General features: G+C 68.8%; 118 protein-coding genes and 1 pseudogene (1 of these 119 cut by a window edge). 67 read left to right on the top strand and 52 right to left on the bottom strand.

The genetic code is table 11. From position 1 onward, the window contains the following. The 3 genes from ACWEKS_RS23415 to ACWEKS_RS23405 all read right to left on the bottom strand — a co-directional run. On the bottom strand, window positions 1-355 hold the 5' end (the start) of the coding sequence (locus tag ACWEKS_RS23415) for an XdhC family protein (RefSeq protein ID WP_452342029.1). 671 nt of this gene lie to the left of the window's left edge; 355 of the gene's 1026 nt are visible here — the first part of the coding sequence; it begins with the start codon at window positions 353-355; its stop codon lies beyond the left edge, outside the window. Between the two features lie 13 nt (window positions 356-368). Continuing rightward, window positions 369-1034 (bottom strand): nucleotidyltransferase family protein, encoded by a 666-nt coding sequence (locus ACWEKS_RS23410; protein ID WP_452342028.1) that lies wholly within the window; start codon window positions 1032-1034, stop codon window positions 369-371. A 96-nt stretch (window positions 1035-1130) separates the two neighbouring features. Beyond that, window positions 1131-3743: a tetratricopeptide repeat protein gene (locus ACWEKS_RS23405; protein WP_452342027.1), complete on the bottom strand. Its 2613-nt coding sequence runs from the start codon at window positions 3741-3743 to the stop codon at window positions 1131-1133. Between the two features lie 282 nt (window positions 3744-4025). Between ACWEKS_RS23405 and ACWEKS_RS23400 the strand changes: the two genes are divergently transcribed. Then, entirely contained in the window at window positions 4026-4427 is a 402-nt protein-coding gene (locus ACWEKS_RS23400) for a hypothetical protein (protein WP_452342026.1), read from the top strand. 141 nt (window positions 4428-4568) lie between these two features. Here the strand turns inward: ACWEKS_RS23400 and ACWEKS_RS23395 are convergent, their stop codons facing one another. Next, window positions 4569-5045: a DUF1772 domain-containing protein gene (locus ACWEKS_RS23395; RefSeq protein WP_452342025.1), complete on the bottom strand. Its 477-nt coding sequence runs from the start codon at window positions 5043-5045 to the stop codon at window positions 4569-4571. Window positions 5046-5574: 529 nt separating this feature from the next. Between ACWEKS_RS23395 and aceA the strand changes: the two genes are divergently transcribed. The 7 genes from aceA (at window position 5575) to ACWEKS_RS23360 (ending at window position 12731) form a co-directional block, all read left to right on the top strand. After that, window positions 5575-6864 carry an isocitrate lyase gene (gene aceA / locus ACWEKS_RS23390; RefSeq protein WP_379389181.1) on the top strand — a complete coding sequence of 430 codons (1290 nt, stop codon included), beginning with the start codon at window positions 5575-5577 and terminating at the stop codon, window positions 6862-6864. A gap of 534 nt (window positions 6865-7398) precedes the next feature. Then, on the top strand, window positions 7399-8286 hold the full coding sequence (locus tag ACWEKS_RS23385; RefSeq protein WP_379404185.1) for a 3-hydroxybutyryl-CoA dehydrogenase: 888 nt from the start codon (window positions 7399-7401) through the stop codon (window positions 8284-8286). A 304-nt stretch (window positions 8287-8590) separates the two neighbouring features. Next, window positions 8591-10906, top strand: a complete 2316-nt coding sequence (metE, locus tag ACWEKS_RS23380) for a 5-methyltetrahydropteroyltriglutamate--homocysteine S-methyltransferase (RefSeq protein WP_452342024.1) — start codon at window positions 8591-8593, stop codon at window positions 10904-10906. Between the two features lie 195 nt (window positions 10907-11101). Continuing rightward, window positions 11102-11227 carry a hypothetical protein gene (locus tag ACWEKS_RS23375; RefSeq protein WP_364620331.1) on the top strand — a complete coding sequence of 42 codons (126 nt, stop codon included), beginning with the start codon at window positions 11102-11104 and terminating at the stop codon, window positions 11225-11227. A 42-nt stretch (window positions 11228-11269) separates the two neighbouring features. Beyond that, window positions 11270-11974, top strand: a complete 705-nt coding sequence (locus ACWEKS_RS23370) for a helix-turn-helix transcriptional regulator (protein ID WP_452342023.1) — start codon at window positions 11270-11272, stop codon at window positions 11972-11974. A 108-nt stretch (window positions 11975-12082) separates the two neighbouring features. Continuing rightward, window positions 12083-12463, top strand: coding sequence for a VOC family protein (locus tag ACWEKS_RS23365; RefSeq protein ID WP_354847054.1), 381 nt, complete (start codon window positions 12083-12085; stop codon window positions 12461-12463). Between the two features lie 70 nt (window positions 12464-12533). Further along, complete coding sequence (locus ACWEKS_RS23360) at window positions 12534-12731, top strand: antitoxin (protein ID WP_452342022.1); 198 nt, start codon at window positions 12534-12536, stop codon at window positions 12729-12731. 56 nt (window positions 12732-12787) lie between these two features. Here the strand turns inward: ACWEKS_RS23360 and ACWEKS_RS23355 are convergent, their stop codons facing one another. Beyond that, window positions 12788-13840, bottom strand: a complete 1053-nt coding sequence (locus ACWEKS_RS23355; protein ID WP_452342021.1) for an NAD(P)-dependent alcohol dehydrogenase — start codon at window positions 13838-13840, stop codon at window positions 12788-12790. A gap of 106 nt (window positions 13841-13946) precedes the next feature. On the opposite strand from ACWEKS_RS23355, the gene ACWEKS_RS23350 reads away from it, so the two are divergent. Both ACWEKS_RS23350 and ACWEKS_RS23345 read left to right on the top strand, forming a co-directional pair. Next, entirely contained in the window at window positions 13947-14684 is a 738-nt protein-coding gene (locus tag ACWEKS_RS23350; protein WP_452342020.1) for a ZIP family metal transporter, read from the top strand. A 64-nt stretch (window positions 14685-14748) separates the two neighbouring features. Further along, window positions 14749-15897, top strand: coding sequence for a S1C family serine protease (locus tag ACWEKS_RS23345; RefSeq protein ID WP_452342019.1), 1149 nt, complete (start codon window positions 14749-14751; stop codon window positions 15895-15897). On the opposite strand, the gene ACWEKS_RS23340 is transcribed toward ACWEKS_RS23345, so the two are convergent. The 5 genes from ACWEKS_RS23340 to ACWEKS_RS23320 all read right to left on the bottom strand — a co-directional run bounded on the left by ACWEKS_RS23340 (window position 15894) and on the right by ACWEKS_RS23320 (window position 19799). Beyond that, window positions 15894-16460 carry a vitamin K epoxide reductase family protein gene (locus ACWEKS_RS23340; protein ID WP_452342018.1) on the bottom strand — a complete coding sequence of 189 codons (567 nt, stop codon included), beginning with the start codon at window positions 16458-16460 and terminating at the stop codon, window positions 15894-15896. The genes ACWEKS_RS23345 and ACWEKS_RS23340 overlap by 4 nt on opposite strands. After that, window positions 16460-17254, bottom strand: a complete 795-nt coding sequence (locus ACWEKS_RS23335; RefSeq protein ID WP_452342017.1) for a DsbA family protein — start codon at window positions 17252-17254, stop codon at window positions 16460-16462. The genes ACWEKS_RS23340 and ACWEKS_RS23335 overlap by 1 nt, the downstream gene beginning before the upstream one ends. Before the next feature lie 162 nt (window positions 17255-17416). Then, on the bottom strand, window positions 17417-18268 hold the full coding sequence (locus tag ACWEKS_RS23330; RefSeq protein ID WP_452342016.1) for a polyphosphate kinase 2 family protein: 852 nt from the start codon (window positions 18266-18268) through the stop codon (window positions 17417-17419). A 68-nt stretch (window positions 18269-18336) separates the two neighbouring features. After that, the gene (locus tag ACWEKS_RS23325; protein WP_452342015.1) at window positions 18337-19044 is read right to left on the bottom strand and encodes an ESX secretion-associated protein EspG; all 708 of its coding nucleotides are present in this window, start codon (window positions 19042-19044) and stop codon (window positions 18337-18339) included. Continuing rightward, window positions 19041-19799 carry a TetR/AcrR family transcriptional regulator gene (locus ACWEKS_RS23320; RefSeq protein ID WP_452342014.1) on the bottom strand — a complete coding sequence of 253 codons (759 nt, stop codon included), beginning with the start codon at window positions 19797-19799 and terminating at the stop codon, window positions 19041-19043. The genes ACWEKS_RS23325 and ACWEKS_RS23320 overlap by 4 nt, the downstream gene beginning before the upstream one ends. An 83-nt stretch (window positions 19800-19882) precedes the next feature. Here ACWEKS_RS23320 and ACWEKS_RS23315 point away from each other — a divergent pair, with 83 nt between their 5' ends. Then, on the top strand, window positions 19883-20839 hold the full coding sequence (locus tag ACWEKS_RS23315; RefSeq protein ID WP_452342013.1) for a hypothetical protein: 957 nt from the start codon (window positions 19883-19885) through the stop codon (window positions 20837-20839). An 81-nt stretch (window positions 20840-20920) separates the two neighbouring features. Here the strand turns inward: ACWEKS_RS23315 and ACWEKS_RS23310 are convergent, their stop codons facing one another. The 3 genes from ACWEKS_RS23310 to ACWEKS_RS23300 all read right to left on the bottom strand — a co-directional run bounded on the left by ACWEKS_RS23310 (window position 20921) and on the right by ACWEKS_RS23300 (window position 24473). Beyond that, window positions 20921-22162, bottom strand: coding sequence for a saccharopine dehydrogenase family protein (locus ACWEKS_RS23310; protein ID WP_452342012.1), 1242 nt, complete (start codon window positions 22160-22162; stop codon window positions 20921-20923). A gap of 25 nt (window positions 22163-22187) precedes the next feature. Beyond that, window positions 22188-23621 carry an ABC1 kinase family protein gene (locus tag ACWEKS_RS23305; RefSeq protein ID WP_452342011.1) on the bottom strand — a complete coding sequence of 478 codons (1434 nt, stop codon included), beginning with the start codon at window positions 23619-23621 and terminating at the stop codon, window positions 22188-22190. A gap of 111 nt (window positions 23622-23732) precedes the next feature. Continuing rightward, window positions 23733-24473, bottom strand: a complete 741-nt coding sequence (locus tag ACWEKS_RS23300; RefSeq protein ID WP_452342010.1) for a TetR/AcrR family transcriptional regulator — start codon at window positions 24471-24473, stop codon at window positions 23733-23735. 186 nt (window positions 24474-24659) lie between these two features. Here ACWEKS_RS23300 and ACWEKS_RS23295 point away from each other — a divergent pair, with 186 nt between their 5' ends. From ACWEKS_RS23295 to ACWEKS_RS23270, 6 genes are all read left to right on the top strand, one after another. Beyond that, window positions 24660-25955 (top strand): DUF445 domain-containing protein, encoded by a 1296-nt coding sequence (locus tag ACWEKS_RS23295; RefSeq protein WP_452342078.1) that lies wholly within the window; start codon window positions 24660-24662, stop codon window positions 25953-25955. A 135-nt stretch (window positions 25956-26090) separates the two neighbouring features. Continuing rightward, window positions 26091-26627, top strand: a complete 537-nt coding sequence (locus tag ACWEKS_RS23290) for a helix-turn-helix domain-containing protein (protein WP_452342009.1) — start codon at window positions 26091-26093, stop codon at window positions 26625-26627. Continuing rightward, a complete protein-coding gene (locus ACWEKS_RS23285; protein ID WP_452342008.1) occupies window positions 26624-27292 on the top strand; it encodes a heparin-binding hemagglutinin in 669 nt (222 codons plus the stop codon). Before ACWEKS_RS23290 ends, ACWEKS_RS23285 begins: the two co-directional genes overlap by 4 nt. Window positions 27293-27484: 192 nt before the next feature. Beyond that, window positions 27485-27769: a DUF2516 family protein gene (locus tag ACWEKS_RS23280; protein ID WP_379399588.1), complete on the top strand. Its 285-nt coding sequence runs from the start codon at window positions 27485-27487 to the stop codon at window positions 27767-27769. Window positions 27770-27951: 182 nt separating this feature from the next. After that, a complete protein-coding gene (locus ACWEKS_RS23275) occupies window positions 27952-28974 on the top strand; it encodes an alpha/beta fold hydrolase (protein ID WP_452342007.1) in 1023 nt (340 codons plus the stop codon). A 148-nt stretch (window positions 28975-29122) separates the two neighbouring features. After that, window positions 29123-30127, top strand: coding sequence for an alpha/beta fold hydrolase (locus ACWEKS_RS23270; RefSeq protein WP_452342006.1), 1005 nt, complete (start codon window positions 29123-29125; stop codon window positions 30125-30127). A 59-nt stretch (window positions 30128-30186) separates the two neighbouring features. Here the strand turns inward: ACWEKS_RS23270 and purU are convergent, their stop codons facing one another. Beyond that, the gene (gene purU / locus ACWEKS_RS23265) at window positions 30187-31068 is read right to left on the bottom strand and encodes a formyltetrahydrofolate deformylase (RefSeq protein WP_452342005.1); all 882 of its coding nucleotides are present in this window, start codon (window positions 31066-31068) and stop codon (window positions 30187-30189) included. Between the two features lie 82 nt (window positions 31069-31150). After that, window positions 31151-31699 carry a GNAT family N-acetyltransferase gene (locus ACWEKS_RS23260; RefSeq protein ID WP_452342004.1) on the bottom strand — a complete coding sequence of 183 codons (549 nt, stop codon included), beginning with the start codon at window positions 31697-31699 and terminating at the stop codon, window positions 31151-31153. Between the two features lie 72 nt (window positions 31700-31771). Between ACWEKS_RS23260 and deoC the strand changes: the two genes are divergently transcribed. Next, on the top strand, window positions 31772-32431 hold the full coding sequence (gene deoC / locus ACWEKS_RS23255; RefSeq protein ID WP_452342003.1) for a deoxyribose-phosphate aldolase: 660 nt from the start codon (window positions 31772-31774) through the stop codon (window positions 32429-32431). Here the strand turns inward: deoC and ACWEKS_RS23250 are convergent. Continuing rightward, a complete protein-coding gene (locus ACWEKS_RS23250) occupies window positions 32428-33588 on the bottom strand; it encodes an LmeA family phospholipid-binding protein (protein ID WP_452342002.1) in 1161 nt (386 codons plus the stop codon). The genes deoC and ACWEKS_RS23250 overlap by 4 nt on opposite strands. A 112-nt stretch (window positions 33589-33700) precedes the next feature. Here ACWEKS_RS23250 and ACWEKS_RS23245 point away from each other — a divergent pair, with 112 nt between their 5' ends. Both ACWEKS_RS23245 and ACWEKS_RS23240 read left to right on the top strand, forming a co-directional pair. After that, window positions 33701-34318, top strand: coding sequence for a hypothetical protein (locus ACWEKS_RS23245; RefSeq protein ID WP_452342001.1), 618 nt, complete (start codon window positions 33701-33703; stop codon window positions 34316-34318). Window positions 34319-34390: 72 nt separating this feature from the next. Further along, the gene (locus ACWEKS_RS23240; protein ID WP_452342000.1) at window positions 34391-35881 is read left to right on the top strand and encodes a hypothetical protein; all 1491 of its coding nucleotides are present in this window, start codon (window positions 34391-34393) and stop codon (window positions 35879-35881) included. A gap of 24 nt (window positions 35882-35905) precedes the next feature. Here the strand turns inward: ACWEKS_RS23240 and ACWEKS_RS23235 are convergent, their stop codons facing one another. The 3 genes from ACWEKS_RS23235 to ACWEKS_RS23225 all read right to left on the bottom strand — a co-directional run bounded on the left by ACWEKS_RS23235 (window position 35906) and on the right by ACWEKS_RS23225 (window position 37752). Continuing rightward, entirely contained in the window at window positions 35906-36706 is an 801-nt protein-coding gene (locus ACWEKS_RS23235; protein ID WP_452341999.1) for a class I SAM-dependent methyltransferase, read from the bottom strand. Further along, window positions 36676-37191, bottom strand: a complete 516-nt coding sequence (locus tag ACWEKS_RS23230; protein WP_452341998.1) for a DUF2505 domain-containing protein — start codon at window positions 37189-37191, stop codon at window positions 36676-36678. Before ACWEKS_RS23230 ends, ACWEKS_RS23235 begins: the two co-directional genes overlap by 31 nt. Window positions 37192-37266: 75 nt before the next feature. After that, entirely contained in the window at window positions 37267-37752 is a 486-nt protein-coding gene (locus ACWEKS_RS23225; protein WP_379399578.1) for a DUF2505 domain-containing protein, read from the bottom strand. A 44-nt stretch (window positions 37753-37796) separates the two neighbouring features. On the opposite strand from ACWEKS_RS23225, the gene ACWEKS_RS23220 reads away from it, so the two are divergent. The 3 genes from ACWEKS_RS23220 (at window position 37797) to ACWEKS_RS23210 (ending at window position 41523) form a co-directional block, all read left to right on the top strand. Next, window positions 37797-38888 (top strand): UDP-N-acetylmuramate dehydrogenase, encoded by a 1092-nt coding sequence (locus ACWEKS_RS23220; RefSeq protein WP_452342077.1) that lies wholly within the window; start codon window positions 37797-37799, stop codon window positions 38886-38888. Window positions 38889-38985: 97 nt separating this feature from the next. Continuing rightward, window positions 38986-40194 (top strand): L,D-transpeptidase, encoded by a 1209-nt coding sequence (locus tag ACWEKS_RS23215; RefSeq protein ID WP_452342076.1) that lies wholly within the window; start codon window positions 38986-38988, stop codon window positions 40192-40194. Window positions 40195-40284: 90 nt separating this feature from the next. Continuing rightward, window positions 40285-41523, top strand: a complete 1239-nt coding sequence (locus ACWEKS_RS23210; protein WP_452341997.1) for a phthiocerol/phthiodiolone dimycocerosyl transferase family protein — start codon at window positions 40285-40287, stop codon at window positions 41521-41523. On the opposite strand, the gene ACWEKS_RS23205 is transcribed toward ACWEKS_RS23210, so the two are convergent. The 5 genes from ACWEKS_RS23205 to ACWEKS_RS23185 all read right to left on the bottom strand — a co-directional run bounded on the left by ACWEKS_RS23205 (window position 41491) and on the right by ACWEKS_RS23185 (window position 46656). Beyond that, entirely contained in the window at window positions 41491-43062 is a 1572-nt protein-coding gene (locus ACWEKS_RS23205) for a class I adenylate-forming enzyme family protein (RefSeq protein WP_452341996.1), read from the bottom strand. The genes ACWEKS_RS23210 and ACWEKS_RS23205 overlap by 33 nt on opposite strands. Next, window positions 43059-43811, bottom strand: coding sequence for a glycosyltransferase (locus ACWEKS_RS23200; protein WP_452341995.1), 753 nt, complete (start codon window positions 43809-43811; stop codon window positions 43059-43061). Before ACWEKS_RS23200 ends, ACWEKS_RS23205 begins: the two co-directional genes overlap by 4 nt. Window positions 43812-43841: 30 nt before the next feature. Continuing rightward, complete coding sequence (locus ACWEKS_RS23195) at window positions 43842-44741, bottom strand: hypothetical protein (protein ID WP_452341994.1); 900 nt, start codon at window positions 44739-44741, stop codon at window positions 43842-43844. 6 nt (window positions 44742-44747) lie between these two features. Next, window positions 44748-45782, bottom strand: a complete 1035-nt coding sequence (locus tag ACWEKS_RS23190; RefSeq protein ID WP_452341993.1) for a 3-oxoacyl-ACP synthase III family protein — start codon at window positions 45780-45782, stop codon at window positions 44748-44750. 139 nt (window positions 45783-45921) lie between these two features. After that, window positions 45922-46656 carry an SDR family NAD(P)-dependent oxidoreductase gene (locus ACWEKS_RS23185; protein WP_354846970.1) on the bottom strand — a complete coding sequence of 245 codons (735 nt, stop codon included), beginning with the start codon at window positions 46654-46656 and terminating at the stop codon, window positions 45922-45924. A 59-nt stretch (window positions 46657-46715) separates the two neighbouring features. On the opposite strand from ACWEKS_RS23185, the gene ACWEKS_RS23180 reads away from it, so the two are divergent. The 6 genes from ACWEKS_RS23180 (at window position 46716) to ACWEKS_RS23155 (ending at window position 53772) form a co-directional block, all read left to right on the top strand. Beyond that, on the top strand, window positions 46716-47540 hold the full coding sequence (locus tag ACWEKS_RS23180) for an alpha/beta fold hydrolase (RefSeq protein WP_452341992.1): 825 nt from the start codon (window positions 46716-46718) through the stop codon (window positions 47538-47540). Window positions 47541-47659: 119 nt separating this feature from the next. Further along, the gene (gene mshA / locus ACWEKS_RS23175; RefSeq protein WP_452341991.1) at window positions 47660-49027 is read left to right on the top strand and encodes a D-inositol-3-phosphate glycosyltransferase; all 1368 of its coding nucleotides are present in this window, start codon (window positions 47660-47662) and stop codon (window positions 49025-49027) included. After that, complete coding sequence (locus tag ACWEKS_RS23170) at window positions 49024-49578, top strand: YbjN domain-containing protein (protein WP_452341990.1); 555 nt, start codon at window positions 49024-49026, stop codon at window positions 49576-49578. Before mshA ends, ACWEKS_RS23170 begins: the two co-directional genes overlap by 4 nt. 211 nt (window positions 49579-49789) lie before the next feature. Next, a complete protein-coding gene (locus ACWEKS_RS23165) occupies window positions 49790-50713 on the top strand; it encodes an ROK family protein (protein ID WP_452341989.1) in 924 nt (307 codons plus the stop codon). Continuing rightward, on the top strand, window positions 50710-51447 hold the full coding sequence (locus ACWEKS_RS23160) for a phosphoglyceromutase (protein ID WP_354846955.1): 738 nt from the start codon (window positions 50710-50712) through the stop codon (window positions 51445-51447). The genes ACWEKS_RS23165 and ACWEKS_RS23160 overlap by 4 nt, the downstream gene beginning before the upstream one ends. A 276-nt stretch (window positions 51448-51723) precedes the next feature. Further along, entirely contained in the window at window positions 51724-53772 is a 2049-nt protein-coding gene (locus ACWEKS_RS23155; RefSeq protein ID WP_452341988.1) for a CocE/NonD family hydrolase, read from the top strand. 87 nt (window positions 53773-53859) lie between these two features. Here ACWEKS_RS23155 and ACWEKS_RS23150 read toward each other — a convergent pair whose 3' ends face one another. The 3 genes from ACWEKS_RS23150 to ACWEKS_RS23140 all read right to left on the bottom strand — a co-directional run bounded on the left by ACWEKS_RS23150 (window position 53860) and on the right by ACWEKS_RS23140 (window position 56279). Continuing rightward, window positions 53860-54891 carry a medium chain dehydrogenase/reductase family protein gene (locus ACWEKS_RS23150; protein ID WP_452341987.1) on the bottom strand — a complete coding sequence of 344 codons (1032 nt, stop codon included), beginning with the start codon at window positions 54889-54891 and terminating at the stop codon, window positions 53860-53862. Window positions 54892-54972: 81 nt separating this feature from the next. Further along, entirely contained in the window at window positions 54973-55536 is a 564-nt protein-coding gene (locus ACWEKS_RS23145; RefSeq protein WP_452341986.1) for a TetR/AcrR family transcriptional regulator, read from the bottom strand. Window positions 55537-55583: 47 nt separating this feature from the next. Continuing rightward, on the bottom strand, window positions 55584-56279 hold the full coding sequence (locus ACWEKS_RS23140) for an NADPH-dependent F420 reductase (RefSeq protein WP_452341985.1): 696 nt from the start codon (window positions 56277-56279) through the stop codon (window positions 55584-55586). Between the two features lie 88 nt (window positions 56280-56367). On the opposite strand from ACWEKS_RS23140, the gene ACWEKS_RS23135 reads away from it, so the two are divergent. The 3 genes from ACWEKS_RS23135 (at window position 56368) to ACWEKS_RS23125 (ending at window position 58856) form a co-directional block, all read left to right on the top strand. Then, on the top strand, window positions 56368-56754 hold the full coding sequence (locus tag ACWEKS_RS23135; RefSeq protein ID WP_364620212.1) for a winged helix-turn-helix transcriptional regulator: 387 nt from the start codon (window positions 56368-56370) through the stop codon (window positions 56752-56754). A gap of 165 nt (window positions 56755-56919) precedes the next feature. Beyond that, window positions 56920-58170: a sensor histidine kinase gene (locus ACWEKS_RS23130; RefSeq protein ID WP_379389222.1), complete on the top strand. Its 1251-nt coding sequence runs from the start codon at window positions 56920-56922 to the stop codon at window positions 58168-58170. Then, a complete protein-coding gene (locus ACWEKS_RS23125) occupies window positions 58167-58856 on the top strand; it encodes a response regulator transcription factor (RefSeq protein WP_154790977.1) in 690 nt (229 codons plus the stop codon). Before ACWEKS_RS23130 ends, ACWEKS_RS23125 begins: the two co-directional genes overlap by 4 nt. Window positions 58857-58961: 105 nt before the next feature. Here ACWEKS_RS23125 and ACWEKS_RS23120 read toward each other — a convergent pair whose 3' ends face one another. The 7 genes from ACWEKS_RS23120 to ACWEKS_RS23090 all read right to left on the bottom strand — a co-directional run bounded on the left by ACWEKS_RS23120 (window position 58962) and on the right by ACWEKS_RS23090 (window position 63782). Next, complete coding sequence (locus ACWEKS_RS23120) at window positions 58962-59375, bottom strand: hypothetical protein (RefSeq protein WP_452341984.1); 414 nt, start codon at window positions 59373-59375, stop codon at window positions 58962-58964. Window positions 59376-59574: 199 nt separating this feature from the next. Continuing rightward, entirely contained in the window at window positions 59575-60063 is a 489-nt protein-coding gene (locus tag ACWEKS_RS23115) for a hypothetical protein (protein WP_452341983.1), read from the bottom strand. A 22-nt stretch (window positions 60064-60085) separates the two neighbouring features. After that, complete coding sequence (locus ACWEKS_RS23110; RefSeq protein ID WP_452341982.1) at window positions 60086-60541, bottom strand: Ig-like domain-containing protein; 456 nt, start codon at window positions 60539-60541, stop codon at window positions 60086-60088. A 177-nt stretch (window positions 60542-60718) separates the two neighbouring features. After that, on the bottom strand, window positions 60719-61264 hold the full coding sequence (locus tag ACWEKS_RS23105) for a hypothetical protein (RefSeq protein WP_452341981.1): 546 nt from the start codon (window positions 61262-61264) through the stop codon (window positions 60719-60721). A gap of 55 nt (window positions 61265-61319) precedes the next feature. Continuing rightward, window positions 61320-61937 carry a hypothetical protein gene (locus tag ACWEKS_RS23100; RefSeq protein ID WP_452341980.1) on the bottom strand — a complete coding sequence of 206 codons (618 nt, stop codon included), beginning with the start codon at window positions 61935-61937 and terminating at the stop codon, window positions 61320-61322. Window positions 61938-61971: 34 nt separating this feature from the next. Next, window positions 61972-62754, bottom strand: coding sequence for a hypothetical protein (locus ACWEKS_RS23095; protein ID WP_452341979.1), 783 nt, complete (start codon window positions 62752-62754; stop codon window positions 61972-61974). 107 nt (window positions 62755-62861) lie between these two features. Beyond that, on the bottom strand, window positions 62862-63782 hold the full coding sequence (locus ACWEKS_RS23090; RefSeq protein ID WP_452341978.1) for a hypothetical protein: 921 nt from the start codon (window positions 63780-63782) through the stop codon (window positions 62862-62864). A 65-nt stretch (window positions 63783-63847) separates the two neighbouring features. Here ACWEKS_RS23090 and ACWEKS_RS23085 point away from each other — a divergent pair, with 65 nt between their 5' ends. From ACWEKS_RS23085 to ACWEKS_RS23045, 9 genes are all read left to right on the top strand, one after another. Beyond that, window positions 63848-64840: a Ppx/GppA phosphatase family protein gene (locus ACWEKS_RS23085; RefSeq protein ID WP_379389230.1), complete on the top strand. Its 993-nt coding sequence runs from the start codon at window positions 63848-63850 to the stop codon at window positions 64838-64840. Then, window positions 64837-66567: a hypothetical protein gene (locus ACWEKS_RS23080; protein ID WP_452341977.1), complete on the top strand. Its 1731-nt coding sequence runs from the start codon at window positions 64837-64839 to the stop codon at window positions 66565-66567. The genes ACWEKS_RS23085 and ACWEKS_RS23080 overlap by 4 nt, the downstream gene beginning before the upstream one ends. Window positions 66568-66589: 22 nt before the next feature. Continuing rightward, window positions 66590-67510: a sugar phosphate isomerase/epimerase family protein gene (locus ACWEKS_RS23075; protein WP_452342075.1), complete on the top strand. Its 921-nt coding sequence runs from the start codon at window positions 66590-66592 to the stop codon at window positions 67508-67510. 99 nt (window positions 67511-67609) lie between these two features. Next, on the top strand, window positions 67610-68506 hold the full coding sequence (locus tag ACWEKS_RS23070; RefSeq protein ID WP_452341976.1) for a thioesterase family protein: 897 nt from the start codon (window positions 67610-67612) through the stop codon (window positions 68504-68506). Window positions 68507-68591: 85 nt separating this feature from the next. Beyond that, entirely contained in the window at window positions 68592-69410 is an 819-nt protein-coding gene (proC, locus tag ACWEKS_RS23065) for a pyrroline-5-carboxylate reductase (protein ID WP_379399553.1), read from the top strand. A gap of 212 nt (window positions 69411-69622) precedes the next feature. Continuing rightward, a complete protein-coding gene (locus tag ACWEKS_RS23060) occupies window positions 69623-69865 on the top strand; it encodes a helix-turn-helix domain-containing protein (protein WP_045437601.1) in 243 nt (80 codons plus the stop codon). A gap of 192 nt (window positions 69866-70057) precedes the next feature. Beyond that, complete coding sequence (locus ACWEKS_RS23055; RefSeq protein ID WP_003402602.1) at window positions 70058-70159, top strand: 30S ribosomal protein bS22; 102 nt, start codon at window positions 70058-70060, stop codon at window positions 70157-70159. Between the two features lie 226 nt (window positions 70160-70385). Then, window positions 70386-71417 (top strand): NAD-dependent epimerase/dehydratase family protein, encoded by a 1032-nt coding sequence (locus ACWEKS_RS23050; protein ID WP_379389269.1) that lies wholly within the window; start codon window positions 70386-70388, stop codon window positions 71415-71417. Beyond that, window positions 71414-72433, top strand: a complete 1020-nt coding sequence (locus tag ACWEKS_RS23045; protein ID WP_379389234.1) for a lysophospholipid acyltransferase family protein — start codon at window positions 71414-71416, stop codon at window positions 72431-72433. Before ACWEKS_RS23050 ends, ACWEKS_RS23045 begins: the two co-directional genes overlap by 4 nt. An 82-nt stretch (window positions 72434-72515) precedes the next feature. On the opposite strand, the gene ACWEKS_RS23040 is transcribed toward ACWEKS_RS23045, so the two are convergent. Next, window positions 72516-73466, bottom strand: a complete 951-nt coding sequence (locus ACWEKS_RS23040; protein WP_452342074.1) for an HAD family hydrolase — start codon at window positions 73464-73466, stop codon at window positions 72516-72518. A 183-nt stretch (window positions 73467-73649) separates the two neighbouring features. Between ACWEKS_RS23040 and ACWEKS_RS23035 the strand changes: the two genes are divergently transcribed. From ACWEKS_RS23035 to ACWEKS_RS23010, 6 genes and pseudogenes are all read left to right on the top strand, one after another. Further along, entirely contained in the window at window positions 73650-73910 is a 261-nt protein-coding gene (locus ACWEKS_RS23035; RefSeq protein WP_364620173.1) for a glutaredoxin family protein, read from the top strand. Window positions 73911-74233: 323 nt separating this feature from the next. Beyond that, a complete protein-coding gene (locus ACWEKS_RS23030) occupies window positions 74234-74998 on the top strand; it encodes a redox-sensing transcriptional repressor Rex (RefSeq protein WP_452341975.1) in 765 nt (254 codons plus the stop codon). Further along, window positions 74995-76383 (top strand): glutamyl-tRNA reductase, encoded by a 1389-nt coding sequence (locus tag ACWEKS_RS23025; RefSeq protein ID WP_452341974.1) that lies wholly within the window; start codon window positions 74995-74997, stop codon window positions 76381-76383. The genes ACWEKS_RS23030 and ACWEKS_RS23025 overlap by 4 nt, the downstream gene beginning before the upstream one ends. Next, window positions 76380-77387 (top strand): annotated as a pseudogene (hemC, locus tag ACWEKS_RS23020) (hydroxymethylbilane synthase); the annotation flags it as partial. The gene ACWEKS_RS23025 and the pseudogene hemC, both read left to right, overlap by 4 nt. Window positions 77388-77518: 131 nt before the next feature. Further along, entirely contained in the window at window positions 77519-79081 is a 1563-nt protein-coding gene (locus tag ACWEKS_RS23015; protein WP_452341973.1) for a uroporphyrinogen-III synthase, read from the top strand. A gap of 185 nt (window positions 79082-79266) precedes the next feature. Then, a complete protein-coding gene (locus ACWEKS_RS23010; RefSeq protein ID WP_379438188.1) occupies window positions 79267-79518 on the top strand; it encodes a hypothetical protein in 252 nt (83 codons plus the stop codon). A 66-nt stretch (window positions 79519-79584) separates the two neighbouring features. Here the strand turns inward: ACWEKS_RS23010 and ACWEKS_RS23005 are convergent, their stop codons facing one another. Further along, the gene (locus ACWEKS_RS23005; protein WP_354846878.1) at window positions 79585-79905 is read right to left on the bottom strand and encodes a hypothetical protein; all 321 of its coding nucleotides are present in this window, start codon (window positions 79903-79905) and stop codon (window positions 79585-79587) included. Window positions 79906-80113: 208 nt separating this feature from the next. Between ACWEKS_RS23005 and hemB the strand changes: the two genes are divergently transcribed. The 5 genes from hemB (at window position 80114) to ACWEKS_RS22980 (ending at window position 83014) form a co-directional block, all read left to right on the top strand. Next, on the top strand, window positions 80114-81091 hold the full coding sequence (gene hemB, locus ACWEKS_RS23000) for a porphobilinogen synthase (RefSeq protein WP_452341972.1): 978 nt from the start codon (window positions 80114-80116) through the stop codon (window positions 81089-81091). A 31-nt stretch (window positions 81092-81122) separates the two neighbouring features. Continuing rightward, window positions 81123-81626 (top strand): hypothetical protein, encoded by a 504-nt coding sequence (locus ACWEKS_RS22995; protein WP_452342073.1) that lies wholly within the window; start codon window positions 81123-81125, stop codon window positions 81624-81626. A gap of 277 nt (window positions 81627-81903) precedes the next feature. Continuing rightward, a complete protein-coding gene (locus ACWEKS_RS22990; protein WP_452341971.1) occupies window positions 81904-82470 on the top strand; it encodes a hypothetical protein in 567 nt (188 codons plus the stop codon). Then, a complete protein-coding gene (locus ACWEKS_RS22985) occupies window positions 82470-82706 on the top strand; it encodes a hypothetical protein (protein ID WP_452341970.1) in 237 nt (78 codons plus the stop codon). Before ACWEKS_RS22990 ends, ACWEKS_RS22985 begins: the two co-directional genes overlap by 1 nt. A gap of 83 nt (window positions 82707-82789) precedes the next feature. Beyond that, on the top strand, window positions 82790-83014 hold the full coding sequence (locus tag ACWEKS_RS22980; RefSeq protein WP_452341969.1) for a hypothetical protein: 225 nt from the start codon (window positions 82790-82792) through the stop codon (window positions 83012-83014). Window positions 83015-83116: 102 nt separating this feature from the next. On the opposite strand, the gene ACWEKS_RS22975 is transcribed toward ACWEKS_RS22980, so the two are convergent. Then, the gene (locus ACWEKS_RS22975) at window positions 83117-83500 is read right to left on the bottom strand and encodes a hypothetical protein (RefSeq protein ID WP_452341968.1); all 384 of its coding nucleotides are present in this window, start codon (window positions 83498-83500) and stop codon (window positions 83117-83119) included. 515 nt (window positions 83501-84015) lie between these two features. Between ACWEKS_RS22975 and hemL the strand changes: the two genes are divergently transcribed. The 7 genes from hemL to ACWEKS_RS22940 all read left to right on the top strand — a co-directional run bounded on the left by hemL (window position 84016) and on the right by ACWEKS_RS22940 (window position 91897). Next, the gene (hemL, locus tag ACWEKS_RS22970; RefSeq protein ID WP_452341967.1) at window positions 84016-85353 is read left to right on the top strand and encodes a glutamate-1-semialdehyde 2,1-aminomutase; all 1338 of its coding nucleotides are present in this window, start codon (window positions 84016-84018) and stop codon (window positions 85351-85353) included. A 434-nt stretch (window positions 85354-85787) separates the two neighbouring features. Next, window positions 85788-86393, top strand: a complete 606-nt coding sequence (locus tag ACWEKS_RS22965) for a histidine phosphatase family protein (protein WP_354847158.1) — start codon at window positions 85788-85790, stop codon at window positions 86391-86393. A gap of 70 nt (window positions 86394-86463) precedes the next feature. After that, entirely contained in the window at window positions 86464-87099 is a 636-nt protein-coding gene (locus ACWEKS_RS22960; protein WP_452341966.1) for a TlpA family protein disulfide reductase, read from the top strand. 5 nt (window positions 87100-87104) lie between these two features. Further along, window positions 87105-87929, top strand: coding sequence for a cytochrome c biogenesis CcdA family protein (locus tag ACWEKS_RS22955; RefSeq protein WP_452342072.1), 825 nt, complete (start codon window positions 87105-87107; stop codon window positions 87927-87929). Window position 87930: 1 nt separating this feature from the next. Then, entirely contained in the window at window positions 87931-89550 is a 1620-nt protein-coding gene (resB, locus tag ACWEKS_RS22950) for a cytochrome c biogenesis protein ResB (protein ID WP_452341965.1), read from the top strand. After that, window positions 89550-90539, top strand: coding sequence for a c-type cytochrome biogenesis protein CcsB (gene ccsB, locus ACWEKS_RS22945; protein ID WP_379389246.1), 990 nt, complete (start codon window positions 89550-89552; stop codon window positions 90537-90539). The genes resB and ccsB overlap by 1 nt, the downstream gene beginning before the upstream one ends. 167 nt (window positions 90540-90706) lie before the next feature. Further along, window positions 90707-91897 (top strand): Rieske 2Fe-2S domain-containing protein, encoded by a 1191-nt coding sequence (locus ACWEKS_RS22940; RefSeq protein WP_452341964.1) that lies wholly within the window; start codon window positions 90707-90709, stop codon window positions 91895-91897. A 60-nt stretch (window positions 91898-91957) separates the two neighbouring features. Here the strand turns inward: ACWEKS_RS22940 and ACWEKS_RS22935 are convergent, their stop codons facing one another. Then, complete coding sequence (locus ACWEKS_RS22935) at window positions 91958-92380, bottom strand: hypothetical protein (RefSeq protein ID WP_452341963.1); 423 nt, start codon at window positions 92378-92380, stop codon at window positions 91958-91960. Window positions 92381-92471: 91 nt separating this feature from the next. Between ACWEKS_RS22935 and ACWEKS_RS22930 the strand changes: the two genes are divergently transcribed. Continuing rightward, window positions 92472-93050, top strand: a complete 579-nt coding sequence (locus ACWEKS_RS22930) for a TetR/AcrR family transcriptional regulator (protein WP_452341962.1) — start codon at window positions 92472-92474, stop codon at window positions 93048-93050. On the opposite strand, the gene ACWEKS_RS22925 is transcribed toward ACWEKS_RS22930, so the two are convergent. Further along, a complete protein-coding gene (locus tag ACWEKS_RS22925; RefSeq protein ID WP_452341961.1) occupies window positions 93038-93664 on the bottom strand; it encodes a TetR/AcrR family transcriptional regulator in 627 nt (208 codons plus the stop codon). The two genes, ACWEKS_RS22930 and ACWEKS_RS22925, sit on opposite strands and share 13 nt — an antisense overlap. A 110-nt stretch (window positions 93665-93774) precedes the next feature. Here ACWEKS_RS22925 and ACWEKS_RS22920 point away from each other — a divergent pair, with 110 nt between their 5' ends. Further along, window positions 93775-94176, top strand: a complete 402-nt coding sequence (locus tag ACWEKS_RS22920) for a Dabb family protein (RefSeq protein ID WP_452341960.1) — start codon at window positions 93775-93777, stop codon at window positions 94174-94176. 90 nt (window positions 94177-94266) lie between these two features. Here the strand turns inward: ACWEKS_RS22920 and ACWEKS_RS22915 are convergent, their stop codons facing one another. Together ACWEKS_RS22915 and ACWEKS_RS22910 are read right to left on the bottom strand one after the other, a co-directional pair. Continuing rightward, the gene (locus tag ACWEKS_RS22915) at window positions 94267-94455 is read right to left on the bottom strand and encodes a hypothetical protein (RefSeq protein WP_357006707.1); all 189 of its coding nucleotides are present in this window, start codon (window positions 94453-94455) and stop codon (window positions 94267-94269) included. 69 nt (window positions 94456-94524) lie between these two features. Next, window positions 94525-94758: a BldC family transcriptional regulator gene (locus ACWEKS_RS22910; RefSeq protein WP_051152909.1), complete on the bottom strand. Its 234-nt coding sequence runs from the start codon at window positions 94756-94758 to the stop codon at window positions 94525-94527. 251 nt (window positions 94759-95009) lie between these two features. Here ACWEKS_RS22910 and ACWEKS_RS22905 point away from each other — a divergent pair, with 251 nt between their 5' ends. Together ACWEKS_RS22905 and ACWEKS_RS22900 are read left to right on the top strand one after the other, a co-directional pair. After that, a complete protein-coding gene (locus ACWEKS_RS22905; protein ID WP_354851448.1) occupies window positions 95010-95321 on the top strand; it encodes a DUF4229 domain-containing protein in 312 nt (103 codons plus the stop codon). After that, window positions 95318-96403, top strand: a complete 1086-nt coding sequence (locus ACWEKS_RS22900; RefSeq protein ID WP_452341959.1) for a PLP-dependent cysteine synthase family protein — start codon at window positions 95318-95320, stop codon at window positions 96401-96403. Before ACWEKS_RS22905 ends, ACWEKS_RS22900 begins: the two co-directional genes overlap by 4 nt. Window positions 96404-96441: 38 nt before the next feature. On the opposite strand, the gene ACWEKS_RS22895 is transcribed toward ACWEKS_RS22900, so the two are convergent. Further along, entirely contained in the window at window positions 96442-97326 is an 885-nt protein-coding gene (locus ACWEKS_RS22895; protein WP_452341958.1) for an MmyB family transcriptional regulator, read from the bottom strand. A gap of 273 nt (window positions 97327-97599) precedes the next feature. Here ACWEKS_RS22895 and ACWEKS_RS22890 point away from each other — a divergent pair, with 273 nt between their 5' ends. The 3 genes from ACWEKS_RS22890 to ACWEKS_RS22880 all read left to right on the top strand — a co-directional run bounded on the left by ACWEKS_RS22890 (window position 97600) and on the right by ACWEKS_RS22880 (window position 98862). Further along, window positions 97600-97821, top strand: coding sequence for a hypothetical protein (locus ACWEKS_RS22890; protein ID WP_040813561.1), 222 nt, complete (start codon window positions 97600-97602; stop codon window positions 97819-97821). Continuing rightward, a complete protein-coding gene (locus ACWEKS_RS22885) occupies window positions 97821-98411 on the top strand; it encodes a Clp protease N-terminal domain-containing protein (RefSeq protein ID WP_452341957.1) in 591 nt (196 codons plus the stop codon). Before ACWEKS_RS22890 ends, ACWEKS_RS22885 begins: the two co-directional genes overlap by 1 nt. A gap of 70 nt (window positions 98412-98481) precedes the next feature. Beyond that, window positions 98482-98862, top strand: coding sequence for a phage holin family protein (locus ACWEKS_RS22880; RefSeq protein WP_452341956.1), 381 nt, complete (start codon window positions 98482-98484; stop codon window positions 98860-98862). A gap of 17 nt (window positions 98863-98879) precedes the next feature. Here ACWEKS_RS22880 and ACWEKS_RS22875 read toward each other — a convergent pair whose 3' ends face one another. After that, on the bottom strand, window positions 98880-99749 hold the full coding sequence (locus ACWEKS_RS22875; RefSeq protein ID WP_452341955.1) for a 1,4-dihydroxy-2-naphthoate polyprenyltransferase: 870 nt from the start codon (window positions 99747-99749) through the stop codon (window positions 98880-98882). A 72-nt stretch (window positions 99750-99821) separates the two neighbouring features. Next, window positions 99822-100277: an SRPBCC family protein gene (locus ACWEKS_RS22870; protein ID WP_452341954.1), complete on the bottom strand. Its 456-nt coding sequence runs from the start codon at window positions 100275-100277 to the stop codon at window positions 99822-99824. A 161-nt stretch (window positions 100278-100438) separates the two neighbouring features. Here ACWEKS_RS22870 and ACWEKS_RS22865 point away from each other — a divergent pair, with 161 nt between their 5' ends. Further along, entirely contained in the window at window positions 100439-104065 is a 3627-nt protein-coding gene (locus tag ACWEKS_RS22865) for an AfsR/SARP family transcriptional regulator (protein ID WP_452341953.1), read from the top strand. Between the two features lie 40 nt (window positions 104066-104105). Here the strand turns inward: ACWEKS_RS22865 and ACWEKS_RS22860 are convergent, their stop codons facing one another. The 8 genes from ACWEKS_RS22860 to ACWEKS_RS22825 form a co-directional block, all read right to left on the bottom strand. After that, a complete protein-coding gene (locus ACWEKS_RS22860; protein ID WP_452341952.1) occupies window positions 104106-104945 on the bottom strand; it encodes an ABC transporter permease in 840 nt (279 codons plus the stop codon). Continuing rightward, window positions 104942-105952 carry an ATP-binding cassette domain-containing protein gene (locus ACWEKS_RS22855; RefSeq protein WP_452341951.1) on the bottom strand — a complete coding sequence of 337 codons (1011 nt, stop codon included), beginning with the start codon at window positions 105950-105952 and terminating at the stop codon, window positions 104942-104944. The genes ACWEKS_RS22860 and ACWEKS_RS22855 overlap by 4 nt, the downstream gene beginning before the upstream one ends. A 144-nt stretch (window positions 105953-106096) precedes the next feature. Next, window positions 106097-107233: an o-succinylbenzoate--CoA ligase gene (gene menE, locus ACWEKS_RS22850; RefSeq protein ID WP_452342071.1), complete on the bottom strand. Its 1137-nt coding sequence runs from the start codon at window positions 107231-107233 to the stop codon at window positions 106097-106099. Window positions 107234-107342: 109 nt separating this feature from the next. Further along, a complete protein-coding gene (locus ACWEKS_RS22845; RefSeq protein WP_452341950.1) occupies window positions 107343-107705 on the bottom strand; it encodes a DUF3349 domain-containing protein in 363 nt (120 codons plus the stop codon). A gap of 25 nt (window positions 107706-107730) precedes the next feature. Further along, window positions 107731-108000, bottom strand: a complete 270-nt coding sequence (locus ACWEKS_RS22840) for a hypothetical protein (RefSeq protein WP_452341949.1) — start codon at window positions 107998-108000, stop codon at window positions 107731-107733. Between the two features lie 9 nt (window positions 108001-108009). Then, complete coding sequence (locus tag ACWEKS_RS22835; RefSeq protein WP_452341948.1) at window positions 108010-109251, bottom strand: anion permease; 1242 nt, start codon at window positions 109249-109251, stop codon at window positions 108010-108012. 96 nt (window positions 109252-109347) lie between these two features. Next, window positions 109348-109737: a VOC family protein gene (locus tag ACWEKS_RS22830; RefSeq protein WP_452341947.1), complete on the bottom strand. Its 390-nt coding sequence runs from the start codon at window positions 109735-109737 to the stop codon at window positions 109348-109350. A 40-nt stretch (window positions 109738-109777) separates the two neighbouring features. Further along, a partial coding sequence (locus ACWEKS_RS22825) for an enoyl-CoA hydratase-related protein (protein ID WP_452341946.1) occupies window positions 109778-110089 on the bottom strand: 312 nt, incomplete at its 5' end.

Raw genomic sequence — 110089 nt, 5'->3', positions numbered from 1 at the left:
GCTGCGCCGCCATATCGGCGGCCACATCCGGGAATTCGGGAAAGTGCCTGCGCGAGAAGGGTTCGGTGAACACGTCCAGGGTGCCGACACAGTCCATCTGCGCGTCGAGCCCGCTGCCCGGTCCGAATCGCTGCAGCCCGCGCCGTCCGGTGTGCGCCGAGTCGATGGCGGCCTCGTAGGCGGCGGCCTCGGCGCAGCCTGCCGAGATGGATCCGAAGGCCCGCCCGTCGGCGTCCACCACCATCGCCGACCCGATCGGCACGGGTGTAGCGCCTTGTGTCCGAACCAGAGTGGCCAGCCCCCCGGTGCGCCCGCTGTGCCAAATTCGAAGAAGGTCGTCGACGATTTCCCGCATCACATGCTCCCGATCACAGTGCGCTGTCCGCCGGATAATCCCGATCGATCCCCGTTGCGAGGTCATCGCACGTGACGCACACCATATCCGCTCGTTGTCGTAAATAAGTGCCCGCCCCCGAATTTCCCTCCGCGCTCGCGCACACCCCCGCCCAGTGCGCCCGCCCCAGCACCACCGGATGCCCGGGCGTGGTCCCGAAGAACGCCCGCGCCAACCGGCTCTCGCTCGCCCGCGCCGCCGCGATCACCCGCTCGACCACCGCGGGCCCGACGTCCGGCGTATCCACCGGCATGATCGCGACCAATTCCGCGGGCGCCGTGCTGTGATTCGGCGGCGTCGCGGTGGCACTCCCGGTGCTGAGGCCCGGTGCCGCGGCCGCCGCCAGACCCGCGCGCGTGGAGGCGCTCAGGCCGAGGTCCCAGTCCGCCGCCCAGACCGGCTGGACTCCCTCGGGCAGGGCGATGCCCGAGGTTTGCGATACCCGCCACTCGCCGCCCGGCGCGCGGTGGGCGGGCCCGGTTGCCCCCAGTACCACGAAGATTCGCGCGCACCCGCCGTCCCGCAGCGCCGCCACCGCCCCGCGCAGCCAGCGTCCGTCCTCGGCCAGCACTTTCGGCATGCCATATCGCCGACCGGCACCGGCCGCGAGCAGAATTCCATCGCAGCGTTCGGGACTCACGCGAGCAGGGTAGTCCCGCTCGCGCACCTTCGCTGACCAAGCGACCATCAGGGATTGCCTGACCGGCCGGACCCCGGCGACCGGCCGCGCGCCGCCTCAGCTACCGAGGGCGGTCAGGGTCTGCTGGACCTTGAGCAGGCGGGCGGGGTCGATGCCCTCGCAGAGGGTGCGGGCCTTCTCGAGATAGACCAGCGCGAGGGCGGGGTTGTCGGCACAGCGTTCGAGCTCCCCGAGCGCCCACCAGGCGGCGGCCTCGCCGTCGGCGTCGGAGATGCCCCGGGTCAGGGCGCGGGACTCCTCGTATTTGATCCGGGCGGCGTCGAATTCGCCGCGGTGCCGGTGGATGTGGCCGAAACCGCGCAGGGTGTCGATCTGCAGCAGCGGATCCGGTATCTCCTTGCTGATCCGGTACGCCTGCTCGAACAGCGCCCAGGAATCGTCCAGCCGGCCGCGCACCCCGGCGATGCCGCCCAGGCCCCACACCGACCAGCCCTCGCAATAGCGGTCGCCGATCCGCAGGGCGATGGCGTGCGCCTCGCGATAGTTCTCGTCGCCGGCCGCGTACTGCTCGGTGAGCCGGTGCAGATGACCGAGTTCGCGCAGGGCATCGCATTCCAGGTGCAGATCGTCGAGCGAGTGCGCGATGCGCAGGACCTGGCGCACCTCGGCGCGCGCCGCGTCGCAGCTGTTCTGGTGGCGCAACGCGGCGGCGTGCCACAGCAGGGTGCGCGCGGTCCGGGCGCTGTCCCCGATATCGGCCGCCAACTGGTGCGCGTACTCGAAACAGGATGCTGCCCTGGCATATTCGCGCATGGTCCGGAGCAGGTGGCCGAGCCCGAAGTGAGCGTCGCATTCGGCGGCGCGGTCCCCGATGGCGTGATTGATCCCGCCCGCGAGCTCGAACATGCTGCGGCTCTCGGCGAAGTAGCCGAGCGTCGCGAGCTGGCTCGCCAGCAGATCCGCGAATCGTGCGGTGTCCGAGGTGCGTTCGGCGGTGCGGGCGCACGCCAGCATGGTCTCGAGCCGCTCCTCGAACCACAGCCTGGACTGCATGACGGCCATGTTCGGATTGCGCGCGTCCGGACCGGGGTGGTGCGGCACGGTGTCGAAGGGGCGCGGCTTTCCGATGCCGTTCGCGGTCTCCAGGTAGTGCCGCAACAGCCGGCCCAGGGCCGCACCGCGCTCGCCCGGCCGGCTCTCGGCATCCGCGCGGCACCGGGCATAGAGGTGCAGCAGATTGTGCATCCGATAGCGCTGATGACCCGGGCGACTGGTGAGCTGATCGATCATGCCGTCCTCGAACACCCGCTGCAGCAGGCGTTTCGCGGCGGAGTCCTCGGCCTGCGCCATGGCCGCGAAGTCGTCGGCGGACACGGTCGAGCTCGGGAACCAGCCGAGCAGCCGCACCGCGCGCCGCGCCTCCTCGTCACGCAGGTGCGCGTAGGACAGGGCGAAGGCGTCCCGGGTGGATTCGTCCTCGGCGGAGAACTTGTCGAGAATCAGCTCGGCCGGGCAGTGCCCGGCGCGCGGCGCCGTCGTCGGCAGGGTCAGCAGCATGGTGAGCGTGTCGAGTTCGTCGCGGAGATCGCCGAGCAGCCCCGGCGTCCGGCTGATCCGCCCCGCCACCAGGCGGATCGGCAGCGGCAGCCCGCCCGCCACCTCCACGATCCGGCGCACCGCCGCCGAATCGTGGCCCGCCCCCAGATTGCCCAGGGTGGCCAGCATTTCCTCGGCCTCGTCGAGCCCCAGCGGGGTCAGCTCCAGCTGATTCACGCGCACCATGCCGGTGAGCGGCCGCCGGCTGGTGATCACCACGAAGCAACTCGCCGACTTCGGCAGCAGCGGCCGAATCTGCTTGCTCTCCAGCACATCGTCGAACACCACGATCAGCCGGCGACCGGTCGTCTCGTGGTGCCACTGCCGCAGCAACGCGCCCTGGTCGGCGTGCGGGCGCGGGCGCGCGCCCAGCTGGCTCAGCCCGGCCGCCAGCAGGCGCGCGGCGGTGTTCGAGCCCGCGTCCCGGTCATGGCTGCGCATCTCCAGCCACACCGTGCCGTCGGGAAAGCGGTCGGCGAATCTCGTCACCAGCTGCCGCGCGAACGCGGTCTTGCCGACACCCGCGACACCGGTGATCAGTTGCGCCCGGGTATCACCCAGGAAGTGCAGGTCGACGCGGCGGCGCAGCTCCTCCATCGGCCCGCGCCGACCGATGAAGGTCGAGGCGTCGAAGGACGTCGCATAGGGCTGCCGGGTCCCGGTCCGGTTGCGCCCGAGGCGTTCCCGGAGGGACTGATACGCCGCGCGTTCCTCGTGCGCCAGATGCCCGAGGTCGTCGATATCGATGAGCCGATCCCAGGTCGTGTTGTAGACCAGCGCGAGCAGCTCCAGCGTGTGCAGGGCCGGCGGCCGATAGCCGTTGCCCTCCGCGGTACGAGCGGGCCACTTCTCGATCTCGCACAGCCGGCTGTTCTTCATCCGCGGCTCCCGGTGACCGTTCGAATCCACCAGGGGCGCAATCTGATTGAAGCGCTCCGCGGCCTGCCGCTGGTTGAGCCCATTGGCCTTGCGCCAGGCGATGCGGGGACGCAGCCCGCGTCGCATCAGCTCGACGGCCAGCGGCTCGATCAGGCTGTGCTCGCTCAGCCCGATCGCCCGCAGCGAGCGGCCGAGCCGGGCGATCTCGGGTGCGGAAGTGGCGGCCGGTGTCATCGGAGACCTCCTCGCCCGCCCGGCCGCGCTCAGCAATCGGCGACCGGGCCGTATTCAGTTGGCAGACAGCTGGATTCGCTTCCGACGGTAGCGAAGAAATCGTCCGCCCGCGGGGAAACAAAGGCAGTCGCCCGGCCGTCCGCCCCAGGTCACGGCCGGATCGGGCGGGGAACAAATCCCGGGCCGATCGGGTAGCGGTCCGGCCGCTCCGGGACGGTCCAATGGAGGTGTCGGGCGGTGCCGGGTCGGGGCGGGGTCCGAATCGAACGGAGGATCGGATCGATGGCAATCACTGAACTCGAATGGCTCATCACCAGCGATGTGGCCCATGAGGTCGCGTTCCGGGTGGACGTGCCCGAAGAACACCGAGGGCGGTGGGTGCTGTCGTATCTGCCGACCGTCCGGCGGTTGACGCGGGATCAGGCCCTGGCCGGGCTGGTGCTCGCGGAGATGATCCTCCTCGGATTGCTGCGCCCGGGTGGGGAATTCGACGGAGAGGTCGCGGCCCTGCACGCCGGCATCATCGGGCTCACGGTCACCGACGCCATGTGCCTGCTGGCCTTGCGGGACAACGGTTCCGAGCGCGCGAGCGACCAGGACGAAGGTACGAAGGAGCTCCGGCGGCCGATCGAGCGGTGCCACATTTCGCCGAACCGGGCCCGGCGGCCACTTCCCAGCCGCTGATCCCGTCTCCGCGGCGGTCCAACGGGTACCAGGGGCCGATGTGCCGAGGGGTGCGTGTCGGCGGATCGCCCGGCGACCACCGCCCGGGCAACAACGAGGCCCCGCACCGAGTTCGGTGCGGGGCCTTCGAGTGCGGGTGGCTCAGAAGAGAGCCAGGGCGGCGAGCAGGCCGGACAGGGCGATGAACTGCAGGGCCACCCGGAGGTTGATGATGCTGTCCCACTTGTCCTGCAGCGCACGGGCATCGGCGGGGATGACGCCGGACTGGGCGGCGGCCTTCTGCGCGGTGTTCACCGGCTTGGCCACCTTCACGTAGAAGCCCAGCCAGGCGACCAGGGCGACCAGCGCAACGGCGGCGGCGACGGCGGCGCCGGTGTGGCCGGAGACCGCGGCGACGATCAGCGTGAGGGCGGCGGTGACCACGCCGCCGGCGCCGAAGATCGGCATGCGTTTGTCGCCGTAGTAGTGGCCCCAGCCGGCGCTGACGGTGACGGAGGCGTCGTCGAGGCGGCGGTAGACGGATCGCATGATGAGGGCCGCGCACCAGTCGGTGCCGTAGACGACGGCATTGGCGAGGACGGCGAGGGCGGCGAGGAACTGGCCGGTCAGGACGAGCATCGGGGGCCTCTTTCGGCGATGATCTAGCGGTGCTAGGAACTAAAGCAACGATAACAAGGCGGAGCTATCTTGTCTAGCGATGCTAGATCGTGAGTTTCTCCAGCCGCCGAATGGTCCGAAGTGGGCGCCTCGTGGCTCGCCTCACAACCATCAAGATCAGAATGATCTGTGAAGGTGCTCACATCCGGACGGTCATCGGCGCGTCATGCACCGGTGGCCCCCGTCACGCAAACAGTACGGGCGTTATGCAAAACCGCATGTCAGCGCTACCGGCAAGTAGATTTCACCGCTGCTATTCGCAAGCAAATTTTGCAGGCTTAACAAAATGCCGGTGAAAGCTAGCGGGGATTCACACTTGCAACAGGTAGACGCATATTTTTTCCTGTGCCATCGTGTGGAAGTACACCTCGCGGGCCTAGCAAGTCTGCAAATTGCCGCTCCAGCAGTGGTCGAACATCCTCGCTCCCTCATCCGGCGCCTGGTTCGATCCGCGGGGCTACCGAGACCGAACGAAGAAGTGGAGTCAGAGATGTCGAAGGTCGGCACCCCGAAGACCGCTGCGGAACTCCAGCAGGATTGGGACACCAACCCCCGCTGGAAGGGCGTCACCCGCAACTACACCGCCGATCAGGTCGTGAAGCTGCAGGGCACCGTCGTCGAGGAGCACACCCTCGCCCGCCGCGGTGCCGAGATCCTCTGGGATCTCGTCAACAACGAGGACTACATCAACTCCCTGGGCGCCCTCACCGGTAACCAGGCCGTGCAGCAGGTCCGCGCCGGCCTGAAGGCCATCTACCTGTCCGGTTGGCAGGTCGCCGGTGACGCGAACCTGTCCGGCCACACCTACCCGGACCAGTCGCTGTACCCGGCCAACTCGGTTCCGGCCGTGGTCCGCCGCATCAACAACGCGCTGCTGCGCGCCGACGAGATCGCCAAGGTCGAGGGTGACACCTCGGTCGCCAACTGGCTGGCCCCGATCGTCGCCGACGCCGAGGCCGGCTTCGGTGGCGCGCTGAACGCCTACGAGCTGCAGAAGGCCATGATCGCCTCCGGCGCGGCGGGCGTGCACTGGGAGGACCAGCTGGCCTCCGAGAAGAAGTGCGGCCACCTGGGCGGCAAGGTGCTGATCCCCACCCAGCAGCACATCCGCACCCTGACCTCCGCGCGTCTGGCCGCCGACGTCGCCGACGTGCCGTCGGTGATCATCGCCCGCACCGACGCCGAGGCCGCCACCCTCATCACCTCCGATGTGGACGAGCGCGACCGTGAGTTCCTGGACGGTACCCGTACCGCCGAGGGCTTCTTCGGCACCAAGAACGGCATCGAGCCCTGCATCGCGCGTGCCAAGGCCTACGCCCCCTACGCCGACCTCATCTGGATGGAGACCGGCGTGCCGGACCTCGAGGTCGCGCGCAAGTTCGCCGAGGCCGTCCGCGGCGAGTTCCCGGACCAGCTGCTGGCCTACAACTGCTCTCCGTCCTTCAACTGGAAGGCGCACCTGGACGACGCGACCATCGCGAAGTTCCAGCGTGAGCTCGGCGCCATGGGCTTCAAGTTCCAGTTCATCACCCTGGCCGGCTTCCACTCGCTGAACTACGGCATGTTCGACCTGGCCTACGGCTACGCCCGCGAGGGCATGACCGCCTTCGTCGACCTGCAGGAGCGCGAGTTCAAGGCCGCCGCCGAGCGTGGCTTCACCGCCGTCAAGCACCAGCGTGAGGTCGGCGCCGGCTACTTCGACACCATCGCCACCACCGTGGACCCGAACACCTCCACCGCGGCGCTGAAGGGCTCCACCGAAGAGGGTCAGTTCCACTGAGTTTCCCAAGGTGACAACTGATTTCGTGAGGATCCGGGTAACTCCCCGGGGACGACCGAAATTGGTTCGCCACCCAACCGCCGGCACGGGTGCATGGCGACGACGGCTCTTGGCCGCCCGCTGAATACCCGGAGAGGCGGTGGAGTGGACAACCCTCGGGGCGGCAGTCGCATCACAACCTCGGCCGCCCCGGGGACCCGGAACTTCGCCGGGAGGGGATGGCAAGCCCTCTCCCGGCGAAGTTCACCCGCCCTTCCCGTCGACAGCCCCGGCGGGGAGGGCATCTTCCTATAGCGTTTTTTGCAAAGACCTTAAGAAGGCGCAGGGTCGAAAAAGTTAGTCCGACGCCTTCACCCACAGCCACGACTGCCGACCGGCGGGCGTTCGATACGCGACAACCGATTTCGTACCGGTAGGGGTAACTCACCGGGTACGACCGAAATCGGTTCGGTACTCGACGCAGGCACGGATGCAGAAGTGGCAACGGCACTCAGCCGCCCGCAAAAGTTGCGGGGAGGCGGAACGGAGCGGGACGTGAGCAGCGAAAAGATTCAGCGCGTCGGCATTATCGGCGCCGGACAGATGGGTGCGGGTATCGCAGAAGTCTGCGCCCGGGCACATGTCGATGTCCTCGTCTTCGAACAGACCCGTGAGCTGGCCGCCGCCGGCCGGGCCCGCATTCTGCGGTCGCTGGACCGCGGGGTGTCCAGCGGCAAGATCACCGAGCGCGAGCGGGAGCAGGCCGCCTGGCGGCTGCGCTTCACCTCCGACCTCGGCGACTTCGCCGACCGTCAGCTGGTCGTCGAGGCCGTCGTGGAGAACGAGGACGTGAAGACCGCCATCTTCGCCGAACTCGACAAGGTCGTCACCGATCCGAACGCGGTGCTGGCCTCCAACACCTCCTCCATTCCGATCATGAAGATCGCCGTGGCGACCAACAACCCGGAGCGGGTGGTCGGCATGCACTTCTTCAACCCGGTGCCGGTGCTGCCGCTCGTCGAGCTGGTCACCACCCTCAAGACCACCGAGACCGTCACCAAGCGCGCCGAGCAGTTCGCCGCCGACATCCTGGGCAAGCAGGTCGTGCGCTCCGCCGACCGCTCCGGCTTCGTGGTGAACGCGCTGCTGGTGCCCTACCTGCTCTCCGCCATCCGCATGGTCGAATCCGGTTTCGCCACCAAGGAAGACGTCGACAAGGCCATGGTGCTGGGCTGTGCCCACCCGATGGGCCCGCTGGCGCTCACCGACCTGGTCGGCCTCGACACCGTGAAGTCCATCGCCGACTCCATGTACGCGGAGTTCAAGGAGCCGCTGTACTCCGCGCCGCCGCTGCTCATGCGCATGGTCGAGGCGGGCCTGCTGGGCAAGAAGGCCGGTGCGGGCTTCTACCAGTACAACTCCCCCGCCTCCCCGCGTACTTAGCGGGCTCCGCCGCCTCCCCGCATATGCAGCGGGCGGCTGAGAGCCGTCGGCGTCTCGCACCCGTGCCGGCGGTTGGGTGCCGAACCGATTTTGGACGCACCCGGCGAGTTACCCCGAACCTTGCGAAATCCGTTGTCGCGTTGGGTCCAGGTGCTCGCCGGGCCTTCGGCCACGGCATTGTCAGGGTGCACACCGTTAATACCCAAGGTGCCACGTCGCCGGGCTTGTGGCGGCGTCCACCTCAACCGGGCATAAGCTGCAAACAGGTCGAGCCGGACCGGCAGCTCGGAAGGAGTGTCCGTTCATGGTCAACGTCAGCGGTGGGTTCGGATCGAGCATCCTGGGTTACCCGCGAATCGGAGAGCACCGGCAACTCAAGCGTGCTTTGGAGTCGTATTGGCACGGCACGCTTTCTCGTGACGAACTGCTCGCGGTCGGGCGCGAGATCCAGGAGAGCCAGTATCTGGAGCTGGCCGCCACCGGGTTGACCCAGGTCCCGGGCAACACCTTCTCCTTCTACGACCACATCCTCGACAACGCGCTGCTGTTCGGGGCGGTCCCGCAGCGGTTCGAGCCCTTCCGAGCAGGCTTGGACCCGTTGGACTTCTATTTCCTGATGGCTCGCGGCCGGCCGGATCTGCCGCCGCTGGAGCTGGTGAAGCTGCTGAACACGCCGTACCACTACCGGCAGCCGGAACTCGAGCCCGACACCGAATTCTCGCTGCACCCCGAGGCGCTGCTGGACGAGTTCGATCGCGCCAAGGCGGCCGGCATCGAGCTGCGGCCGGTGATCCTCGGACCGCTGTCGCTGCTGCTGCTGTCCAAGACCGGCCATGTGCCCGGCGAAACCGAATTCGACAAGCTGGTGCTGCTGGACAAGCTGCTGCCGGTGTACGAGGAACTGTTCGAGATCCTCGCCAAGCGCGGCGCCACCTGCGTGCAGCTGGACGAGCCCTGTTTCACCAGCGACCGTTCGCCGTCCACCATGGAGCTGTTCGAGAAGACCTACCAGCGCCTGTCCAAGGCCCCGCTGCGCCCGCGCATGCTGGTCACCGGGCAGTACGGCGATTTCGGTGCGGCCATTGAAATCCTGTGCCGCACTTCGGTGGAGGCCATCGGTCTCGACCTGGCCAGCTACCGGGTCGTGCCGGAGGAACTGGCCAAGATCCCCGGCATCAAGCGCAAGCGGCTCTACGCCGGTGTCATCAGCGGCACCAATGTCTGGCGTACCGACCGGTTCGTGACGCTGGAATACCTCAACGCCCTCGCCCAGGTCTGCCCCGACATGGTGGTCTCCACCGGCGCCACGCTGCTGCACGTGCCCTACGACGTGCTCGTCGAATACGAGCTCGAGGGCCCCGTCGCCGACCGCCTCGCCTTCGCCAAACAGAAGGTGCTGGAAGTGGTTTCGCTGGCCAAGGCGCTCACCGAGGGACCCTCGGAGAAGTGGCGCCGGAAGCCGACCTCGGTGCACTTCAAGCAGAAGCACGCGGTGCGCCAGCGCGTCTACGCCGTCACCCCGCAGATGCGGGTGCGCGAGCCATACGAGACGCGAAAGGTCGCGCAGCAGGCCAAGCTTCGGCTGCCGGTGGTGCCCGCCACCACGCTGGGCTCGTTCCCGCAGACCGAGACGGCCCGGCAGGCGCGCCACGACCTCGGTCAGGGCCGGCTGTCCTACGAGGAGTACCGCAAGCGCATCGAAGCCGAGATCGAGTCCACCATCCGGTTGCAGGAGGACATCGGCCTCGACGTGCTGGTGCACGGCGAGCACGAGCGCAACGACATGATCCAGTACTTCGCGGAGCTGCTGGACGGCTTCGCCACCACCCACTTCGGCTGGGTGCAGGTGTACGGATCCCGGTGCGTGCGACCGCCGATCGTGTACGGCGACGTGTCGCGCCCCGAGCCCATGTCGGTGTCGTGGACCGCGTACGCCCAGTCCCTCACCGACAAACCGGTCAAGGGCATGGTCACCGGACCGGTCACCATGCTGGCCCGCTCCTTCGTGCGCCAGGATCAGCCGCTCTACGAGACCGCCGACCAGGTGGCGCTGGCCATCCGCGACGAGGTGGTGGATCTGGAGAAGGCGGGCATCGCCATCATCCAGGTGGACGAGCCGTCCATCCGCGAGCTGCTCCCGCTGCGCAAGAAGGGCCAGGCCGAATACCTGCGCTGGGCCGTCGGCGCGTTCAAGCTGGCCACCTCCGGCGTCGCTCCGGAGACCCAGATCCACACGCACATCGGCTATTCCAGCCGCGGTGACGTGGTGGCGGCCATCGAGGAACTCGACGCGGACGTCACCGCCATCGTCGCCACCCGCTCCATCGAGTGGGTGCTGGAGGCGCTGAAGGAGGACTGCGCCGAAGGCCGCGGTCTCACCCACGGCGTCGGCCCGGGTGTGTACGAGTCCCGTTCCGCCCGGATCCCGGACATCGACGAACTGGACGAATTGCTCACCGCCGCAGCGGAGGCCGTCACCCCGGAACGCCTGTGGGCCAATCCGGACGGCGGCCTGAAGACCCGCCACCACTGGCAGCTCGACCCGTCCCTGCGCAATATGGTCGCCGCGGCCCGCCGCGTCCGCCGCCGCGCGGAGGCCGCCGCGGGCGAGACCGCTTGAGGCAGTAGCGAAGCCGCTCGAGGCAGTAGCGAAGCCGCTCGAGGCAGTAGCGAAGCCGCTGAGGCGGTAGCGCTCACCCCGGAACCCCGGTCCGATCCTCCGATCGGACCGGGGTTCCGTGCGTCCGGCGTCACGAATCGGTCATGAACCGACGATTAGCGTGCGGGACACAGGTTTTCGAGAAAGGCAGTGGGCATGGATCCGACGGGTAAGAGCGATCAGCCGGTGGACGATCCCGAAACCGAGAAGCAGTACAACGACACCTACAACCAGAAGGGGGATCAGGTGCCGCCGGATCCGCCCTGGAAGTCGGGGCGCTGAGCGCCGACCGGGATTGTCGGTGGGTGCCGCTACGGTGTGGGCGTGAACCGCACGGATCGGCTCTACGCGATTGTCGAGGAGTTGCGGGCGGTGTCCCCGCGGCTGCGGACCGCACGGGAATTGGCCGCGCGGCACGGGGTGAGTGTGCGCACCGTCGAGCGGGACATCAGCGCGCTGCAGCAGTCGGGGGTGCCCATCTACGCCGATGTGGGGCGGCGGGGTGGGTACGCGCTGGAGAAGAGCATGTCGCTGCCGCCGCTGAACTTCACCGCGGCCGAGGCGGTGGCGCTGGCGGTCGCCGTGGCCCGCGCCGACGATGGGCCCTTCGCGGCGGCCGGGCGCAGTGCCCTGCGCAAGATCCTGGCCGCCATGTCCCAGCAGAATGCCGACGCGGCACGGCAATTGGCATTGCGGGTGCGCCTGCTGGAGTCGCCGGAGGCCATCGCGCCCATGCCGATCCCGGCGGAGGTGGAGCAGGCGGTGGTGGCGCGGCGCGTGCTGCGCATCGAATATCTGGATGGCTCGGGGGTGCTCAGCGAGCGCGAGGTGGAGCCGGTGGCGCTGCTGCACGGGATCAACGGCTGGTATCTGCTGGCCTGGTGCCGGCTGCGCGACGAACCGCGCAACTTCCGGCTCGACCGGATGAAGGGCATCGAGCTGACGGAGTGGACCGGGCCGGAGCGGACCATCGACATGTGCCGCCCGGACGAGCCGGTGCACGAGGTGCGGATGATCTCGCTCGGCTAGGCCGGCGAACACCGACAAATAATCCGGAAACACCGACACAGGGTTGTCGCCGGGCCCGGAGATCGTGGTGGGGCAAGGAAATCCACCATGACTCTTCGGGAGACAGAGATGACCACTCCGCCCTTCAACACCGTCGCCTGGTTCCAGGTCGGGAGCAATGAGCCCGAACAGGTGAAGGCCTTCTACCGGGAACTGTTCGGCTGGAACTTCGCTCCGGACCCGGACGAAGACGGCAAGTACGACATCGTCACCTATCCGGGCAACGAGATGCCCGCGGGCGGTATCGCGCATCAGGACGACGCCTCCGGCAACCACGCCATCTTCTATGTGCTGGTCCAGGACGTGCCCGCGGTACTGGCCGCGGCCGAGCAGGAAGGCGGCAAGGTCTTCCTGCAGCCCGTCACCGCCAAGAACGGCCTGGTCTTCGCCGAGCTGCTCGACACCTCGGGCAACCGCTTCGGCGTCTTCAGCCCGCCGCCCGCGAACTGAGCCCCGCCGCTCCCGTCGCGCCGCGGAGATAGCCTGTCACGGAGGTTGATTCGAGACAGGAGTGTGGATCGTGGGCGTGTTCGACCAGTTGAAGGATGCGGCGGGCAAGGCGGCGGAGCTGGCGGGTCAGCACGCCGACAAGCTGGAGCCGCTGATCGACAAGGCGGGCGATCTGGTGGACCAGCAGACCGACGGCAAGTTCGTCGGCGCGGTCGACAAGGTGCAGGACGCCGCCAAGCAGGCCCTGCGCGAGCAGTCGGGACACTAAGCGGCACAGGGTGTTTCGCGCCGGCCGGGCGGCCGGCGCGAAACACGCCCGCGGCCTCACATGGTGGCGGCGTCGATGACGAAGCGGTAGCGCACGTCGGAGGCGATCACCCGCTCGTAGGCCTCGTCGATGCGGTCGGCGGCGATCACCTCGATCTCCGCGCCGATGCCGTGCTCGGCGCAGAAGTCCAGCATCTCCTGGGTCTGCGGAATGCCGCCGATCATCGAGCCGGACAGCGAACGGCGGAGGCCCGCCAGCGCGGAAGCCCGCACGCTGTAGGGCCGCTCGGGTAGCCCGAGCGCCACCAGGCTGCCGTCCAGCCGCAGCAGCTTGAGGTAGTCCTCGATCGGCAGGTCGGCGGAGACGGTATTGATGATGAGGTCGAAGGATCCGCGCAGCTTCTTGAAGGTGTCGCGGTCACCGGTGGCGTAGTAGTGGTGCGCCCCGAACCGCAGGCCGTCCTCCTGCTTGGACAGCGAGTGGCTGAGCACGGTGACCTCCGCGCCCATGGCCGCGGCGATCTTCACGCCTATGTGCCCGAGCCCGCCCATACCGATGATGGCGACCCGCTTGCCCGGCCCGGCGTGCCAGTGCCGCAGCGGCGAGAACAGGGTGATGCCCGCGCACAGCAGCGGCGCGGCCACATCCAGTCCGATGCCCTCCGGAATGGCCAGCACGAAGCTCTCGGTCACCACGATCTGCGTGGCGTAGCCGCCGAGGGTGCGCCCGCCCGCCTGCTGTTCGGCGGGCACCGGGCTGTTGTAGGTCCAGACCGCCCCGTTCTCGCAGTACTGCTGTTCGCCGGCCAGACAGGGGTCGCAGTGTCCGCAGGAGCCGACCAGGCAGCCCACCCCGACCCGATCGCCGACCCGGTGCCGGGTCACCTCGGAGCCCACCGCGGCCACGATGCCGGCGATCTCGTGCCCGGGCACGCACGGGTAGGCGGTCCCGCGCCACTCGTTGCGGGCGGTGTGGATGTCGGAGTGGCAGATACCCGCGTACTTGACGTCGATCAGCACGTCGTACGGGCCCAGTTCGCGGCGCTCGATGGCGATCTTCTCGAAGGCCCCGTCCGGGGTGGAGACCGCGTAGGCGGTAGCAGTGCTCATGAAGTCATGCCTACTCCCGCATGCCCGAAATGACCAACCGATCGTTCGATTTCTCACCCGCGGCGCGGTGTGGCAATCCGGCCGCCAACGGCGTCATGCTGGCGGAATGGCCATTCTGCTGTCCCTGCTCTCCATGTGCGCGACCCTGATCGGCGGGCTACTGGCGGTGCACATCGGTGATCGCAAGCGGCTGGTGCTCGGCCTGGCCGCGGGCGTCATGCTGGGCGTGGTGGCCTTCGACCTGATGCCCGACGCCCTGGAACAGGACAGCCGCATCGCGCTCGGCGTGCCGGTGCCGCTGCTGGCCGCGGTGGTCGGTTTCTTCACCGTGCACGTGATCGAGCGCTCGATGGCCCTGCACACCGGCTACGAGGACGAATTCGTCGCGCACCGGCACAATCACGACTTCTCCTCGCTGGGCCTGCTCGCGGGCGCGGGCCTGGTGTTCCACTCCACCCTCGACGGCCTCAGCATCGGCTTCGGCTTCCAGGCCGGCGCGGCGGTCGGCGTGGCGGTGGCCATCGCGGTCATCTGCCACGACTTCGCCGACGGATTCAACACGTTCACCCTGACCACGCTGTACGGCAATGCCCGCACCCGTGGCCTGATCATGCTGGGACTGGATGCCGTAGCTCCGGTGGTCGGCGCGATCATCGGCACGCTGGTGCGGGTGCCCGCCGAACTCGTCGGCCTGTATCTGGGCTATTTCGCGGGCTTCCTGCTCTATCTCGCCACGGCCGATATCCTGCCCGAGGCACATGCGGGCAAACCCGCCCGGGGACCGCTGCTGTGCACCCTGGCCGGGGTGCTGGTCATGTTGGCTGTTGCGGCACTGAGCCATTGAAATACTGGTACACCAATAGCCAGACATGCTCGAGCAGGCGGGCGAACCGCAATCGGGAGGGTCCGTGGACAGCGACACGCGCGGGGTTGATCCGGCGGGCGGCGCTACCGGTCCCTACCCGGCCCGGGGCCGTCGGCCCGGCCGGGGCGGGCGCACCCTGGCGCTGGTCGTCGCCGCCGTCCTCGGCATCACCGGATTTCTCGGCTACCGCGGCGAACTGCCGCGCTGGCCGTTCCGCGACGATGCCGCCACCGCCGAGCTGGCCGCCCCGTCGCTGCCGCCGCTGGACGTCGATCTGGTCTCGCGGGTGGCCGAACCGGCGCTGGTGAACATCACCGCCGGCATCCGCCCCTACGGCCTGGGCGCGGCCGGCTCCGGCATCGTGCTGACCGCCGAGGGCGAGGTGCTCACCAGCCACCACGTCATCAAAGGCGCTGACACCGTGACGGTTTCGGATGTCGGCACCGGCGCGACCTACACCGCCACCGTCGCCGGCTACGACTCCGGCGCCGATATCGCCGTGCTGGATCTGAACGGCGCCGGCGGGCTCCCGGTCGCCCATATCGGCAACTCCGCCCCGCTGCACCTGGGCGACGCCGTGCTGGCCATCGGCAATGCGGGCGGCACCGGCTCGCCGACCGCGGTGGGCGGGCCCATCACCAATCTGGATTCGGCCATCGTCGCCCGCAATGCCGCCGACCTGTCGCGGAAATCGCTGCACGGCATGATCGAGGTCGCGGCCGCGGTGGCCGCCGGGCAGTCCGGCGGCGCGCTGGTGGACCGCTACGGCTCGGTCATCGGCGTCATCACCGCCGCCTCGGGCGATATGCAGAAGGCAACGGGCAAGGGCCCCAACGGTTATGCCGTGCCCATCGACACCGCCATGAACGTGGTCCGCCAGATCCGTTCCGGCACACCGACCGACAGCGTGCACATCGGCCCGACCGCCACCCTGGGCATCCTCACCTCCGATGCGCAGCCGGCCGGCGCGCGCATCGACGTGTCCATCTACGGACTGCCCGCCTACGAGGCCGGACTCACCGACGGCGAGGTCATCACCGCCCTCGACGACCGCGCCATCACCAGCTCACAAATGCTGAAAGCCGCACTCAACGCCCATCGACCGGACGATGTGGTGCGGCTCGAGGTCAGCGACCCGAACGGCGGGCACCGGACGGTGAACGTGACGCTCACCGTCGGCCCGCCCAACTAGAACTTGCTGTTCCAGTACGACTGGAACTGGAGGTACACGATCAGGATGACCACCGCGTAGAAGACGGCGACCAGCGTCCACCGCCACTCCACCAGGATCTGCAGCAGTCCCCGCGAGCGTCCCCACAGCAGGTTGGTCACGATGGCCAGGAGCGCCGGCGTCACCGCCCACACCACCATGCACCACGGGCACAGCGCGTGAATCTTGAACACCGCGTCCCACACCAGGTAGCAGATGAACGCCACGCCGAGCAGCAGGCCGAACCACAGGGCGCCGAAGAACCAGCGCGGCAGGGCGATTCCGCACACCACCAGCACGCCGATGGTGACGACCACCGAGAACCCCACCACGCCGATGATCGGATTGGGGAATCCGAACATCGCCGCGGTCGGCGATTCCATGACCGTCGAGCACGAGAGGGTCTGATCGATCGAGCAGATCGGCTTGTAGCCGGGCTCGGTCAGCAACTTGAACTTCTCGACCAGCAGCGTCACCGACGCCGCCCAGCCGATCAACGCACCCAGCAGCAGCGGCCAGGCCGAGCGGGGACCCGCCGCGATCATCACTTGCTCGCGTTCTCGATCGCCGAGGTCATGCCGCCCGGGCTCATGAGCGTCTTGGCATCCTGCACCTGGCTGCCGTTCACGTAGACGGTCGGGGTGGACTGCAGGCCGGTGGCGAAGACCGCCTTGGTCTCGTCCTTCACGAACTGGATGTACTTGCCGTCCCGAATGTCCTGTGCCACCTGCGGATCGGTGTATCCGGCGTCGGCGGCGATCTGGATGAGCTGGTCATCGGTCATGCCGTTGCCGTTCTCCGGCGGCTGCTTGCCGAACATGGTGCCCAGCCAGGCCTGGAACTTCGACGGGTCCGCGGTCGCGACCACATAGGCGGCATTGGCCGCGCGGGTCGAGAACTGGTTGCCGTTGGAGGCCCGGTCCAGGAAGGAGATGATGCTGTAATCGATGGTGGCGGAACCGTTCTGGACCGCCTTGGCCAGCACGTCGGAGTTGTAGCCCTCGAACATCTTGCAGGCCGGGCACTGCAGGTCGGCGACGATCTGGACCTTCGCCTTGGCGTCCGGATTGCCGATGCGGATGGCGCCGCCGGGGGTGACGTTCGGCGGAACCGCGCCCGTGCTCGGATCGTGGGTGACGGCCGGGGCGAACGAGGCCGACGGCGCGGCCGGCGCGCCCTTGTTGTCGTCGTGCTTGCGGATCGCCAGACCGATGCCGATGGCCGCCACCAGACCGACCAGGACCGCGGCCACGCCGACCTGGATGAAGATCTTGCGGTTACGTTCGGCCCGCGCCGCTTTCGCGAGCGGATTTTTACGGTCACCCGGTTTAGTGCTCACCTCTGTGCTCACCACGCCTTCCGTTGTCACGACACGTGCGCGCCCATCTTCACCCGAGAACCTGAGAGATTCCTGCATGTGCGCGAGCCGAGTCGCGCCCGGTCTGCTACGACGAGCGATTTTCCGTGGTCAGCGGCGAGAATTCACCCGGTGGGGTGTGAATCACCCCTGGATGAGACGTTTTTTCTGTTCGGCGATATCGAACTCCGCGGGCGGCCAGTCCAGCTTCAGGCCCGTCAGGGCGTCGATGAGCAGTTCGGTGACGGCCAGCCGCGCGTACCACTTGGAATCGCAGGGCAGCACATACCAGGGCGCGTAGTCGGTATTGGTGCGATCCAGCACCGCCTGGTACGCCTCCTGGTACTGCGGCCAGTACGCGCGCTCGTCGATGTCGCCCGGGTTGAACTTCCAGTACTTGTCGGGCCGGTCCAGCCGCTGCATGAGCCGCTTCTTCTGTTCGTCCAGCGAGACGAACATGGCCACCTTCACCACGGTCGTGCCGTCGTCCACCAGCTTGCGCTCGAACTTGTTGATCTCGTCGTAGCGCTTGCCCCACACCTCCGGCGCGACCAGATCGTGCACCCGCACCACCAGCACGTCCTCATAGTGCGAGCGATCGAACACACCGAGTTGCCCGCCGCGCGGCAGCTTCTTGCGAATGCGCCACAGGTAGTGGTGCTTCTGTTCCTCCGGCGTCGGCACCCCGAAGGCCGCGTGGTCCACGCCCTGCGGGTCCACCGAACCGATCACGTGCCGGACGATGCCGCCCTTGCCCGCGGTGTCCATGCCCTGCAGCACCAGCAGCACGCTGCGGGTGTCACCGGAACGGCCATTGGCATAGAGCTTTTCCTGCAGATCCGACAACACCGCGCGGCGTTCCTCGAGCAGGGCCTCGCCGGCGCGCTTGTCGCCCTTGAAACCCGGAGTCGCGGATGTATTCAGATCGTTCACCCTGACGCCATCGGCGCGTAGTGCCTTGGTGACCGGTTTCGACCAGGATGTCGCCTTCGCCATTCCTCATGCCTAGCACGGGGGCGTGGTTTCCCGCAGGCAACCGCGCCGAACCCGTCCGGTGCCCGCACTCACACCCGGGCCAGCTGCACCAGGTGCGCGGCCAATTCCTCATCGGTGACCGGGGCCAGGGTGAGGTCGGCGGCCGTGGTCAGCAGATAGCGGCCGTCGCCGGAGAAGTCCAGCCAGGTGCGATGCCGGGTCGGCGGCGACAGCGGATTCGCCGGTTCGACGGTGACGGTGATGAATCCGCGCCCGTCCACCGGTTCCCGCAGTTTGCGGCGGAAGCGGTCGGCCTCCGCGCCGGTGCCGGCGGCGTCGGGATACAGCACCGCCTGCTGCGGTTCGCGCAGCGGCTCCAGCCGTCCCGGCGGCGCCGACCCGATGACCTCCACCAGTTCCCGCCCCAATTGCTCAGCCGGACACAGCGATACCGTCACCGCGTCCGGCAGCGAGACCAGAATGCCCACCCGCTGCTGTGCCACCGCCGCGAAGGCGAGAATACGGCGGGCCTCCGGGCCGGCGGTGCGCTCGCCGTACAGGGTGACGGTGGTGGTGTCGGTGCGGGCGCACAGGGTCAGTGCCGCGGCCAGGTCGGGATCGGTGCGGCGCAGGAAGCGCGCCGGCGCTGCGCCCGGGGTGATCGGCCCGAATTGCGATGCGTCGTCGGGATTCTCGGGTGTCGCCGGAGTCGTGTCGAGCGGATAGGGACGGCGTTCCAGATCGGTTTCGCGGGTCCAGATCATCGCGAACTCGTCCGGGGTCAGGATCCATTTCACGTGGCCGACCCCCCTTTCTTGGGTACCACCTCCGTCCCGTCCGCGACCCTACCGGAGAGATTCTGCGGGTGCTGCCTGTCACCGGCACGCGCAATCTGTGACCTGCCGCACTCATTCGGCGGGTTGCTATCGCCGGTGGCGTAATCGGCGAGTCCCGCTACCGCCGTGTCGAATCCGTCGGTCGCCGCTCGGATCACGGTGGCGCGCACCGTCTCCGGGTCCGCACCCGCCAGCGTGGCGCGGCGGATCTCCGCGTGCAGCGCGCGATCCAGGCCCGCGAGGGCGGCCGCGACGAGCCGCGCGGTGGGGTCGTCCGGGCCGGTGCCGGTGGCCTCGGCGAGCGCCTCGGCCAGCGCGGTCTCGGTCTGCTCGCCGAGCCGGCGCAATCGGGCCTGCAGGGCGGAACTGTCGTCGATCAGGCGCCAGAAGGTGGTGACGCCGGGGGACAGGCCGAGGGTGGGATCGTCGCGCCGCACCCGGTCGAGGAAGGCGCGCCGCACGGCCGCGGCCGCCGACTCGCCCGGCGCCCGGTCGCGCACCGCGGTGGCGAGCCGGTTCGCGACCTCGTCCTGACGGTCGAAGAACAGGTCTTCTTTGGTCGGGAAGTAGTTGAACGCCGTGTTGACCGAGACGTTCGCGGCGCGCGCCACCTCGGCGACGGTCACCTTGTCGAAGCCCTTCTCCACGAACAACGCCATGGCGGCGTCGGCCAGCGCGGTCCGGGTGGCGCGCTTCTTCTCCTCGCGCAGTGCCAACGACCTCTCCTTCCTGTCGCTGAGCAGTATAGGTGTGACACTAAAATTGGTGTGACACCAAAATTCGAGATACGGTCGGACCCATGACGCTCAGATTCGGCATCTATGCCGGCGGACTCGCCGGCGATCAGTTCGGCAATGTCACGCCCGGCCCACCGGAAGAGGCCGACCGCATCACGGCGGCCCTGGACCAACTGCACAGCGAGCATCCGTTCGTGGTGCGCGGCTACGTCCTCTACAGCGACGCGCGCGGTGGATTCCAGGAGGCTCCGCCGCAGCCCTGGCAGTACGCCACGGCGCACCGGAAACTCGATCTGGTGGTGTGCTTCCACGAACCCGGCGACGACCTCACCGGCTGGCTCGCGTTCCTACGCAAGCAGATTCGCGACTACGGACCGGTGCTCTGCTCACTGCAGATCGCGGAGGAGCCCAACCATGCCGGACCCGGCGGCAACGGCGGCTACCCGCAGGTCCGGCAGGCCATCATCGAGGGGGTGCGCGCCGCCCGCGCGGAGGTGGACCGGCTCGGGCTCGCGGTCCGCATCGGCTGCAACTCGACACCGATCTTCGATCCGGCACAGGAGTTCTGGACCGATCTGGGCCGCCGGGGCGGGCGCGAATTCGCCGCCGCGCTCGACTATGTCGGCCTGGATTTCTTCCCCGACGTCTTCCGCCCGATCGCCGCAGAGAGCCTGGAAGCCGCCATCACCGCGGTGGTGACCGCCTTCCGCCGCGAAAGCCTGGCTGCTGCGGGCATTCCGGCCACCACCCCCATCCACATCACCGAAAACGGCTGGGCCACCGGGCCGGATCGGTCCTATGCGCGGCAGGCCGAGATGCTCGGGACCGTGGTGCGCCTCGTCGACGGCCTGGCCGGCGAGCTCAACATCACCACCTACGAGCACTTCGGCCTGCGCGACTCCTACAGCGATCAGGGTGATATGAACCTCGAATTCGGGCTCCTGCGTTCGGATTACACGCCGAAGCCCGCCTTCGATCGCTACCGCGAGCTCATCGCGGAATACAGCACTCCGGCGTGACCGCCGCGGCACTCCGGCGTGACCGCTGCGGCGCGCCGGACGTGATCGCTGCCGCGCGCCGGACGTGATCGCCGCGGCGCGTCAGACGGGCGCGACCTCGATGGTGATGCCCGCCGCGCGCAACCGCTCGGTCAGTGCGTCACCCATGGCCGAGGCCGGGGTGAGAATGCCCGCCAGCTCCGGCAGGCTGTCGAAGGCCAGGCATAGACCGGACTGGCCCAGCATGACCGAGGTGGCCTGATAGCCCGGATCGCCCTTGCCGGCGAAGGTGCACTCGTACTTCGCGCCCGAGGTGGTGTGTGCGAAGGTGCGCATGGTGAACCAGCCGCTGCGCCGGGCCTGCTCGCTCGGCCCGGTGCCCGGCTTGGGCACGATGCGGTCGATCAGCTTGCGGCCCACGGCCACTCGCGAGAGCACCGCGCCCGCCGCCATGGTGGCCACGATCCCGCCCGCGATGCCCGCGGCGACCAGCGGCGCGGTGGCCGAGGAGCCCGCGCTCATGACCTCCCGGTAGCGGAAGTTCTTGCCGTACGGCCAGCCCAGCAGGCCATTGGAGCGGCGCACGATCTTGGTGTTGTGCGCGCCCATGACGAAGGTCGCCACCCAGCCGTCCAGGCTCGGATCGATGGCCGAGGCCCGCGAGAGCGCCTGATCGCTCTGGCGGCCGACATCGGGCTCCATGGCCTTGTCGGGGCTCAGCGAGTACGGGTGCGACATCACCGACGCCTTGCTCGGATCCTCCGCGATGGCCTCCATCATGGCCCGCCCGGAATCGATGGTGCCGCCGCTGGCCCCGCCCTTGAGCCAGGCCACCAGGGTGACGTCGGTGAGCTCGCCGGCGTTGTCCGCGACACTGCGCTTGTACAGCTGATACACGCTCAGATCCGACGGAATCGAGTCGTAGCCACAGGAATTCACGATCTTCGCGCCGGTCTCGGCGGCCCGCTCGCCGAAGCGGTCGATGCACTCCCGGATGAACAGCGGCTCACCGGTGAGATCGGCGTAGTGCGTGCCCTTCTCGGCACACGCCTGCACCAGCGGCAACCCGTAGCGCAGGTACGGGCCCACGGTGGTGACCACCACCGAGGTGCGTGCCGCCAGCGCGTCCAGGCTGGCCTGATCGGTGGAATCCGCCTGCACCAGCGGCCATTCCGCCGCCGCGGCCCCAAGTTCCGTGCGTACGGCGGCCAGCTTCTCCGGCGACCGCCCGGCCAGTGCGATGCGCGCACCGGCCGGTGCCGCCTCGGCGAGATAGTGCGCGGTCAGCTTGCCCACGAAGCCGGTCGCCCCGAATAGGACGATGTCGAATTCCCTGTTGGCCATGGCTCTCTTTCCCGTCGGTGAGGTTTCACGCCTTGGCGGCGCGCTTACGGGTCTTCTTGGTCGTCCCCCCGGTGGTCGGCGCCGGAGCCGGGCGGCTCGCCAGCCAGTTGTGATGGGCGCGGCCGAGTTCGGTGACCGGCTCGTCCCCGTAGAGCCACTCGCGCGCGATGCGATGCCAATTGCCGGTCGCCTCCAGCTGCCCCAGCATGCCGAAGGTGAGGAAGTCGGCCCGCCTGGAGAACAGGTGCTCGGGCGGCAGATTCTGCTGCTTCATCCCGGTGAACTCGCTGGCCCGCGGATCCACCGCCAGAACGAAAGCGCCGGAGGCCAATTCGGGAGTGATGGTGAGGTCTTCGTCCACCAGCGCCCATTCACAGGCCGCCAGCACGTATTCCAGGCACTCCTCGGGCGTGATCTCCTCCGGCGAATCGATGACCCCGCGCTCGACCATGAGATCGCGCAGATCCTCGGCCCGCTCCTCGGCCGCGGCGCGAATGCAGATGGCCTCGAACTGCACGTGCTCGGGATCCATCCGGTTGAAGAGCCCGAAGTCCAGGAACGCCACCCGGCCGTCCGGGCCCAGCAGCAGATTGCCCGGATGCGGGTCGCCGCAGAACTCGTTGAAGGTGAACAGCGAGCCCACGTAGAAGCGGTAGATGATCTCGCCGATCCGATTGCGTTCCGCCGCGGGCAGTTCCCGGATCTCGTCGAAGCCGCGGCCCGGGAAGTACTCGCTCACCAGCACGCGGGTGGTGGACAGTTCCGGGTAGGTGGTCGGCACCACGATGAACGGGTGCCCGGCGAACAACTCCGAAATCTGTTTCTGGGTAGTGGCTTCCGCGACGTAGTCGAGTTCGCTCTCCAGATTCAGGCGCAGTTCGTCCAGCACGGCCGGGGTCACCCACGGCATGGCCGACTGCAGGATGCGCCGGAACATGGCCAGGTTCTTCAGATCCGCGCGCACCGCGACGTCGATCCCGGGGTACTGCACCTTCACCGCGACCTCGCGCCCGTCGTGCAGCGTCGCCTTGTAGACCTGCCCGATCGAGGCCGCGGCCACGGGTTCCGGATCGAATTCGGCGAAAACGGCCTCCAACGACTGCCCGAAGTCCTCCTCGATGACCGCCCGCATCACCTCGAACGACACCGTGGGCGCGCTGTCGCGCAGCACCGCCAGCCGGCGCTGGAACCGCTCCCGATGCTCCGGCGGCACCAGATCCAGGTCCAGCACGGACAGCATCTGCCCGAGCTTCATGGCCACACCCTTCATGGTGCCCAGCACCATGACCATCTGCTCGGTGGCCCGGATCATGGACTCCTCGGCCATCCGCGCCCGCACGGCCTCGGAGCGGCCACGCATGGATCGTCGAGTCTTCTGGGCGCGCAAGGCATTACCGGCGACGGCAATTCCCAGCTTCGTCCCCCGCGCAAGCCTGGATGTGGGCAGCTCTTTCGCCATCAGTGACCCTCCATGGGAGCCAACACCCCCGTTGGTGCCGACACGGCGGACACCCCGTGGTGTGGTCCGCCGGGTTCAGCCTAACCAGACTGCGAACTCGAGTGCTAGCCGTCAGCTAGCACTGTTTTCGCGGTTTTCCGGGTCCGGCAGCACATGCGGGCGCGCGTTGAAGTAGTGCCGGTCGCCGCCTGTGCGGACCATGCCCTCGATGGCGCTCCACGCCATCATCGTGAGGTAGTCGAGCATTTCCTCGCTGGACATGGTGCGGTTGGAGATCCACCAGTCGGTGGCCAGCTGCACGCCACCGACCAGCACGTAGGACCACAGCATCGCGCCTTCGGTCTGGATGCCGCGGTCGAAGGACTTGTCGATGATGACCGCCGAGACCACCTGCGCGAAGAGCTTCTCGAAATCGGCGAGGGTGGAGGTGTCGGTGGCCGCGCCGTTGCCCATGATGAACCGGTAGACATCGGTGTCCGAGTCGACCGTGTGCACATAGGCCGCCAAGGTATTGCGGACCAGCTGATACTCGTCGAGGTCGTCGCTGATGGCCTCGTAGATGCGCGGCATCAGCGTGGTCTCGATGAACCGCTCCATGGTGGCGCGGGTCAGGTCCTGCTTGTCCGAGAAATACCGGTAGAGCACGGTTTTCGAGACGCCGATCTCGGCGGCGATCTCATCCATGCCGGCATCGCCGCCGCGCTTGCGGATGGCGGCGAGGGTGCCGTCCACCAGCTCCTCGCGCCGGTCGATCTTGTGCTGTTGCCAGCGGCGTTTGCGGCCGTCGACACGACCACCGCGTGGACCGGTGGCCGCCTCCACGGCGGCACTCACGCTGCCTTTGGTGGTCACGCTGCGTTGGCTCCTTGTTCGCGTCCTGGGCCTGGGCCTATTCAGCTTAAGCCTCCCATGCTGTGGATCGTCGCCGATCGGGAAGGGCCCGGTGGCGGGGAGTTCGTCACACCACGCGCCAGAATGGACGATATGGAGCAACCTGCCGGCAGTGCCGGGGTACTCGACACGACCGAGCCGAAGCCGATGAAGACCACACTCAACGGCGGCGGAGCGTTCGCCGATCTCCTGGACGAAGAGGGCAAGAAGCGCGAACTGTGGCGCATGAAGGCCATTGCCACCGGCTTTCTCGCCGCGGCCACGATCATCTACATCGTCTGCGCCTGGCTGGGTTCGCGCGGCGCGGGCGGTGAGTGGGTCGGCTATGTGAAGGCCGCCTCCGAGGCCGGCATGGTCGGTGCGCTGGCCGACTGGTTCGCCGTCACCGCGCTGTTCCGGCATCCGCTGGGCCTGCCGATTCCGCACACCGCGATCATCCGCAAGAAGAAGGATCAGGTGGGCGCCGGACTCGGCGAATTCGTGCGCACCAATTTCCTGTCGCCGGATGCCGTCACCGTCAAGGTGAATTCCGCACAGATCCCGCTCCGGCTCGGCCGCTGGATGGCCGAGCCGGAGCACGCGGAACGCATCTCCGACGAGAGCGCGACCATATTGCGCGCGGTCATCGGCGTGCTGCGCGACGAGGATGTCGAGCAGATCATCGACAACACCATCGTCAAGCGCATCGCCGAGCCGCTGTGGGGTCCGCCCATCGGCAAGGTGCTCAACGAGCTGATCGCGGACAACCGGCAGGCTCCGCTGCTGGACCTGCTGGCCGAGCGCGCGCACCAGTGGGCGCTGGACTCGCAGGAGACGCTGGACCGCATCGTGAACCGGGACGCGCCGTCCTGGGCCCCGAAATTCGTGAATTCGCTGCTGGCCGAGCGCATTTATCGGGAGCTGGTGGAATTCACCTGGAAGGTGCGCACCCAGCCCGATCACGAGGTGCGGCTGGCGGCGAATCGCTTCCTCGAGGATTTCGCCCACGATCTGCAATTCGACGACGCCATGATCGAAAAGGCGGAAAAGATCAAGACCGAGCTCATGGGCCGGCGCGAGGTCACCGGGATGGCGCAGGCCACCTGGCGGGCGGCCAAGCGCATGATCCTGGAGTCGGCCGACGATCCGAATTCCACGCTGCGCCGCAAGGTGGCCGACAATGTGCAGCAGCTGGGCGAGCGGCTCTCGACCGACGCCGCCATGCGCGACAAGGTGGACGGCTGGCTCGAGCGCGGCGTCCGGTACCTGGTCACGAACTACGGCACCGAGTTCGCGTCGCTGGTCAGCGACACCGTTGCCCGCTGGGACGCGGAGGAGGCCAGCCGCAAGATCGAATTGGCGGCGGGCAAGGATCTGCAATTCATTCGCATCAACGGCACGGTGATCGGCTCGCTGGCGGGCCTGGTCATCTATGCCGTCTCCCATTTGCTGTTCAATGTCTGAACATTTGACCAATAAGCGCCGCGGCGGAGCGCCGGCTGTTTGCCACGCGCCATTCGGTGAACTGCGCTAGCAGAGCGCTTGCAAGAGTTAGCACCCCGTCCTAGAATTGACCGCACAACCGCCGGAAGGTGAGTGATGAAGCACGATCCCGAGGTTCCCGAACCGATCGAGGGCGACAGCGCGGAGACGTCCGCCGCCGGAGATCGGACGGGTCGCGTAGCCAACGCGGCTCACGACATCGGGGGCTTCATCCGGGCGCAACGCGAGGCCGCCCAGGTCTCGCTGCGTCAGCTCGCACAGCTGGCGGGGGTGAGCAATCCGTACTTGAGTCAGATCGAGCGCGGGCTGCGCAACCCGTCCGCCGAGGTACTCGCCCAGATCGCGAAGGGTCTGCGGGTCTCCTCGGAGGTCTTGTACATGCGGGCCGGGTACCTCGAGCAGAGGCCGCACGGCCCTGTCCGGGATGCCCTGCTGGCCGATGCCGGCCTGACCGAACGTCAGAAGCAGGTCCTCCTGGACATCTATGAATCGTTCTGCCGGGAAAACCAGGCGAACGAGGACAGAGGGGACGCAACGGACCTGATGGGGGGCGTTCCCGGGGGAGACAGGGACAACGAGGTTCCGCACCGCACAACCGAAGTTCCGCCACGCCAGGAGAGCGAACCATCATGACCGAATCGAACCTGACCGCGACCGTGACCAAGCCGATCTACGCCACGGTCGGCGCGGGTGACGCCATCTACGCCGCCGTGCTCGACGCCGTCTCGCAGATCCGCGAGCGCGCCACCTCCGCCGACGTCCAGGGCCGCATCGACGAGGCCCGCGAGCGCGTCGCCAACCTCCCGGCCGACCTGCAGGAGCAGGCCGAGACCCTGCGCCAGCGCGTGCAGGCGCTGCCGTCCGAGCTGCCCGAGGACCTGGCCGAGCTGCGCGAGAAGGCCACCGCCGAGGAGCTGCGCAAGCTGGTCGACCAGTACTACCACCAGCTGCTGGACCTGTACGCCGACCTGGCCGCCCGCGGCGAGGAGACCGTCGAGAAGCTGCGCAGCAACCCGGCCTTCGAGGAGCGCTTCGAGCAGGTCGAGACCCGCTACAACGACCTGCGGTCGCAGACCCAGGACATCATCGGCAAGGTGACCGACCAGGTCGGCCCCTACATCGGGCTCGCCGGCAAGGAAGAGGCCGAGGCCGAGGAGACCGTCGACGCCGAGGTCGTGGACGTGACCACCGAGACCGCTCCGGTCGAGGACGACGCCCCGGTCAAGAAGGCCGCCGCCAAGAAGGCTCCGGCCAAGAAGGCTGCCCCCGCCAAGAAGGCTGCCCCCGCCAAGAAGTAGATCTCGCACTTCGCGAAAAAGCTTGTCGCCCTCGCACACTCACGTGTGCGAGGGCGGCCGCGTTTCGGGGGAACACGGTCGCCCTCCGAGAGATGCGGTGCCACCGGGCGGTGTGAGCATCGGAGTTCCGCAACCCGTGTCGTGGTGAGAAGCCCTGGTGGGCAGGGCTTCACCCGTATGATGGGTGAGGTGATGGGAATCCCCAGCTTGATCTTGACGGTGTTGCAGCTGTGTGCGCTCGGCATGACGGTGTTCGCGCTCGTGCACGCGATTCGCCAGCGCCCGGATGCCTTCACGGCCGTCGACAAGCTGACCAAGCCGGTGTGGATCGCGATTCTGCTGGCGTCGCTGGGCGCCCTGCTGCTGGCGCAGACCCCGGTGGGGATTCTGGGTATCGCGGCGATCGTGGCCACCGGCGTCTATCTCGCCGATGTCCGGCCCAAGGTGGATGAGATCCAGCGCGGGCCGCGCTGGTAGCCCGCGTTCGAGACACTCGGCCGCCACTCCGGATCATCCGGGTGGCGGTCATTTTTTTCTCACATCAATGCGCTGGCCGGGGGTGAGGTGGGTTCCGGCTCGGGAACTTTTCGGGTGCTTGCACTAGCAAGCACGGGCCGGCCCGGGTTACTGTATCTAGCAGTAACACAAAGGAGTGTCCTATGCGGGCAATGCTGCCTCACCGGGCGAACCTCAGCCGGAAGGTCCGTGACCTGGTGCGCGCGCACCGGGCGGACCTGCGCACCCGGACCTACGGCAATGCGGATCTGAATCCGCCGGCCGGTCCCTACGAGGTCGTTCCGGTCACCGCCTCCGATGGCGCCCGGCTCCGGGTGCACGCCTACGGCCCGGCCGACGGCGATGTGATCGTGCTCGTGCACGGCTGGACCTGCTGCCTCGAATACTGGAACCCCCAGATCAACGCCTTCGCCGGCGAATACCGCGTCATCGCCTACGACGTGCGCGGCCACGGCGAGAGCGACGAGGGCACCGCCCCGCTCACCACCGGCCGGCTCGCGGACGATCTCGCCGATGTCCTGGACGCCGTGCTGAAGCCGGGCCGGCGCGCGGTACTGGTGGGGCACAGCCTGGGCGGCATGACGATTCAGGCCTGGGCGGGCCGGTATCCGCAGCGGGTGCGGCGGCAGCTGCTCGCGGTGCTGCTCACCAATACCGCGGCCGGCGACCTGATCGCCGAGACCACCGTGGTCCCGTTCTTCAATCGGGGTATCGCCAAGCTGCCGTTCCTGGTCGGCCTGCTCGGACTGAGCGCCCCGATTCTCTTCCCGCCGATCCGGCCGGTGACGTGGGTGTTCCGGCGGCAGATCATGAGCCTGGCCGCGGTCGGCGATGTCGCCGCCTTCGGCCTGAACATCGTGCGCTCGTGCCCGGCGCGGGTGCGCCGCCGGTTCGGGACCCTGCTGTCCTACCTGGATGCCGGGCGCGGAGCGGCCGAGCTGACCGTGCCGACCACCGTCATCGCCGGGTCGGCCGACGACATGACCCCGCCGGTGCACTCGGTGCGGATCGTCGAGATGCTCACCGCGACCGGCAGCCTGGACGGATACCGGATCCTGCCGACCGGTCACCTGGGGAATGTGGAGGCGTACCGGGAGTTCAATGCCGAACTCGACCGGATCGCCAAGTCCGCGTTCGGAATCCCCGCGCGGGTGGTGGGCGCCTGAGGGGTGAGGGTCGCCCACCCCTGAGGTTCCTTAACGGAGACGGCAGTCACAACGAACATAGTTGTAGAGCAAGAAGATATATCCCTGCTTGCTATTGCAAGCACCTTGGTTAGCGCGCTACGGTGGTCTGGAACACAAAGGAGTGCTCATGCTGGTGAAACTGCCAGAGGCCGGTGTCGGCGCCGACGCGCTGACCGCGCCCTTCCGCTCCGGGCTGCGGTCCCGGAACTACCGGACCGCATCGCTCAATACGCCACGGCCCACCGAGGTCATCCCCGTCACCACGCGTGACGGCGCGAAGCTGCGCGTGCACGCCTACGGTCCGGCCGACGGTGAGGTCATCGTGCTGGCGCACGGCTGGTCCTGTGCCATCGAATACTGGAACCCGCAGATCAATGCCTTCGCCGGCGAATACCGCGTGGTCGCGTTCGATCAGCGCGGCCACGGCGAAAGCGAAAGCGGCAGGCGCACTTTCAGCGCCCATCAGCTCGCGGACGACCTCTCCGATGTACTCGACGCGGTGCTGCGCCCGGGCCGGCGGGCGGTGCTGGTCGGGCACAGCATGGGCGGCATGACCATTCAGGCGTGGGCCGACCGCTATCCGCACCAGGTCCAGCATCGGGCCTCGGCAGTGCTGCTGGCCACCACCGCCGCGCGTCAGATTCCCAACCGCGCCACCGTGATTCCGCTGCTCAATGATGTGATCCCGGGCCCGGACTGGCTGGCGCTGGCGCTGTTCGGCACGCCGGTGCCGCTGCCCGGCGGCCCCGCGGTCAACCTGATCGCCAAGCATCGGCTTATGACTCCGGCCGCCACCCGCGACCAGATCCTCTTCGGCACCTCGATCGTCCGTTCCTGCCGCCCGTCGGTGCGCGCGGCCGTGGCCCGGGGCCTGCTCGAACTCGATCTGCACGGTGCCGCAGCGCATTTGACGGTCCCGACCACGGTGATCGCGGGCTCGCACGATCGGCTGCTGCCGGAGGTGCATTCGCGCGAGATCGCCGACACCCTCGCCGCTGCCGGACATCTCGACCGGTACACCATTCTGCCCACCGGGCATCTGGTGAACATCGAGGCGGAGAAGGCGTTCAATGTGGAGCTGCACCGCGTGATCCGCCGGTCGCGCCGCGCCCCGGTCGCCGTCGCCGGCTGACCTCGGAGACGACAACGCCCGCCCTGGGAAAACCGGGGCGGGCGTTGGCTTTTCGGGTCCTATTCGAAGACGACGGTGCGGCGGCCGTGCACCAGCACCCGGCCCTCGAGATGCCAGCGCAGGCCGCGGGCCAGCACCACCCGCTCGATATCGCGGCCCTGGCGGACCATGTCGCGCACGGTGTCGGAGTGGTCGACGCGGGTGACGTCCTGCTCGATGATCGGGCCCGCGTCCAGCTCGGCGGTGACGTAGTGGCAGGTCGCGCCGATCAGCTTGACGCCGCGGGCGAAGGCCTGGTGGTAGGGGCGCGCGCCGACGAAGGACGGCAGGAAGCTGTGATGGATATTGATGGCCTTGCCCGCCCAGTGCTCGCACAGCTCCGACGGCAGCACCTGCATGAAACGGGCCAGCACCACGGCGTGCGGGTCGTGCGCGTCGACCAGGTCGCGCACCTGCTCGAAGGCCGGGCCGCGTTCGGCCGGGTCCTTGGGGAAGGGCACGTAGTGGAACTTGATGCCGTGCGCCTCGGTCATGCCGGCCAGGTCCGGGTGATTGCCGATGACGGCCTCGATGGTGGCGGGCAGCTCGCCGCTGGTGGCCCGGCCGAGCAGGTCGTGCAGGCAGTGGCCGTCCTTGGAGACCAGCAGCACCGCGCGGCGGCGTTCACCGGAGTCGTGCACCTGCCAGTCGGTCTCCGGGCCGAGGTCGGCGGCGACGGCGGTGAAGCGGCGGCGCAGCTCGTCCAGATCGAACGGCACGGTGGCGGCCTCGATCGCCTGCCGGGTGAAGAACCACCCGGTTTCCAGGTCCGAGTGATAGCCCGCCTCCACGATCGAGCCGCCGAAATCGGCGATGAACGAGGTGATGCGGGCGATGATGCCGGGACGATCCGGGCAGCCCAGGGTGAGCACGTAACGGCGGTCGTCCAGGGTGGAACTCATACCGGATATCCTCCCAGCAACCGCCGGGCACCGGATCGAAGGGGTGATTCAGTCGCCCCGCTCATCGCAGGCCGGGCCGCGGTCACAGCATGTAGAAGGCGTCGGCGTAGCGGAATTCGCCCTTGATCTCGAGTTCGTAGGCAGTGAGCGGGCGGACCTGGAAGTGGGTGGCCCACTCCGGCTGGTCGGGGACGATGCCCAGCCGGCTGCCCGGGACGAAACCGAAGCGCGGGTAGTACTCGAGGCTGCCGAGCAGGCCCACCAGTGGTTCGTCGAGCGCGTCGGCGGCGCCGAGGGCCGCGTGCATGAGGGCCGAGCCGATGCCCTTGCCCTGATGGTCGGCGCGGACGCCGATCGGGCCCAGCGCCAGCACCGGGAACGGGCCGATGCCGGCCCGGGTGAGGCAGACGTGCCCGACGATCTGATCGTGGAACTCCGCCACCAGCGACAGGGTCGGGATCCAGGCGGATCCGTCGTCGCGGAGGAGATGGACCAGACCGACTTCGACGGGGTCGCCGATCGGCTCGGAAGAGGGGGTATCACCGTAGGCATCCGCGGAGCGACCGAAGGCGCTGCGGTGCACCGCGTCGATCGCGGCGGCATCGCCGGTACGTTCACGACGGATCAGCACGCCTACAAGTCTGCGCGACAACGGTGGCGGCCCGCAACGAAATTCGCCGGGCGTGTGCCAAACTCGGTGCTCATGGCACAGATTTCCCGTCGTGACGTGGCGGCGATGATCGATCACACCCTGCTGTCGCCCGATGCCACACCCGCCGAGGTGGCCGCGCTGGTGGACGAAGCGCGCGAACTTGGCGTGTTCGCTATCTGCGTGTCGCCGTCCATGCTGCCGGTGCGTGCGCCGGGTCTGGTGGTGGCCACGGTCGCGGGTTTCCCTTCCGGCAAACATCATTCGCTGGTGAAGGGGGCCGAGGCGCGGCTGGCGGTGGACCAGGGCGCGGCCGAGGTGGACATGGTCATCGACGTTGGCGCGGCGCGGGCCGGTGATTACAACGCGGTGCTGGCGGACATCGTCACGGTGCGCGAGGCGATCGGGGATCGGGCGCTGCTGAAGGTGATCATCGAATCCGCCGCGCTCACCGACGAAGCCGTTACCGAGGTGTGCCGGACCGCCGAGCGGGCGGGCGCGGATTTCGTGAAGACCTCCACCGGATTCCATCCCGCGGGCGGTGCGAGCGCGCATGCCGTGCGGTTGATGGCGGAGGCCGTCGGCGGGCGACTCGGGGTGAAGGCCAGCGGCGGTATCCGGAGCGCGGCGCAGGCGGCGGAACTGATCGCCGCCGGCGCCACGCGGCTGGGACTGTCGCGGTCTCGTGAAGTGCTGGAAGGGTTTCCGGACTAGCAGTCGATCGGTTGCTGCTGCTGGTTCGGATCGGCCTTCAGCTCGGTGTGCCCGCCCTGCAGCGCGACGTGCAGGCCGTCCTTGGTGACCTCGACCTTGGTGGGCTGCAGGCCCAGCGGGTAGCTCTGCAGGCTCTGCGTCATGAGATCCACGATGCCCGAGACCAGATCGGTGGGCAGGCCGAAGCCGAGCAGTGCGGCCTGCAGGGTGTCGACCTCGATCTTGTCGCCGACAATCTTTGGCTTGACCTGCAATTGGGCCAGGCCGCCCAGCACCGCGAAGCTCAGCGTGCCGGAGCCGGGATCGGCGGTGGTGCCGGAGACCAAGCCGCCCAGCGTCTTCGTGATGCCCTCGGTGCTCCAGGTGACATCGGCGGTGGAGCTGTCGACGGTGGCCTGCTGGCCGCCATCGGACATTTCGAGGTTCTTGAAGGTGGCGTGCACGACCATGCCCTGTGCCGGGCCGAACTTGGAGTCGTCGCTGTTCACCGTCACCGAGCCGACCTTGTGGTCGAACATGGTGAGCAGCAGCGGTTTCCAGCCGAACGACACATCGATCTTGGAGCCCATCTGCGCCTGGAACTGCGAGCTGATGCACTTCTCGACCTTGTTGCGGGCGTAGGCCTCACCGCCCGCCAGGCCGCCCGCCACCAGCAGCGTCGACACCAGGCCCACGATGAGCAGGGTCCGCTTGCGATTTCGTCGCTTGCCGGACGAGCCGCCCTGCCCGCCACCGCCGTTCATCGGGGGCGGCGGCGTGCCGGGCGGCAGCTGCGTGCCGCCGGGCTGCGGAATCGAACCGGAGGTGTCGGTGCCGGCCGGCAGCACCGTGGTCGGCGCGGTACCGGTCGAGTGGCCCGGACCGGTGGTGGCGCCGAGAGCGTAGGCCGCCTCGCCCGGGTGGAGGGCCTGGGTGGGCTGGGCGTCGAGGCCGGGGGTGGGCTGGGCGCCGTGCTGGGCGGTGGGGTCGTTCCACCAGTCGGTGGTGGCGCCCTGGCCGTTGAGCACCTGGGTGGGCGAGTCGTGCTCCGCACCCAGGATTTCGGTGGGCGTGCTGTCCGGCTTGCCGAATTCGACCGCCTGTGCGGCAGGGTTGTCCGGCTGCGCGACGGTGGCGTCGCGCTTGATCGCGTCGTCCGAGGTGGGTTCCGGATTCATGGAGGCGATTCTTCCCGAGCTTTCTGAGTGAGCTCTGTGCATCCTGTGAGGTGTCGGCTCACAGGCGTGGATTGTGACATAACGCACATGGGTGCCGCTTATCCTGAATGTCATGGCTGGGAACGCGGCACCGGAGCCCGATCCGGAGTACGGATGGCACGCGTTGCGGGAGCAGGCCGCGCGGCACGCGGGGTATTTCACCACCCGTCAGGTGCTGCGCACCGGATGTGAGGTCCGGATTCGCGACGGGTTGCGGGACGGCAGCATCGTGCGTTCGGGGGTCGGGTTGCTGCGGATGGCCGACTGGCCGGACGGGCCGCTCGACGAGTACGCCATGTGGTCGGCCTGGTTCGACGGGGCCGCGGCGGTCTCGCACCACAGCGCCGCCGAACTGCACGGGCTGGGACGGTTGCGGCCGCGGTTCGTGCACCTGTCGGCGCGGGTCGGGCGGTTCCCGCTGTCGCCGCGGCTGGTGGTGCTGCGGCGCAGCTTCGCCCGCACGGATGTGGAGTCGGCGGGGGCCTTCCTGGTGACCACGCCGCTGCGGACCGTGCTGGATCTGGCCGAGGCCGGGATCGGGCAGGCCGCGCTGGACGAGGTGGTGGCCGACGCCGTCGCCATCCACCGCTGCGCCCGCGCCGAGATTCGTTCCGCCAGTACCGCTCTGGATCCGGCCACGGCGGCCCGGCTGCACCGGGCCCTGACCCGCGCCCAGGAGGACCCGCGTTAGGGGCCTCCCGGGGTTTTCGCGGTGTGGTCGTCGAGTTTTGCGGCGGCTCATTTCATGGCAGGGTGACTGTTCATGGGGACGGTCGGTGCTGACGTGTGGGATCTGGTGTTTCCGCCGGGCCCGCCCGAGCGGATCGCGGACATGTTCTCGGCGGCCGTGGTCGCCGACGCGATCCGGCCCTACGACGCCGATCTGGCGCAGTCGGTGGAGACCTGCCGGGACTGGCGGCGCGGCTACCACCGGGTTTTCCGGGGCATGACAGCGCTGGCCATCGGCGCGCCGGAGGTTTCGATCGGCATGGCCGAGGCGGGGCTGGGCGCGGTGCGCCACATGCTGCGGTTCACGGTCGGGCGCACGGTGGCGGCGCTGGACACCGTCGATGTGGACGCCGAGGCCGGCGGGACGGTCCTGGAGACCGCCGAGGTCCCGGGCGAGGCCCCCGCGGTGGAACGCCTCGAGGTGCCGTGGCGCGGGCTGCTGCTGGCCGACGACGCGCTGCGGTTGCGCCTGGCCGAGTGGCAGACCCGCGGGATTCTGGAAGCCGACTTCGTGGCGGCGATCGAGCGGGTCGTCGATCATCCGGAATGGTTGCGGCTGCCCGGTTTCCGGGTGACGGTGACCGGTGCGGCCGCCGAGATCGGCCCGTTGCGGCCGTTGCTGGGGTGGGGCGCGGACGTGCTCGCGGTGGATCGGCCGGGCCGGGTGCGATGGGAGCGGTTGCGGGCGGTCGCGAAGGCCGGGGCGGGGGTCATGCGGTTCCCGGTCGCGGACGGCGAACCCGGCGTGGACATCTCCCGGAGTTTTCCCGCTTTGGTCAGGTGGATCACCGCGCACAGTGACGCCCGGCCGGTGCTCGGGTTGTATGCCGGGCTGCCCGGGGCGGCCGGGGTCCGGCTCGCCGCCGCGTCCGACGTGCTCGCCGAAACCCTGCTGCGGCATCATTCCGATGCCGTACTGGCGCTGATCGGCTCGCCGACCGACACCTACGCCGTGCCCGCCTCCGTGGTGGCGGCGGCCCGGGATCGCTTGGCGGACCGCGGTATCCGTGGCAGCGCCCAGGATCTCCTGCATCGCCTGGCCCCCCACTCGCTCTATCGCCTCAACTACACGCGCCCGATCTTCGACTCCGAGGGCGGGGCCTGGGGTCTGTTCGACAATCTGCCCGCCCTGGCCGGACCGGATTACGCCCTGGCCCAACGTCTTCCGCGCTGGCGAGCCGTCCTGGCCCGGGCGGCGGAGCACACCGTGTCCTTCACCGTCGCCCCGCCCGCCTGGACCCGCAGCGTCGCCCGCGAATACCCCTGGCGCACTACGGCATACCGTGCCGCCTCCCGTTTCGGCATCGAGGTCTTCGACCCCGCCACTGCCCGCACCCTGCTCGCCGCCAAGCTGGTGGCGGATCTGTTCGCGGATGACGAACCCCGAAATGCCAACCCGGAGGCCCTCTTCGCCGCCGGCGCGGCCCACGGCGGCCTCTGGCGGCAGCCCTTCGCCCCGCGCTCGTTGCTGGCCCCGGCGGCGATCTCCGGCACGATCCAGGAGCTGCGCCACAAGCTGCCCTGATCCGCGTGCGGCCGGCGTATCCGCTCAGGGCAGGGGCGCGACGGCGGACCAGGGGACGGTGAGCAGGTTGTCGCGCAGGCGGCGGCGGTAGCGGCGGAGCGGAAAACCCTGCTCGCGCAGGAGGTTCGAGGCGTGCCGCCAGCGGACCCGGGGGCCGTAGGGGGCCAGGGGCGCGGCGACCGCCCAGGCGCGGTCGGCGGCGGTGAGCAGGGTGTGGATGGGTTCGCCGGGGACATTGCGGTGGATGAGGGCCTTGGGGAGGCGTTCGGCGATGTCGGAGGGGGTGCCGACGGTGAAGGGGTCCCAGGCGAGGGTCAGGGAGAGGGGCGCGGTGCGGTCGAGGAGGATCCAGGCGCAGCGCCGGCCCAGTTCGTCGCAGGTGCCGTCGAGGAGGAGGCCGTCCGGAGCCAGACCCGACTGGATGGTCGACCAGGCTTCGGGGACAGCGGATTCCGGGTACTGGCGCAGCACGTTGAAAGCCCGAACCAGGCTCGGCCGCAGGCCCGCGAGTTCGAAACCGCCGCGCGCGAACACCACCCCGTCCCGGCCGGGAACCACGCGCTCCGGATCGATCTCCAGGCCGACCACCCGCAGGTCCGGCCGGACGGTCCGCAGCCGGGCCGCCATCTCCAGGGTGGTGGCGGGGCTGGCGCCGTATCCGAGATCCACCACGAGCGGATCCGCGGCATCCAGCAATCGCCCGGCGACGAGCGAGTCGTGCGCCATCCAGCGATCGCCGCGGCGCAGCCGGTTGATGCCGGTGGTGCCGCGGGTGATCGTGCCGATCGGCTTGGTTACGCGACGGGGTGCTGCTGATCCAGCCAAACCTTCGTCACCTCGGCTTCGGCGCGGAACAGGTCCACCAGGTTGACCAGCATGAGCTGTTCGAGCCTGCGCCCGAAGAACGGAAGGTGGACCTGGGCCCGCGAGGAGGTGCGCAGCGTGCAACCGGTCTCGGTGCGGAACAAACGCATGGTGCCGCCGAGAGTGCCTGGGCTGTTGGGGATTTCGGCGGTGTACTCGCCGGTCACCTCGGGTCCGTAGGGGCCGTAGGTTTCCCGGCGGGTGATCACCATGTCCCTGTGTACCACCATCTGCGCCATCTCGGGCAGGGTGTCGCGGGGTAGCACGTGCCGCAGTTCGATCGTGATGCCGTGGTCCCCGGAGTCGAGGCTGACGATGTCGTTCGGGGAGTGCTTGCGCAGTTCCTCGATGCGGGCATCCCAGTGCTCGCGGTTCATCATCGCGGCGTACACCTCTCGGGTGGTGTGCAGCGGATACCGCGCGGAGTAGTCGAGTCGGCGTGCCACGATCGCTCAGGTTACTGCCGGGCGACCCCGGTCAGTGCGACCTTGGGGCGGGTCGCCGGCCGTGCACCGGGGTGCTCAATGCGAACTCAGCCAGGTGTCGGTGAACTCGGCCTCGCGCTCCAGCAGTTCGGTGAGGTGCTGCTGGATGGCGGCCTCGATCTTCTTGCCGAACAGCGGGATCTTCACGTCGATGGAGCCGTCCACCACGAAGGTGGAGCCGGAGCCGTTATCGGTGACGGTCAGGGTGCCGTTCACGGTGGCGGGCGCGCCGTCCACGCGGGCCTCGACGGTGCCGCCGCTGCCGTGCCAGGTCTCGGTGCGCGGAATGGTCAGGCCGTCGGGCTTGATCGCGGTGATCTGCGCGGGCAGCTCTTCGGCCGGAATCGTCTGCACCATGTCGACGCGCACCTGGTCACCGGTGATGACGAGGTTCTCGATGCGGGCATTGGGGCCGCCGACCGCCTCGATGCGGTCCTTCCAGTACTGCTCGTCGGCGAACGCCGCGCGCACCGCGGCCATGGGATGTGTCGAGTGCGCAGTGAAGGCCAGAGGTGTCGCCATGGTCGGACAGGCTACCGTCTGTGCCTGTGCGTACTTCTCGGGTGGTGTCGTTCGACGACCTGCGGGACCGGCTGACGGCGACCGGTGCGCGGCTGCGTGCCGCGGTCCCGTTGGCGGAGCTGACGACCCTGCGGGTCGGCGGTCCGGCCACGGTCGCCGACTGCGCGACCACCGACGCCCTGGTGGCGACCGTGCGCGAACTGGACGCGGCCGGAATTCCGATGCTGCTCATCGCGGGCGGCTCCAACCTGCTCATCGGGGATGACGGGTTCGACGGGGTTGTCGTGCGGATCGCGACCGAGGACGTCGAGATCACCGGTGACACGGTGATCGCCGCGGCGGGCGCGAACTGGGACGCGGTGGTGGCCGCGACCGTGGCGGCCGGTGTGGGCGGTCTCGAATGCCTGTCCGGAATTCCCGGTTCGGCCGGTGCCACACCGGTCCAGAATGTCGGCGCCTACGGTGTCGAGGTGGCGAGTCTGCTGCGTCGGGTCCGGTTGCTGGACCGTGCGACCGGCGAGATTCGCTGGGCCGGGCCGGAGGAGCTCGGATTCGGTTATCGCACTTCGGTTCTCAAGCACAGTGCCGCCGCCGTGGTGCTGGCGGTCGAATTCGCCCTGCGTGCTGACGGTTCCAGTGCGCCGCTCGCCTACCGCGAACTGGCCAATGCGCTCGGTGCGACCGAAGGCGAGTCCCGGCCCGCGGCGGAGGTGCGCGCCGCGGTGCTGCGTTTGCGGGCGGGCAAGGGCATGGTGCTGGATCCGGCGGATCACGACACCTGGAGTGCGGGATCGTTTTTCACCAATCCCGTGATTCCGGATGCGCAGGTGGCCGCGGTGCGCGCGGCGATCGCGTCACATCTGGGGGCGGACGTCGCCGTGCCCACCTATCCCGCGGACGGCGGGGTAAAGTTCTCGGCGGGCTGGCTCATCGAGCGCGCCGGCTTCGCCAAGGGCTTTCCGGGCGACGGGTCTCCAGCGCGGTTGTCGACCAAACACACGCTGGCGCTGACCAATCGGGGCGCGGCTACCGCGACCGATCTGGTGACTCTCGCCCGCACGGTTCGCGAGGGGGTTGCTGAGCGCTTCGGCATTCATCTGGATCCGGAACCTGTGACCGTGGGAGTCAGCCTGTAGCGAGTGGCTTTCGCCACCAATTCAGCGTCCGGAATACACGGTTTGCGGGGGTAGGGTCGAGCGAGTGAGTAATCGAGGACTGTCCCGCCGGGCGGCCATGCGGGCCGCTCTGGTGGCGTCGACGGCAGTGATCGCGGCGGCGTGTTCGTCGTCGAACAAGGGCGGTGGCGGCCCCGCGCAGCCGGCCGCTCCGATCGCGTCCGTCAAGCTGGAGCCGGGTAGCGGCACCGACAATGTCAACCCCACCACCGCGGTGTCGGCGACGGTCAGCAATGGCCGCATCGATCAGCTGGCGCTGACCAATTCCAATGGCAAGCAGGTAACCGGCACCTTCGATGCCACTCACAGCAAATTCACGGTGAACGAACCGCTCGGCTACGGCGCCACCTACACCTGGTCCGGCACCGCCATCGGCACCGACAACAAGCCGGTGGCCATCGACGGCAAGTTCACCACCATCAGCCCCAAGAACACCGCGCCCGCCACCATCAATATCGGTGACGGCCAGGAGGTCGGCATCGCGGCGCCGATCATGCTCCAGTTCAAGGGGCACGTCGAGAACAAGGCCGCGGTCGAGAAGGCGCTCGTCGTCACCGCCACCCCGGAGACCGAGGGCTCGTGGGCGTGGCTGCAGGACGAAAACGGCGGCTCCCGGGTGCACTGGCGGCCCCGCGAGTACTGGCAGCCGGGCACCACCGTGCACGTCGGCGCGAAGCTGTACGGCATGGACATGGGCAGTGGGCTGTTCGGCGACTCCGACCTGACCTCCGACTTCCGTATCGGCCGCGCCCAGATCGTGAAGGCCGCCGCCCCCACCCACCGCGTCCAGGTGGTGCGCGACGGGCAGACCGTCTTCGACTTCGCCTGCAGCTACGGCGAAGGCAACCAGGACCGCAATGTCACCCGCTCCGGCATCCACGTGGTGACCGAGAAGTACGAGGACTTCATGATGTCCAACCCGCCGTTCTACACGAACGTGCGGGAACGCTGGGCCGTGCGCATCTCCAACAATGGCGAGTTCATTCACGCCAATCCGGAATCGGTGTCCGCCCAGGGCAATTCGAACGTCACCAACGGCTGCATCAACCTCAACCCGACCGACGCCCAGGCCTACTTCCCGACCGCCCTCTACGGCGACCCGGTCGAGGTCACCGGCACCCGCATCCAGCTCTCCGCGGCGGACGGCGACATCTACGACTGGACCATCGACTGGGAGACCTGGAAGGGCCTCTCGGCGCTACAGGGCGAGCCGAAGAACCAGATCTCGGCCACCCCGCTCCCGCCCCAGCCCGTCGGCGGCCGCTGAAAACCCTTCCGCGACATGCGCGCCCTGAGTCCTTCGGAGCGGTGGTTCTGGATCATCGACCGGATCTCGCCGTCGAATTGCACTGGGCGCGTGCGGGTTCACGGGCGGGTTGCGGCGCGGCGGCTGGAGGAGGCGGCCGCTGCGCTGGTGGCGGAGTATCCGCTCCTGCGGGTAGGGGTAGTGGACGAGGCGGGCCGGGATCCGTGGTTCCGGGCTGTGCCTGAGCCGCGAATTCCGGTGCGGCGCATGGAGTCGCACGACTCCGAGGCGTGGGTGCGGGAGATCGATGCCGAGATGGCTGATCCCTTCGATACCGCGAAGGGGTTGGCCCGCATTGTCGATATCGCCGTCGGCGCGGGGACATCGGACGAGTTCCATGACGTCGTGCTCACGATCTCGCACCTCATCGTGGACGGCCGGTCGCTGATGGCGTTGCTGCAGAAGCTGATCGGGCATGCGGCGGGGGCGAGTGCCGGGGTGGCGGAGCGTGCGGAGGTTCCGGCCGCGGATGATCTGATTCCCGCCGGGGCGCGGGGGTGGTGGCGGTGGGCGTATGCGACGCTGTTCGATCAGGTGGCGGCGCTCGGGCAGCGGCCGCAGCGCGTGGCCGGTGCGCGGGCGGCGCTACCGGAGCGGCGAACCAGGGTCGTGCACCGGGTGCTCGATCGGGAAGCGCTGGCGGCGTTGGTAACCGACTGCCGGCGCGCCGGAGTCACCGTGCACGGGGCGCTGGCCGCCGCGGCGGCGTCCGCGGTCGGCGCCTCGAATTCCGGGGGGAGCGGAATCGCCGGGATCGCGTCGCCCGTGGATTTCCGGGAATTGCTCTCCCCGCGTCCGGCCGGCGATGAGCCGGGGATCTATGCGCCGGTGCTGGTCGGATTCGTGCCGTTCGGAGTTCCGCTGTGGACCGCGGCCCGGTCGGTGAAACGCCAACTCGAGCGCGGGGTGCGGCAGCGGCGGCATCTGGCGACGGTGGCGGGCATGCGATTCGGGACGCCGCGGGCGCTGGAATCCGGCCGGCGCCTGGCGGACCTGGTGGATCGGCGGGCGCCGTGGAATGTGTCGGTCACCAATCTGGGGCGGGTCGAACTCCCGGAAACGGCCGGGGCATGGCGGCTTTCGGGGCTGACGCTGGCCGCGTCGAATTCCTGTGTGAGCGTGCTGACGGTGGCGGTCGCGACCGCGCACGGGGAAATGCGCCTCGGGTTCTGCTACGCCGAACCGGTCCTGTCCGAGCGGCGGGCGGCGGATTTCGCGGACGCGATGCTGACCGCGCTGCGCGAGCGCCCGGATCCGTCAGCCGAGCCGCTGCACCAGCCGGGCGCGTAGCGCGGCCCGGTCGGGCTTGCTGGTGCGCCCGCCGAACGGGATCTCCGCGACCAGCACGATGTCGTCCGGCAGCGCGGAAACATCGATCAGGGAGGGTAATTCGCGGCGTAGCCGGTCCTCGAGATCGGAGGCGTCCGGGTCCGCCACCACGGCCAGCACGATGCGCTCGTCGCCGATCTCGTCGGGAATGCCGACCATGATGGCCTGCCGTACGCCCTCGACGCCCGCGATGGCCGGCTCGTACAGGCCCGGATAGATATTGGTCTTGCCGCGGATCATCATGTCCTTCTTGCGGCCCATCAGCACCAGGGTGCCGCCCTCGAACCGGGCGAGGTCGCCGGTGGCGATCTCCTTCACCGGCGGTTCCCCGAGGTAGCCGCGGCACAGATTGGGGCCGGAGAGGATGAGCTCGCCGTCGTCGGCCAGACGCGCGTCCACGCCCTCGACCGGTGGGCCGAGCGGGTCACCGGGTCCCTCGAAGGCCAGCTTGTCCGCGCCGGAGGTGATGGCCACCGGCAGGATCTCGGTCATGCCGTAGACGGCCAGCAATTCGGTGTCCGGGAGGGCGGCGCGGGCGCGGCGCAGCAGCGCGGTGGTGACCGGCGCGCCGCCCAGCGAGATCTCCTCCAGGTGCACCGGCGCGACCAGTCGCCCGGCCTCGATGGCGTCCAGCACCACCGCCAGGTCGGCGGGGGTGAAGAAGGCGTGCGTCGCCGTGTCGAGGGTGCGCGCGAAGCTGATCGGGTCGATGTGGGTGCCGAAGCGCGGATACCGCGGCATGGACCAGCGTGCGCCCTCCAGCACCGCGGGCAGCCCCATCATCAGCTGTTCGGTGTGCAGGTGCGAACCGGGCATGAGGCTGGTGCAGCCCGCCATGGCCGCCAGACCGGCGCCCAGCGAACCGCGGGTGTGCACAACGGCTTTCGGGTCGGCGGTGGTGCCGGAGGTGAAGACGATGAGCGCCTCGGCGTCGGGGTCCTCGACGGGCGCATCGAAGGTCGATGTGGTCGCGGGACCCTGCCAACCGGGCTCGGAACCCACCAGCTGCCGCAGCAGGAGGGCCCCGCGCGGCGTGCCCGGTAGCCACGGCCCGCAGCGGATATGCCGCACCGGCAGCTGCCCGAACTCCGGCAGCGACAGCCCGAGCCGGCGGCCGAACCCGCGCAGCGGCCCGCTCAGCAGGTACAGCAGCGATTCCGTCGCGGCCCAGCTCGGCTGCACCAATTCGATGCGGCGCGCGAACAATTCGGGCCCGACGCCCGGGTCCACGAACACGATGGTGCCACCCGCCGCGATGGTCCCGAACACCATGACCACGGCGTCCACGCAGGGCCGGACGGAGAACAGCATGCGGTCGCCGGGCCGGAAGCCCATGCCGTGCAGGCGTTTCACGACCAGCCGGACGCGGGCGTCGAGTTCGGCGAAGCTGAGCGGTGGTTCGCCGATCATGCCCAGCGCGGGCGCGTCGGGGGTGCGCAGCACCTGCTCGCGGAGCAGAGTGGTGAAATCCTCACCCGCCGAGGGGTATCCAGCGTTCACCGGATGTCCACCAGCTCCGGTTTGTAGCGATGGTCGGCGTACCAGGCGAGAGTCTTGCGCACACCCCAGGCTCGCACGCGCCGGTTGGAGCCGTACACCCGCACGTCCCGGCGCAGCCCGTAGTCGGTGGTGAGCGTGCGCACTGCGTTCACCAGCGCCCGATCCTCGTGCAGCTCCTCGATGGCGGTGCGCGGGAATCCGCCCGCGGCCTCGTACAGTTCGGCGGTGATGGCCATATTGCAGCCGGGCGTCATGACATACGGGCCCAGGTAGCGCGGATCGCGGTTGCCGGGCCGGAATTTCCCGAACAGGGAGGCCACCTCCAGCGCGACCAGGATGATGGTGCGATCACGCAGCCGCACGCCCTCGTCGGAGCGCGGGATCAGCTGCCCGCTGATCAGCCGCAGCCCCGAGTCGAAGGCGGCCCGGATGCGCGCGGTCCAGTCGGGGGCGGGCAGGCAGTCGGCGTCGGTGCGGGCCAGCCGGGTCGCACCGGCCGCGATGGCGTGCCGCATGCCGGTGTCGGCGGCCGCGCCGGTGCCCTTGCGCAGCTCGGTGATCACCTCGACGCGCAGGCCCGGATGGGTGTCCGCGAAATCGCGCACCACCTTGACGGTGGCGTCGGTGGAGTTGTTGTCCACCACCAGCAGCGTGAAGTCCCGGTCCTGCTGCCCGGCCAGGGCGGACAGCGTGCCGGCGATGCCGTGCTCCTCGTTGTAGGCGGGCACGATCACCCACAGTTCGTTCATGGCCCCTCCCGGCGGATTCCTCGCCCCGGCTTACGGTTTCGGCAGGCGGTAGGCGATGGCCGCGGCCGACGGCCCGGCCCCGGCGGCCACGAACAAGGCTACGTCGGCCCGATCGAGCTTGCCGCTGTCGCGGGCCGCCAGATACGCCACCGGGAGTGCCGAGGTGTGCGAGTCGAAGCGCGGGGAGGCGGAGTGCTCGGTGTCGTCGGCGCTGACCGCCTCCGGCGCGATGCCCAGGCGCGCGGCCAGCAGTGCGGGGAATCCGGGGGTGGGCCGCCCGCAGATGAGCACCGTCCGCGCGGGGGGAGCGTCGGCCACGTCGAGCGCCTCGGACGCTGCCGAAACCGCGTGGTGCAGCAGCTCTTCCACATCGCCGGTGCGGTTCACGGTGATCGAGGACCGGCCGGTCGAGCCCATCTCCGACAGCCGCACGAAGCCCTCCGCGGCGGGCCGCCCGTCGGTGGCGCTGATGTGCAGCGCCCCGAATCCGGCTGTGCCCGGCCGCTTTTCCAGCAGCATGGCCGCACCCACCGGCTTGATCGGGAAGCCCGGCTGCGGTTCGGGGGATTTCGACGGATGCGCGTCACCGGAGACCAGCAGCACCCGGTGCACGGTCGGGGCCTCCAGCAGCGCCTGGCTGACCTGGATGGCATTGAGCACGCCGCAGGCACCGTTCATCAGGTCGAAGGACAGGCACGGCACATCGCCGCTGCGATACTCCAGCCCGATGCCGGCCTGCTGTTGAATCAGCGCGGACATGGCGGGTTCCACCATGTTCGAGTCGCGATAGACGCCGGTATTGATCAGCGCGTCGATCTGCTCCGGCGTGGCGCCGGCCTCCGCGATGGCCCGGCGCGCCGCGGCCGCCGCCTGCTCGATGGAGCTGCCGCCGCCGATTTCGGTGGTTACGGAAGAAATGACGATTCCCATGCTGCATCACACCCGAAGGTCGCCGAGCGTCACCGACAGAAACCCGGCCACGACGCCGGAAGCCGCGGGCACCATCAGTACTTTCGCCCCGGACGCTATCCGCTGTTGTTTGAGCGCGTCGTGTAAGACCACGAAATGCGAGGTGGATGCGGTGTTGCCATAGCGGTCCAGGACCATGAGCGCGGGCGGCACCGGGGCGTCGAATTCGCGTTCGGCGATCTTCGATACCAATTCCACCGCGGGTGCGCTGAATTGATGATGGATCACGTGGTCGTAGCCCTCCGCCGCGAAACTGCTGTCGTTCTCGCGTAGGAAATCCCGCTGCCGGGTGGTCCACAGCAGATAACGGGATTCATTGTGCATCGCCCGGTTGTCGGTGTACAGCGCGATGCCGGAACTGCGGTCGCTGGGCATGCCCAGGCACAACTGTGCGAAACCGGCGCTGGTATTGAGTTCGATGTAGTCGATGCCCTCGTCGGCGCTGCCTTCGCTGTCCAGAATGACGGCGGCCGCACCGTCGCCGACGGTCAGCGAGGCGAACTGCGGATCGTATTTCTCGGACATCTCACGCACGGCGGTGTCGGAGATGGGCGTGATGTACTCCCCGGAAACCACCAGCCCGCGTTTCACCATGCCCGCACGAATCATGCGATCCAGCACCAGAACTCCGCTCATCATGCCCGCGCAGGCATTGGAGACGTCGAAGTGGATGGCCCCGGTCGCACCGAGTTCATTGCGGATCATGAGTGCGAAGGACGGCTCCACACAGAATTCGCCGTCGCGAATGCGGGTGATGGAGCAGGAGATGACGATGTCCAGATCGGCAGCGTCATAGGACGAATTGTCCAGCGCGGTCCGCGCCGCGGCCAGCGCGACGCTCAGGGAATCCTCGTTCTCGGCGCAGCGGCGGCGGTGCCGCACGCCGCTGATGCGCTCCAGGTCGATGGGGGAGTCGACGGCCAGCTGGGCCAGCAACTCCGCGGTCGATATCTCGGTGTCGGGCAGATAGGACCCGACCGCCTCGATTCGTGATCTCACCATGTTCACTCCAAGCAGCCCTCGGTTGCGGGCGACGCTAGCAGTGCCGGTATTTCGGATTTGAAAAATCTATGGTTCAGATCGTGTGAGGTGAACTACATTGCGGCACAACACCATTTGACCTACCCCCGCAGAGGCGACTTCACGAGCGGCGGGCGAAACGTCCCGCCTCGGCCTGATCGCGCGGCTTGACGACAATGGTGTCCAGATCGACGTGCGGCGGGCGCGAGGCCACGAAGCCCACGATCTCCGCGATGTCCTGCGCGACCAGCGGATCGATGCCCTGGTACACACTCGCCGCGCGCTCGGCGTCGCCACCGAAACGCACCAGCGAGAATTCGGTCTCCACCGCGCCCGGCGCGATCTCGGTCAGCCGCACCGGCTGACCCAGCAGCTCGCCCCGCAGCGTCCGGTGCAGCACCGCCTGCGCGTGCTTGGCCGACGTGTAGCCGGAGCCGTTGTCGTAGGTGGAGAACGCGGCCACCGAGGTGATGGTGACGATCAGGCCGTCACCGGAGGCGATCAGCTTGGGCAGCAACGACTTCGTGAGCCGCAGCGTGCCCAGCACATTGGTCTCCCACATCCAGCGCCAGTCGTCCAGATCCGCCTCGAGCACCGGCGCCAGGCCCTTCGCGCCGCCGGCATTGTTGACCAGCACATCGCAGCGCTCGACGGCCTCGGTGAAGGCGCGCACCGACTCCTCGTCGGTCACGTCCAGCGGCAGTGCGGTCCCGCCGATCTCCGCGGCCAGCTGCTCCAGCCGATCGACCCGGCGGGCGCCGACGTACACGTGGTACCCCTGCTTGGCGAGTTCGCGGGCGGTTGCCTCGCCGATACCCGAACTGGCTCCGGTCACCACAGCGGTACGAGTGCTCATGTCCCTGAGCTTAGGCAGGGCGTGTCGCCGGTGCGTCGCGGGTGGTTAGCCTCACTCCTATGGCGATTCGGGAAGTAGCAAGCGCGGACGGCACGACCATCGTTTACCGGGTCACCGGTCCGGAGGGGGCCCGGCCGCTCGTGCTCCTGCACGGCTGGTCCGGAAACCTGCGCTGCTGGGGGCAGGCCGCCGACCTGCTCGCCGAGCAATTCCGGGTGATCGCCGTCGACCTGCGCGGCCACGGCTACTCCGACGCTCCCGAGGCCGGATACGACGACCCGAAGAACTGGGCAGCCGATATCGCCGCGGTGCTCGCCGCCGAGGACATCTCCTCCGGCGCGATCCTGCTGGGCTGGTCCTACGGCGGCATCGTGCTGTCCGATTACCTGACCGCCTACGGGACCGGCGCGATCGCGGGCGTCGTCTACACCGGTTCACAGGCCAATATCGGCCGCGGCGTCCAGGGCGCGGAGACCGGTCCGGGCATGAGCAAGGCCATCCCCGACGTCTTCGACGAGAGCGCGGGCAAGGCCATGCGCGGTTTCGCCGCCTTCGGCAATGCCAATACCGGGCCCGGCCGCGACAAGGGCGTGGACGCCCAGCGCCTGCTCGGCGGGAGCATCGCCACTCTGCCCCGGGTACGCAAGGCCCTGTTCTATCGCACCGTCGACAACACCGAGACCCTGCGCGGCCTGGACGTGCCGGTGCTGGTGCTGCACGGCACAGCCGACCCGGTCGTGCCGATCGAGAACGGCCGTTACATCGCCGGCGCCGCGCCGGACGTGCGAACCTCCTACTGGGAGGGCGCGCAGCACGGCCTCTTCATCGAGGATCCCCGCCGGTTCGTGACGGAGATCACCAATTTCGTTGAGGCGCTGGGGTAATCGCGCATCGCGGAAGTTCGGGGACGAAGCCCGCGAGCGACTCACGCGAGTTGTGACCGACCTCACTTGGGAAGGTAACCCGTGCATGGGGTGTTACTACCCCCGTGCACACTGGAGTGGTGAGTCAGCGCCTGGACCTACGGCCCAATCGAATTGCCGTGTTATCGGTGCATACCTCACCACTCGCCCAGCCCGGGACCGGCGACGCGGGCGGCATGAACGTCTACGTGCTGCAGACCGCCATCGAGCTGGCCCGTCGCGGCACCGAGGTCGAGATCTTCACCCGGGCCACCTCCTCCAATGACGAACCGGTGGTCGAGGCCGCGCCGGGCGTGCTGGTCCGCACGGTGGCCGCCGGGCCCTTCGAGGGGCTCGACAAACACGATCTGCCCACCCAGCTGTGCCCCTTCGCCGCCGAGGTGCTGCGCACCGAGGCCCGCAATCTGCCCGGCCACTACGACCTCATCCACTCGCACTACTGGCTCTCCGGTCAGGTCGGCTGGCTGGCCCGCGACCGCTGGCGGGTGCCCATGGTGCACACCGCTCACACCCTGGCCGCGGTCAAGAACGCCTACCTCGCCGAGGGCGACTGCCCCGAGCCCGCGGTCCGCGAGATCGGTGAGAAGCAGATCGTCGCCGAGGCCGACCGGCTGGTCGCCAATACCGCCGACGAGGCCCGGCAGCTGATCGAGCTGTACGGCGCGGACCCCGACCACATCGATGTGGCCCTGCCCGGCGCCGACCTGACCCGCTACCAGCCCGGCGACAAGCTCGCCGCCCGCCGCGAACTCGGCCTGCCCGCGAACGAGCGCATCGTCGCCTTCATCGGGCGCATCCAGCCGCTCAAGGCCCCCGACGTGCTGGTGCGCGCGGCGGCCCAGGTGCTGGCCGAGGAGGCCGCCCTGCCGACCCCGCCGCAACGCCCGCTGCGCGTGGTGATCGTGGGCGGCCCGTCCGGCAGCGGACTGAAGAAACCCGAGGCCCTGATCGAACTGGCTGCGGCCCTGGGCATTTCGGACCGCGTCACCTTCCTGCCGCCCCAGCCCGCGCACCGGCTGGTACAGGTCTACCGGGCCGCCGACCTGGTGGCCGTGCCCAGCTACAACGAATCCTTCGGCCTGGTCGCCATCGAGGCGCAGGCCAGCGGCACCCCGGTGCTCGCCGCCGATGTGGGCGGGCTGAGCACCGCCGTCCACGACGGCGTCTCCGGCCTGCTGGTCCCCGGCCACCAGACCGGCGACTGGGCCGCGGCCCTGCATTCGCTGCTCGACGATTCGGGCAAGCTCGAGGACATGGGCCGGGCCGCGGTCGGGCACGCCGCCAACTTCTCCTGGGCGCACACGGCCGAGGCGCTGCTCGACAGCTATGCCGCCGCGCTCGCCCAGGCGCCGGCCGCCCGGCCGCACAGCGGTAACCTGCACACCGACAGCAATCACGCCAGATCGCTGGCGCTGTGGCGGCGTCGGATGGGAGCAGTACGCAGATGAGCGAGGCCGACCGCACCGAGGAGTGGACGCCCCGCCCGCATGCCAGCACCGGCGGCCTGAACGACGAAACCGCCCGTGCCACCGCCCAACTCATCGACGAGACGCTGCGCGAACGGGAGATCGAGTACACCCGCGACGCCCCCGACCTGTTCGTGGTGGTGCTCCCCGGTGAACGCAAGCTCAAGACCGTCATCGGCGTCAGTGTCGGCAAGCACGGCGTCCGCATGGAGTCCTTCGTCTGCCGCAAGCCCGACGAGAACTTCGAGGGCGTCTACAAATTCCTGCTCCGCCGCAACCGCCGCCTCTACGGCGTGGCCTACACCATCGACCGCGTCGGCGACATCTACCTGGTCGGCCGCATGTCCAATGACCGTGTCACCCCCGACGAACTCGACCGCTGGCTCGGCCAGATCCTCGAGGCCGTCGACGCCGACTTCAACACCCTCCTCGAACTCGGCTTCGCCGAATCCATTCGCAGGGAATGGAAATGGCGGGTCGCCCGCGGCGAGTCGCTGAAGAACCTCCGCGCCTTCGAACACCTGGTGGACTGACCCGCCTCCCCGAGACTTCAGTGCACGGCCGAGCGCCGTCGGCGTCGGCAACGCGTGCCGGAGGCTGGGAGCCGACCGATTGCGGACGTCCCCGGCGAGTTACCCCGACCGTTGCGAAATCAGTTGTCACCGTGGCATACGGAGAACGAGCTCCGTGCGCGACAATCGGCCGGACCATCGGGACACGGAAGCGCACAGGAGGCGGTCGGCGATGACGGTATTAGCGCTGGATATCGGAGCGACCAAATTCGCGGCGGCGGCCGTGGATTCGGATGGAGCGGTGGGGAGTCCGCGGCGGATCGCGGTACCGGAATCCGGGGTGTGGGATGCCTGCCGGGCATTGCTGACCGATGTTGCCGGGGATGCCCGCATCAGTGCGGTGGGCATCGGGTCGGCCGGGCCGGTGGATGTGGGTGCCGGAGTTTGCGGGCCGCTCAATATTCCGGAGTGGGCCGAGGGATTTCCGATCGTGGATGCGGTGCGGAAATTGTTTCCGGAGGCCGAGATTCGGTTCGCCATCGACGGTGTGTGCCTGGTGCTGGCCGAGCAGCGCTTCGGGGCTGCGCGCGGGGTGCCGAATGTGCTCGCCATGACTGTTTCGTCGGGAATTGGCGGCGGCATCATCTCCGATGACCGGGTTGTCATGGGACGCACCGGAAATGGCGGGCACGTCGGTCATATTGTCGTGCCCGGTCGGGACGAGCCCTGCGCGTGCGGTGGATTCGGGTGTGTGGAAGCCGTGGCAAGTGGCAAATCCTCGGTGCGCTGGGCGCGGCGGCAGGGCTGGACCGGAACGACCGGGGTGGAGCTCGCGGCCGCGGCGCACGCGGGGGAGCCGATCGCGGTGGCCGCCCTCGAGCGCGCGGGCACCGCGATCGGGACGGCTGTCGCCTCGGCCGCCGCCTTGCTCGACACCGATCTGGTGGTCATCGGGGGCGGCTTCGCGCAATCCGGCGAACCGCTGTGGGGTTCGCTGCGGACCGCCGCCGCGGCACACGCGCGGCTGAAGTTTCTGCGCGGACTGCGCGTGGTGCCGTCCGAATTGACCGATCAGGCCACCCTGCAGGGTGCCGCGATTCTCGCCCTCGGGGCCCCGAATGCAGGCGAAACCCCGCGTGGGAGGATGACTTCATGACGTACACCCTCGTGTTGCTGCGCCACGGCGAGAGCGAATGGAATGCCCTGAACCTGTTCACCGGTTGGGTGGACGTTCGTCTCACCGACAAGGGTGTCGCGGAAGGCAAGCGTGCCGGTGAATTGCTCGCCGAGCACGGGATTCTGCCGGATATCGTCTACACCTCACTGCTTCGCCGTGCCATCAGCACCGCCAACAATGCCCTCGACGCCTGCGACCGGCACTGGATTCCGGTGGTCCGCGACTGGCGCCTGAACGAGCGCCACTACGGCGCGCTGCAGGGCAAGAACAAGGCGGAGATCAAGGAGCAGTACGGCAACGACCAGTTCATGCTGTGGCGCCGCAGCTACGACACCCCGCCGCCGCCGATCGAGGTGGACAGCGAGTACAGCCAGGACGGCGACCCGCGCTACGCCGGCATCGAGGTGCCGCGCACCGAGTGCCTCAAGGACGTCGTGGCCCGCATGGTTCCCTACTGGGAGGACACCATCGCGGCCGATGTGCGCTCGGGCAAGACGGTTCTCGTTGCCGCGCATGGTAATTCGCTGCGCGCCCTGGTGAAGCACCTGGAGAACATCTCGGACGAGGAGATTTCCGAGCTGAACATCCCTACGGGTATCCCGCTCAAGTACGAGCTGGACGAGAACCTGCGGCCGATCGGCAAGGGCGAATACCTCGACCCCGAGGCCGCCGCGGCGGGCGCCGCCGCCGTGGCCGGCCAGGGCGGCAAGTAATTCGAAACGAAACTCGCGCTGTGACCGGATTATGCGGTCACAGCGCGTTTTTCATTTCCGGCGAGGTTTTCGCGTCGAAGCCTCGATCGGAATGCCTTATCCGCGGCTGTGATCCGCGTCTCACTACGTGACCGTAGGGTATTTCCCCGTCTCGCAAAATAATTTTCCGAAGCGTCGCCGGTTCAAATCGGTGTCTGTAACCGGGGTTTGCAACTTACTTCGCAGTAGATATGCTGCTGGGCGTTCGACCATTTTGCGAGAGGTAGATCACGTTCGATGAAGCACGCGCTACGGGCCACGGTCTCGGCCGCCGCGGTCGCTCTGCTCCTGCCTGTTGCCGGCATCACCGCCGATGCCGCCATCCCCACCGGCCCCGACGGCGGTGCCGCCGGCGCCGAATGGACCACCACCGAGGACGGGCAGCAGCAGTACCCCAACGTCTTCATCGACTGGGACGTCCCGATCACCATGAGTGACGGCATTGTCCTGAAGGCCAATGTCTACCACCCGGCCGACGCCGCGGGTCATCCCATCGATGCCCCGACGCCGACCGTCGTCAATATGACGCCCTACACCAAGCTGGTGTCGAACGTCGCCGACAGCGCCTTCTCCATCCCCGGCCTGTCCGACGCGCTCCTCGACGTCTTCCGCAACATCCACCTCGACGGCACTCCGCTCACCGGCTTCGGTGAACTGCTGAACGCGGCGGGCAACGGCGAACTCCGCAACTTCTCCGTCGACCGCCAGCTCATCAAGTCCGGGTACACGCAGGTCGTCGTGGACGTGCGCGGCACCGGCTTCTCGCAGGGCGAGTGGGACATGCTGCGCGGGCGCGAACAGCAGGACACGGTCGAGGTCATCGACTGGGCGTCCAAACAGGGCTTCAGCAATGGCCGCATCGGCATGAACGGCCTGTCCTACTCGGCCATCAACCAGGTGCAGGCCGCCGAGAAGCAGCCGCCCGCGCTGCGGGCCATCTTCCCCATCGTGCCCGGCAGTGACCTCATCGACGACGTGCTCGCGCCCGGCGGCGGCTTCGGCTTCAACTTCATTCCGCTGTGGCTGAGCGCCATCAACGGCCTCAAGTGGGTGCCGGACCTGGCTTCGATCGCCAACGGCGCCTTCGACTTCACATGGCTGCAGGACCGCGTCAACGATCCCTTCGGCTACCTCGACGTGCTCATGTCGGCCTACACCAGCACGGACATGAACAGCATCGACCCGCGCGTGAAGGACATGCTCAACGGCTTCAGCCAGGAACGCCAGGCGTGGCTGGGCGACCCGGCCAAGATCCAGGTGCCGACCTTCGTGACCGGCGGCTGGCACGACCTGTTCACCTACTCGGAATCCAAGATCTACAACCAGATTCCGCTGCCGCCCGGCCAGAAGCAGCTGCTCATGGGCAACACCTACCACGTCACCTCGGGTGCGGATGTCAACCGGGTCGGGGCGCCGCCGCGCCTGGACGTGCTGCAGCGCGCCTGGTTCGACAAGTGGCTCAAGGGCATCGACAACGGCATCGATCAGTACGGGCCGGTGACTCTCAAGCAGCAGGGCGGCGGCTGGAACACCCAGGGCGGATTCGGGCCCACCGCACCGGTTTCCGAGGCCGCCGACTACCGCCGCATGTACCTCTCGTCGCAGCGCTCCGGCACCGCGAACAGCGTCTACGACGGCTCGCTCAGCGCGGACGCCAATGGCGACACCGACCGGCTCACCGTCGCGCCCGGCCTGTCCACCGTCTGCTCCAATGACGCGGCCCAGGCCACCGCGGGCATCCTGAACCTGGTCGACGCCTGCGCCAAGGACTCCCGCATCGCCGAGACCAACGCGCTCACCTTCACCAGCGCGCCGGTGGCCGAGGCCACCACCGTCTCGGGCCCGATCGCGGTGCACCTCAACACCGTTCAGGACGCCGCCGACGGCTACTGGACCGTCACCGTCAACGATGTCGCCCCCGACGGCCAGTCGACCGTGCTGACCTCCGGCGAGCTCATGGCCTCGCTGCGCCAGGTCGACGAGGCCAACAGCACCCGCTCCGCCAACGGGGACTACACCGACCCGCGCGCCTTCACCTCCCTGGACAAGCGCGAGGAGACCGTCCCCGGCGAGGCCACCACCCTCGACATCGCCCTCGGCGGCACCCAGGCCGTTCTGCAGCCGGGCCACCGCCTGCGCGTCGACGTCTTCGCCGGCAACTTCCCCAAGGGCCTGCCCATCCTGCCGATGCTCATCGACACCGGTCTGAAGCCCGAACACCTCCAGCTCGACCCCGACCGTCCGAGCTTCGTGAACATCCCGGTCCGCGGTAACACCGGCTGGTGAATCCGTCCCTCCGGGATCGAAGCCCCGGGTGTGCACAACGGCGTGCACACCCGGGGTTTTGCTTTTCGCCCGCATCGGTGCCGAGGTTCAGGCTTCGCCGACGATGACGACTTTGCCGGTGACGGTGCCGGATTCGGCGAGGGTGAGCGCTCGTGTGGCCTCCCGCAACGGGATTCGGGCCGCGATCTGGGGGTGCAGCACGCCGCGCTCCGCGAGCTCGAGCACCGCGCCGAGGTCCGCGGCGAGCTGGGCCCGGAACCGGGCGAGCCGGCGGCGTCCGGCCCAGATGTTGTAGAAGGACGCATTCCGCCCGTTGGGCAACGCGTTCCACCACAGCAGCCGGGCGAACAGCTTCAGCACCGGCAGCCGGGAATCGCCCTCCTCGTCCTTGGTGGCCGCGCTGCCGTAGGAGACGAGAGTGCCGCCGGGCGCCAGCAATGCGAAGGAGTCCACGATGCCGGGACCGCCGACATGATCGAAGACGGCGTCCACCCCGTCCGGCGCGAGCGCCCGCACCTGGGCCGCCACGTCCCCGCGATAGTCCACCGGCAGTGCGCCGAGCGCGGCCACCGCGTCCGCATTGCGTGCCGACGCCGTCCCGATCACCCGGATCCCGGCGGCGCGCGCCAGCTGCACGAGCGTCGAGCCGACGCCCCCATTCGCCCCGTGCACCAGAATCGTCTGCCCCGCACGGGCCTTCGCCTTCCGGTGCAGCATCTGCCAGGCGGTGATGCCATTGACGACGAAGGTCTCCGCCGCGTCCGCCGCCAGCCCGTCGGGCACCGGCACCAGATCGCCCGCGGGCACCGTGAGATGGCTGCTCCAGCCGCCGATCTTGGTCAGCGCCGCGACCCGGCGGCCGACCAGGGCCGTATCGACCCCAGCGCCCACCGCCAGTACCGCACCGACGATGTCGTAGCCGGGCACGAACGGGAACGCGGGCTGGTCGTAGTACTTGCCGCGCCGCATCTGCTGTTCGGCGAAGGACACGCCCGTCGCCTCCATGCGGATCAGCGCCTCGCCGGTACCCGGCGGCGGCAATTCGCGGTCGATGACGGTCAAGCCCTCCGGCTCGACGCGTCCCGGCAGCACTACCTCGGTGGCGATGATGTTCGACATCGGTGTGTCCCTCTCAAGTGTGTGATTGGTCAATCACTCTGTGGTTGAAAGAAAACGCCCTCGTCGGAGGGCGTGTGAAGGTCAGTTGAAGTGGCGGATTCCCGCGGTCAGGGTGGCGGCCCAGGCGCCCTCGCCGGCGTCCAGGCCGAGGGTGGTGATCAGGTGGCACAGCTGTCCGTAGGCCATGAAGTGCTGCACCTGCTCACCCGTTGCGCCGGAACGGGTTTCGGCGAAGTCGGTAATGCGCTGGAGGCCGCGGCGCATGGCCGTGGCGATATCGGGCGTATCGGCCGCGGACAGGGCGTGCACCTGCAGCATGAGCAGGCTCTTGTCCGCGATCAATTCGGCGTAGGCCCCGCCCATTTCGTGCAGCACCCGCTCCGGATCGCCGCCCGGTGTCCGGGCGGCTCCGGTGGCCAGTGCCCCCTCGACCCGCTCGAAACACCGGTCCAGCGCGGCGACGAACAACTCCACCTTGCTGGGGAACAGTTTGAACACGTACGCGGGGGAGATCCCGGCCGTCGCGGCCACGGTGTTGATCGGGGTCCCGTGGAATCCGGTCTTGGCGAACTCGGTGATGGCCGCGTCCAGCACGGCTTCCCGCCGAATGTCCGAAGTCGAGAGTGCGATCCCGCGCCTGTTCATGTGAGTGACCGTACACTCACTCTCTGGTTCACCGCAAGCCCACCGGCCTAATCGGCAGCGGCGAAGGCGGACTCCAAGGGCGGGAACACGGCTCGGGCGTCGTGGCCCGCGAACCAGAGGCCGACGACGAAAGCCGAAGTCGCTTCGAGGTATCGGGCCTGGGCGAGGCCGCCCGCGTGGACCGGATGCAGCTTCAGGTCCGTGGCCAGGGCGGCCACCGTCGCCACGGCGTTCGGGTCGTCGCCGCACAGCGGAACGGTCAGGGGGCGGCCCTCGAACTCGCGGTGCGGGCCCGCCCAGACCTCGGCCGCAAGCAGATTGAACGCCTTCACCACCCGGGCTCCGGGCACAGTGGCCGCGATCCGTTCGGCGACAGCGGGTTCGGAGAGGGTGAACCCTCCGCTGTCGGGCGCGAAGGCATTCGTGCAGTCGATCAGCGTGCGGCCCGCCAGGGCATGCCGTCCGTCGGTTCCGTCCGCCGCACCCACGCCCGTCGCGTCCTCCGAGTTCGCCACGGTGAGCACCTCGGCGAGGGCGTCGACCGGGACGGCGAGCAGTGTGATGTCGCCGAAGCGAGCGGCGTCGGGGATGGTGGTGGCTCGTGCGCCGTGGCCGATGACAGCGACTGCCGCGTCGGCGCGGGCCGAAGTGCGTGCACCGAGCGCGATTTCGTGTCCGGCCGCGGCCCAGCCGCCGCCGAGGGCGCGAGCCATCTGTCCGGCTCCGATGATTCCGATTCGCATGTGAACTCCTTGGTCTGGCTTGTGAAATCGACGCTAGGGATTCCGATGCGCACTCCCGGGTGCCCAATGGGGGTGGCAGGCTGGATTCATGACGGCCGAGATCATCGAACCGGTGGAATTCGCGGAGTACGGCGGGCTCGAATCCGATTGCCCCGCGCGGCTGGCCGTGGACGTGTTCGGCAATTCGTGGCTGACTGTGATCGTTTACACACTTCGGGAGGGCCCGATGCGTCCGGTGGAGTTGCGGCGGGCGATCGGCGGCATCAGTCAGAAGATGCTCACCCAGACGCTGCGGCGCATGGAGCGGATGGGATTGCTGGAACGTCGCCGATACGCGGAAGCCCCACCGCGCGTGGAGTATTCGCTGACTCCGGCGGGCGCGGATCTGCTCATCCCCATCTTCGCGCTGGGGGAGTGGGCGGACCGCCACGGGGACACCGTCCGCACCGCCCTCTACGGCGACGCCGAGGACTGATCCGCGATCGCGAAAGTGGTTGCCGCAAGGGCGCTCAGCGGTCGAGACACGCTGACCGAACATTACGTAAACGGCGGGCTAACGAGGATGGAAGTGCCCATGACCTGCGTGAAACTTCCAGCACCCGGGGTTTGACCCCGCGTCGGCGACCGTACGATTCAAAGTGTGAGCGTTCCACAGGCCGTGCTTTTGGCAGTCCTGGCGGCCGTAGTCGGACTGGCCGTCGGAGGACTGCTCATTCCGTATGTGAACGCTCGCCAGGAGCGCCTGCGCGCCGCCACCGACACCGGGCTGACCATGTCCCAGGTCCTGGACCTGATCGTGCTCGCCTCCGAGTCCGGCATCGCCGTGGTGGACCAGTATCGGGACGTGGTGCTGGTGAACCCGCGCGCCGAGGAGCTGGGCGTCGTCCACGACCGCCTGCTCGACGAACGCGCCTGGGCCGCGGTGGAACAGGTGCTGGCCGGCGGCCAGGATGTCGATTTCGAACTCACCGCCAAGATCCCCATGCCGGGCCGCGCCCGCCTCGCTGTCCGAGGGGTTGCTCGGCCGCTCTCGCAGGAGAACACGAACTTCGTGGTCCTGTTCGCGGACGACGACTCCGAGCAGGCCCGCATGGAGGCCACGCGCCGCGACTTCGTCGCCAATGTGAGCCATGAGCTCAAGACCCCGGTCGGCGCCATGAGCCTGTTGGCCGAGGCGTTGCTGGAATCCGCCGACGATCCGGACTCGGTGCGGCACTTCGGGGAACGCCTGCACGGCGAGGCCCGCCGCATGGGCAAGATGGTGACCGAGCTCATCGCACTGTCCCGCCTGCAGGGCGCGGAACGGCTGCCGGAACTGGAAGCCGTCGACGTCGACACCGTCGTCACCCAGGCCATCGAGCGCTCCCGCAACGTGGCCGAGGCCGCGGGCATCACCGTCTCCACCGACGCCACCAGCGGCCTCGAGGTGCTCGGCGACCAGACCCTGCTGGTGACCGCCCTGTCCAACCTGGTCGAGAACGCCATCGCCTACTCCCCGCGCGGCTCGCACGTGTCGGTGAGCCGGGCGCTGCGCGGCGGCTACGTCAATATCGCGGTCACCGATCGCGGCATCGGCATCTCCAAGGAGGACCAGGAGCGCGTCTTCGAGCGTTTCTTCCGGGCCGACAAGGCGCGCTCGCGTGCCACCGGCGGTACCGGCCTCGGGCTGGCTATCGTCAAGCATGTGGCCGCCAACCACAACGGTGAGATCACGCTGTGGAGCAAACTGGGCACCGGATCGACGTTCACCCTGCGTATCCCGGCCCACCCTGCCGATTCCAACGGGCAGGTCGACAAGAGACTTGCCACCGGTGTTCCGGTGGCCAAGAAGGAAAACGGCTCGCGCCCCCTCGGGCGGGCCAGAACCAACGGTGTGGAGGCAACCCGATGACGAGTGTGCTGATCGTCGAGGACGAGGAGTCGCTGGCCGATCCGCTCGCGTTCCTGCTGCGCAAGGAGGGGTTCGAGGTCACCGTGGTGGGTGACGGCCCGGCCGCCCTGGCCGAGTTCGACCGTTCCGGCGCGGACATCGTCCTGCTCGATCTCATGCTCCCCGGCATGAGCGGCACCGACGTGTGCAAGCAACTGCGCGCTCGCGGCAGTGTCCCGGTGATCATGGTGACCGCGCGCGACAGCGAGATCGACAAGGTGGTCGGCCTGGAACTGGGCGCCGACGACTACGTCACCAAGCCCTACTCCTCGCGCGAGCTGATCGCCCGCATCCGGGCCGTGCTGCGCCGCGGCGCCGGCGAGGAGCCCGACAACGGCAGCGAGACCAGCGTGCTGGAGGCCGGCCCGGTGCGCATGGACGTGGACCGCCACACCGTCCAGGTGAACGGCAAGGCGGTGACCCTGCCGCTCAAGGAGTTCGACCTGCTCGAATACCTGCTGCGCAATTCGGGTCGCGTGCTCACCCGCGGACAGCTCATCGACCGCGTCTGGGGCGCCGACTACGTCGGCGACACCAAGACCCTCGACGTGCACGTCAAGCGCCTGCGCTCGAAGATCGAGGCCGACCCGGCCAAGCCGGAACACCTGGTCACCGTGCGCGGCCTCGGCTACAAGCTCGAGGCGTAGCCCGCCCGGACGACAAAGAACCCGCCCGCTTCGCATTCGCGAAGCGGGCGGGTTCGGCTTACTCCCGACCAAGTCCTTCGTGCGGCCCCCGGCGGTCTGCGGTGCTCAGGCGTTGGGGTCGTTCTTCATGGTGTCGACCCACGCGGGGCCGAGGCCCGGCAGGTCCTGCTTGTCCAGGATGATCCAGCCCAGGCCCGGGTTGTCCTGCTGCATGCAGCCGTACCACGGCACGTCGGCGCCGTTGCCCTTGCACGCGATGGTGTGGCTGGTGCCGTACGGGCTGACGATGATCTGCTTGCCGGCATCCTTGGCGCCCAGGGCGGCGGGATCGTTGTACGCGACGAAGTCGGCGGTGCGATCGCTGTACGCATTGGGGTCGGCGTTGTCGGCGAACGCCTGCGGCGCGATGGCGAGAACGGCGCCTGCGGCCAGCGCAGTGACGGCGAGAGTTTTCTTGATCATGGCCAGGATGTCTAACACGCTCCGGTGAATTCGCAATAGCGGAACGATGTCGCGCATACTTCGGGCTATTCACATCCCGAGGTCATCGGACCGGAGGGGATGCGAAATATACTTCTGCGCAGCCTGATTCGTTTGTCGCCCGGCCGCACCGGTTGTTCACCTCCCGGACACCCGCGATCGCGTCACATAACGACACGGGCCGGGCTCGGGACGTTCGCGCCCGCCGCGATGTGACGGCGGGCACGAAACCGGTGCGCTACGAGCCGGCGCTGCCGGTCAGCCCGCCGAGCAGGCCGCCCAGCGCCGAACCCGCGCTGCCGGTCCCGCCGGTGCCGCCACCGCCACCGGTGCCACCGCCACCGCCCGGCTGGGACGGATCGGTCACGTTCACGACGATGGTCTTGGTGTTGCCGCCCTGCGAGGCGGTGATCATGTGCTGGCCCGCGGTGGTGGGCTTCCAGTCGATGCTGGAGTAGCCGATCGGCCACGGCACCTTGCCGGCCGGGGTGAGGCTGGTGCCGTTGTCCGACCAGTAGACGAGCAGGCCGATGCCCGCGCCGCTGAGGTTGGCGGTGAGGGTGTAGCCGGTGTTGATGGTGTACGGGGCGCTGCCGGAGATGGCGACCGAGTCGACCGTGGCGGCGGCCTGCGGCGCGGCCAGTACGGCGACGGCGGCGGTGGTCGCGAGACCCGCGACGCCCGCGCCGATCCGGCGGGCTGATTTCGATGCACGAATGGTGCTCATGCGGAAAGTCCTGTCTCGCTTGCTAGTTCGGCGTGGTGCCACTGCTGCCGCTGCCGAGCGGGCCGGCGGGCCCGAAGCCGCTGCCGGTGCTGCTGGAGCCCGAGCCGAGCGGTGCGTCGGCCACCTGCACGACGATCGACTGGCTGTTGGGGCCCTGGGACGCGGTGATGATGTGCTGTCCGCTGGTAGTGGGCCGCCAGCTGATCGAGGCGTGTCCGGGCGGGGACGGGATCTTGGGCGGGCCGATCTCGTTGCCGTTGTCACTGAAGTACACGAGCAGGCCGATCGACGCGCCGCTGAGGGTGGCCGAGATGGTGTACGCCTTGTCGACCACCGGGTTCGTCTGGTCGATGCTGACCGTGTCGACCGCGGCGAGGGACGCGGGGGCCGCGACCACGGCCGCGGCGGCGAGGGCGGCGAAGCCGGTGATCCCCACGCCGGCTCGGCGCGCGCTGATTCTCGGTGGTGTGTTGCGCATGTGTTGCTCTCCTGTGCTGCCCCACGGGGAGGTGTGCGGGCTTCCGCACCCTAAGGGAGCGGATGTGTGAAGCGTGGCTATTTCGAAAAAATAATCAAGCAAGCGTCCGCTTGGTACTGGTGGGCGTGACGGGCCCCACCGGAAAACCCGTCACGCCGTACCCGAATCGGGTGGTTGCTAGCTGCTGCCGAACAGGCCGCGCAGCAGTCCGCCGACCAGGGTGCCCGCGCTGCCGCTCGCGCTGCCCGTGCCATTGCTGCCAGCGCCGCCGCTGCCCGGCGTGGTGGTGGTCGGGGTGCTGGTGGGCGGCGTGGTGGTGGTCGTGGTCGGCGGCGTGGTCGTGGTCGTCCCGCCGGAACCGGTGCCGACATTCACGACCAGGGTCTGGGTGCTGTTGCCCTGCGAAGCCGTGATGATGTGCTGACCCGGGGTGGACGGCGACCAGTCCAGGCTGGCCTCACCAGGCGGCCACGGGACCTTGCCGACCGAGGTCAGGCTGGCGCCATTGTCGCTCCAGTAGACGAGCAGACCGACCGACGCGCCCGACAGGGACGCGTGCAGGGTGTAGTCGCCGCCGACGGTGGGCGTGGCGCTGGAAATGGTGATCACGTCGACGGTGGCGCTCGCGGTCGGCGACATGGCCACCGCGACCGCGGCGGCAGCCGCGACCGTGACGCCGGCCAGCCCGGCCCCGATCACGCGGCCCGAAGGTGTGCTGCGCATGGGTACTCCTCTGCTTCTCATGGTGTGCCCCAAGGGAATTGGGGTGGGAATCGGATCAGAGCCCGAAGGGCAGGCCATTGGCGCTGCCGGTGCCGCCGCCGCTGCTGCCGCTGTTGCCCGGCGATGTCGTGGTGGTCGGCTGGACCGTGGTGGTGGTCGTGGGCGGGACCGTGGTGGTCGTGGTGGGCGGCACGGTCGTGGTGGTCGGCGGGACCGTGGTCGTGGTGGTGGGCGGCACGGTCGTGGTGGTGGTCGGCGGGACCGTGGTCGTAGTGGTCGGCGGCACGGTCGTGGTGGTGGTGCCGTCGCCGACGTTCACGATCAGGGTCTGGGTGGTGCTGCCCTGCGAGCAGGTGATGATGTGCTGGCCCGGGGTGCTCGGGGTCCAGTCCAGGCTGGCGTGGCCGGGGGGCCACGGGACCTTGCCGACCGGGGTCAGGCTGCTGCCGTTGTCACTCCAGTAGACGAGCAGGCCGACCGAGGCGCCGGAGAGGTTGGCGCTGAGGGTGTAGCTGGTGCCGACGGTCCAGTTCGATCCCGAGATGGAGACCGAGTCGACGCTGGCGTGCGCGGCCGGGGCCTCGTGCGTGGTCAGGACGGTGACCGCACCGGTCGCGATGGCCAGCCCGGCCAGACCCGCGCCGAGGCCGCGCCCTATGGGGGTGAATCTCATGAAAACTCCTGGATTTCAGGGGAATTGGTCTCGATCAGAGACCGAAGGGCAGCCCGTTGGCGCTGCCGGTGCCACCACCGCCACCGCCGCCGGGGGTAGTCGTGGTGGTCGGGGGAACCGTTGTGGTGGTGGGCGGTTCAGTGGTGGTGGTCGGCGGTGCCGTGGTCGTCGTCGGCGGAACCGTTGTGGTGGTGGGCGGTTCGGTGGTGGTGGTCGGCGGCACGGTGGTGGTGGTCGGGGGAACCGTTGTGGTGGTGGGCGGTTCGGTGGTGGTGGTCGGCGGTTCGGTGGTGGTCGTGGGCGGGACCGTGGTGGTCGTGGTCGGTGGCACCGTGGTGGTCGTGGTCGGTGGCACCGTGGTGGTCGTGGTCGGCGGGACCGTGGTCGTGGTGGTCGGCGGGACCGTCGTGGTGGTCGTCGGCGGGACGGTCGTGGTGGTGGTGCCGTCGCCGACGTTCACGATCAGCGTCTGGGTGGTGCTGCCCTGCGAGCAGGTGATGACGTGCTGCCCGGGGGTCTTGGGGGTCCAGTCGAGGCTGGCATGGCCGGGGGGCCACGGAACCTTGCCGACCGGGCTCAGGCTGCTGCCGTTGTCGCTCCAGTAGACGAGTAGGCCGACCGAGGCGCCGGAGAGGTTGGCGCTGAGGGTGTAGCTGGTGCCGACGGTCCAGTTCGATCCCGAGATGGAGACCGAGTCGACCGAGGCGTGGGCGGCGGGGGCTTCGTGTGTGGCCAGAACGGTGACTGCGCCCGTCGCGATGGCCAGCCCGGCGAGACCGATGCCGAGATGGCGGCCGCCCAAGGGGATTTTGCTCACTTTGCGTACTCCTGTGCTGCGACCCCTGTGGGTAGGGGTCCGTCGCACAGTAAGGGAGCGAGAATGTGAAATTGGGTGATTTCAGAAAATTACTGGCTAGTTCTCCGCTATTGTTGCGCGGGCTTCGCCTTCCGGGCCGCCTTCTTCGCGGACGCGGCCTCCCGCTTCGCGGTCTCGGCGGCCTTCTCCTCCGCGATGGCCGTGGCCGGATGCACCGCCACGATGCCCAGGCCCTGACGGCGTTTGCAGTGCTGCGCCAGCTCGTCGTAGGCGGGCTGGCCGATCAGCTCGATCAGCTCGGGCGCGTAAGCCTCCCACACCGGGCGGGTGCCGACGTGCGCATCCGGCGAACCGGTGCAGTACCAGTTCAGGTCCAGGCCGCCGGGCCCCCAGCCGCGCCGGTCGTACTCGGTGATCACGGTGCGCAGGATCTCCACCCCGTCCGGCCGGTCCACCCATTCCTGGGTGCGGCGGATGGGCAGCTGCCAGCACACTTCCGGCTTCACAGTGAGCGGCTCCAGGCCCTTGCGCAGCGCCATGGTGTGCAGCGCGCAGCCGATGCCCTCGGCAAAGCCGGGCCGGTTGAGGAAGATGCAGGCGCCGTCCACCCGCCGGGTGCGCAGGGCGGGCTCGTCGTCGAGATCGTCCTCTTCCAGATACAGCTTCTTGCGGACCCGGCCCTTCTCGTCGACGGCCTTGTCCATCAGCTGCCAGTCCTCGGGCGTGAGCATTTTCACAGCCTGGTGCAGCTTCTTGCCGTCCTCCTCGTCGGAGAGGAACGCGCCGTGTGAGCAGCAGCCGTCGTTCTCCCGGCCGTCGATGATGCCCTGACACGCCGGAGTGCCGAAAACGCAGGTCCAGCGCGAGAGCAGCCAGGTCAGATCGGCCGCGATCAAATGCTCATCATTTGCTGGATCGACGAATTCGATCCACTCCCGCGGGAAGTCGAGTTCAACTTCGGGCGCCGGGTCGATCTTCGCCGCTGGTCGCAGCCCGGTCGGTCCGCTCGCCGATGCACCTGCCGTCACAATGCGGAACGCTAACAGCTCAGTCGCCTGGCCAGAAGTCCTGACTCACCCAGTACCGTGTTCTTGTGCGGCTCGGTGTACTCGATGTGGGAAGCAATACCGTCCACCTGCTCGTGGTGGACGCGCATCGTGGTGGACACCCGATGCCTATGAGTTCGACGAAGTCGGCCCTGCGGCTGTCCGAGAACATGGACGACCAGGGCCGGATCACCTCCGCGGGCGCGGCGCGGCTGACCGCGACGGTAGCCGAATTCGCAAGTATCGCAAAGACTTCCGGCTGCGTGGAGCTGATGGCGTTCGCCACCTCCGCGGTCCGCGAGGCCACCAACTCCGACGAGGTGCTGGCCCGGGTGCGGCGCGAGACCGGAGTCAATCTGAAGGTGCTCACCGGTGTCGATGAGGCTCGGCACACCTTCCTCGCGGTGCGGCGCTGGTACGGCTGGAGCGCCGGGCGGATGCTGAATCTGGATATCGGCGGCGGTTCGCTCGAGATGAGCAACGGCGCGGACGAGGTGCCGGATGTGGCACTCTCGCTGCAACTGGGCGCCGGCCGGCTGACCCGCGACTGGCTGCGCCACGATCCGCCGGGCAAGCGCCGGGTCGCGGTGCTGCGCGACTGGCTCGACGCCGAGCTCGTGCTGCCCAGCAAACAGCTGCTCGAGGTGGGCCGCCCGGATCTGGCGGTGGGCACCTCCAAGACCTTCCGCTCGCTGGCCCGGCTGACCGGCGCCGCCCCCTCTGTTGCGGGACCCCGGGTGCGGCGTACTCTCACCAGTTCCGGCCTGCGGCAGCTGATTGCGTTCATATCGAGAATGACGGCCGCCGACCGGGCAGAATTGGAAGGCGTAAGTTCTGATCGGTCACAGCAACTGGTGGCCGGTGCGCTGGTCGCGGAGGCGAGTATGCGGGCTCTGTCCCTGGACACGCTCGAAATCTGTCCCTGGGCACTGCGAGAGGGATTGATCTTGCGCAAACTGGATACCGACCTGGATAGCGAACCGATTACCGGCGGCCCCGACAGCGGCCTGTCGGGCCCGATCGAAACGGTGTCTCGATGACCGAGGATTCAAGCCAGCTGTCCGTCGCCGAGCTGCTGGCGCGCAATGGCCAGCAGAGTGGGGCCCCCGCCGGCGGCGGCGGGCGCAGACGTCGAAGTGGCCGTGGCATTTCCGTCGCGGAACTGACCGGTGATATTCCGGTGGTGAGCGCGGGATCGTCCTCACATGCCGCGCCGGACGAGGACGTGGCCGAGCCCGCCCCGAGCGAATCGGATTATTCAAACTCTTCGAACTTCTCGAATCATCCTGATTATTCGAGCTTTCCGGATTATTCGGACCTGGTAGCCGCCGCATCGGGCAAGCCGGACTATTCGCAGTACGACGCGGTACCCGATCCGGACCCCGCGTATTCGCCGCTCTCCGGGCCGATCTCGTACTACGACCCGCTGGCCCCCGCCCCGCAGCCGCCGTCCCTACCGGAGCCGTCCCAGGACTGGTCCGCCGGTCTGGACTGGCCGCCGACCGAGAACCCGCTACCGGAGGCCCGCCCGAGCGGCGGCCGCCGCCGCAAGCCGGACCCGCTGGACTCCGATGTCGCGCTGGGCCGGTTGCCGGGCATCGAACCTCCCGCCCCGCCCGCCGCGCCGCGCGAGGGCGGTCGCCGGCGCCGCTACGACCCGGACGACGAGAACACCGACGAGGTGCGTCCGTTCCGCGGCGACACCGGCCAGCCCGGCGACGGGGGCGCACGCACCCAGTTCAACCCCGCGGTCCGCCAGCCCTTCGACGACCGGCCGCCGTACGAGGACCAGCCGCCCTTCGGCGACCCGGCCCGCACCCAGTTCCAGTCGGCTGCCCCGGCGTGGTCGCCGGTGCCGGGACCCGAACCGCTCCCGCGCACCCCCGGGCAGGATCGGCCGCCCTTCGAGCCGCCGCAGGCCGCGCCCGCCGCGCCGCCCATGTCGCGCTCGGCGCGCCGGCACGCGGAATCGCAGGTCCAGAATGCCCCCCAGGGCCCGGCCGTCGACCGCCGCGGCGGCGTCGACCACGGCGCGGCCAACGGGCTTCCGGAATGGTCCGCGCACCGACGACCCGACGCCGATCCCGTCCGCGACCGCCAGGATCAGGCCGCGGTGCCGACCGCCGCGTGGTCGTCGCTGGCCGACTCCGATCAGCAGCTGCTCTCCGGGGAATCGGTGGCGGGTGATCTGCTCCGCGACGCCCAGCAGCGCAATGATCAACGCGCGGAACGGAATTCGCGAAATGCCGGCAAACGCCCCGGCAGCGGGCGCGGCCGTGCGGTGGCGCCCGAGCCGGAGCCCGACGACCACCTCACCGATTTCTACGAGCCGTTCGACGACTACGACGACTATGACGACGACGAGCCCGAGACCTCGCTGGGCGGACGGCTTTCCGCGCTCACGCAGAAGGCCGGCTCCTTCGCCCGCAAGAGCAAGAGCAACAGCAGGAGCACCCGCGGCGCCCCGGCCCGCTCGCGTGCCGCGGCCCGCTCCGACGACGATGAGCATCGCCGGCAATGGCTGATGATCGCGGGCCAGAGTGTGGGCGCCGCGGTCGCGGGCATGTTGCTGTTCAAGGGCTTCGAGCGCATGTGGGAAATGCTCCCGTGGGTGGCCCTGGCCCTGGCCATGATCGTGATTCTCGGCCTGGTCGCCCTGGTACGCGTACTGCGCCGCACCGATGACATCTTCAGCACTGTGATTGCCGTCGTCGTAGGCGTCTTCGTGACGCTCGGACCGCTAGCCTTTCTACTCAGTACGAACTGAGCAGGGAGCAGCAGTGGGGAACATCGTGCAAGCGCAGGGGGCGAGCACCGAGGACCGGGCGGGTCGAAAGGAAGTCCGGGTCGGGCTCTCGACCGCATCGGTGTATCCGGAGAACACCGAGGCCGCCTTCCGCTATGCGGCCGAGCTCGGATACGACGGCGTGGAACTCATGGTGTGGGCCGAGCCCGCCAGCCAGTCCATTTCGACCGTGCAGCATTTCGCGCACAAATACGACATGCCGGTGCTGGCGGTGCACGCGCCGTGCCTGCTGATCTCGCAACGGGTCTGGGGGTCGGACCCGATCGCGAAACTCACCCGCAGCGTGCACACCGCCGAGGCACTGGGCGCGGCCACCGTGGTGGTGCACCCGCCCTTCCGCTGGCAGCGCCGCTACGCCGACGGCTTCGCGAAACAGGTTGCCGAACTGGAGAATTCGAGCCCGGTGGCGGTGGCCGTGGAGAACATGTTCCCGATGCGCGCCGACACCCTGTTCCGCGGCAGCTCGATCGAGCGGCTGCAGCGCCGCGGCGGCCCCGGCCCCTCGATCACCACCTTCAGCCCCTCCTTCGACCCCACCGACGTCGGCTTCCGGCACTACACCCTCGACACCTCGCACACCGCCACCGCGGGCATGGATCCGCGCCTGCTGGCGGGCCGCATGGGATCCGGCCTCACCCACCTGCACCTGGCCGACGGCCGCGGCGCCGCGACCGACGAGCACCTGATCCCGGGCGAGGGCACCCAGCCGGTGGCCGAACTCTGCGACATGCTGGTGCACAACGGTTTCGACGGCCAGGCCGTCATCGAGGTGAACACCCAGATGGCCCGCACCACCATGGACCGGGCCGCCATGCTCAACCGGGCGCTCACCTTCGCTCGCACCCACCTCAACCCCTTCACCCCCGCCCCCACCCCCGAGCCGACCGTCGCCCACCGCGGCTGAGAGCCTCGGCGAAGGTTGCGTGATTCATCCCACCGCTGGGGCGGAATGCTCCGACCGTCCGTTTACGCTGTACAAACCGCGACAGTGGAAGGACAGCGGATGACAACGGAGTTGACCGTCGATCTCGAATCGGCGAGCGAACTGGCGAACGCGCCGTTCAGTCGCGTCTGCGCGCTGACCGGGGTCGAGGCGGAGACTCCCGGGCTGGGCCGCTACGCGGGCCTGATCGAACCCACCTGGACCATCGGCGACAAACTGCACGGCGGCACCATGGTCGCCGGCAGCGCGGCCGCCGCCACCGAATGGCTGCGCCGCACCGCGCCCGCACAGGCCGCCATGTTCCCCATCTCGGCCAGCACCGACTTCCTCGGTGCACCCGTTCCCGGCGAGGTCGAGTACGAGGTCCGCACCCGCAAGCTGGGCCGCCAGATCGCCCTCATCGACGCCGGCCTGATCCAGGACGGCCGCACCCTGGTGCACACCGCCTTCACCTTCGGCCACCTCGACGACGCCGTCCCGCAGTACGCCGCCGACCACGCCGGCGACATGCCCGCGGAACCGCCCGCCGACGCCCTCGCCTACGACGAGCGCAACTCCATGGGCAAGATCGTCCATGTCGCCCAGGGCTCCTCGGTCGCCATCGACCCGGCCTGGGCCCGCTTCCTCGCCGGCGAGAAATCCGAACCGCGCCTGCGCCTCTGGATCCGCCCCTTCGAGGGCGACGAACAGGACCCCGACGTCGCCGCCTTCTTCGCGCTGATGGCCGCCGACATGAGCCCTCCGGTCCCCATGAACCTCGGCCACTTCGGCTGGGCCCCCACGGTTCAGCTCACCACCTACCTGCGCCGCCGCCCGGCCCCCGGCTGGCTCCGCGTCATCGCCCACAGCCGCGAGGTCGGCAACCGCATGTTCGACGAGGACCAGCTCGTCGTCGACTCGACCGGCGCCATCGTCGCCCAGAGCCGCCAACTAGCCCTCATCCCCCAACCCCGCTGACCCCGCCGGCACGCGTTCCCAACGCCATCGCTCCTCGGCTGTGCGCTGAAGGCCCGGAGAGGCGGGACGGCTAGCCTTGACTTCCATGACGAGGATTGCGGTTATCGGTGGGGGTCGGATCGGGGAGGCGTTGATCGCCGGTCTGCTCGAGTCCGGGCGGGCGAACAAGGATCTGGTCGTGGTGGAGCCGGTGCCGGCCCGGGCCGAAATGCTGGCCGACCGGTTCGGGATTCGCGCCACCGACGACATCGCCGATGCCGCCAAGTCCGCGGACCTCATCGTGATCGCGGTGAAGCCGAACGATGTGGACGCCGTGGTCGCCGAGCTGGGCAAGGCCGAACTGGGCGACGACCACGATCAGGTGCTGGTGTCGCTGGCCGCCGGCGTGCCGACCGCGCGTATGGAGTCCCGGCTGCCCGCCGGCTTCCCGGTCGTGCGGGTCATGTCGAACACCCCGATGCTGGTGGGCCAGGGCATGAGCGCCATCGCGCCCGGCCGCTACGCCCGCAAGGAGCAGCTGGCCCTGGTCACCGAGATGCTGGAGTCGGTGGGCAAGGTGGTGACGGTCGCCGAGTCGCAGATGGATGCCGTCACCGCGGTGTCGGGTTCGGGCCCGGCGTACTTCTTCCTGATCGTCGAGGCCATGATCGACGCCTCGGTGGGCCTGGGTCTGAGCCGCGATGTGGCCGCCCAGCTGGTGACGCAGACGATGCTCGGTTCGGCGGCCCTGCTCGAGGAGTCGGGGCAGTCTGCTCCGGAATTGCGCGCGGCCGTCACCTCGCCCGCGGGCACCACCGCGGCGGGTCTGCGGGCGCTGGAGCGGGGTGCGGTGCGCTCGGCTTTCCACGATGCATTGGACGCCGCAAAACGCCGTTCCGCCGAACTCGGCGTGATCGCGGACTAACGTTGAAGGTGCGGCGAGTGCGCTCCCCGCATTCCAATACTGCTCGGTTGCCAGTTTGCTGCCGAAGGCCGACTCGCCACAGCAAAGGCTGATTTCTCACACCCGTCGCAGCAATCCCACTGGTCCCGCTAAGCTTCAAGGAGCACGTGCGTGTCTGTTCCGCCGGTGGGGAAGCCGGCGGCGCGGACGTGCCGGAGGTCAGTGGCGCAATGATGTCTGGAAACAGCCAAGCGAGGTCCGGAAACAGCCCAATCAATGCAGGATCCGTCATCGGCGGCGGAACTCAGTTCCTCACCGTCGCCGAGGTCGCGAATCTGATGCGGGTATCCAAAATGACGGTGTACCGGTTGGTGCATTCGGGAGAGCTGCCCGCGGTGCGGGTGGGGCGTTCCTTCCGGGTGCACGCCAAGGCGGTGCACGACTATCTGGAGACGTCCTACTTCGACGCGGGGTAGTACACCCGGATAACCGATCGGCCACCCGTTTCGTTCGCCGGAGAGTGGCCCGGTAGCATGGACCGGCATCCTGTACGTGCCGGTGGTGCCGCCGGGTCCATTCGGCCCGTATCGGGTAGGGACTGTGCAGGGTCAGACAGTGTGCACCCCGCGGAAGCGGGGATGACCCGAGAGAACGCGAGGAACAACCCTATGGGTTCTGTGATCAAGAAGCGCCGGAAGCGCATGTCGAAGAAGAAGCACCGGAAGCTGCTTCGCCGCACGCGTGTTCAGCGGCGCAAACTCGGCAAGTAAGCCGCTGTGTCGTAGCTGGAAGCCCGTCACCTCAGGTGACGGGCTTTCGTTTTTCACAGGTGATTGAAGTCATCGTTAGATCCTGGTTAATACCCTTCGGATGGTCCCTACTCGCCGGTTACCCTGGGAGCGCGGGAATAACACAGCGGCGATATTCAAGACATGGGGGCTGCGAGTGGGATCCGGAGTGGCAGGGACTCGGGACGGGCAGGCGCCCAGGGTGGTGATGGTGACCGGTGCGAGCCGGTTCTTCGGCGGCAATGTGGTGGCCCGGCTGGCGGCCGACCCGGCGGTCGAACGCATCATCGCCGTGGACGCCAAACAGCCCAGCCGGGAGTTGCTGCGCCGTATGGGCCGCGCCGAATTCGTGCGCGCCGATATTCGTAATCCGTTGATCCGCAAGGTTATCGACGGAAATCAGGTGGATACGGTGGTGCATCCCGCGGCACTGTCGCGCCCGCCCTCGGGCGGCGGCCGGGCCGCCATGAAGGACATGAACGTCCTCGGCGCCATGCAGTTGTTCGCGGTGTGCCGCAAGGCTTCCAGCGTGCGGCGGGTGGTGGTGCGGTCCTCCTCCGCCGTCTACGGGTGCAGCGCCAAGGACCCGGTGAAATTCACCGAGGAAATGAGCGCGCGCACGCCGCCGCGCGGCTGGTTCGCCCGGGACATGATCGAGGTGGAGGGCTTCGTCCGCGGGCTGGCCCGGCGGCGGCCGGATATCTCGGCGGCCATTCTGCGCTTTCCGCCGATCGTGGGGCCGCAGCTGGCCAAACGCGGTGTGCAGTATTTCCGTTCGCCGATCACCCCGACCATCCTCGGGCGTGATCCGCGCATGCAGCTGCTGCACGAGGAGGACGGCATCGCCGCCCTCGTCCACGGGGCCATGACGGCTCCGGGCGGGACCTTCAATGTGGCCGGTGACGGCGCGATGGCGCTGTCGCAGGCCATCCGCCGGGCCGGGCGGGTCGAATTGCCGGTTCCGTACGCGGTTTTCCGCACCGTCGGGCGGACCGTGATGGGCCCGGTCATGCGGGAGTTCACCGCAGAGCAGATCGACTACTTCCATTTCGGGTGTGGTCTGGACACCACCCGGATGCGCACCGAACTGGGCTTCCAGCCGCGCTGGACCACGGTGCAGGCGTTCGACGACTTCATAGGGGGCGCAGCGTTGCGGCCCGTGATCGATCCCACGTGGATCGACGCCGCAGAAAACAAACTTCTCGGCCTGCTCGGGGCCGGGACGGGAGCACACCAATGAGTGATGTAGCGAAGGTGATTCGACTTCACGACGTGGATTTCGAGACGCGGCACAGCCGGCCGTCCCGGGCGTGGCCGGTGGGGGAACCGGCGCTCACCCCGGTGACCTCGCTGACCGATCGGCTCGCCGAAGCCGAAGCGCGCCAGCCCAAGTCGCTGGGCGACCTGATCCGGGGGACCGTTGCGGACGGGGTCCGCTACACCGCCGACTTCGCGCGCCGCCGCCTGACCGGCGATTATCAGGTCGACGAATTCGGTTTGGACGAGCACCTTCTCGAATCGGTGATCCTCCCGATGCTGCGCCCGCTGTCGGACCTGTGGTTCCGGGTCGAGGTGTCGGGCATCGAGAACATTCCGGAGGTGGGCGGCGCGCTCATCGTGGCCAATCACGCGGGCACGGTGCCGCTGGACGGGCTGATGCTGCAGCTGGCCGTGCACGACCGGCACCCCAAGCAGCGGGCGCTGCGCATCCTGGCCGCCGATCTGATCTTCGAGACGCCGATCGTCGGCGGGCTGGCCCGCAAGGCCGGGCACACCCTGGCCTGCCCGGCGGACGCCGAAAGGCTGTTGCGCGCGGGCGAAGTCGCGGGCGTGTTCCCCGAGGGCTACAAGGGCATCGGCAAGCCGTATTCGGACCGGTACAAGCTGCAGCGTTTCGGCCGTGGCGGTTTCGTGTCGGCGGCGGTGCGCACCGGCGTGCCGATCATTCCGTGCTCCATTGTGGGTTCGGAGGAGATCTATCCGAAACTGGCCGATCTGAAGCCGCTGGCCCGCCTGCTCGGTATCCCGTATTTCCCGGTGACGCCGCTGTTTCCGCATCTGGGTCCGCTCGGTGCCATTCCCTTCCCGTCGAAGTGGTACATCGAATTCGGCGAACCGATTTCGACCGCCGGATACGAACCCGCGGACGCGGATGATCCGATGACGATGTTCGAAGTCACCGATCAGGTCCGCGAAACCATTCAGGGGACGCTGTACAAGAATCTGATCAAACGCCGGAATCCCTTCACCGGCTAGGTTTTTCGCACATATTTGCGACCGGCCCGCTCCGAAATGGAGCGGGCCGGTCGTGTTATGTACTGGCGAAACTGCTCGAGAGCTAGCTCGCTCTGGCTTCCCGCTTACGCGAGAGCACCGCGGCCGCCGCGCCGCCTGCCGCGCCGAGTGCGAGGGCGGTGGGCACACCGACTTTCGCGGCCTTGCGGCCGGTGCGGAAATCGCGGATCTCCCAGCCCCGGTTCTTGGCGACCTCGCGCAGGTCCGCGTCCGGGTTGATGGCCACGGCGGTGCCGACCAGCGAGAGCATGGGCACGTCGTTGTGGCTGTCGCTGTAGGCGGTGCAGCGCTTGAGGTTCAGGCCCTCGCGAATGGCCAGGGTGCGCACCGCGTGCGCCTTGCCCAGCCCGTGCAGGATGTCGCCGACCAGGCGGCCGGTGAACACGCCGTCCTCGCTCTCGGCGACCGTGCCCAGCGCGCCGGTCAGGCCCAACCGCTTGGCGATGACCTGCGCCAGCTCCACCGGCGTGGCGGTGACCAGCCACACCTGCTGGCCCGCGTCGAGATGCATCTGGGCCAGCGCCCGGGTACCCGGCCAGATCTTGTCGGCGATGATCTCGTCGTAGATCTCCTCGCCGAGCGCGGCGAGTTCGGCGGTCGGGCGGCCGGCGATGAAGGAGAGTGCCTTCTCCTTGCCGGAGGCCATATCCGAGTGGCTCTCCTTGCCGGTGACCCGGAATTTGACCTGCTTCCAGGCCATATCGACCAGGTCGGAGGTCTTGAAGTACTTGCGCGCGGCCAGCCCGCGGGCGAAGTGCACGATGGACGCGCCCTGCACCATGGTGTTGTCGACGTCGAAGAAGGCGGCGGCGGTGAGGTCGCGGGGGACCGCGAGAGGCGGCGTGCCTTCGTCCCGCAGCGCGAGTTCGGCGTCGTGCAGGGCGATGGCGGCGTCGGCGCTGGCCTCGCCGGCCAGGTTGGCGCGGACCTCTTCCTCGCTGGGACCGAACGGACTGCGGGTGATGCGAGTGAACTGATCCTGCAGATCCTGCAGGCCCTGACCCCAGCGCGCCGGGAATTCCCCGAAGCGGCCCGCGATGAAGCCCGTCCCCTGCTCTTTCGAACGTTCCGGCACCAGTACCTCCGCCTGTTAGCGCGAACAAGTCCACAGTAACGCCCGGGGGTGGCCGCAACGTAGACGGTGAACGACATATCGGAGAGTTGTTAGATGGTGGCTATGAGCGATTCGACACATGCTGTGACTCTGTTGACCCGCAGCGGCTGCGGCCTGTGCCACACGGCACTGGAACAATTGCGGCCGATCTGCTCCGAGTTCGGCATCGAGGTCGCGACCGTGGACGTGGACGAGGCCGCCGCCACCGATCCGGGCCTGCGCGCCGAATACGGCGACCGGCTGCCGGTCGTGCTACTGGATGGGCGCGAGCACAGCTATTTCGACGTGGACGAGCCGCGACTACGTGCCGACCTCGCGAAATAAGGCGTAATAGGGGCTTTTCGGGGTTCGCGACGGCGGGCCTCCTCGGCCCCCTTCCCACCGGTGTGTTGCGTAGCGGGTTCGCGCTGATGAGGGTTGAATGAAGCCGGGGCCGGAGCCCGCCGCAAAGTGACTGAATTCACCGACTTTGTGCAGGGCTTCACAAGCGGTTACGGTGGTGGCACGCAACCCGCCTTCTCGGGCAGCGGAAGCGACCCCCTGAACCTGACTCGACCTCGCCTGCAAGGACCGCGACGGTCTCCCGGCGTCGGGTCGACAAAAGAACCCGGACACTCACCCCCGGCCGGACGAGGAGCGCAAGCGACGTGACAGAGCAGCACGAGACGCCGCCGACTGGCGTCTCCAAGGCTCTGCAGAAGGACATCCCGCAGGCCACGGTGGCCCGGCTGGCCACCTATCTCCGCGTGCTCGCCGTACTCGCCGACGACGGTGTAGCCATCGTATCGAGTGAGGAACTGGCTGTCGCGGCGGGTGTCGGTTCGGCGAAGTTGCGCAAGGATCTTTCCTTCCTGGGACCCAATGGTGTTCGCGGCGTGGGCTATGACGTGATCAAGCTGCGCGACCGCATCGAGGATGTGCTCGGCCTGTCCGAGGGGCACCGGGTGGTGCTGGTCGGAGCCGGCCATCTGGGCCGGGCGCTGGTCGGCTACGGCGGTTTCCGCCGCCGCGGTTTCGCCATGGTCGGGCTGTTCGACAACGATCCGGCGGTGATCGGCACGACGGTGTGCGGACTGGTCGTTCGCGATGTCGCCGAATTGACCGATGCCATGGACACTCTGGAGCCCACCATCGCCGTCATCGCGGTGCCGGACGCGGCCGCGCAGGGCGTCTGCGATCTGCTGGTCGAGGCCGGCATGCAGTGCATTCTGAGCTTCTCCGCCCTGGCGCTCGAGGCCCCCGCCACCGTCGAGGTGCGGCGCGTCGATCTCGCGGTGGAGATGCAATTGCTGTCGTTCGAGCGGGCCCGCAGCGCGGAATCGGCCGCAGAGGAAGCGATGAGCGCGGCCGCCGGGAGCCTGATGCCCCGGGTACCGATGACAACCAGCAAGGGAGCGGTGGTCCAGCCATGAGTGTGCTTCTCGTCGGGATCTCGCATCGCAGCGCACCGGTGTCGGTGCTCGAGAAGATCGCCATCACGGAGACCGACCGGCCCAAGCTGACCGACAAGATGCTGGCCTCCAGCCACGTCTCCGAGGCGATGATCGTCTCCACCTGCAACCGCATCGAGGTCTACGCGGTCGTCGACGCCTTCCACCCGGCGCTGGGCGAGATCGGCGAATTGCTCACCAAGCATTCGGGTCTGCCGCTGCCGGAGCTCACCAAGCACGCGTACGTGCGCTACGCGGAGGCCGCGGCGGAGCACCTGTTCGCGGTGGCCTCGGGCCTGGACTCCATGGTGGTCGGCGAGCAGCAGGTGCTGAGCCAGATCCGCGCCGCCTACGCCGCCTCCGACGCGCAGCAGGCCGCCGGGCGCACCCTGCACGAGCTGGCCCAGCACGCGCTGCGGGTGGGCAAGCGGGTGCACTCCGAGACCGGGATCGACCGCGCGGGCGCGTCGGTGGTGTCGGTGGCGCTGGATCGCGCGCGCATGGTGCTGGGTCCGCTGGCGGGCCGCACCGCGCTGGTGCTGGGTGCGGGCGCCATGGGCGGGCTCGCGGTGGCGCAGCTGGCGCGCGGCGGGGCGGCGAAGATCCTGGTGGTGAACCGGACGCTGGAAAAGGCGCAGCGCCTGGCCAATACGGCCACCACCATGCACGGCGTGCCGGCCGAGGCCATCGAGATGGACCGGCTGGCCGAGGCGATGGCCGCCGCCGATGTGGTGGTCACCTGTACCGGTGCGGTCGGCACCGTGGTGACGCTGGCGGACGTGCATCGCGCGCTGGCCGCCAAGACCGGCTCGGAGGAGCTGGTCATCTGCGATCTGGGCCTGCCCCGCGATGTGGACCACGCGGTGGCCGGGCTGCCGGGTGTGACCGTCATCGACATGGAGACGCTGCAGCGCGATCCGTCGGCCGGCGCGGCCGCCGACGACACTGCCGCCGCGCGCACCATCGTCGCCGACGAACTCGCGAAATACCTTGCCGGACAGCGCATGGCCGAGGTCACCCCGACCGTGGCCGCGCTGCGCCAGATGGCCGCCGACGTGGTCGAGGCCGAGCTGCTCCGGCTGGATTCCCGACTACCGGGACTCGAATCCACCGAACGCGACGAGGTGGCCCGTACCGTGCGACGGGTGGTCGACAAGCTGCTGCACGCGCCGACGGTGCGGGTCAAACAGCTGGCGTCCACGCCCGGCGGCGACACCTACGCCGAGGCGCTGCGCGAGCTTTTCGAACTGAAACCCGGTGCGGCACAAGCGGTTGCCGCGCCGATGGAGATCTCCGCCCTGCAGGGCGAACTGGCCGACGATTTCACCGCCGCTCACCCGGGCGACGAACAGGGGCACACCGCATGACCGGAGCAATGGTGCACGAGAACGAGACAACCGTCCCCTCCACGGAGCGGATCGTTGGCCGCGGAACCGTCGAGGCGCCCTGGCGCATCGGTACCCGCGGCAGTCTGCTGGCCCTGACCCAGGCCGGGCATGTGCGCGACGCCCTGATCGCCAATGGCCAGCAGGCCGAGCTGGTCATCGTGAAGACCGCCGGTGACCAGAACGCCACCGATCCGGTGCAGAAGATCGGGGTGGGCGTCTTCACCGCCGCGCTGCGCGAGGAATTGGCCGCGGGCACGGTCGACATCGCGGTGCACTCCTACAAGGACCTGCCGACCGCGCAGGATCCGCGCTTCGACATCGCGGCCATCCCGGCCCGCCAGGATCCGCGCGACGCGCTGGTGGCGCGGGACGGTCTGGTGCTCGGTGAGCTGCCCGCGGGCGCGAAGGTCGGCACCTCCGCGCCGCGCCGGTCCGCGCAGTTGAAGGCGCTGGGCCTCGGTATCGAGATCGTGCCGTTGCGCGGCAATCTCGACACCCGCATCTCCAAAGTTACTTCCGGTGAACTGGATGCCGTCGTGGTGGCGCGGGCCGGGCTGGCCCGCATCGACCGCCTCGACGCCGTCACCGAATCGCTCGAACCGGTGCAGATGCTGCCCGCCCCGGCGCAGGGCGCGCTGGCGGTCGAATGCCGCAGCGCCGATACCGAACTCGTGACCATCCTGTCCGCTCTCGACGATCTCGGCACCCGTGCCGCGATCACCGCGGAGCGGGCATTGCTGGCCGAACTGGAGGCCGGCTGTACCGCACCGATCGGTGCGCTGGCCGAGGTCGTCGAATCGCTCGACGACGACGGCCGGGTGGTGGAGGAGTTGTCGCTGCGCGCCTGCGCGGCGGCGATCGACGGCTCGGATGTGATCCGGGCTTCAGTGGTCGGCTCGGTCGCGGATGCCGCGGACCTGGGTCGCGCACTGGCGCGCGAGCTCTTGGAGCTGGGGGCGCGCGACCTGCTCAGCGTCACAGAGGAATCCGCTGAGCTCACCGACGACAGCAATCCCAGCCCAATGGAGAACCAACCCATGAGCGAGCGCAGCGAGCGAATCATCAGCACAGCGCCTTCGGGCACGGTTGCGCCGAGCGCTAGCGAGGTGCAGCCGTGAGCCGAGTGACGAAGAAGAATCCTGGTCGGATCCTTTTCGTGGGGTCCGGGCCTGGTGACCCGGCGCTGCTCACCGTGCGGGCCCGCGAGGTGCTCGGCCGGGCGACGCTGGCGTTCACCGATCCCGATGTCGACAAGGGCGTGCTCGCCCTGATCGGCACCGCGGTCGAGGAGAACCCAGACGGGACCCGTCCCGTCGACGTGCGTCCCGCGCTCGGTGACGCCGCCGAGGTCGCCAAGACGCTGATCGCCGAGGCGCGCAACGGTTCCGACGTGGTGCGCCTGGTCTCCGGCGACCCGATGACCACCGATTCGGTCATCCACGAGATCAACGCCGTCACCCGCTCGCACCTGAACTTCGAGGTGCTGCCGGGTCTTTCGGCCGGCACCACCGTCCCCGCCTACGCGGGCATCGAAATCGGTTCCAGCCACACCGAGGTGGATGTGCGCGGCGAGGTGGACTGGGCGGCCGTGGCGGCCGCGCCGGGCCCGCTGGTGCTGCACGCCACCTCCGGGCACCTGGCCGAGACCGCGTCGGCGCTGGTCGAGCACGGCATGGCGCCGCAGACCCCGGTCGCGGTGACCGTGCGCGGCACCACCCGGCAGCAGCGCACCATCGACGCCACACTGGCGACGCTGAACAATGCCGCTTCCGAACTGGTCGGCCCGCTGGTGGTCACGGTCGGCAAGGCGGTGGAGAAGCGCGCCAAGACCTCCTGGTGGGAGTCGCGGGCCCTGTACGGCTGGACCGTGCTGGTGCCGCGCACCAAGGAGCAGGCCGGTGAGATGAGCGAGAAGCTCGTCATGCACGGGGCCATCCCGATGGAGGTGCCGACCATCGCGGTCGAGCCGCCGCGCAGTCCGGCGCAGATGGAGCGCGCGGTCAAGGGTCTGGTCGACGGCCGCTACCAGTGGGTGGTGTTCACCTCCACCAACGCGGTGCGCGCGGTGTGGGAGAAGTTCGGCGAATTCGGCCTGGACGCCCGCGCTTTCAGCGGCGTGAAGATCGCCTGTGTCGGTGAGGCCACCGCGGAGAAGGTGCGCTCCTTCGGCATCAACCCGGAGCTGGTGCCCAGCGGCGAGCAGTCCTCCGAGGGCCTGCTGGCCGACTTCCCGCCCTACGACGACGTTTTCGACCCGGTCAACCGGGTGCTGCTGCCGCGCGCGGACATCGCCACCGAGACCCTCGCCGAGGGCCTGCGCGACCGCGGCTGGGAGATCGACGACGTCACCGCCTACCGCACCGTGCGGGCGTCGCCGCCGCCCGCGGAGACCCGCGAGATGATCAAGACCGGCGGTTTCGACGCGGTGCTGTTCACCTCGTCCTCCACCGTCCGGAACCTGGTCGGCATCGCCGGCAAGCCGCACGCCCGCACCATCGTGGCCTGCATCGGCCCCAAGACGGCAGAGACCGCAATCGAATTCGGCCTGCGCGTGGACGTGCAGCCCGAGATCGCCCAGGTCGGCCCGCTCGTCGAGGCGCTCGCCGAGCACGCCGCCCACCTGCGCGCCGAGGGCCTGCTGCCCCCGCCCCGCAAGAAGAGCCGCCGCAGCCGCTAGCGCTCGCGGCCGGGCCCGGTGGTATCGCCGTGTTCGTCAGCCGGAACCGGGCCCCGCATACTAGGATGCGGGGCCCGTGGTATTTCGCGTTCGCTGGGCGGATGCCCATGAAAATGCTGGCGTTTCATTTCGACCCGAAATGCATACGCTGCGTTCAGCATTCGATCTTCGAAAGGTGAACGTCTATGAAGCGCACGGCAGTCGGCCTGATCGCGATGTCCGGGATCGCCCTCGCGGTGCTGTCCCCGGCCGCGGCGTCGGCGGCGCCCGTACCGCTGGAGCAGGCCCCGGCCGCGGTCCAGACCACCGCTGTCGCACCGATCGATGCCACCAGCTCCGGTAGCGCGGCCGTGAACACGCTGCAATTCCTGCTGAAGTGCCTGACCACCGGCTCGGGTACCCCGGGCACCACCGGCACCGGCTGCCTGGTCTCCTAGCGGCCGCCGTGCGCGGCGGAGGTTCTCCGAAGTCTCTTGCGCGGCCTCGGAGAGCCTCCACCGTGGTCAGCGTTGCGCTGCCATCAGGCGGCGGACCATGCGGCAGGTGGCGTCCGAGGGCCGGTGCACGCCGATGACTTCCGCTGTGTGGCGGATGTTTTCATTGGTCGCCTGATCCGGGCTGAAGGATCCGGAGTCCAGTAGCGCGATGGCCAGCCGCATGGCCTTCAACCTGCGATTGTGCGAGATGTACCACGACCGCGGCCGCCCCGCGGGCAGCGGCTGTTTGGACAGCGGCCGCCACGCGTGATCGATCACATCCCCCTTCTTCGGCACTTCGCCGGCCCTGTTCACCTTGTCGGACATGCTGGTAACAGCTGCGAGCACGACCATTCCTCCCGTCGCGATCCGGATTCGCACCCCGCATCGGCAGCGCGACTCCTTCGAACACATCTTCGATTCTACCCGTCCCCACCGACAAAATCGGCTGCTCACAATGACTTTGGCGATGCCACCCGATGACCGTGACGGTGCGGCACGGCCCGGCCGCGGAGGCGCGCGCACCCGGGTCCAGGGGCGGGCCTATCATGCGAACATGACCGGAATGGACCGCCCTCGGCGGTTGCGCCGCACTCCCGCCATGCGTCGGCTCGTCGCCGAGACCAGCCTGGAGCCGCGGCATCTGATTCTGCCCATGTTCGTCGCCGACGGGATCGGCGAACCGCACGAGATCTCCTCCATGCCAGGCGTTTTCCAGCACTCGATGGACTCGCTGCGCAAGGCGGCCGTGGAGGCGGTGGCCGCCGGCGTGGGCGGGCTCATGCTGTTCGGCGTGCCCAAGCCGGAGGACAAGGACGCGCAGGGGAGTGCCGCCAGCGATCCGGACGGGATCCTGAACCGCGGCCTGCGCGCGCTGGTGCACGAGGTCGGCGGATCGACCGTGGTCATGGCCGACACCTGCCTCGACGAGTTCACCGACCACGGCCACTGCGGCGTGCTCGACGACAGCGGCGCGGTCGACAACGACGCCACGCTGATCCGCTACGTCGAAATGGCGTTGGCGCAGGCCGAAACCGGCGCGGACCTGCTCGGCACCAGCGGCATGATGGATGGCCAGGTGGCCGCGATCCGTGCGGGCCTGGACGACGCCGGGTACTCCGACACCGGCATCCTCGCCTACGCGGCCAAGTACGCCTCGGCCTTCTACGGTCCCTTCCGGGAGGCCGTCGGCTCCTCGCTGCAGGGGGATCGGCGTACCTATCAGCAGGATGCGGCGAACCGCCGCGAGGCAATTCGTGAGCTGGAGCTGGATCTGCTCGAGGGCGCGGACATCGTCATGGTGAAGCCCGCCATGTCGTATCTGGACATTCTGCGCGAGGTTGCAGACCGCTCCACGGTGCCGGTCGCGGCCTATCAGATCTCCGGTGAGTACGCCATGATCACCGCGGCCGCCCAGCGCGGCTGGATCGATCGCAAAGGCGCGGTGCTGGAGTCGCTGCTCAGCATCCGGCGCGCGGGCGCGGACATGGTGCTGACCTACTGGGCCACCGAGGCCGCGCACTGGCTGTCGTGAGCGTGACCGAGTAGTTCCGATCGTGAATCCGATGGTCCCGCCGGGTATTTCGGGCCCGGCTCCGGAAGACGTGCGCACCGCCTGCCAACTCTGGTACGGCACATTCGCTGTCGGGCTGGTGCAGTTGATCGCCTCGCTGGTGACGCAGTTCGGGCAGCGGCAGGATCTGGCGCAGCAGATGTTCGATCAGGTCAAGGAGCAGCAGCCGACCGTGACGCTGGCACAGGTGCAGGCCTGGATGGCGATCGTGTTCATCCTGGTCGGCGTGTTCTGGCTGGTGCTCACCGGCGCCGGGGTGGCCGTGGTGTACCAGCTGGGACGCGGAAAGGCCTGGGCGCGAGCGCTTCTCACCGGGTTCGGCGTCTTCCTGGTGCTCGGCGCGGCGGGCACGCTGTTCGGCATCGGGGTCAAGGAGGGTGCGGCCGCGCTGGTCGCCGGCGGGGCCGGAATCGTGGCGGCGGTGCTGGCGGGCGGTGCCGTATTCCTGTGCTATCGAAGCGAATCCGAGGCCTTCTTCCGTCCCGGACCGCAGTAGGTACGCCTGAGTTTGTGACAAGCGTACTAGCGGGTATGGTGAGGGCAGTCACAGAGAATTCGGGAACCGGGTGCCGGTCGTCATACGTTGTGTTATGGCGCGTTCGGCTCCGGGAAGGCGGAGGCAACGATGCGAGTGGTGATCCAGCAGCCGCACAGCCTGCGGCGCGATGTGCTGGTGCTGAGTCTGCTGTTTCTGTTCGGGCTGCTCACCCTCGCCGTGCTGTTGATTCCGGGCCTGGCCCGCTGAGCGAATCCACGATCTTTACGCTCGACCTATGAGTGAGGCCATCAACACCCCCGGGGCCGTGCTGTTCTCCGAGCCCGGTGCGCGCTGGCGGACCATCGCCTACGGACCCGCGCTGTGCGCGATCATCCTGGTCATCGAGGTGATCCGGGGCGGTGCCGTCCACTGGTTCGGGCTGGTCTTCTGCGCGGTGCTGCTGGCCGGATTCGTGTGGTTGCAGGTGGTGGCGGGCAAGCGGCACATCAGTGTCGAGCTGACGCCGGCGCAACTGCGCGAGGGCACGGAGGTGGTGCCGCTGTGCGACATCGCCGAGGTGCTGCCGGAGGAGGACGAGGAGTCCTGGGACTATGAGGACTGGCAGTCGGCGCGGGCGCTGGGTGAGCTGACCGGAGTACCGCGGCGGCGCAAGGGAATCGGGCTGAAGCTGACCGACGGGCGGCTGGTGCAGGCATGGGCGCGGGATCATGTCACGCTGCGCGCCGCGCTGACCGCCGCGCTGGAGCGGGCGCGCGGTACCGATGGCGACCCTGGTACCGATGACGAGCCTGGAACCGATGACGAGCACGGGTCGGACGACGAGCGGAAGGAAGCGCTGTGATGCGATGGCTGACCGTATTCGCCGAATTCGTGCTGGTGCCGGTGCTGGTGGTGGCGGCGGTGTGGTGCTGGCACAACGGGATTCGCACTACTGTCTTCAAGCCGCAGGGTGAGGTGCCCGCGTTCACTGCGACGCGATACCTCGGGCCCTGGCTGGCGGGGTGCGCGGTGCTGGCCATCATGTCGGGGCTGGCGTTGATCGACGTGGTGGCGCGGGCAGTTCGGCTCGCGCGCTGAGCTTTTCGCGACACGCCGCGCGGTGGGGTGCGAAGTCCGGATTCGCCTTGGAGGCGTCCGGGCGGTCGCGGAGAATCATGGGCATGAAGCGCACAGATCTCGTGAAACGCATCGCCACCGCGGTGCTGGCCACGGGGGTCATCGGCGTCGCGGCGGTGGCTCCGGCCGCCGCCGCTCCGGTCGATGCCGTCCCGGATTACCGGTCGCACCCGGTCGCGCTGTCCTGGCCAGACCTACTACCGCCCCAGCTGAATTGCCTGATGTCCACCGGATGGGCGGCGTTCTGCCTGGGGGTTCCACTCCCGTAACGGGTCGCGGCGGCGCGACCGCAGACCGCGCCGCCGTCTCCGCTGGGGAAAAAGGTGTCAGCCCCGCTTACACGAGGGTCGGCTGCCGCTGACGCGAAGGCCTCAGCCCCAGTTCTGGTAAATATCCAGCACCCGTCCGTTCCGGCTGCCCGGCAGATCGAGGAAGATCGCGACGTTGCCGTCGGGATGATCGGCGGCCTCCGCGATCACCTGCCGGAGCGAGGCGTGCACGCCACCCTTGTCGTCCTTGTAGATGGTGGTGTCGGGCCGTAGGCCCGCCCCCATCCGGTTCAGCGGCACGACCATGCTGATCACCGCGGGCACGGGACCATCGGCCAGCGTGGCGGTCTCACTGTGGGACAGCATCACCCCCGCCCGTCCCTGATCGATCTGCACCACCGGCTCCGCCGCTGCCGCGACTCCGGCCCCGGCGGCGAGCCCGGCCGTCACCGCGACGATCCCAACCCCGATTCGAACGACCCGCATACGTCCCGCCCTCTCTCCCAAGCCGTCTCCTGTGCAGAAACATTACGCATCAGCAAACGTGTAGCGAATAACGTCGTACGAAACTGGACTCCGGCGTGTTGCCCCACCGTCCCAGTGAGCCCACATCGGAGTCCGCGCACTGCAATTCGGAGTCCTGCGGCTACGGGCTGGTAAGGGGACCCGCGGGTATGTAATGCCCGGCAGCTCGCGGTTGAACCGCCATAGGTGTGCGCGTGCCCGGTAGCGGTTGACGGTCGCGCGGCGCCTCGCGGACCCGGCACCAGGCCGTTCGCCATCGTCGCGGTCGTGCCGCCCGATGGTTCGGCCGATGCTGCCGCGAGTTCGGGGGAGGCGGTATCGGCAGCGAGGGCTCGGACGCGGGGGTGGGCGGCCGGGCCGTCTTCGGGATGCGGTGTTCATATCGGGGTGCAAGGATGGCGGGTTGGCTGTGGGAAGGGCCACTCGACTACACCCTGTCGTCGACGGGGGCAGGGGCGGCTGAGAGACTGGGTGCCGTGAGTTCTTCTCCGCGTGTGAGCCAGGTGTCGGTCCCGGTCTCAGCCCAACTTTTCGAACGCGCCGCGGCGGTCATCCCGGGTGGCGTGAATTCGCCCGTGCGTGCGTTCAACTCCGTGGGCGGCACGCCGCGGTTCATCGCCTCCGCGCGCGGTTGCACGCTGACCGACGCCGACGGCAACGACTACGTCGACCTGGTGTGTTCGTGGGGCCCGATGATTCTCGGGCACGCGCACCCGGCGGTGGTCGAGGCGGTGCAGCGGGCGGCCACCGGCGGGCTGTCCTTCGGCGCGCCGACCGAGGCGGAAATCGAGCTCGCCGAGGCCATCGCGGGCCGGGTCGCTCCGGTGGATCGGGTGCGGCTGGTGAACTCCGGCACCGAGGCCACCATGAGCGCGGTCCGGCTGGCGCGCGGTTTCACCGGGCGCGGCAAGATCATCAAGTTCAGCGGCTGCTACCACGGGCACGTCGACGCGCTGCTGGCCGACGCCGGATCGGGCGTGGCCACGCTGGGCCTGCCGACCTCGCCGGGCGTCACCGGTGCGCAGGCGGCCGACACCCTCGTGCTGCCCTACAACGATCTCGACGCGGTGGCCGCCGCGTTCGCCGCCTACCCGGGTGAGATCGCGTGCGTCATCACCGAGGCCGCGGCGGGCAATATGGGCACGGTCGCGCCGGTGGCCGGATTCAACGAGGGGCTGCGCCGGCTCACCACCGAGCACGGCGCGCTGCTCATCATGGACGAGGTCATGACCGGGTTCCGGGTGAGCCACTCGGGCTGGTTCGGCATCGACGGCGTGGCCGGTGACCTGTACACCTTCGGCAAGGTGATGAGCGGTGGCCTGCCGGCCGCGGCGTTCGGCGGGCGCGCCGACATCATGAACCACCTGGCGCCGCTGGGGCCGGTCTATCAGGCGGGCACCCTCTCGGGTAACCCGGTCGCGGTGGCCGCGGGTCTGGCCACGCTGCGCGCCGCGGACGAGCAGGTGTACGCGACGCTGAACAAGAACGCCGAGCGGCTGGGCGCGCTGATGACCGAGGCGCTGACCGCCGAGAGCGTCCCGCACCGGGTGCAATTCGCGGGCAATATGGTGAGCGTGTTCTTCGCCGAGAACCCGGTCACCGACTACGCCGCCGCCAAGGCGAGCGAAACCTGGCGTTTCCCAGCCTTCTTCCACGCGCTGCTGGATGCCGGTGTGTACGCGCCGCCGAGCGCCTTCGAAGCCTGGTTCGTCTCGGCCGCCCTCGACGAGGACGCGTTCGACCGCATCGCCGCCGCCCTCCCCGCCGCCGCGCGCGCCGCGGCGGCCGCCACCCCCGAAGGATCCGCCGCGTGAGCTCCGCCCACCCCGACTCCGGCATACCCGCACCCACCCAGCACGAGGTTCCCCTCTCCGCCGCCGAGGCCACCCGCCTCCTGGACTCCATCCGTCAGGCCGAAGAGGAACTGGCCGAAACCGGCGAACACATCGCCGTCTCCCCGGCCGAACCCGTTTCCGCCCCAACGGAATCCGACCATTCCGGCGCAACCGCCGGGTCCGAAACGGATCCGGATGACCCCGATGCGGGTGAATCCGCTGTTCCGGTTGCGTCGTTCTCGTCCGAGATCGTGGTCGAGATCGACCCCGATGCGGGTGAACCGGGCACGGAATTCGCGGCCGAGGGCGATTCGGATGCGGCTGCCGCCGGTGCCGACGTGGCCTCCGGCACCACGGGCGGGTTGATCCTGCCGGGTGACGTGGCGAGCGATCTCGAGACGATCGTGCACGTCATGCGGCACGGCGAGGTCCACAATCCCAAGGGCATCCTGTACGGCCGGTTGCCCGGATTCCAGCTGTCGGTGACGGGGCGGGCGCAGGCGCAGGCCGTGGCGCGGTCGCTGGCGGATCATGACATCGCGCTGGTGGTGGCGTCGCCGCTGCAGCGGGCGCAGGAGACCGCGGATCCCATTGCAGCGGGCCACGGTCTGGTGATCCGGACCGACGACAATCTGATCGAGGCCGGCAATACCTTCGAGGGGCTGCGGGTCTCGGCGGGGGACGGCGCGCTGCGCAAGCCCCGGCACTGGTGGAAGCTGCGCGACCCGTTCACGCCGTCCTGGGGTGAGCCGTATCTGCAGATCGCGCACCGCATGCTGGCCGCGGTGAACAAGGCGCGGGTGGAGGCCGCCGGCCGGGAGGCCGTGCTGGTCTCGCATCAGCTGCCGGTCTGGACGCTGCGCCGCTTCCTGCAGGGACAGCGGCTGTGGCACGACCCGCGGCACCGCCAGTGCTCGCTCGCCTCGCTGACTTCGCTTGTCTACCAGGGCGATACCTTGATCGACATCGTCTACTCGGAGCCGGCGGGCGCCTCGGACCCCAAGGTGACCGGGGCATGAGCGGGTCAGGCACGGAGGAGGCAGCTTGCGTAACCGCGCAGGGCCCCCGCTCATGCCGAAAGGGCACAGCATGAGCCGCGCCATCGCGTCCCGGCCCGTCCGCCGCCCGCTGCGCCGGGTCGCGGCGTTGCTGGCCGGTGTGAGTGTGGTGGCCGTGCTCGCCGGGTGTTCGACGGCGGGCAAGGACGCGGTGGCCCAGGGCGGCACCTTCGACTTCGTCTCCCCGGGCGGCAAGACCGAGATCTTCTACGATCCGCCGTCCTCGCGCGGCACCATCGGCAAGCTGTCCGGCCCGGATCTGCTGCACGACGGCAAGACCACGTCGGTGGACGACTTCCCCGGCAAGGCCGTGGTCGTCAATATCTGGGGCCAGTGGTGTGGCCCGTGCCGCGCGGAAGCGCCCGCGCTGGAACAGGTCTACGAGGCGAGCAAGGACAAGGGTGTCGCGTTCCTGGGCATCAATGTCCGTGACAACCAGAAGGACAAGGCCCAGGACTTCGTGACCGACAACAAGGTCGGTTACCCCTCCATCTACGACCCGTCCATGCGCAGCCTGCTCGCGCTCGGCGGCAAGTTCCCCACCAGCGTCATCCCCACGACCATCGTGCTGGACAAGCAGCACCGGGTGGCGGCGGTGTTCCTGCGCGCCCTGCTGGCCGAGGACCTGCAGCCGGTGGTGGACAAGCTCGCGCAGGAGCAGGCGTGAACCACGTGACCTACCTGGCGAGCGTGGGGGATTCGTTCCAGCAGACCGCCGCCACCGGACCGCTGCTGCTGGCGCTGGGCGCGTGCATGCTGGCCGGTCTGGTGTCGTTCGCCTCGCCGTGCGTGGTGCCGCTGGTGCCCGGCTACCTGTCGTACCTGGCCGGTGTGGTGGGCGCGGAGGCCCCGCCGGTGACGGTGGAATCGGCCAAGACCACCAGAACCGCCGTGGCGGGCCGCAATTCCACGCGCCTGCGGGTGGCGGGCGCGGCGGGCCTGTTCGTGGCGGGCTTCACCGTGGTGTTCGTGCTCGCCTCGGCGACCGTGTTCGGCGCGATCCAGGTGCTGAACGTCAATCGTGATCTGCTGCAGCGCATCGGCGGCGTGGTGACCATCGTGATGGGCCTGGCGTTCATCGGTCTCATTCCGGCGCTGCAGCGCGACACCCGCATGGAGCCGCGCCGACTCAGCGGCCTCATCGGGGCTCCGCTGCTGGGCGCGGTCTTCGCGCTCGGCTGGACACCGTGCCTGGGTCCGACGCTGTCGGGCGTGATGGCGGTGTCGGCGGGCACCGAGGGCACCACCGCGGTCCGCGGCGTGGCCCTCATCGTGGCCTACTGCCTGGGCCTGGGCCTGCCCTTCGTGATCCTGGCCTTCGGCTCGGCGACCGCGTTGCGCGGCGTCGGCTGGTTGCGCCGTAATTCCCGCACCATTCAGGTGATGGGCGGTCTGCTGTTGGTGGCCGTCGGCATCGCCCTGGTGACCGGGGCGTGGGACCAGTTCGTCTCCTGGGTCCGCGACGCCTTCGTCTCGAATGTGACCCTGCCGATCTGACATGACTGCCACCATCGAAACCCCCAGTGCCCCCGTCCGTCCGCCGCGTCAGTCGCCGCCGCGGCGCGTACTCGGCGTCCTGCGCAATACCTGGCGCGGACTGACCAGCATGCGCACCGCGCTGATGCTGCTGTTCCTGCTGGCCCTGGCCGCCATCCCGGGCGCGCTGCTGCCGCAGCGCAGCCTGAACGCGGGCAAGGTCGACGACTACATCCGCAACCGGCCCACCCTGGGCCCGTGGATGGACCGGCTGCAGCTGTTCGACGTGTTCTCCAGCTTCTGGTTCACGGCCGTGTATGTGCTGCTGTTCATTTCGCTGGTCGGCTGCATCCTGCCGCGCTGTGTGGACCACTACCGTGCGCTGCGGACGCCGCCGGTCAAGGCGCCGCGCAACCTGTCTCGGCTGCCGCATCACTGGTCGGGGACCGACGCGGCGACCCCGGAGCAGGTGATCGAGCGGGCTCGCGGTCAGATGCGCGGCTGGCGCACGGTCGTGCAGCCGGGCGATCGCGCGGGGGAACTGACCCTCTCGGCGGAGAAGGGGTACACCCGCGAGCTCGGGAATCTGGTTTTCCACCTGGCGCTGGTGGGCCTGCTGGCGGCGATCGCGGTCGGCAAGCTGTTCGGCTACGAGGGCAATGTGGTCGTGCTCGCCAATGACGGCCCGGGTTTCTGCACCACCTCGCCCGCGGTGTTCGACTCGTTCCGCGCGGGCAATGTGAACGACGGCACCGGCCTGACGCCGATGTGTGTGCGGGTCAAGGACTTCCGGGCCGACTACCTGCAGAACGGCCAGGCGTCCATGTTCACCTCGAACATCCAGTACCAGACCGGTAAGGATCTGAACTCCGACACCTGGCGGGACACCACCGTCCAGGTGAACCATCCGCTGCGCGTCGCCGGCGACCGGGTCTACCTGCAGGGCCACGGTTTCGCGCCCAAGTTCACGGTGACCTTCCCGAACGGCCAGACCCGCACCGAGGCCATCCAGTGGAAGCCGGACGACGCCACCACCTTCCTGTCCTCGGGGGTGCTGCGCATCGATCCGCCGGGCGGCATGTATCCGAACGAGGAGGAGCGCCGCAAGCATCAGGTGGCGATCCAGGGTCTGTTCGCGCCGACCGCGCTCATGCACGGGCAGCTGCTGACCTCGATGTATCCGGCCATGAAGGATCCCGCGGTGGCGATCGACGTCTACCAGGGTGATACCGGCCTGGACACCGGCCGCGCCCAGTCGCTGTTCGCGCTGGACCCGGAGATGATCAAGCAGGGTCGCCTGGTGAAGGAACAGCGGGTGAACCTGAAGCCGGGTGAGTCCGCGACCCTGTCCGACGGCACCAAGGTCACCTTCGACGGCGCGGAAGAGTTTGTGAACCTGCAGGTTTCGCACGATCCGGCGCAGCAGTGGGTACTGGTGTCGGCGCTGACCATGATGGCGGGCCTGCTGGTGTCGCTGCTGGTGAAGCGCCGTCGCATCTGGTTGCGGGTGTACCCGGGTACCGGAACCGACGAGGTACGACGTACCGTAGTAGAAATGGGCGGATTGGCCCGCACCGACCAGGCCGGGTGGGGCGGCGAGTTCGACCGCCTGCGTGAGCGGCTGCTGACGGGAGAGAAGTAATGCCGATCGACGAGAACATCGCCTCCTACAGCGATCTCGCGTTCAAGTCGGCCATCGTGATCTACGCGCTGGTCTGGATCATGCTGGTCTGGCAGTTCGCCCTGACCCGCACGGTGCCGACGGCCGCCGCCCGCCAGCTGGTCACCGCCGGAGGCGGTTCCGGCATCGTCGACGAGCCGCCGGCCAATGTGCCCGGCAAGGTGCAGCCGCGCGGGGTCGAGCGCCCCTTCTCGGAACGCCTGGGCAATATGGCCTTCGCGGTGCTGTTCGTGGGCTTCGGCGTGCACCTGGTCTCGATCGTGCTGCGCGGCTTCGCGACCCACCGCTTCCCGCTGGGCAATATGTTCGAGTTCATCTCGATGGCCACCGGCGCGGCCGTGCTGCTCGGCCTGATCCTGCTGCGCGACCAGCGCTATCGCGGCATGTGGTCGTTCCTGCTGGTGCCGGTGCTGATCCTGCTGTTCCTGGCGGGCACCAAGCTGCACGTGGACGCGGCCCCCGTGGTCCCGGCCCTCAAGTCCTACTGGCTGCCGGTGCACGTCACCGTGGTGTCGATCGGCTCGGGCGTCTTCCTGGTCTCCGGTGTCGCGAGTCTGCTGTTCCTGTTCCGCCTCTGGCAGCCCGCGGGCGCGGAGTCCGACACCATCTTCGGCCAGCTGGCCCGCCGCCTCCCCGACGCCCAGCTGCTGGACCGGCTCGCCTACCGCACCACCATCATCGGCTTCCCGATCTTCGGCGCCGGCGTCATCCTCGGCGCGATCTGGGCCGAGGCCGCGTGGGGCCGCTTCTGGGGCTGGGACCCCAAGGAGACCTGCTCCTTCATCGCCTGGGTCCTCTACGCCGCCTACCTGCACGCCCGTGCCACCTCCGGCTGGCGCGACACCAAGGCCGCCTGGATCAACATCGCCGGTTTCGTGGCCATGCTCTTCAACCTCTTCATCATCAATATCGTGGTGAGCGGTCTGCACTCGTATGCGGGTCTGAACTGACCCGATAGGCTTCCTGAACTGGCCCAATGGGTTTCGGAAGGTCCCGGCACGTTTCAGTGCCGGGGCCTTCTTCTTTTCCCGGGAACTTCCGATCGGTGCTCAGGGGCTGTACCGTATTAAGCGACCGTGATTAGAACACGTTCTAGTTTTTAGTGAAGGGGCTCGTCATGGCAGTGGCGCCGCAGAGTCGGGTTCGGAAGGTGCGGGAGATCGACGTGGGCGAGGCGCCCACGCGGTACGCACGCGGATGGCATTGCGTCGGGCTCGCGAAGTCGTTCCGGGACGGGAAGCCGCATCAGATCTCCGCATTCGGGACCAAGCTGGTGGTCTTCGCCGACAGCAAGGGCGAGTTGCACGTGCTCGACTCCTACTGCCGGCACCTGGGCGGCGACCTCAGCATGGGTGAGATCAAAGGTGATTCCATCGCCTGCCCGTTCCACGACTGGCGTTGGGGCGGCAATGGGAAGTGCACCGGGATTCCGTACGCGCGGCGGGTGCCGCCGCTGGCGCGGACGCGGTCGTGGATCACCTTGGAGCGCAACGACCAGCTCTTCGTGTGGCACGACCACGAGGGCAACCCGCCGCCGGACGAGGTGACGATCCCCTACATCGAGGGCCCGTACACCGATGCCGAGGGCAAGGGCACCGAGGGGCTCGCCGACGGCTGGACCGAGTGGACCTGGGAGTCCATGGTGATCGAGGGCTCCAACTGCCGCGAGATCATCGACAACGTCGTGGACATGGCCCACTTCTTCTACATCCACTACGCGTATCCGACGTTCTTCAAGAACGTCTTCGAGGGCCACGTCGCCACCCAGTTCCTGGACTCCACGGCGCGCCCGGACAAGGGCATGGCCACCCAGTACGGCGGCAACTCGACGCTGAAGTCGGTGGCCTCGTACTTCGGGCCGTCCTACATGGTCAATCCGCTGGTCAACAACTACAGCGGGTTCGAGCTCGAGACCGTGCTGATCAACTGCCACTACCCGATCTCGCAGGACGCGTTCGTGCTGCAGTACGGCATGTCGGTGCGCAAGCCGCAGGGCATCGACGATGCCTCGGCCGATCGGATCGCGAAGAAGATGACGGTCGGCATCGGTGAGGGCTTCCTGCAGGACGTCGAGATCTGGAAGCACAAGTCCAAGATCGAGAATCCGCTGCTGACCGAGGAGGACGGGCCGGTCTACCAGCTGCGCCGCTGGTACGAGCAGTTCTACGTGGACGTCGCCGACATCGACCCGAAGTCGGTGCAGCGCTTCGAGTTCGAGGTCGACACCACCAAGGCCAATGAGGCGTGGGAGGCGGAGGTCGCCGAAAACCTCAGGCGCAAGGCGGAAGAGGACGCCGTCAGTCACTGACGGGGATCGGGTTCCGGACGGTCCGGGTGGGCGCGTGCTGCGCGCCCACCCGGACCGTCGTCAGTTGGCGGCCGCGGTGACCGCCGCGATCAGCGCCTCGCCGGTGTAGGCGCGGCCGCCGATGCCCCAGGCGCCGTCGAGGGCATTGAGGATATTGACCCAGATGTCCTCGCGCCGATGGCCTGCGGTGGTGAGCCCCGCGACGATCTCGGTGGCCGCGGTGATGAAGGCCGCGCGGGCGTCCGGGTCGGGCAGGCCGATATTGGGCAGCTTGAGTTCGACCATGACGATCGGCCGGTTCTCGCCGCCCGCGTAGATGTCCTCCGGCGGCAGCAGGTGCACGCTGCCGCCGATGATTCCGGTGAAGAAGTCATTGCCGGCGCCGCCGCTGACCTCGGCCAGGGCCGCGGTGAGGGCGGGCAGGATCTCGCGTTCGCCGCGGGCGGTGAGGACGCCGCGCGGTGCGGTCACGGTGATGGGCACTGGGCTCTCCGTTCTCGAGACGCTAGTACGTACGTACTAGCGAGTCGAGTGTGCACTAGGATGGCCGTACTAGTCAATGGCGGGAGGAAGAATGGCGGCGACCACGCGGGATCGGATGATCGACGCGGCCATCGATGCGCTGCAGAAGAAGGGTGTCGCGGGCATGTCCTTCACCGCGGTCCTGGACGCCAGCGGCGCCGCGCGCGGCGCGATCTACCACCACTTCCCCGGCGGCAAGGCCGAACTGGTGGCGACGGCCGCCGCCCGCAACGGCGATCAGGTGCGCGAGCGTCTGGCCGCGCTACCGGCCTCCGACCCGGTGACTCTCGTCGAGTCCTTCCTCGCCCTGGTCCGCCCGGTGGTGGCCGCCTCGGCCGACGGGGCGGGCTGCGCCGTCGCCGCCGTCACCGTGGACCCCGACAGCGGCGACCTGCGCACCGTGGCCGCCACCGCATTCGATTCCTGGACAACCACTCTCGCCGAGCGTCTGACCGCCGCCGGCGCGGACCCGGCCACCGCCGCGGACCTGGCGACCACCCTGCTCACCCTGCTGCAGGGCGCGCACGTGCTCTGCCGCGCCGCGGGCGAGATCGAGCCCTTCGATCGAATGGCCCGCGCCGCAACGGATCTCGTCCGCCACCGCTTCGCGCCGGGCGCTCAGGGGCGGTAGGCGCGCAGGAACGTGTCCACGGCCGCGTCGGCGACGGCCTGGAGTTCGGCCGCGGCGACGGCCCGATTGCCCTGGCGCGAGCGCGCTTCCAGCGGACCGCTCAGCAGCGCCAGGAACTGCTCGGCGGCGACCGCCGGGTCGCTGTGCCGCAACCGCCCGGCCAGCGCGAGCCGGGCCAGCCGGTCGGCGAGCGCGTCGCGGAGCCGAATCGTGGTGCGGTCCAGGACGGTATCGACCAGATCGGGGAAGTCGCCCGCCTCGGCGTAGGTGAGCCGGTGCAGGGCGAGCGCGCGCTCGTCCGAGCAGGCCTGCAGCAGTAGCGCGGCGGTCTCGCCGAAGGCGCCGGCCAGATCGTCGCCGGGCTCGCGCAGCGGTTCGAGCGTGCCCAGGGCCTGCTCGCCGACCGCGTCCGCGGCCGCCGACATCGCCGCCCGGAACAGCGTTTCCTTGTCGGTGAGGTGGTTGTAGACCGTCGGTTTGGCGACGGATGCCGCGTCGGCGATCTCCTGCACACAGGACTGGGCGTAGCCGCGTCGTGCGAACACCGTCAGGGCCGCGGTCAGGATGGCCTGTCGCTTGTCGATGCGGCCGCGGCTCGCCTTCGCTGTGGTCACCTCGCCATCTTACCGATGTGTTCGTCCTATTGAACTCGCGGGTTCAATCCTGTCTACTGAATCAGCTGGTTCGAAATATTGAACTAGCTAGTTCAAATGAAGGAGTTGGCATGATCGTTCACGTCCTGCGGTTCCGATTCCGCGACGAGTCCACCGAGCAGCAGCGGGCCGAGGCGCTCGCGGCCATGCGTCGTACCGCGTCGGTGGAGTCGGTGAGTTTCGCGACGGTCGGGCAGAGCCTGGGGGATCCGGCCGAGGGCCTCACGCATGCCTACTGCGTGGGTATCGAGGATCTGGCCGCGTTGGAGCGGTATCTGCACGACCCGGTGCATCTGGCCGGGGATCCGGAGATCGCGCCGCATTTCGCGAAACTGGTGATCGGCCCGGATATCTCGGATGATCCGGACCCGGAGCTGTCCGAGAAGATCAAGGCGCTGCATCTGCGCAAGGTCGAGATGTATCCCGAATGGGAGGAGCTCATGGCCACCATCCCCGAGGTGGCCTTCGCGTGAAACGACGCGTCCCCCGTGTTCCGCTGGTGCGGAACACGGGGGACGGTCACATCTGTCTATATGGCTATCTGGTTGGCGAGCTTCGGTCATTCAGGTGGATTCGCCGTCACGATGCTCCCGGGAGAGCTTGGCGAGGAAATCCGGATCATCTTCGGGACCGATAACGCGGTTGCGCCGAGCGGGTGCTGGGCCGGTGCCGGCCGATCGCTGGGGTCCGAAAGCCTTCCAGCACAGCATCGCGATGGCCACTACCGCGATGAGTGCCAACAGGTACGTCACGTCGCTCACCTCCTGACAACGAGGGTAATCCGAGTGCGTACCCGCGGCACCTGAAGCGGGAAATAGGTGTTACACGCGGGTGGCCTCGGTGGTGAGGGACCGCAGGAGTTGCAGAACTTCTGATTCGCGGAACCGGCGGTGGCCGCCCGGAGTCCGCAGGGAGCCGAGCCGACCTGCGTGAGCCCAGCGGGTCACGGTCTTCGGATCGACGTGGAACAGGGCAGCGACCTGGCCTGGGGTGAGCAGAGTGTCCTGGCCGTTGACGGAACCCAATGCGCGGCTCGCCGCGGTGAACGCAGTCATTCGCAAACCTTTCCGTTTCGACAGATCCCTCATCAGTAGCGACATCGTTGCACTGGACCCCCTGGGTGTTCGAACGGTCTCGCTTTGGTAAAGGGGAAGTAATAGACAAAACGGATATCCGTTATGTGTTTACGGTCACCTTTGGCGCTAATGCAGCGAACTACCAGCGACATACGGGCTGGTCGGATTGATTTTCCGGCCGGGCGAGGGCCGCGGCGGCGCCCGAATGTCCGTCACCTACGCTGTTCTGCGTGAGTGATGCAACCCGGCCCGAAGGTGCGGGCCGCCGCCTGGCGCGCAGTTTGGCTATCTACACGGTGGCCCGGCTCGGCCTGGTCGCCGTCATCACCGCGATCATCATGGGCGTCGCCGCCGTGGTGAAAGTGGCCATCCCCCTCATCGTGGCCCTGCTGTTCGGGCTGCTCATCGCGATGCCGCTGTCGCTGCTGCTGTTCAAGAAGCTGCGTACCCAGGTCAACAAGGACATCGCGGCGGTGGACGCCAAGCGCCGCCGGGACCGTGACCAACTGATGTCGAGACTGCAGGGCAAGGACGAGCAGTGAAACGCTGCGACCGCAGCGCACCCAGGGACTGGGTCGACAATGCGGTCCGGCTCATCGACGCCGACACCCAGCGCAGTGCGGACACCCATCTGCTGCGCTATCCCCTGCCGCCGGAGTGGGGCGTCCAGCTCTATCTGAAGGACGAATCCACCCATCCGACCGGCAGTCTCAAACACCGTCTGGCGAGATCGCTGTTCCTGTACGCCATCTGCGACGGCTGGGTGACCGAGGGCACCACCGTGGTGGAGGCCTCCTCGGGGTCGACGGCCATCAGCGAGGCGTATTTCGCCAGGATGCTGGGCCTGGACTTCGTGGCCGTGGTCCCGGCCAGGACCTCGCCGGAGAAGCTGGCGCTCATCGAGGCCCAGGGCGGTCGCTGTCACCTGGTCGAACGCGCACCCGACATATATACGGAGGCGGCGCGTCTGGCGGACGAGACCGGCGGCCACTATATGGACCAGTTCACCAATGCCGAGCGGGCCACCGACTGGCGAGGTAACAACAACATCGCCGAATCCATCTTCCAGCAGATGACTCTGGAGGCGCACCCGGTGCCGGAGTGGGTCGTGGTGGGCGCGGGGACCGGCGGGACCAGCGCGACCATCGGCCGCTACCTGCGCTACAAGCGGCACGCGACCCGGCTGGCCGTGGTGGATCCGGAGAACTCGGCCTTCTACGGCGGCTACGAGGTCGACGACCTGGACTATCAGACCGGAATGCCGTCCCGGATCGAGGGCATCGGGCGGCCGCGGGTGGAACCGTCGTTCGTGCCGAGCGTGGTGGACTGCATGATCGAGGTGCCCGACCCGGCCTCGGTGGCGACCGCCAGGCACGCGAGCGCGGTGCTGGGCCGGCGCGTGGGCGGGTCCACGGGCACCAATCTGTGGGGGGCCTTTGCCCTGATTGCCGACATGATCGCCGCGAACCGTACCGGCAGTGTGGTGACGCTGCTGTGTGATGGCGGAGACCGTTATGCCGGAACCTATTTCAATGACGAATGGGTTGCCGACCAGGGGCTGAGCTTGACCGAGCCCACCGCGGTGCTGACCGAATTCATCGCCACCGGTACTTGGTCGGGATAGTTTTCGCACGGCACGACGGGTCGGCTGATATCGGTTGATCACCCGTCGGAAAGATTGCTACTTATTTGCCGAAGTGGCTTGGTTGGGTCCGGATCGTTAGCGGGCGCAGCGTTTTTCACGCGCCTCGACGGGGTAGCGGGGCCTCCAGAGGCGTTAATAGGCCTTGACGTTTCGGGGCGTTGCCGGACCACCGGACGGGTCACCGCGGTCGGTCGATCGGCCGCGGTGCCGAGCATCAGGAGCCACGATTGCAGGCTCGATTGGGTGCGCCATATATTGATGCGCAACTCGGTGATGGCCAGCGTGCGCGGCTCGCGCACCAGCTTGGTGAGATCGGTGCGCTCGACGGCGACCGTGTCGGAGCGCCACAGCAGTGCGAAGTCCGGATCGGTGAGGCACTTCCCCAGGATCTGGCGGCCGCGCTCGTCATCGTCGCTGCGGGCCAGCTGCATACGAAACCGACCGGCTGCCATTCGCACTTCGGTATCCCAGTTCACCATGACGGTGCGCGAGATCGGATTGAAGATCAGCCATTCCAGGTAGTTCACCCCGGGGACGAGTTCCGGGAAGTACTCCTGGTGTGCGGCATTGGCCGCGACGGTGTCCCAGAGTTCGGTGATGTACGCGCCGATGGCGGGGGTGAGCAGATCCAGGTACTCCCGGTCGGCGGGGGTGGGGTGGTCGGCCTCGAGGCGCGGCAGCGGCCCCTCGGCCAGCGCCAGCGCATACTCGAATTCGGCCGGCGGCAGTTTCAGTGCGGTGCAGAGGGATTCGATGACGCGCCGGGACGGAGTGGCCCCGCCCTCGATCTTGGTCAGATAGGGGACCGAGAGGTTGGCCGGCCAGGCCAGTTGGGGACGCGTGAGATTCGCGGTGGTGCGGCGCTGGCGAATGTATTCGCCGAACGTGGGAACTCCATCCATTGCTTGGGCAGACCTTACTTGTATGGCCGTCAGGTGCACGCGCGGTTGCCGACGGAGTCCCGCACGGTTCCCGGGGTGTGGGCGGTGCGGCCTTCCGTTCCGCTCCAATAGTTTGAAGCAACAACAAATCAGAAGTGCGGGGCGGGGTCGTCAACGCCTGGGAGCCTGCGGTTTTCGGCCTGTTGCGCGACTGCGCACTGCTGTCGGCGAACATCTTTCCGATTGTGTCAATTTTCGTTGACACGCCGCGAGTGTCAATGTAAATTGACACTCATGAGTGAAGCAACGACTCTGGCGGCCGCCGCCGGCAGCCCCGACCCCCAGGTCGGGCTCCGCGCGGTGCTGGCACTGCGCCGGTTGCTCGAGCGGCTCGAGGCCATTCAGGTCGGCAATGCCCGTAAGCAGGGCTGGTCCTGGCAGGCCATCGCGGACGCGCTCGAGGTCAGCCGGCAGGCGGTCCACCAGAAGTACAACCGGAAGGGCGGTATCCGCTGATGTTCGAACGATTCGACAAGGCGGCCGGACACGCGGTCGTCATGGCCCAGGAGGAGGCCCGCGGCCTGTGCTCGTCGACCATCGAGGTCGAGCACATGCTGCTGGGTCTGCTCGGCAGCCCCGACCCTGGTCTGCGGGAAATCCTTGCGGCACACGGTCTCACCGCCGACGGCGTGCGAGACGCGGTGGCCCGCAAGCGGACCGGCGAGCCGCTCGGTGCGGAGGACGCGGCCGCCCTGCGTTCCATCGGCATCGACCTCGACGCCGTGCGCGAGAGCCTGGAGGCCACCTTCGGCGAGAACGCCCTCGACCAGGCGGCCGTGCCCGCCGAGCAATCGCGCTGGGGCAAGTACTGGGGCGCGGAAGGCGGCCCGCGCGGTCACATTCCCTTCACCAAGGATTCCAAGAAGGTCATCGAGCTGTCCCTGCGTGAGGCGATGTCGCGCAAGGACAATCGCATCGAGGCCGGGCACATGATGCTGGCCGTGCTGCGCGCGCCCAATGCCGTCACCCGCCGCCTGCTCGGCGACGACGAGGCGATGCGCGTCCTGCGTGATGCGGTGTCCGGCTATCTCGACCGCGCGGCCTGATCCGGTCCGCGTAGCGACCGCCCTACCCGGATGCCCGGCCCGCGAGTTGATCTCGCCCTACGATCGGGGCATGACGCTACTGATACGTCTGCTGATCAACGGGGTGGCCATCTGGCTGGCCGCCGCCTGGGTGAACGGCATCGAGATCAAGACCCCCGAAGACACCACCCAGAGCAAGATCCTGGTGATCGCGGCCATCACGGTGGTGTTCGCCCTGGTGAACACGCTGGTGAAACCGATCGTGAAGGTGCTCTCGTTCCCCTTCATCGTGGTCTCGCTGGGCCTGTTCCTGCTGGTGATCAACGCGCTCATGCTGTGGCTGACCGCGAAGATCACCGGCACCACGGATTACGGCCTGCGCGTGGACGGCTTCTGGGCGGCCGTGCTCGGCGGCATCATCATCTCGCTGGTGAACTGGGTGCTCGGCGTCCTGGTCCCGGACGAGGACTGAGACCGGCCGGCCGTCGATCAGACGACGGCCAGCGCCACGGCCACCACGGCCGACCAGACCAGCATCGCCTGACCGGTACCGGCAAGGGCGGGAATCAATCCCGGACCGTTCTTGCCGGTCCGCACCGGCTCGTTGGCGCGGACCGCCAGCGGCAGCGCGACCAGCGCGGCCAGGGTCCACGGGCTGCGCCAGACCAGCAGTGCGAGCGCGAGGAACGGGATCAGGATCAGCACCATGTGCAGAGTGCGGGTGTGCGCGTCGCCCAGCCGCACCGCCAGGGTGAGCTTGCCCGATTCGGTATCGGTGGGAATGTCGCGGAGGTTATTGGTGACCAGCACCGCGCTGGAGAACGCGCCGACGGACGCCGCGCACACCAGGCCCGCCCAGTCCACCCGCCCGGCCTGCACGAACTCGGTGCCCAGCACCGCCACCAGGCCGAAGAACACGAACACCGCGATCTCACCGAAACCGCTGTAGCCGTACGGGTTCCGGCCGCCGGTGTAGAACCACGCCCCCGCCAGGCAGGCCGCGCCCACCAGCAGCAGCCACCAGGCGCTGGTGATCACCAGCACCAGGCCGATGACCGCCCCGATGGCGAGGCAGGCGATGGCGGCATTGCGTACCGCGGCCGGAGCCGCCAGCTTGGAACCGACCAGCCGCAGCGGGCCGACCCGCTCGTCATCGGTGCCGCGAATGCCGTCGGAGTAGTCGTTGGCGTAGTTGACGCCGATGATCAGCGCCACCGAAAGCAGCAGGCACAGTATGGCTTTCCACCACACGAACCCGTCGATCGAGGCGGCCGCCCCCGTGCCCGCCAGAACCGGGGCGATGGCATTCGGGAGGGTGCGCGGCCGAGCGCCCTCGATCCACTGTGCTGCTGTAGCCATGCCTGGCAGCCTAGTGCGAGAGCCGGTGGCCGCGCCCGCCCGAGTGTCCGGGGATACCGGCGCCGGCCCCGGTCAGCTTTCGGCCGCGGCCTTGAGCTGGGCCAGCCCCTTCTCGAAATCCTTGCCGACCAGGCGATCCATCGGGAACAGCTTGCCGATGATGGCCATCGGGCCGTTCTGCGTGCCGGTCATGCGCCAGGTCACCGCGGTGGAGTCGCCCTGCGGACGGAATTCGAAGGTGACCTGGTTGGTCGCCTTGAACGGCTTCTCGAAGTGCAGCTTGATGCCGATGGCGTCGGAGGTGGCGGAGGTGATCTCCATGTCACCGCGGCCGGCCTTGCGGTTGCCGCTCCAGAGATAGCGGGCGCCGATGCCGCGATCGGCCCCGCTGTAGACGCGCTCCATCGCGGGATCGGTGTCCTCCCACGGCGACCACTTGCGCCACTGGTGGAAGTCGTCGACGAGCGCCTGGACCTGTGCGGGATCGGCCTTGATGACCGTTTCCCGGCGAATGTCGAATTCGGCCATGGCAAGAGGGTAAGCGCTGCCGACCCCGAATGGGCCTCGCCGTCGATAAACCGGTTGAGCCGGGCCCGGCGCGTCGGGTAAGCACGGGTCCCGTACGACGGCCCGGCACCGGTCGTGCGCATCCGGCGACCACCCGCCCGCTCACCTACGATTGGCAAGGAATGAATTCGCACAACGGCAGTTCGAGCAGCACGGGAAGCGCGCGGGTGGCGAACGTGGGCGACTCGACCCTGGTGGCCCTGCTGGGCGAGATCGCACTGCGCCGCGACGGTGCGCTGACCGCCGTACCCGGTGCGCGGGCCCGGCTGCTGGTGGCGGCACTGGCCGTGCACCCCGGCCGCAGTCGCGGCGCGCAGGCGCTCATCGACGACGTCTGGGGCGAGGACCCGCCGCGCGCGCCCATGAACGCGCTGCACACCCAGGTCTCGCGACTGCGCTCGGCGCTGCCGGAGGGCGCGCTCGAAATCGGTCCCGCCGGATACCGTCTGGTCCTGGCACCCGAGCAGGTCGATCTGTCGCTGGCCCAGCAGCTGGAAAGGCAAGCCCGCCAAGCCCATATCGCCGGCGACGGCCTCGCCTGCCTGGACCTGGTGACCGCGGCCCGCGCGCTCTGGCGCGGCGAACCCGCCGCCGACCTGCCGCCCGGTCCCGTCGCCGAGGAACTCGCCACCCTGGCGGCCACCCGCCGCCGCGCGCTGGACGCGCTGGAGTTGACCGCCCGCGAAGCCGTCGGTGACCTGCCCGCCGCCATCGAGCTGGCCCAGCAGGCCGTGGTCGCCGACCCGCTGGACGAGCCCGCCCACGGCACCCTCATGCGCCTGCTCGGCGCGGCGGGCCGCACCACCGAGGCCCTCGACGTGTTCGCCACCCTGCGCACCCGGCTGGTCGACCAGCTCGGCGCCGATCCGGGCCCGGCGCTGATCGCCTTGAATACCGCGATCCTGCGCGGTGAACCGCTGCCCGGGCGGCCGGCGGCGTCGATCGGCAGTGCTGCCGGCGCGCAAGGATATTCGTCGACAGCGCCTGATTCCGGGGTGGTCCGGCCCAGCGCCTTCGCGCCTTCGGCCGACAGCGGCGTCCGGCCGGATGGGCCCGGCGCCGCCGAGCACAGACTGTCCGTGGTGCCCGGCGTGGCCGGTGGGATCAGCTTCGGCGGTGACGGTTCCGCGGCGATCGGACAGGTGGCGTCGATCGATGGCCGTTCGTCCGGCCACGTGCGCACCGGGGGCCGTGCCGCGGGATCCGCCCGGGCGGCCGAGGCGCGAGAACTGGCGGGCGAGAACGCGATCGGACTGCGTGCCGCACCGAATCCGCTGCTGGGCCGGGAGGCCGATCTGGCAGCGCTGGAGGAGATCCTGCGGTCCTCGCGGGTAGTCACCGTGCTCGGTCCGGGCGGGACCGGGAAGACCCGGATCGCCAACGAACTGGGTGCGCGGATAGCGCACGAGACCGCGGTGATGCTGGTGGAATTGGCCTCGCTGCGTTCGGAATCCGATGGTGCGGCCGAAACCCGCGACGAGATCGAGGTCGCCATCGCGACCACCCTCGGCGTGGCCGATGTCGTGTGGGAGACGAACGTGCTGCGGCAGGTGCGGGGCCGCGATATCCGGCAGAAACTGCGGGAGGCCCTCGGGGCGCGCCCGGTACTGCTGATCCTCGACAACTGCGAACACCTCATCGAACCGGTGGCCGAGGTGGTCGCCGATCTGGTCGGGGTGAGCGACCAGCTCACGGTGCTCACCACCAGCCGTGCACCGCTGGAGATCACGGCCGAGGCGGTGTATCCGTTGCCGCCGTTGACCATCGACGCCGCCGGGTCACCCGCCACCGACCTGTTCGAGGCGCGGGCCCGCGCGGTGCGCCCGTCGGTGCGGCTGGATCCGGAGGTCGTGGCCAGGCTCTGCCGCAACCTCGACGGACTGCCGCTGGCCATCGAACTGGCGGCGGCGCGGGTGCGCACCATGAGCGTCGAGGAGATCGAATCTCGCCTCGACCATCGATTCGCCCTGCTGCGCAGCGGAGATCGCAGTTCTCCGCAGCGGCATCGCACATTGCACGCGGTGATCGAGTGGAGCTGGAACCTGCTCGACGAGCCACAGCGGGTGGCACTGCGCCGACTGTGCCGATTTCCCGCCGGATTCACGCTGGCCGCCGCCGAATGTCTGCTGGCCGGGCCGGAGATCGACGATCCCGCGATGGCCGTCGACGGTCTGGTGAGCCAGTCGCTGCTGACGGTGCTGGAGGACGAGGAGGGCGGCACCCGCTATCGGATGCTGGAGACCGTCCGCGAGTTCGGTGAGGAGCAGCTGGCCCGCACCGGCGAAGCCGGCCTGGTCATGGACCGAATGTCGAAGTGGGCCAGGGAATTCGCGGTCGACGCCGCGCAGCGGTACGACACCACCGAACAGGTGTCGGCGGTGCTGGCCCTGAGCGCGGACATGGACAACCTGATCGCCGTGCTGCGCTACGCGCTGGAGCGGCACGATCCCGAGACCGTGCACACGGTGTTCCCGACCCTGGCCGGACTCTGGGTGTTGCGCGGCGCGCACGCCGAACTGATCAGCTGGTCGCCGCGCGTCATCGCGTTGCCGCCCACGACCTTTCCGGCGGTCGGGGCGGAGACCGACCTCTACATCCACGGCCAGTTGATGCTCGGCATGCACCTCATGTTCGGCGCCTCCGATCTGCGCGCGGTGGGGCGGGTGCGGACCACGATCCGGCGCATTCTGGCGTCGGGCGCGCCGATGAGCCCGGTCGCACGGTATCTCGGCGAACTGGTCACCCGGTCCCGCAACAACACGCAGTTGGCCCGGAGATTGAGCGCGGGCGTGCGGTCGCCGGATGAACAGATCCGGCTCGCGGCCCTGCTGCTGCGGGCGAACCTGTGCGAGAACAACGGCATGGCGTACCGCTCGATCAAGGACGCCGAACTCGCCATGCGCATCAGCGGCGACCGGGACACCTGGGGCACCGCCATGACCACGCAGCACCTCGGCAGCATGCACGGCCAGTCGGCGCGCTACGCCGAGGCGGTCGGGTATTACCGGCGGGCCGTCGAACTGCTCGAGGAACTGCGGGCCTGGGACGAAGCCGTGGAGGTTCGCGGCCTGCTGGCCATCTCGCTGGCGGGCACCGGGCAGCCGGCGACGGCCCGGCAGGCCCTCGAACCGGCCCTCGGGGTGGTCGGCGATCTGCCTCTCGACGCACCGGTGACCAAGCCCAACCACCGGATCGCCGCCGTCGCGGCCGCACTGGCGGAAATCGAACTCGCCGAAGGGGATATCGACACCGGGCTGCGTCGCTTCCGGCAGGTGCCCGCGCTGATGGACTGGCCGCACAATGTCGGAATGCCGGGACCGGCGACCCTGATCTTCGTATCCGCCGTCATCGACGCCCACGTGCTGTCCGGCCGCGTCGAGCAGGTGCAGCGGACCGCGGCGGAACTCGCCGATGTCGCGGTCCGCGTGATCGGCGGCCAGTTCTGGGATCTACCGCAGATCGGCTCGATGAGCTGCGCGATCGGCACCTATCTGCTCGCCACCGGGCAGCACGTCGAGCGTGGTCTGGAACTGATCCTGCTGACGCCGAAGGTGTTCGGCCGCCAGGACTATCCGTCGATGCAGTGGCAGCGGCACCTGGACCTGCACCGCGCCGGGGTGGGGGAGGAGCGGATCACCGCCGCGCTGAATTCGGTTGCGGGACTGGGGCGTCGCACGGCGGCCGAGCGGATCATGGTGCACGTGAAGTCGATCGGCGGCACCCAACGCGAAACGCCCGCCCACCGGTGACCGGTGGACGGGCGTCCCAACCGCGGGGCGAGCGGCCGCGTCAGGCGCGGCGCATGTACGCCTTCACCGCGAGCGGGGCGAAGATCGCGATCACGACGATGGAGCCGATGATCGAGTACACCACGTTCGAGCTGTAGACATTGCTGTTCATCAGCTCTCGGGCCGCGTTGACCATGTAGTAGATCGGGTTGGCCTTGTTGAGGCCCTGCAGCCAGCCCGGCATGGTGGACACCTGGGCGAACGCGCCGGACATGAAGGTCAGCGGGAACATGATCATCATCGAGATGCCCTGCACCGCGGGCGCGCTCTTACCGGTGATGCCGATCAGCGCCCAGATCCAGCTGATCGCGAAGGAGCAGAACACCACCAGCAGCCCGGCGACCACCACGGCCACGAACCCGCCGTGCGGGCGGTAGCCGAGGATCATGCCCATGACCACCGTCAGCACCGTGGCCAGGCCGTAGCGGACCATGTCCGCCAGCAGTGCCCCCGACAGCGCCGAAATGCGGGCGATCGGAAGGGATTTGAAGCGGTCGAAGACGCCCTTGTCCATGTCCTCGCGCAGCTGGGTGCCGGTGACCACCGAGGTCAGGACCACGGTCTGCACCAGCAGGCCGGGGATCAGCGTCGGCAGGTAGGCGCTCACGCTGCCCGCCATGGCCCCGCCGAAGATCCCGGCGAACAGCGCCGTGAACAGGATGGGCTGGACGGTGACGTCGAAGAGCTGTTCGGGGTTGTGCTTGATCTTCAGCAGTCCGCGGTAGGCCATGGTGAACGAGTTCGCCACGGTCTGCCGGAACGGAATATGGTTGCTCACTTCGGGAATCGGTGCGACCGTGGCCGCGTGCCGCCCAGCAGGGGCGGAGAGAGTCGTGGTCATGCCGCGCTCCGTTCGGTGTCGTCGGTGTCGTCCTCGGCGGCGTGCCCGGTGAGTGCGAAGAACACTTCGTCCAGGCTCGGCTTGGCGACATTGATCTCGTCGATCCGGATGTCGTTCTCGCGCAGCCGGATCAGGATGTCGGTGGTGATGCTGGGGTCGGGCAGGGGCGCGGTGATGCGGCCGGCCTCCGGGCTGATGGTGGCCTCGACGATCCGGCCCGCCGCGCGGGAGAGGACCTCGCCGACCACGATCCGGGCCGCTTCGATGCGGTCACGGTCGGTCAGCGTCAGCTGCAGCGCGGACAGCCCGACCGAGGACTTGAGTTCATCGGAGGTGCCGTCGGCGATGACCTTCCCGTGGTCGATGACCGCGATCCGGTCGGCCAGCTGGTCGGCCTCGTCCAGGTACTGGGTGGTGAGCAGCACGGTCGAGCCCTCGCTCACCAGCCGCCGGATGGTGTCCCACATCTGGGCGCGGGTGCGCGGGTCCAGGCCGGTGGTCGGCTCGTCCAGGAACAGCAGCGGCGGCCGCGCGATCAGGCTGGCGGCCAGATCCAGGCGGCGCCGCATGCCGCCGGAGAAGTTCTCCAGCGCCTTGTCGGCGGCCTCGGTCAGGCCGAATTCCTCGAGCAGCTCGGCCGACTTGCGCCGCGACTCGGTCTTCGACAGGCCCAGCAGCCGCGAGAAGATCACCAAATTCTCGGTGGCCGTGAGCTTTTCGTCGACGGACGCGTACTGGCCGGTGACGCCGATCAGCGACCGCACCGCCGTGGGCTCGGCGACCACGTCGCGGCCGAAGATGCGGGCGTTGCCGCCGTCCGGGCGGAGCAGGGTCGCGAGCATGCGGATGGTCGTGGTCTTGCCGGCCCCGTTGGGTCCCAGCACGCCGTAGACGGCACCCCGCGGCACCGCGAGACTCACGCCGTCGACGGCCCGCTGCTCCCCGAAGACCTTGACCAAGCCGTCCGCCTCGATGGCGAGAGTCTCAGCAGGTGTGTAAGAAGTCATGGCTACACCCTGCGGGGCTTGCCTTGCACCCCCCTTGCACGGCGGTTGCGTGCTCCGCGCAAGAGGTGAGCACCTTTGCGCAAGCGGCCATCACTTCGGCGCCAGTGGCCATCAGCATGGTGCGAGCGGACCGGGCCGCTGCGTTCAGTGCGTCGAGTGCGCCAGCAGCAGCTGTCGCAGTTTGGCGCGGTCGGGTTTGCCCGGGCCGCGCAGCGGAAGTTCGTCCAGCACGGCCAGTTCGCGCGGGGCGGCGATGGCGTCGAGTTCGGCGGCCACGTGGTCGCGCAGTTCGTCGAGGCTCGGCGCGGTGGCGCCCGGGGCGGGAACGATGGCGGTGGCCACGCGCTGGCCGAGGCGGTCGTCGGGCAGGCCCAGCACCACGCACTCGGAGACGGCCGGGTGGGTGATGAGGACGGCCTCGACGACCTGGGGGATGACCAGCAGGCCACCGGTCATGATGGCCTCGTCGAGGCGGCCGGTGATGGTCAGCACGCCATTGTCGAGGTGACCGGCGTCCTCGGTCCGGAACCAGCCGGGTTCGGCGAAGGCGGGGTGGTCGGGGATATTGCGGTAGCCCTTGGCGATGGTGTCGCCGCCCAGCATCACCCGCCCGTCCTCGATGCGTACCCGGGTGCCCGTCAGTGGTACTCCCTCGTACACGCAGCCGCCGCAGGTCTCGCTCATGCCGTAGGTGCGGAACACCTTGATGCCCGCCGCGCGGGCCCGGTCCAGCACCGGCTTCGGGGTGGCCGCGCCGCCGACCAGTACGCCGTCCAGGCCGGCCAGCGCCGCGGTGGCGGCCGGCTCGTCGAGGGCCTTGATCAGCTGGGTGGGGACCAGCGAGGTGTAGCGGCGCGGTCCGCGCATGCTCGCGATCGCGCCGACCAGGGCCTCGGGCAGGAAGCCGCCGGAGACGTCCAGCACGGTGGGCTCGGTCCCGGCCAGGATGCTGCGCAGCAGCACCTGGATGCCCGCGATGTGGTGCGTCGGCAGGGCCAGCAGCCACTGTCCGGGCCCGCCCAGGCGCTCGTGGGTGGCGTCGCCGCTGGCCCGCAGATTGGCCGCGGTGAGCATGGCGCCCTTGGGATTTCCGGTGGTGCCGGAGGTGGTGACCACCAGGGCCACGTCGTCGTCGATCTCCTCGCCGGGGCGCAGGCTGCCGCTCAGGCGCTGGGTCTCGCGGCGGTCGGCGGTGGGAACCGGAAGCCAGGCCGGGCCGTTGCCCTCCAAGGCTTCTCGCAGATGCGGCAATACATCGCCCACCGCTGAGCCGGTGGGCATGGGGAGGATTCGGAGTGTATTGCTCACGTTCGCGATCGTGTCATTCCGTGGGGTGGCGGCGCGCGCTGGGGTCGGCGGCCGGATGTCGATGCTGCAGGGTCTCGTGCGGTCAGTCGGACGTCGGTGTCGCCAGCGGCCATCCACCGGCTGCGAGCCTGGAGGCCACCCGAGCGATATCGTCCTCGCCGGGCTGCTCCTTGGCAACTCGGGCGATCGCCGCCGCGATGTCGGCACGCTCGATATCGGCGGCGGCCACCCGCTCGCGGATCAGCTGCTCCACCACCAGCTGCACCTCGTAGTCGGTGAGCCGCCGGTGCAGCACCGCGAGCAGCGCCACATAGTCGGACTGCGGAATGCCCTGCGGGTATCCGGCTTTCAGCCAGTCCAGCACCTTCTGCAGCACGTTCTGGCGCGGCGGCGGCGTGTGGGCCGGGTCGGCGGCCGCCTGGTTCGTTTGTCCGGGGGTGCTCACGAGCGTGCCTTTCGATGAGGCGGCGTCACGCGCCGAGCAGGTGAATTCCGAGTCGGGAGGCCAGGAAGCCGCGTGCGATGAAGAGCACACCGGCGACCACCGCGATCATGACCACGGCGAAGCAGAGCAGGGACGCGGCCAGGGCGGCGGTCCGGGTGGCGCCGGTCGCATCGTCGTCGGCCTGGGAGCGGAAGCGGATGCCGACGGCGAACACGGTCGGCAGCCCGGCCCCGAAGATCAAGGCGGCCAGCACGACTCGCCACAGGTCGGAGAGGTTGTGCAGCAGGGTGTGCATCGCGGTCTCCTAGCCGATTCCGACGGTGTCGTCATTGCGGGGAGCGGCGGGGCCGGCCCTGCGGGGAGCCGCGGAGTTTGCACTGCGACCGTTCGAGGTGGCCGGTTCCGCCGCGCCACCCCACTCCTCGGTGACGTTGTGCGAGTTGACCACCGCGCGCTTGGACCGGAACCAGATGAACGCCGCCATGGCGATCAGCAGCGCCAGCACCACCAGCACGCCGGCCGTGCCGCCGATGCCGTGCAGGATGGCCCAGCAGATCGCGCCCACCACGCCGGCCAGCGGCAGGGTCAGCACCCAGGCCACCACCATGCGGCCGAGCACGCCCCAGCGCACCTCCGCGCCCGGGCGTCCGATGCCGGAACCGAGGATGGATCCCGTCACCACCTGGGTGGTGGACAGCGGCAGGCCGAAGTGGGCCGAGGTGAGAATGATCGCCGCACTGGTGGATTCGGCGGCGAAGCCCTGCGGCGGCACGATGTCGACCAGGCCCTTGCCCAGGGTGCGGATGATGCGCCAGCCGCCGAGGCAGGTGCCGGCGGCCATGGCGATGGCGCAGGACACGATGACCCACAGCGGCAGCGGATCGCTGGCCTTGGCCGAGCCGTGCGCGATGAGCGCCAGGAAGATGATGCCCATGGTCTTCTGCGCGTCATTGGTGCCGTGCGCCAGTGAGACCAGGGAGGCGGTGCCGATCTGTCCCCAGCGGAAGCCGCGGGTCACGGTCCTCTCGTTGCTGTCCCGGGTGATCCGGTACACCACCCAGGAGGCGATCGAGGCCACCAGCGCCGCCACGATCGGGGAGAGCAGGGCCGGGATGATGATCTTGGCGAGCACACCCTTGCTGCCCGCCGTCCAGATCACCCCGTGCAGGCCCAGCGCCGCGATGGTCGAGCCGATGAGACCACCGAACAGCGCGTGCGAGGAACTCGACGGCAAACCCAACAACCAGGTGAACAGATTCCACAGAATGCCGCCGACCAGTCCGGCGAAGACGATGTCCAGCAGGGCGCGGCCGCTCACCTCCGAGAGGTCGACGATGCCCTCGGCGACCGTGGCGGCGACGGCGACGCTGAGGAACGCACCGACCAGATTCAGTGCTCCGGACAGGAGTACGGCGGTACGCGGGGCGAGGGCACCGGTGGCGATGGAGGTGGCCATCGCGTTCGCGGTGTCGTGAAATCCGTTTGTGAAGTCGAATGCCAAGGCTGTGCAAACAACGATCAGCAGAACGAGCAGTTCGGCAGACACACCGATCAGTTTGCGTCATGCTCTTTACGCTCCGTTAACCGGTGCCCCCGGACGCATTTCACAGTTACCGCCGTGCTAAGGGGCGGTCCGCCGCGCTCAGTCGCCCCGGGTGTCGCGCCGGAGCGGGTGATTCGGCGGCACCTCGACGAGCACCAGCGGCGTCCCCTCGGGATCGCGGATCCACATCTCGATCAGGCCCCACGGTTCGCGCTCGGGCGCGCGGTCGATGATGACCCCGCGCAGCGCGAGTTCCGCGGCGGCGTCGTCACAGTCGCGCACCTGTAGCCAGATGGCGCCGGCGAACCCGCTCGGAGCATCGTCCGCGCGCCCGTGCCCGGCTACCTCGATCAGCGACTGCCCCGCGAAAAACACCGTCCCACCCGGATACTCGCGGGCAATGGCCAGCTCCAGCGCGTCCCGATAGAACTCGACCGTCCGCTCGTAGTCGCGGGGCCGCAGGATTACCCGACTGCTCAGTATCTCCATGAGTGCAGCATGACAGCTTGCGGTTTGCTGCGGTCCGGGTTCAGAAGTACCAGGGGTAGGGCTTCCAGTCCGGTTCGCGCTTCTCGAGGAAGGCGTCGCGGCCCTCGACCGCTTCGTCGGTCATGTAGGCCAGGCGGGTCGCTTCACCGGCGAAGAGTTGCTGGCCGACCAGTCCGTCGTCGGTGAGATTGAAGGCGTACTTCAGCATTCGAATGGCCTGGGGCGACTTGCCCAGGATGTCGGCGGTCCATTCCAGTGCGACGTCCTCGAGCTGCTCGTGGTCCACGACCGCGTTGACCGCACCCATCTGATGCATCTCCTGCGCGGTGTAGGGCCGCCCCAGGAAGAAGAT

It is taken from the genome of Nocardia sp. NPDC004711, from assembly GCF_053601595.1.
Note: the sequence above shows the minus strand (reverse complement) of the source record. Positions and strands in the feature narration are given on the sequence as shown.

What these genes read in the sequence shown, in the direction of transcription:
- ACWEKS_RS22855 (WP_452341951.1), bottom strand. Translation starts at nt 105,952, where the DNA reads ATGACTTCTTACACACCTGCTGAGACTCTCGCCATCGAGGCGGACGGC.
- ACWEKS_RS22995 (WP_452342073.1), top strand. Translation starts at nt 81,123, where the DNA reads ATGGTCCCGCCGGGTATTTCGGGCCCGGCTCCGGAAGACGTGCGCACC.
- ACWEKS_RS22885 (WP_452341957.1), top strand. Translation starts at nt 97,821, where the DNA reads ATGTTCGAACGATTCGACAAGGCGGCCGGACACGCGGTCGTCATGGCC.
- ACWEKS_RS23160 (WP_354846955.1), top strand. Translation starts at nt 50,710, where the DNA reads ATGACGTACACCCTCGTGTTGCTGCGCCACGGCGAGAGCGAATGGAAT.
- ACWEKS_RS22910 (WP_051152909.1), bottom strand. Translation starts at nt 94,758, where the DNA reads ATGACTGCGTTCACCGCGGCGAGCCGCGCATTGGGTTCCGTCAACGGC.
- ACWEKS_RS22890 (WP_040813561.1), top strand. Translation starts at nt 97,600, where the DNA reads ATGAGTGAAGCAACGACTCTGGCGGCCGCCGCCGGCAGCCCCGACCCC.
- ACWEKS_RS23060 (WP_045437601.1), top strand. Translation starts at nt 69,623, where the DNA reads ATGTCTGGAAACAGCCAAGCGAGGTCCGGAAACAGCCCAATCAATGCA.
- ACWEKS_RS23050 (WP_379389269.1), top strand. Translation starts at nt 70,386, where the DNA reads ATGGTGACCGGTGCGAGCCGGTTCTTCGGCGGCAATGTGGTGGCCCGG.
- ACWEKS_RS22960 (WP_452341966.1), top strand. Translation starts at nt 86,464, where the DNA reads ATGAGCCGCGCCATCGCGTCCCGGCCCGTCCGCCGCCCGCTGCGCCGG.
- metE (WP_452342024.1), top strand. Translation starts at nt 8,591, where the DNA reads ATGGTCAACGTCAGCGGTGGGTTCGGATCGAGCATCCTGGGTTACCCG.
- ACWEKS_RS23190 (WP_452341993.1), bottom strand. Translation starts at nt 45,782, where the DNA reads ATGGTGAGATCACGAATCGAGGCGGTCGGGTCCTATCTGCCCGACACC.
- ACWEKS_RS23170 (WP_452341990.1), top strand. Translation starts at nt 49,024, where the DNA reads ATGAGCGAGGCCGACCGCACCGAGGAGTGGACGCCCCGCCCGCATGCC.
- ACWEKS_RS23250 (WP_452342002.1), bottom strand. Translation starts at nt 33,588, where the DNA reads ATGAATCCGGAACCCACCTCGGACGACGCGATCAAGCGCGACGCCACC.
- ACWEKS_RS23375 (WP_364620331.1), top strand. Translation starts at nt 11,102, where the DNA reads ATGGATCCGACGGGTAAGAGCGATCAGCCGGTGGACGATCCCGAAACC.
- ACWEKS_RS22875 (WP_452341955.1), bottom strand. Translation starts at nt 99,749, where the DNA reads ATGGCTACAGCAGCACAGTGGATCGAGGGCGCTCGGCCGCGCACCCTC.
- ACWEKS_RS23200 (WP_452341995.1), bottom strand. Translation starts at nt 43,811, where the DNA reads ATGAACGAACTGTGGGTGATCGTGCCCGCCTACAACGAGGAGCACGGC.
- ACWEKS_RS22880 (WP_452341956.1), top strand. Translation starts at nt 98,482, where the DNA reads ATGACGCTACTGATACGTCTGCTGATCAACGGGGTGGCCATCTGGCTG.
- ACWEKS_RS22830 (WP_452341947.1), bottom strand. Translation starts at nt 109,737, where the DNA reads ATGGAGATACTGAGCAGTCGGGTAATCCTGCGGCCCCGCGACTACGAG.
- ACWEKS_RS22870 (WP_452341954.1), bottom strand. Translation starts at nt 100,277, where the DNA reads ATGGCCGAATTCGACATTCGCCGGGAAACGGTCATCAAGGCCGATCCC.
- ACWEKS_RS23035 (WP_364620173.1), top strand. Translation starts at nt 73,650, where the DNA reads ATGAGCGATTCGACACATGCTGTGACTCTGTTGACCCGCAGCGGCTGC.
- purU (WP_452342005.1), bottom strand. Translation starts at nt 31,068, where the DNA reads ATGAGTTCCACCCTGGACGACCGCCGTTACGTGCTCACCCTGGGCTGC.
- ACWEKS_RS23100 (WP_452341980.1), bottom strand. Translation starts at nt 61,937, where the DNA reads ATGAGATTCACCCCCATAGGGCGCGGCCTCGGCGCGGGTCTGGCCGGG.
- ACWEKS_RS23225 (WP_379399578.1), bottom strand. Translation starts at nt 37,752, where the DNA reads ATGGCGACACCTCTGGCCTTCACTGCGCACTCGACACATCCCATGGCC.
- ccsB (WP_379389246.1), top strand. Translation starts at nt 89,550, where the DNA reads ATGCCGATCGACGAGAACATCGCCTCCTACAGCGATCTCGCGTTCAAG.
- ACWEKS_RS23365 (WP_354847054.1), top strand. Translation starts at nt 12,083, where the DNA reads ATGACCACTCCGCCCTTCAACACCGTCGCCTGGTTCCAGGTCGGGAGC.
- ACWEKS_RS22920 (WP_452341960.1), top strand. Translation starts at nt 93,775, where the DNA reads ATGATCGTTCACGTCCTGCGGTTCCGATTCCGCGACGAGTCCACCGAG.
- ACWEKS_RS23405 (WP_452342027.1), bottom strand. Translation starts at nt 3,743, where the DNA reads ATGACACCGGCCGCCACTTCCGCACCCGAGATCGCCCGGCTCGGCCGC.
- ACWEKS_RS23275 (WP_452342007.1), top strand. Translation starts at nt 27,952, where the DNA reads ATGCGGGCAATGCTGCCTCACCGGGCGAACCTCAGCCGGAAGGTCCGT.
- ACWEKS_RS23010 (WP_379438188.1), top strand. Translation starts at nt 79,267, where the DNA reads ATGAAGCGCACGGCAGTCGGCCTGATCGCGATGTCCGGGATCGCCCTC.
- ACWEKS_RS23135 (WP_364620212.1), top strand. Translation starts at nt 56,368, where the DNA reads ATGACGGCCGAGATCATCGAACCGGTGGAATTCGCGGAGTACGGCGGG.
- ACWEKS_RS23340 (WP_452342018.1), bottom strand. Translation starts at nt 16,460, where the DNA reads ATGATCGCGGCGGGTCCCCGCTCGGCCTGGCCGCTGCTGCTGGGTGCG.
- ACWEKS_RS23185 (WP_354846970.1), bottom strand. Translation starts at nt 46,656, where the DNA reads ATGAGCACTCGTACCGCTGTGGTGACCGGAGCCAGTTCGGGTATCGGC.
- ACWEKS_RS23295 (WP_452342078.1), top strand. Translation starts at nt 24,660, where the DNA reads ATGAAGACCACACTCAACGGCGGCGGAGCGTTCGCCGATCTCCTGGAC.
- menE (WP_452342071.1), bottom strand. Translation starts at nt 107,233, where the DNA reads ATGCCCACCGGCTCAGCGGTGGGCGATGTATTGCCGCATCTGCGAGAA.
- ACWEKS_RS23180 (WP_452341992.1), top strand. Translation starts at nt 46,716, where the DNA reads ATGGCGATTCGGGAAGTAGCAAGCGCGGACGGCACGACCATCGTTTAC.
- ACWEKS_RS23155 (WP_452341988.1), top strand. Translation starts at nt 51,724, where the DNA reads ATGAAGCACGCGCTACGGGCCACGGTCTCGGCCGCCGCGGTCGCTCTG.
- ACWEKS_RS23045 (WP_379389234.1), top strand. Translation starts at nt 71,414, where the DNA reads ATGAGTGATGTAGCGAAGGTGATTCGACTTCACGACGTGGATTTCGAG.
- ACWEKS_RS23270 (WP_452342006.1), top strand. Translation starts at nt 29,123, where the DNA reads ATGCTGGTGAAACTGCCAGAGGCCGGTGTCGGCGCCGACGCGCTGACC.
- ACWEKS_RS23310 (WP_452342012.1), bottom strand. Translation starts at nt 22,162, where the DNA reads ATGGCCAACAGGGAATTCGACATCGTCCTATTCGGGGCGACCGGCTTC.
- ACWEKS_RS22865 (WP_452341953.1), top strand. Translation starts at nt 100,439, where the DNA reads ATGAATTCGCACAACGGCAGTTCGAGCAGCACGGGAAGCGCGCGGGTG.
- ACWEKS_RS23315 (WP_452342013.1), top strand. Translation starts at nt 19,883, where the DNA reads ATGACGCTCAGATTCGGCATCTATGCCGGCGGACTCGCCGGCGATCAG.
- ACWEKS_RS22895 (WP_452341958.1), bottom strand. Translation starts at nt 97,326, where the DNA reads ATGGATGGAGTTCCCACGTTCGGCGAATACATTCGCCAGCGCCGCACC.
- ACWEKS_RS22990 (WP_452341971.1), top strand. Translation starts at nt 81,904, where the DNA reads ATGAGTGAGGCCATCAACACCCCCGGGGCCGTGCTGTTCTCCGAGCCC.
- ACWEKS_RS22940 (WP_452341964.1), top strand. Translation starts at nt 90,707, where the DNA reads ATGGCAGTGGCGCCGCAGAGTCGGGTTCGGAAGGTGCGGGAGATCGAC.
- ACWEKS_RS23110 (WP_452341982.1), bottom strand. Translation starts at nt 60,541, where the DNA reads ATGCGCAACACACCACCGAGAATCAGCGCGCGCCGAGCCGGCGTGGGG.
- ACWEKS_RS23215 (WP_452342076.1), top strand. Translation starts at nt 38,986, where the DNA reads ATGCGGGCCGCTCTGGTGGCGTCGACGGCAGTGATCGCGGCGGCGTGT.
- ACWEKS_RS23105 (WP_452341981.1), bottom strand. Translation starts at nt 61,264, where the DNA reads ATGCGCAGCACACCTTCGGGCCGCGTGATCGGGGCCGGGCTGGCCGGC.
- resB (WP_452341965.1), top strand. Translation starts at nt 87,931, where the DNA reads ATGACTGCCACCATCGAAACCCCCAGTGCCCCCGTCCGTCCGCCGCGT.
- ACWEKS_RS23305 (WP_452342011.1), bottom strand. Translation starts at nt 23,621, where the DNA reads ATGGCGAAAGAGCTGCCCACATCCAGGCTTGCGCGGGGGACGAAGCTG.
- ACWEKS_RS22985 (WP_452341970.1), top strand. Translation starts at nt 82,470, where the DNA reads ATGCGATGGCTGACCGTATTCGCCGAATTCGTGCTGGTGCCGGTGCTG.
- ACWEKS_RS23125 (WP_154790977.1), top strand. Translation starts at nt 58,167, where the DNA reads ATGACGAGTGTGCTGATCGTCGAGGACGAGGAGTCGCTGGCCGATCCG.
- ACWEKS_RS23070 (WP_452341976.1), top strand. Translation starts at nt 67,610, where the DNA reads ATGACAACGGAGTTGACCGTCGATCTCGAATCGGCGAGCGAACTGGCG.
- hemB (WP_452341972.1), top strand. Translation starts at nt 80,114, where the DNA reads ATGACCGGAATGGACCGCCCTCGGCGGTTGCGCCGCACTCCCGCCATG.
- aceA (WP_379389181.1), top strand. Translation starts at nt 5,575, where the DNA reads ATGTCGAAGGTCGGCACCCCGAAGACCGCTGCGGAACTCCAGCAGGAT.
- ACWEKS_RS22980 (WP_452341969.1), top strand. Translation starts at nt 82,790, where the DNA reads ATGAAGCGCACAGATCTCGTGAAACGCATCGCCACCGCGGTGCTGGCC.
- deoC (WP_452342003.1), top strand. Translation starts at nt 31,772, where the DNA reads ATGGCACAGATTTCCCGTCGTGACGTGGCGGCGATGATCGATCACACC.
- ACWEKS_RS22930 (WP_452341962.1), top strand. Translation starts at nt 92,472, where the DNA reads ATGGCGGCGACCACGCGGGATCGGATGATCGACGCGGCCATCGATGCG.
- ACWEKS_RS23280 (WP_379399588.1), top strand. Translation starts at nt 27,485, where the DNA reads ATGGGAATCCCCAGCTTGATCTTGACGGTGTTGCAGCTGTGTGCGCTC.
- ACWEKS_RS23150 (WP_452341987.1), bottom strand. Translation starts at nt 54,891, where the DNA reads ATGTCGAACATCATCGCCACCGAGGTAGTGCTGCCGGGACGCGTCGAG.
- ACWEKS_RS23115 (WP_452341983.1), bottom strand. Translation starts at nt 60,063, where the DNA reads ATGAGCACCATTCGTGCATCGAAATCAGCCCGCCGGATCGGCGCGGGC.
- ACWEKS_RS22860 (WP_452341952.1), bottom strand. Translation starts at nt 104,945, where the DNA reads ATGACCACGACTCTCTCCGCCCCTGCTGGGCGGCACGCGGCCACGGTC.
- ACWEKS_RS23120 (WP_452341984.1), bottom strand. Translation starts at nt 59,375, where the DNA reads ATGCGCGACATCGTTCCGCTATTGCGAATTCACCGGAGCGTGTTAGAC.
- ACWEKS_RS23285 (WP_452342008.1), top strand. Translation starts at nt 26,624, where the DNA reads ATGACCGAATCGAACCTGACCGCGACCGTGACCAAGCCGATCTACGCC.
- ACWEKS_RS23025 (WP_452341974.1), top strand. Translation starts at nt 74,995, where the DNA reads ATGAGTGTGCTTCTCGTCGGGATCTCGCATCGCAGCGCACCGGTGTCG.
- ACWEKS_RS23055 (WP_003402602.1), top strand. Translation starts at nt 70,058, where the DNA reads ATGGGTTCTGTGATCAAGAAGCGCCGGAAGCGCATGTCGAAGAAGAAG.
- ACWEKS_RS23395 (WP_452342025.1), bottom strand. Translation starts at nt 5,045, where the DNA reads ATGCTCGTCCTGACCGGCCAGTTCCTCGCCGCCCTCGCCGTCCTCGCC.
- ACWEKS_RS23290 (WP_452342009.1), top strand. Translation starts at nt 26,091, where the DNA reads ATGAAGCACGATCCCGAGGTTCCCGAACCGATCGAGGGCGACAGCGCG.
- ACWEKS_RS23140 (WP_452341985.1), bottom strand. Translation starts at nt 56,279, where the DNA reads ATGCGAATCGGAATCATCGGAGCCGGACAGATGGCTCGCGCCCTCGGC.
- ACWEKS_RS23245 (WP_452342001.1), top strand. Translation starts at nt 33,701, where the DNA reads ATGGCTGGGAACGCGGCACCGGAGCCCGATCCGGAGTACGGATGGCAC.
- ACWEKS_RS22965 (WP_354847158.1), top strand. Translation starts at nt 85,788, where the DNA reads ATGCGGCACGGCGAGGTCCACAATCCCAAGGGCATCCTGTACGGCCGG.
- ACWEKS_RS22975 (WP_452341968.1), bottom strand. Translation starts at nt 83,500, where the DNA reads ATGCGGGTCGTTCGAATCGGGGTTGGGATCGTCGCGGTGACGGCCGGG.
- ACWEKS_RS23080 (WP_452341977.1), top strand. Translation starts at nt 64,837, where the DNA reads ATGACCGAGGATTCAAGCCAGCTGTCCGTCGCCGAGCTGCTGGCGCGC.
- ACWEKS_RS22840 (WP_452341949.1), bottom strand. Translation starts at nt 108,000, where the DNA reads ATGCACACCCTGCTGCACAACCTCTCCGACCTGTGGCGAGTCGTGCTG.
- ACWEKS_RS23350 (WP_452342020.1), top strand. Translation starts at nt 13,947, where the DNA reads ATGGCCATTCTGCTGTCCCTGCTCTCCATGTGCGCGACCCTGATCGGC.
- ACWEKS_RS23165 (WP_452341989.1), top strand. Translation starts at nt 49,790, where the DNA reads ATGACGGTATTAGCGCTGGATATCGGAGCGACCAAATTCGCGGCGGCG.
- ACWEKS_RS23400 (WP_452342026.1), top strand. Translation starts at nt 4,026, where the DNA reads ATGGCAATCACTGAACTCGAATGGCTCATCACCAGCGATGTGGCCCAT.
- proC (WP_379399553.1), top strand. Translation starts at nt 68,592, where the DNA reads ATGACGAGGATTGCGGTTATCGGTGGGGGTCGGATCGGGGAGGCGTTG.
- ACWEKS_RS23195 (WP_452341994.1), bottom strand. Translation starts at nt 44,741, where the DNA reads ATGGGAATCGTCATTTCTTCCGTAACCACCGAAATCGGCGGCGGCAGC.
- ACWEKS_RS23145 (WP_452341986.1), bottom strand. Translation starts at nt 55,536, where the DNA reads ATGAACAGGCGCGGGATCGCACTCTCGACTTCGGACATTCGGCGGGAA.
- ACWEKS_RS23355 (WP_452342021.1), bottom strand. Translation starts at nt 13,840, where the DNA reads ATGAGCACTGCTACCGCCTACGCGGTCTCCACCCCGGACGGGGCCTTC.
- ACWEKS_RS23330 (WP_452342016.1), bottom strand. Translation starts at nt 18,268, where the DNA reads ATGGCGAAGGCGACATCCTGGTCGAAACCGGTCACCAAGGCACTACGC.
- ACWEKS_RS23240 (WP_452342000.1), top strand. Translation starts at nt 34,391, where the DNA reads ATGGGGACGGTCGGTGCTGACGTGTGGGATCTGGTGTTTCCGCCGGGC.